105 protein-coding genes and 4 tRNA genes (1 of these 109 running past the window's edge) are annotated in these 115,343 nt (G+C 42.6%); 37 read left to right on the forward strand and 72 right to left on the reverse strand.

Annotation, left to right across the window (positions count from 1 at the left end; all coding sequences use genetic code 11):
• Nucleotides 1-75: 75 nt before the first annotated feature.
• The 9 genes from ACYUCY_RS06800 to ACYUCY_RS06840 all read right to left on the reverse strand — a co-directional run bounded on the left by ACYUCY_RS06800 (nucleotide 76) and on the right by ACYUCY_RS06840 (nucleotide 6,998).
• Entirely contained in the window at nucleotides 76-345 is a 270-nt protein-coding gene (locus tag ACYUCY_RS06800) for a hypothetical protein (RefSeq protein WP_460225717.1), read from the reverse strand.
• 82 nt (nucleotides 346-427) lie between these two features.
• Complete coding sequence (locus ACYUCY_RS06805; protein WP_460225718.1) at nucleotides 428-805, reverse strand: hypothetical protein; 378 nt, start codon at nucleotides 803-805, stop codon at nucleotides 428-430.
• Nucleotides 806-919: 114 nt separating this feature from the next.
• Complete coding sequence (locus ACYUCY_RS06810) at nucleotides 920-1,240, reverse strand: DUF6966 domain-containing protein (protein WP_460225719.1); 321 nt, start codon at nucleotides 1,238-1,240, stop codon at nucleotides 920-922.
• A gap of 70 nt (nucleotides 1,241-1,310) precedes the next feature.
• Nucleotides 1,311-1,784 carry a hypothetical protein gene (locus ACYUCY_RS06815; protein WP_460225720.1) on the reverse strand — a complete coding sequence of 158 codons (474 nt, stop codon included), beginning with the start codon at nucleotides 1,782-1,784 and terminating at the stop codon, nucleotides 1,311-1,313.
• Nucleotides 1,785-2,441: 657 nt separating this feature from the next.
• The gene (locus ACYUCY_RS06820; protein ID WP_460225721.1) at nucleotides 2,442-3,203 is read right to left on the reverse strand and encodes a glutathione S-transferase family protein; all 762 of its coding nucleotides are present in this window, start codon (nucleotides 3,201-3,203) and stop codon (nucleotides 2,442-2,444) included.
• A gap of 206 nt (nucleotides 3,204-3,409) precedes the next feature.
• Entirely contained in the window at nucleotides 3,410-4,927 is a 1,518-nt protein-coding gene (locus tag ACYUCY_RS06825) for an acyl-CoA synthetase (RefSeq protein WP_460225722.1), read from the reverse strand.
• Nucleotides 4,928-4,968: 41 nt separating this feature from the next.
• The gene (madM, locus tag ACYUCY_RS06830; RefSeq protein WP_460225723.1) at nucleotides 4,969-5,727 is read right to left on the reverse strand and encodes a malonate transporter subunit MadM; all 759 of its coding nucleotides are present in this window, start codon (nucleotides 5,725-5,727) and stop codon (nucleotides 4,969-4,971) included.
• Nucleotides 5,727-6,125 (reverse strand): malonate transporter subunit MadL, encoded by a 399-nt coding sequence (madL, locus tag ACYUCY_RS06835; protein WP_460225724.1) that lies wholly within the window; start codon nucleotides 6,123-6,125, stop codon nucleotides 5,727-5,729. The genes madM and madL overlap by 1 nt, the downstream gene beginning before the upstream one ends.
• Before the next feature lie 396 nt (nucleotides 6,126-6,521).
• The gene (locus ACYUCY_RS06840; RefSeq protein WP_460225725.1) at nucleotides 6,522-6,998 is read right to left on the reverse strand and encodes a thioredoxin domain-containing protein; all 477 of its coding nucleotides are present in this window, start codon (nucleotides 6,996-6,998) and stop codon (nucleotides 6,522-6,524) included.
• A gap of 171 nt (nucleotides 6,999-7,169) precedes the next feature.
• Between ACYUCY_RS06840 and ACYUCY_RS06845 the strand changes: the two genes are divergently transcribed.
• Complete coding sequence (locus tag ACYUCY_RS06845) at nucleotides 7,170-7,988, forward strand: enoyl-CoA hydratase/isomerase family protein (RefSeq protein WP_460225726.1); 819 nt, start codon at nucleotides 7,170-7,172, stop codon at nucleotides 7,986-7,988.
• 104 nt (nucleotides 7,989-8,092) lie between these two features.
• Here ACYUCY_RS06845 and ACYUCY_RS06850 read toward each other — a convergent pair whose 3' ends face one another.
• Together ACYUCY_RS06850 and ACYUCY_RS06855 are read right to left on the reverse strand one after the other, a co-directional pair.
• Complete coding sequence (locus tag ACYUCY_RS06850) at nucleotides 8,093-9,451, reverse strand: alpha/beta hydrolase domain-containing protein (protein WP_460225727.1); 1,359 nt, start codon at nucleotides 9,449-9,451, stop codon at nucleotides 8,093-8,095.
• A gap of 173 nt (nucleotides 9,452-9,624) precedes the next feature.
• Nucleotides 9,625-10,437 (reverse strand): class I SAM-dependent methyltransferase, encoded by an 813-nt coding sequence (locus ACYUCY_RS06855; RefSeq protein ID WP_460225728.1) that lies wholly within the window; start codon nucleotides 10,435-10,437, stop codon nucleotides 9,625-9,627.
• A 251-nt stretch (nucleotides 10,438-10,688) separates the two neighbouring features.
• Between ACYUCY_RS06855 and ACYUCY_RS06860 the strand changes: the two genes are divergently transcribed.
• The 4 genes from ACYUCY_RS06860 (at nucleotide 10,689) to ACYUCY_RS06875 (ending at nucleotide 13,176) form a co-directional block, all read left to right on the forward strand.
• Nucleotides 10,689-11,813 (forward strand): hypothetical protein, encoded by a 1,125-nt coding sequence (locus ACYUCY_RS06860; RefSeq protein WP_460225729.1) that lies wholly within the window; start codon nucleotides 10,689-10,691, stop codon nucleotides 11,811-11,813.
• The gene (locus ACYUCY_RS06865; protein ID WP_460225730.1) at nucleotides 11,810-12,229 is read left to right on the forward strand and encodes a hypothetical protein; all 420 of its coding nucleotides are present in this window, start codon (nucleotides 11,810-11,812) and stop codon (nucleotides 12,227-12,229) included. The genes ACYUCY_RS06860 and ACYUCY_RS06865 overlap by 4 nt, the downstream gene beginning before the upstream one ends.
• 36 nt (nucleotides 12,230-12,265) lie before the next feature.
• Nucleotides 12,266-12,640, forward strand: a complete 375-nt coding sequence (locus ACYUCY_RS06870) for a DUF1428 domain-containing protein (RefSeq protein WP_460225731.1) — start codon at nucleotides 12,266-12,268, stop codon at nucleotides 12,638-12,640.
• Nucleotides 12,641-12,705: 65 nt separating this feature from the next.
• Nucleotides 12,706-13,176 carry a hypothetical protein gene (locus ACYUCY_RS06875; protein ID WP_460225732.1) on the forward strand — a complete coding sequence of 157 codons (471 nt, stop codon included), beginning with the start codon at nucleotides 12,706-12,708 and terminating at the stop codon, nucleotides 13,174-13,176.
• A 118-nt stretch (nucleotides 13,177-13,294) separates the two neighbouring features.
• Here the strand turns inward: ACYUCY_RS06875 and ACYUCY_RS06880 are convergent, their stop codons facing one another.
• On the reverse strand, nucleotides 13,295-14,743 hold the full coding sequence (locus ACYUCY_RS06880) for a hypothetical protein (protein WP_460225733.1): 1,449 nt from the start codon (nucleotides 14,741-14,743) through the stop codon (nucleotides 13,295-13,297).
• Between the two features lie 818 nt (nucleotides 14,744-15,561).
• On the opposite strand from ACYUCY_RS06880, the gene ACYUCY_RS06885 reads away from it, so the two are divergent.
• A complete protein-coding gene (locus tag ACYUCY_RS06885; protein WP_460225734.1) occupies nucleotides 15,562-16,248 on the forward strand; it encodes a hypothetical protein in 687 nt (228 codons plus the stop codon).
• Nucleotides 16,249-16,508: 260 nt separating this feature from the next.
• On the opposite strand, the gene ACYUCY_RS06890 is transcribed toward ACYUCY_RS06885, so the two are convergent.
• From ACYUCY_RS06890 to ACYUCY_RS06920, 7 genes are all read right to left on the reverse strand, one after another.
• The gene (locus tag ACYUCY_RS06890; RefSeq protein ID WP_460225735.1) at nucleotides 16,509-17,579 is read right to left on the reverse strand and encodes a zinc-binding metallopeptidase family protein; all 1,071 of its coding nucleotides are present in this window, start codon (nucleotides 17,577-17,579) and stop codon (nucleotides 16,509-16,511) included.
• A gap of 50 nt (nucleotides 17,580-17,629) precedes the next feature.
• Nucleotides 17,630-19,441 carry an MORN repeat-containing protein gene (locus ACYUCY_RS06895; protein WP_460225736.1) on the reverse strand — a complete coding sequence of 604 codons (1,812 nt, stop codon included), beginning with the start codon at nucleotides 19,439-19,441 and terminating at the stop codon, nucleotides 17,630-17,632.
• Between the two features lie 26 nt (nucleotides 19,442-19,467).
• Entirely contained in the window at nucleotides 19,468-20,073 is a 606-nt protein-coding gene (locus tag ACYUCY_RS06900; protein ID WP_460225737.1) for a DUF4919 domain-containing protein, read from the reverse strand.
• Nucleotides 20,074-20,245: 172 nt separating this feature from the next.
• The gene (locus ACYUCY_RS06905; RefSeq protein ID WP_460225738.1) at nucleotides 20,246-20,617 is read right to left on the reverse strand and encodes a DUF6488 family protein; all 372 of its coding nucleotides are present in this window, start codon (nucleotides 20,615-20,617) and stop codon (nucleotides 20,246-20,248) included.
• Nucleotides 20,618-20,702: 85 nt separating this feature from the next.
• Nucleotides 20,703-21,503, reverse strand: a complete 801-nt coding sequence (locus ACYUCY_RS06910) for a HupE/UreJ family protein (RefSeq protein WP_460225739.1) — start codon at nucleotides 21,501-21,503, stop codon at nucleotides 20,703-20,705.
• A 59-nt stretch (nucleotides 21,504-21,562) separates the two neighbouring features.
• On the reverse strand, nucleotides 21,563-22,672 hold the full coding sequence (locus tag ACYUCY_RS06915) for a DUF4405 domain-containing protein (protein WP_460225740.1): 1,110 nt from the start codon (nucleotides 22,670-22,672) through the stop codon (nucleotides 21,563-21,565).
• 32 nt (nucleotides 22,673-22,704) lie between these two features.
• Entirely contained in the window at nucleotides 22,705-23,142 is a 438-nt protein-coding gene (locus ACYUCY_RS06920) for a MarR family winged helix-turn-helix transcriptional regulator (protein ID WP_460225741.1), read from the reverse strand.
• Nucleotides 23,143-23,964: 822 nt separating this feature from the next.
• Between ACYUCY_RS06920 and ACYUCY_RS06925 the strand changes: the two genes are divergently transcribed.
• Complete coding sequence (locus tag ACYUCY_RS06925; protein ID WP_460225742.1) at nucleotides 23,965-24,609, forward strand: CDP-alcohol phosphatidyltransferase family protein; 645 nt, start codon at nucleotides 23,965-23,967, stop codon at nucleotides 24,607-24,609.
• A 53-nt stretch (nucleotides 24,610-24,662) separates the two neighbouring features.
• Nucleotides 24,663-25,103 carry an adenylyltransferase/cytidyltransferase family protein gene (locus ACYUCY_RS06930; RefSeq protein ID WP_460225743.1) on the forward strand — a complete coding sequence of 147 codons (441 nt, stop codon included), beginning with the start codon at nucleotides 24,663-24,665 and terminating at the stop codon, nucleotides 25,101-25,103.
• Between the two features lie 183 nt (nucleotides 25,104-25,286).
• Here the strand turns inward: ACYUCY_RS06930 and ACYUCY_RS06935 are convergent, their stop codons facing one another.
• The 3 genes from ACYUCY_RS06935 to ACYUCY_RS06945 all read right to left on the reverse strand — a co-directional run bounded on the left by ACYUCY_RS06935 (nucleotide 25,287) and on the right by ACYUCY_RS06945 (nucleotide 28,062).
• Complete coding sequence (locus ACYUCY_RS06935; RefSeq protein WP_460225744.1) at nucleotides 25,287-26,462, reverse strand: hypothetical protein; 1,176 nt, start codon at nucleotides 26,460-26,462, stop codon at nucleotides 25,287-25,289.
• Nucleotides 26,463-26,603: 141 nt separating this feature from the next.
• Nucleotides 26,604-27,428: a hypothetical protein gene (locus ACYUCY_RS06940; protein WP_460225745.1), complete on the reverse strand. Its 825-nt coding sequence runs from the start codon at nucleotides 27,426-27,428 to the stop codon at nucleotides 26,604-26,606.
• Nucleotides 27,429-27,630: 202 nt separating this feature from the next.
• The gene (locus ACYUCY_RS06945) at nucleotides 27,631-28,062 is read right to left on the reverse strand and encodes a universal stress protein (RefSeq protein ID WP_460225746.1); all 432 of its coding nucleotides are present in this window, start codon (nucleotides 28,060-28,062) and stop codon (nucleotides 27,631-27,633) included.
• A gap of 667 nt (nucleotides 28,063-28,729) precedes the next feature.
• Here ACYUCY_RS06945 and ACYUCY_RS06950 point away from each other — a divergent pair.
• From ACYUCY_RS06950 to ACYUCY_RS06960, 3 genes are read left to right on the forward strand one after another with little or no spacing between them, the layout of a single operon-like run.
• On the forward strand, nucleotides 28,730-29,467 hold the full coding sequence (locus ACYUCY_RS06950) for a tetratricopeptide repeat protein (RefSeq protein WP_460225747.1): 738 nt from the start codon (nucleotides 28,730-28,732) through the stop codon (nucleotides 29,465-29,467).
• An 18-nt stretch (nucleotides 29,468-29,485) separates the two neighbouring features.
• The gene (locus ACYUCY_RS06955) at nucleotides 29,486-30,259 is read left to right on the forward strand and encodes a hypothetical protein (RefSeq protein WP_460225748.1); all 774 of its coding nucleotides are present in this window, start codon (nucleotides 29,486-29,488) and stop codon (nucleotides 30,257-30,259) included.
• Between the two features lie 24 nt (nucleotides 30,260-30,283).
• Nucleotides 30,284-30,694 (forward strand): hypothetical protein, encoded by a 411-nt coding sequence (locus tag ACYUCY_RS06960; protein WP_460225749.1) that lies wholly within the window; start codon nucleotides 30,284-30,286, stop codon nucleotides 30,692-30,694.
• A 98-nt stretch (nucleotides 30,695-30,792) separates the two neighbouring features.
• Here the strand turns inward: ACYUCY_RS06960 and ACYUCY_RS06965 are convergent, their stop codons facing one another.
• The 15 genes from ACYUCY_RS06965 to ACYUCY_RS07035 all read right to left on the reverse strand — a co-directional run bounded on the left by ACYUCY_RS06965 (nucleotide 30,793) and on the right by ACYUCY_RS07035 (nucleotide 44,205).
• Nucleotides 30,793-32,718: a beta-propeller domain-containing protein gene (locus tag ACYUCY_RS06965; RefSeq protein WP_460225750.1), complete on the reverse strand. Its 1,926-nt coding sequence runs from the start codon at nucleotides 32,716-32,718 to the stop codon at nucleotides 30,793-30,795.
• A gap of 78 nt (nucleotides 32,719-32,796) precedes the next feature.
• Nucleotides 32,797-33,117: a hypothetical protein gene (locus tag ACYUCY_RS06970; protein ID WP_460225751.1), complete on the reverse strand. Its 321-nt coding sequence runs from the start codon at nucleotides 33,115-33,117 to the stop codon at nucleotides 32,797-32,799.
• A 117-nt stretch (nucleotides 33,118-33,234) separates the two neighbouring features.
• Nucleotides 33,235-34,689: a tetratricopeptide repeat protein gene (locus ACYUCY_RS06975; protein ID WP_460225752.1), complete on the reverse strand. Its 1,455-nt coding sequence runs from the start codon at nucleotides 34,687-34,689 to the stop codon at nucleotides 33,235-33,237.
• A gap of 120 nt (nucleotides 34,690-34,809) precedes the next feature.
• Nucleotides 34,810-35,334, reverse strand: coding sequence for a hypothetical protein (locus ACYUCY_RS06980; RefSeq protein ID WP_460225753.1), 525 nt, complete (start codon nucleotides 35,332-35,334; stop codon nucleotides 34,810-34,812).
• A 135-nt stretch (nucleotides 35,335-35,469) separates the two neighbouring features.
• A complete protein-coding gene (locus ACYUCY_RS06985; protein ID WP_460225754.1) occupies nucleotides 35,470-36,063 on the reverse strand; it encodes a DUF1285 domain-containing protein in 594 nt (197 codons plus the stop codon).
• A gap of 248 nt (nucleotides 36,064-36,311) precedes the next feature.
• Nucleotides 36,312-36,860 carry a DUF559 domain-containing protein gene (locus ACYUCY_RS06990; protein WP_460225755.1) on the reverse strand — a complete coding sequence of 183 codons (549 nt, stop codon included), beginning with the start codon at nucleotides 36,858-36,860 and terminating at the stop codon, nucleotides 36,312-36,314.
• A 180-nt stretch (nucleotides 36,861-37,040) separates the two neighbouring features.
• Nucleotides 37,041-37,571: a hypothetical protein gene (locus ACYUCY_RS06995; RefSeq protein ID WP_460225756.1), complete on the reverse strand. Its 531-nt coding sequence runs from the start codon at nucleotides 37,569-37,571 to the stop codon at nucleotides 37,041-37,043.
• A 101-nt stretch (nucleotides 37,572-37,672) separates the two neighbouring features.
• Nucleotides 37,673-38,008, reverse strand: a complete 336-nt coding sequence (locus tag ACYUCY_RS07000) for a hypothetical protein (protein WP_460225757.1) — start codon at nucleotides 38,006-38,008, stop codon at nucleotides 37,673-37,675.
• A gap of 68 nt (nucleotides 38,009-38,076) precedes the next feature.
• A complete protein-coding gene (locus ACYUCY_RS07005) occupies nucleotides 38,077-38,547 on the reverse strand; it encodes a hypothetical protein (protein WP_460225758.1) in 471 nt (156 codons plus the stop codon).
• Between the two features lie 130 nt (nucleotides 38,548-38,677).
• Nucleotides 38,678-38,965, reverse strand: coding sequence for a hypothetical protein (locus ACYUCY_RS07010; protein WP_460225759.1), 288 nt, complete (start codon nucleotides 38,963-38,965; stop codon nucleotides 38,678-38,680).
• A 605-nt stretch (nucleotides 38,966-39,570) separates the two neighbouring features.
• Nucleotides 39,571-39,658, reverse strand: a tRNA-Leu gene (locus ACYUCY_RS07015).
• A 117-nt stretch (nucleotides 39,659-39,775) separates the two neighbouring features.
• Nucleotides 39,776-39,849 (reverse strand) — tRNA-Cys (locus ACYUCY_RS07020).
• A 647-nt stretch (nucleotides 39,850-40,496) separates the two neighbouring features.
• Complete coding sequence (pgsA, locus tag ACYUCY_RS07025; RefSeq protein ID WP_460226222.1) at nucleotides 40,497-41,051, reverse strand: CDP-diacylglycerol--glycerol-3-phosphate 3-phosphatidyltransferase; 555 nt, start codon at nucleotides 41,049-41,051, stop codon at nucleotides 40,497-40,499.
• A gap of 80 nt (nucleotides 41,052-41,131) precedes the next feature.
• The gene (gene uvrC / locus ACYUCY_RS07030; protein WP_460225760.1) at nucleotides 41,132-43,006 is read right to left on the reverse strand and encodes an excinuclease ABC subunit UvrC; all 1,875 of its coding nucleotides are present in this window, start codon (nucleotides 43,004-43,006) and stop codon (nucleotides 41,132-41,134) included.
• 116 nt (nucleotides 43,007-43,122) lie between these two features.
• Entirely contained in the window at nucleotides 43,123-44,205 is a 1,083-nt protein-coding gene (locus ACYUCY_RS07035; protein WP_460225761.1) for a helix-turn-helix domain-containing protein, read from the reverse strand.
• A gap of 204 nt (nucleotides 44,206-44,409) precedes the next feature.
• Between ACYUCY_RS07035 and ACYUCY_RS07040 the strand changes: the two genes are divergently transcribed.
• Both ACYUCY_RS07040 and ACYUCY_RS07045 read left to right on the forward strand, forming a co-directional pair.
• Nucleotides 44,410-46,545: a TonB-dependent receptor gene (locus tag ACYUCY_RS07040; RefSeq protein ID WP_460225762.1), complete on the forward strand. Its 2,136-nt coding sequence runs from the start codon at nucleotides 44,410-44,412 to the stop codon at nucleotides 46,543-46,545.
• Nucleotides 46,546-46,583: 38 nt separating this feature from the next.
• The gene (locus ACYUCY_RS07045; protein WP_460225763.1) at nucleotides 46,584-47,513 is read left to right on the forward strand and encodes an alpha/beta hydrolase; all 930 of its coding nucleotides are present in this window, start codon (nucleotides 46,584-46,586) and stop codon (nucleotides 47,511-47,513) included.
• Nucleotides 47,514-47,667: 154 nt separating this feature from the next.
• Here ACYUCY_RS07045 and ACYUCY_RS07050 read toward each other — a convergent pair whose 3' ends face one another.
• From ACYUCY_RS07050 to ACYUCY_RS07090, 9 genes are all read right to left on the reverse strand, one after another.
• Entirely contained in the window at nucleotides 47,668-48,321 is a 654-nt protein-coding gene (locus ACYUCY_RS07050) for a response regulator (RefSeq protein WP_460225764.1), read from the reverse strand.
• Between the two features lie 260 nt (nucleotides 48,322-48,581).
• Nucleotides 48,582-49,223, reverse strand: a complete 642-nt coding sequence (locus tag ACYUCY_RS07055; protein ID WP_460225765.1) for an alpha-ketoglutarate-dependent dioxygenase AlkB family protein — start codon at nucleotides 49,221-49,223, stop codon at nucleotides 48,582-48,584.
• Between the two features lie 59 nt (nucleotides 49,224-49,282).
• The gene (gene murB, locus ACYUCY_RS07060) at nucleotides 49,283-50,311 is read right to left on the reverse strand and encodes a UDP-N-acetylmuramate dehydrogenase (RefSeq protein WP_460225766.1); all 1,029 of its coding nucleotides are present in this window, start codon (nucleotides 50,309-50,311) and stop codon (nucleotides 49,283-49,285) included.
• Nucleotides 50,312-50,409: 98 nt separating this feature from the next.
• Nucleotides 50,410-50,910: a low molecular weight protein-tyrosine-phosphatase gene (locus ACYUCY_RS07065; RefSeq protein ID WP_460225767.1), complete on the reverse strand. Its 501-nt coding sequence runs from the start codon at nucleotides 50,908-50,910 to the stop codon at nucleotides 50,410-50,412.
• 22 nt (nucleotides 50,911-50,932) lie between these two features.
• Nucleotides 50,933-51,697 (reverse strand): 3-deoxy-manno-octulosonate cytidylyltransferase, encoded by a 765-nt coding sequence (gene kdsB, locus ACYUCY_RS07070; RefSeq protein WP_460226223.1) that lies wholly within the window; start codon nucleotides 51,695-51,697, stop codon nucleotides 50,933-50,935.
• A gap of 58 nt (nucleotides 51,698-51,755) precedes the next feature.
• Entirely contained in the window at nucleotides 51,756-52,799 is a 1,044-nt protein-coding gene (gene lpxK / locus ACYUCY_RS07075) for a tetraacyldisaccharide 4'-kinase (RefSeq protein ID WP_460225768.1), read from the reverse strand.
• A gap of 139 nt (nucleotides 52,800-52,938) precedes the next feature.
• Complete coding sequence (locus tag ACYUCY_RS07080) at nucleotides 52,939-53,364, reverse strand: ExbD/TolR family protein (RefSeq protein ID WP_460225769.1); 426 nt, start codon at nucleotides 53,362-53,364, stop codon at nucleotides 52,939-52,941.
• A 41-nt stretch (nucleotides 53,365-53,405) separates the two neighbouring features.
• Nucleotides 53,406-54,020, reverse strand: a complete 615-nt coding sequence (locus ACYUCY_RS07085; RefSeq protein WP_460226224.1) for a MotA/TolQ/ExbB proton channel family protein — start codon at nucleotides 54,018-54,020, stop codon at nucleotides 53,406-53,408.
• A gap of 250 nt (nucleotides 54,021-54,270) precedes the next feature.
• The gene (locus ACYUCY_RS07090) at nucleotides 54,271-56,772 is read right to left on the reverse strand and encodes a DNA internalization-related competence protein ComEC/Rec2 (RefSeq protein ID WP_460225770.1); all 2,502 of its coding nucleotides are present in this window, start codon (nucleotides 56,770-56,772) and stop codon (nucleotides 54,271-54,273) included.
• 262 nt (nucleotides 56,773-57,034) lie between these two features.
• Here ACYUCY_RS07090 and ACYUCY_RS07095 point away from each other — a divergent pair, with 262 nt between their 5' ends.
• Entirely contained in the window at nucleotides 57,035-57,574 is a 540-nt protein-coding gene (locus tag ACYUCY_RS07095) for a DUF2062 domain-containing protein (RefSeq protein WP_460225771.1), read from the forward strand.
• A 53-nt stretch (nucleotides 57,575-57,627) separates the two neighbouring features.
• Here the strand turns inward: ACYUCY_RS07095 and ACYUCY_RS07100 are convergent, their stop codons facing one another.
• Genes ACYUCY_RS07100 through ACYUCY_RS07110 form a run of 3 tightly spaced genes read right to left on the reverse strand, consistent with a single transcriptional unit; the run spans nucleotide 57,628 to nucleotide 60,886 of the window.
• Nucleotides 57,628-58,863, reverse strand: coding sequence for a lipoprotein-releasing ABC transporter permease subunit (locus ACYUCY_RS07100; RefSeq protein ID WP_460225772.1), 1,236 nt, complete (start codon nucleotides 58,861-58,863; stop codon nucleotides 57,628-57,630).
• Between the two features lie 3 nt (nucleotides 58,864-58,866).
• Entirely contained in the window at nucleotides 58,867-59,604 is a 738-nt protein-coding gene (lolD, locus tag ACYUCY_RS07105) for a lipoprotein-releasing ABC transporter ATP-binding protein LolD (RefSeq protein ID WP_460225773.1), read from the reverse strand.
• Nucleotides 59,605-59,638: 34 nt separating this feature from the next.
• On the reverse strand, nucleotides 59,639-60,886 hold the full coding sequence (locus ACYUCY_RS07110; RefSeq protein WP_460225774.1) for a lipoprotein-releasing ABC transporter permease subunit: 1,248 nt from the start codon (nucleotides 60,884-60,886) through the stop codon (nucleotides 59,639-59,641).
• 241 nt (nucleotides 60,887-61,127) lie between these two features.
• Here ACYUCY_RS07110 and ACYUCY_RS07115 point away from each other — a divergent pair, with 241 nt between their 5' ends.
• Both ACYUCY_RS07115 and ACYUCY_RS07120 read left to right on the forward strand, forming a co-directional pair.
• Nucleotides 61,128-61,736, forward strand: a complete 609-nt coding sequence (locus tag ACYUCY_RS07115; protein ID WP_460225775.1) for a PilZ domain-containing protein — start codon at nucleotides 61,128-61,130, stop codon at nucleotides 61,734-61,736.
• Between the two features lie 5 nt (nucleotides 61,737-61,741).
• Nucleotides 61,742-62,062 carry a hypothetical protein gene (locus ACYUCY_RS07120; RefSeq protein ID WP_460225776.1) on the forward strand — a complete coding sequence of 107 codons (321 nt, stop codon included), beginning with the start codon at nucleotides 61,742-61,744 and terminating at the stop codon, nucleotides 62,060-62,062.
• A 103-nt stretch (nucleotides 62,063-62,165) separates the two neighbouring features.
• On the opposite strand, the gene dnaQ is transcribed toward ACYUCY_RS07120, so the two are convergent.
• Genes dnaQ through ACYUCY_RS07135 form a run of 3 tightly spaced genes read right to left on the reverse strand, consistent with a single transcriptional unit; the run spans nucleotide 62,166 to nucleotide 64,237 of the window.
• Nucleotides 62,166-62,876: a DNA polymerase III subunit epsilon gene (gene dnaQ / locus ACYUCY_RS07125; protein ID WP_460225777.1), complete on the reverse strand. Its 711-nt coding sequence runs from the start codon at nucleotides 62,874-62,876 to the stop codon at nucleotides 62,166-62,168.
• 55 nt (nucleotides 62,877-62,931) lie between these two features.
• Nucleotides 62,932-63,390 (reverse strand): ribonuclease HI, encoded by a 459-nt coding sequence (gene rnhA / locus ACYUCY_RS07130; protein ID WP_460225778.1) that lies wholly within the window; start codon nucleotides 63,388-63,390, stop codon nucleotides 62,932-62,934.
• A gap of 52 nt (nucleotides 63,391-63,442) precedes the next feature.
• Entirely contained in the window at nucleotides 63,443-64,237 is a 795-nt protein-coding gene (locus ACYUCY_RS07135; RefSeq protein ID WP_460225779.1) for a class I SAM-dependent methyltransferase, read from the reverse strand.
• Between the two features lie 207 nt (nucleotides 64,238-64,444).
• On the opposite strand from ACYUCY_RS07135, the gene gloB reads away from it, so the two are divergent.
• From gloB to ACYUCY_RS07150, 3 genes are all read left to right on the forward strand, one after another.
• A complete protein-coding gene (gene gloB, locus ACYUCY_RS07140; RefSeq protein ID WP_460225780.1) occupies nucleotides 64,445-65,260 on the forward strand; it encodes a hydroxyacylglutathione hydrolase in 816 nt (271 codons plus the stop codon).
• A gap of 438 nt (nucleotides 65,261-65,698) precedes the next feature.
• Nucleotides 65,699-67,321, forward strand: coding sequence for a LysM peptidoglycan-binding domain-containing protein (locus ACYUCY_RS07145; RefSeq protein WP_460225781.1), 1,623 nt, complete (start codon nucleotides 65,699-65,701; stop codon nucleotides 67,319-67,321).
• Between the two features lie 387 nt (nucleotides 67,322-67,708).
• Entirely contained in the window at nucleotides 67,709-68,113 is a 405-nt protein-coding gene (locus ACYUCY_RS07150) for a hypothetical protein (protein ID WP_460225782.1), read from the forward strand.
• Between the two features lie 110 nt (nucleotides 68,114-68,223).
• Here the strand turns inward: ACYUCY_RS07150 and ACYUCY_RS07155 are convergent, their stop codons facing one another.
• From ACYUCY_RS07155 to ACYUCY_RS07195, 9 genes are all read right to left on the reverse strand, one after another.
• Complete coding sequence (locus ACYUCY_RS07155) at nucleotides 68,224-69,663, reverse strand: HDOD domain-containing protein (RefSeq protein WP_460225783.1); 1,440 nt, start codon at nucleotides 69,661-69,663, stop codon at nucleotides 68,224-68,226.
• Between the two features lie 190 nt (nucleotides 69,664-69,853).
• Nucleotides 69,854-72,583, reverse strand: a complete 2,730-nt coding sequence (gene pepN / locus ACYUCY_RS07160) for an aminopeptidase N (RefSeq protein ID WP_460225784.1) — start codon at nucleotides 72,581-72,583, stop codon at nucleotides 69,854-69,856.
• A 30-nt stretch (nucleotides 72,584-72,613) separates the two neighbouring features.
• Nucleotides 72,614-72,895 (reverse strand): YeaC family protein, encoded by a 282-nt coding sequence (locus ACYUCY_RS07165; RefSeq protein ID WP_460225785.1) that lies wholly within the window; start codon nucleotides 72,893-72,895, stop codon nucleotides 72,614-72,616.
• A 117-nt stretch (nucleotides 72,896-73,012) separates the two neighbouring features.
• Nucleotides 73,013-73,909: a rhomboid family intramembrane serine protease gene (locus ACYUCY_RS07170; protein WP_460225786.1), complete on the reverse strand. Its 897-nt coding sequence runs from the start codon at nucleotides 73,907-73,909 to the stop codon at nucleotides 73,013-73,015.
• 12 nt (nucleotides 73,910-73,921) lie between these two features.
• The gene (locus ACYUCY_RS07175) at nucleotides 73,922-74,803 is read right to left on the reverse strand and encodes an NAD(+) kinase (protein ID WP_460225787.1); all 882 of its coding nucleotides are present in this window, start codon (nucleotides 74,801-74,803) and stop codon (nucleotides 73,922-73,924) included.
• A 351-nt stretch (nucleotides 74,804-75,154) separates the two neighbouring features.
• Nucleotides 75,155-76,387, reverse strand: a complete 1,233-nt coding sequence (locus tag ACYUCY_RS07180) for a cyclic nucleotide-binding domain-containing protein (protein ID WP_460225788.1) — start codon at nucleotides 76,385-76,387, stop codon at nucleotides 75,155-75,157.
• Between the two features lie 580 nt (nucleotides 76,388-76,967).
• On the reverse strand, nucleotides 76,968-78,356 hold the full coding sequence (locus tag ACYUCY_RS07185; RefSeq protein ID WP_460225789.1) for a hypothetical protein: 1,389 nt from the start codon (nucleotides 78,354-78,356) through the stop codon (nucleotides 76,968-76,970).
• Nucleotides 78,357-78,863: 507 nt separating this feature from the next.
• Nucleotides 78,864-80,099, reverse strand: a complete 1,236-nt coding sequence (locus ACYUCY_RS07190) for a PepSY-associated TM helix domain-containing protein (protein ID WP_460225790.1) — start codon at nucleotides 80,097-80,099, stop codon at nucleotides 78,864-78,866.
• A 54-nt stretch (nucleotides 80,100-80,153) separates the two neighbouring features.
• Nucleotides 80,154-82,385 (reverse strand): TonB-dependent siderophore receptor, encoded by a 2,232-nt coding sequence (locus ACYUCY_RS07195; RefSeq protein WP_460225791.1) that lies wholly within the window; start codon nucleotides 82,383-82,385, stop codon nucleotides 80,154-80,156.
• 349 nt (nucleotides 82,386-82,734) lie between these two features.
• Between ACYUCY_RS07195 and ACYUCY_RS07200 the strand changes: the two genes are divergently transcribed.
• The 3 genes from ACYUCY_RS07200 to ACYUCY_RS07210 all read left to right on the forward strand — a co-directional run bounded on the left by ACYUCY_RS07200 (nucleotide 82,735) and on the right by ACYUCY_RS07210 (nucleotide 86,504).
• Entirely contained in the window at nucleotides 82,735-84,897 is a 2,163-nt protein-coding gene (locus tag ACYUCY_RS07200) for a PQQ-dependent dehydrogenase, methanol/ethanol family (RefSeq protein WP_460225792.1), read from the forward strand.
• A gap of 125 nt (nucleotides 84,898-85,022) precedes the next feature.
• Complete coding sequence (locus ACYUCY_RS07205; protein WP_460225793.1) at nucleotides 85,023-85,622, forward strand: hypothetical protein; 600 nt, start codon at nucleotides 85,023-85,025, stop codon at nucleotides 85,620-85,622.
• 267 nt (nucleotides 85,623-85,889) lie between these two features.
• The gene (locus tag ACYUCY_RS07210) at nucleotides 85,890-86,504 is read left to right on the forward strand and encodes a YbhB/YbcL family Raf kinase inhibitor-like protein (RefSeq protein ID WP_460225794.1); all 615 of its coding nucleotides are present in this window, start codon (nucleotides 85,890-85,892) and stop codon (nucleotides 86,502-86,504) included.
• Nucleotides 86,505-86,647: 143 nt separating this feature from the next.
• Here the strand turns inward: ACYUCY_RS07210 and ACYUCY_RS07215 are convergent, their stop codons facing one another.
• The 4 genes from ACYUCY_RS07215 to ACYUCY_RS07230 form a co-directional block, all read right to left on the reverse strand.
• Entirely contained in the window at nucleotides 86,648-87,754 is a 1,107-nt protein-coding gene (locus tag ACYUCY_RS07215; RefSeq protein ID WP_460225795.1) for a DUF2855 family protein, read from the reverse strand.
• Between the two features lie 57 nt (nucleotides 87,755-87,811).
• Nucleotides 87,812-88,288, reverse strand: a complete 477-nt coding sequence (locus ACYUCY_RS07220; RefSeq protein WP_460225796.1) for a GrpB family protein — start codon at nucleotides 88,286-88,288, stop codon at nucleotides 87,812-87,814.
• Between the two features lie 659 nt (nucleotides 88,289-88,947).
• Nucleotides 88,948-89,024: transfer RNA gene (locus ACYUCY_RS07225), tRNA-Asp, on the reverse strand.
• Nucleotides 89,025-89,058: 34 nt separating this feature from the next.
• Nucleotides 89,059-89,134, reverse strand: a tRNA-Val gene (locus ACYUCY_RS07230).
• Nucleotides 89,135-89,409: 275 nt separating this feature from the next.
• Between ACYUCY_RS07230 and ACYUCY_RS07235 the strand changes: the two genes are divergently transcribed.
• On the forward strand, nucleotides 89,410-90,897 hold the full coding sequence (locus ACYUCY_RS07235; protein ID WP_460225797.1) for a two-component system sensor histidine kinase NtrB: 1,488 nt from the start codon (nucleotides 89,410-89,412) through the stop codon (nucleotides 90,895-90,897).
• 7 nt (nucleotides 90,898-90,904) lie between these two features.
• Here ACYUCY_RS07235 and ACYUCY_RS07240 read toward each other — a convergent pair whose 3' ends face one another.
• The gene (locus ACYUCY_RS07240; protein ID WP_460225798.1) at nucleotides 90,905-91,318 is read right to left on the reverse strand and encodes a secondary thiamine-phosphate synthase enzyme YjbQ; all 414 of its coding nucleotides are present in this window, start codon (nucleotides 91,316-91,318) and stop codon (nucleotides 90,905-90,907) included.
• 73 nt (nucleotides 91,319-91,391) lie between these two features.
• On the opposite strand from ACYUCY_RS07240, the gene trmA reads away from it, so the two are divergent.
• Complete coding sequence (gene trmA, locus ACYUCY_RS07245) at nucleotides 91,392-92,528, forward strand: tRNA (uridine(54)-C5)-methyltransferase TrmA (protein ID WP_460225799.1); 1,137 nt, start codon at nucleotides 91,392-91,394, stop codon at nucleotides 92,526-92,528.
• Nucleotides 92,529-92,565: 37 nt separating this feature from the next.
• On the opposite strand, the gene ACYUCY_RS07250 is transcribed toward trmA, so the two are convergent.
• On the reverse strand, nucleotides 92,566-94,098 hold the full coding sequence (locus ACYUCY_RS07250) for a DNA recombination protein RmuC (RefSeq protein WP_460225800.1): 1,533 nt from the start codon (nucleotides 94,096-94,098) through the stop codon (nucleotides 92,566-92,568).
• A 258-nt stretch (nucleotides 94,099-94,356) separates the two neighbouring features.
• On the opposite strand from ACYUCY_RS07250, the gene ACYUCY_RS07255 reads away from it, so the two are divergent.
• From ACYUCY_RS07255 to ACYUCY_RS07290, 8 genes are all read left to right on the forward strand, one after another.
• Nucleotides 94,357-94,800: a tetratricopeptide repeat protein gene (locus ACYUCY_RS07255; protein WP_460225801.1), complete on the forward strand. Its 444-nt coding sequence runs from the start codon at nucleotides 94,357-94,359 to the stop codon at nucleotides 94,798-94,800.
• 212 nt (nucleotides 94,801-95,012) lie between these two features.
• Complete coding sequence (gene murI, locus ACYUCY_RS07260) at nucleotides 95,013-95,828, forward strand: glutamate racemase (RefSeq protein ID WP_460225802.1); 816 nt, start codon at nucleotides 95,013-95,015, stop codon at nucleotides 95,826-95,828.
• 115 nt (nucleotides 95,829-95,943) lie between these two features.
• Nucleotides 95,944-98,673, forward strand: a complete 2,730-nt coding sequence (locus tag ACYUCY_RS07265) for a PD-(D/E)XK nuclease family protein (RefSeq protein ID WP_460225803.1) — start codon at nucleotides 95,944-95,946, stop codon at nucleotides 98,671-98,673.
• The gene (locus ACYUCY_RS07270; protein ID WP_460225804.1) at nucleotides 98,670-102,146 is read left to right on the forward strand and encodes a UvrD-helicase domain-containing protein; all 3,477 of its coding nucleotides are present in this window, start codon (nucleotides 98,670-98,672) and stop codon (nucleotides 102,144-102,146) included. Before ACYUCY_RS07265 ends, ACYUCY_RS07270 begins: the two co-directional genes overlap by 4 nt.
• Nucleotides 102,147-102,503: 357 nt before the next feature.
• The gene (locus ACYUCY_RS07275; RefSeq protein ID WP_460225805.1) at nucleotides 102,504-103,577 is read left to right on the forward strand and encodes a 3-deoxy-7-phosphoheptulonate synthase; all 1,074 of its coding nucleotides are present in this window, start codon (nucleotides 102,504-102,506) and stop codon (nucleotides 103,575-103,577) included.
• Nucleotides 103,578-103,729: 152 nt separating this feature from the next.
• Nucleotides 103,730-104,434, forward strand: a complete 705-nt coding sequence (locus tag ACYUCY_RS07280; protein ID WP_460225806.1) for a response regulator — start codon at nucleotides 103,730-103,732, stop codon at nucleotides 104,432-104,434.
• A complete protein-coding gene (locus ACYUCY_RS07285) occupies nucleotides 104,427-105,806 on the forward strand; it encodes an ATP-binding protein (RefSeq protein ID WP_460225807.1) in 1,380 nt (459 codons plus the stop codon). The genes ACYUCY_RS07280 and ACYUCY_RS07285 overlap by 8 nt, the downstream gene beginning before the upstream one ends.
• A 292-nt stretch (nucleotides 105,807-106,098) precedes the next feature.
• Nucleotides 106,099-107,016, forward strand: coding sequence for a GGDEF domain-containing protein (locus tag ACYUCY_RS07290; protein WP_460225808.1), 918 nt, complete (start codon nucleotides 106,099-106,101; stop codon nucleotides 107,014-107,016).
• Nucleotides 107,017-107,111: 95 nt separating this feature from the next.
• Here ACYUCY_RS07290 and rluB read toward each other — a convergent pair whose 3' ends face one another.
• The 5 genes from rluB to ACYUCY_RS07315 all read right to left on the reverse strand — a co-directional run bounded on the left by rluB (nucleotide 107,112) and on the right by ACYUCY_RS07315 (nucleotide 111,752).
• The gene (rluB, locus tag ACYUCY_RS07295) at nucleotides 107,112-107,960 is read right to left on the reverse strand and encodes a 23S rRNA pseudouridine(2605) synthase RluB (RefSeq protein ID WP_460225809.1); all 849 of its coding nucleotides are present in this window, start codon (nucleotides 107,958-107,960) and stop codon (nucleotides 107,112-107,114) included.
• Nucleotides 107,961-108,049: 89 nt separating this feature from the next.
• A complete protein-coding gene (gene scpB / locus ACYUCY_RS07300; RefSeq protein ID WP_460225810.1) occupies nucleotides 108,050-108,880 on the reverse strand; it encodes an SMC-Scp complex subunit ScpB in 831 nt (276 codons plus the stop codon).
• A gap of 158 nt (nucleotides 108,881-109,038) precedes the next feature.
• The gene (locus ACYUCY_RS07305; RefSeq protein ID WP_460225811.1) at nucleotides 109,039-109,947 is read right to left on the reverse strand and encodes a segregation and condensation protein A; all 909 of its coding nucleotides are present in this window, start codon (nucleotides 109,945-109,947) and stop codon (nucleotides 109,039-109,041) included.
• A 253-nt stretch (nucleotides 109,948-110,200) separates the two neighbouring features.
• Complete coding sequence (locus tag ACYUCY_RS07310) at nucleotides 110,201-110,818, reverse strand: L-threonylcarbamoyladenylate synthase (RefSeq protein ID WP_460225812.1); 618 nt, start codon at nucleotides 110,816-110,818, stop codon at nucleotides 110,201-110,203.
• A gap of 103 nt (nucleotides 110,819-110,921) precedes the next feature.
• Nucleotides 110,922-111,752, reverse strand: coding sequence for a PHP domain-containing protein (locus tag ACYUCY_RS07315; RefSeq protein WP_460225813.1), 831 nt, complete (start codon nucleotides 111,750-111,752; stop codon nucleotides 110,922-110,924).
• 160 nt (nucleotides 111,753-111,912) lie between these two features.
• Here ACYUCY_RS07315 and ACYUCY_RS07320 point away from each other — a divergent pair, with 160 nt between their 5' ends.
• The 5 genes from ACYUCY_RS07320 to ACYUCY_RS07340 form a co-directional block, all read left to right on the forward strand.
• A complete protein-coding gene (locus ACYUCY_RS07320) occupies nucleotides 111,913-112,626 on the forward strand; it encodes a VC0807 family protein (protein ID WP_460225814.1) in 714 nt (237 codons plus the stop codon).
• 67 nt (nucleotides 112,627-112,693) lie between these two features.
• Nucleotides 112,694-112,993, forward strand: a complete 300-nt coding sequence (locus tag ACYUCY_RS07325) for a YciI family protein (RefSeq protein WP_460225815.1) — start codon at nucleotides 112,694-112,696, stop codon at nucleotides 112,991-112,993.
• A gap of 211 nt (nucleotides 112,994-113,204) precedes the next feature.
• Nucleotides 113,205-113,888: a TIGR04211 family SH3 domain-containing protein gene (locus tag ACYUCY_RS07330; RefSeq protein ID WP_460225816.1), complete on the forward strand. Its 684-nt coding sequence runs from the start codon at nucleotides 113,205-113,207 to the stop codon at nucleotides 113,886-113,888.
• A 24-nt stretch (nucleotides 113,889-113,912) separates the two neighbouring features.
• Complete coding sequence (locus tag ACYUCY_RS07335; protein ID WP_460225817.1) at nucleotides 113,913-114,485, forward strand: peptidylprolyl isomerase; 573 nt, start codon at nucleotides 113,913-113,915, stop codon at nucleotides 114,483-114,485.
• A 100-nt stretch (nucleotides 114,486-114,585) separates the two neighbouring features.
• Nucleotides 114,586-115,343 carry the 5' portion of a pyridoxine 5'-phosphate synthase gene (locus ACYUCY_RS07340; protein WP_460225818.1) on the forward strand. It continues 1 nt past the right edge of the window, so only the first 758 of its 759 coding nucleotides appear in the window; it begins with the start codon at nucleotides 114,586-114,588; the stop codon is cut by the window's right edge — 2 of its three bases fall inside, at nucleotides 115,342-115,343.

Genomic DNA, 115,343 nt, shown 5'->3' on the forward strand with positions numbered 1-115,343 from the left:
CGTAGCACGGGAAAATTTGGAGCGCAGCGGAAAAGTTTTCCCGGTGCCTGCGCTTGTTACATGTTTTGTATATAGCTATTTGGCCCGGCTATTTAGCGCCAACAGCCTTGCCACAACCGCTGCTCCAATATTAGCAAAGTCATCTTCGGTTAATGACATTTCATCTATTGAGCCATTAAAAAACTCGGGGGTAAATGTATAGAAAGTATCGAACTTCCAAGTAATTGGGTTTTCAGTATTTTCAGAGAGGATGTCGTCGATAAATATTCTGCTTTTCCCGTTACCCATATCTCTCAAACAAACCGCGAGTCCTTTTTCTGCTCTTACTTTATCGTCGCATTCCATTTTTATCTTCCTAAGACATGTAACGCTTTTAGAAGGGGCCGCCTAAAAGGCGGTCCCGCTTGCTAAACTTGTTATGCATTTTTTATTGCTCCCAACATATTCCACCGTTAAGCGGAGAAACTGCACCCGAAACTGATAGAACAGTGTCAACCCATTTTCCCGCTTTATTGCCATTTGGTTTAGATCGCTCGATCATTTGAGTTGCTAAAGCCATGATATTCTCTGGCTCATTCACCTTGAGCCAAATTGCGTAATCAGTAATTTTTATTACGCTATAGTTTTTTCCACCGTCGCTTCTAGTACCAATCTTTTTCTCAGTATCTATTACTATTTCAATGGGCTTGGCCTCTTCCCATGAACAAGTGAATTTGATTAGACCCTCCCCATACGACAAGGAAGGAAATACCAAAGAAGAAAAAACCACATAAAACAAGTTTCCTATCAACTTTGTCTTCTTCATGGATATTGGCTCATAGATGCATAACGCCGCTAGCAACCGCGAGCGAAACACAGTGTAGCGAGTCGAGGCAGCGCGCTTTTTGCGCTGCCGGTGTTGGCTAGCCTTGTTAAGTAGTTATTTTTCAAATACAGCATTTTTTCTCATTTCTGCCGCAAGTTTATGGGATTTATCAAAATGCTGCTTTAATTTTTTATTGTACATATCCACTTCTGTTTCCCTAATAGAATGGCCATTTACGGGGTGAAGAATTAAGTCATTTGCACTTCCCATACCACCAAATGCTTTTTCGAAATGCTCTATTCCTCTAAAATGGCCATTTTTTAATAGTGCAGAACTTTTTTCTAACCACTGCGCCCAATGATCTTCCGAACAGCCTCTCAACAATTTAGCGCATTCATCAAGCTCATTAATTAATTCGATTGTCTTCGGTCCCATAGCTACTTAACGCCGCAAGAAGGGGCAATTGTGAAGCGCAGCGTAACAATTGTCCCGCTTGCTTGCTTTGTTAGGCATTTTGTTTGACATAAATTATGTGGAACGTAATGGCGCCAAGTATGCCATGAATACCATAGGTAGCTAGACCTTCTAAAAATTTAACCCAACCCCAAAAAGTCCTATTTCCATCTGAAAATGTTGCCCTATAAGTACCATAATAATTTTCGCCAGCAGAATAGCCTTGATAATCAGTAATGCCAAAATTAAGAAAGCTTAAAATTAGAGCTGGAATAACGAACCCTGCAAAAGCGACGTTTAGAGTTGAATTATATTTAAAATGCTTAAGCGTGAAGTAAGTTGGCATTCCTAAAAATATTATCACTGCAGCGGCAATTATTAGGGCTGCCAATAAGTAGAATTCCACCCCATCTCGAATATCAATAAATCCATGACCCAAAACTAGGCTTTCAAGGGATATGAAAAAATATCCCAAAGGTAACTGAATTAATATTGCGATACTTAATGCAGCAATGGCAGTTTTCATGAGTGGCTTGTATGCCTAACAGTTTAATAGATAGCGTGGTCAGATCTAGGCACCTTTTCATCGAATATGGGTTTGGAGTCTACATCTGACCACGCTACATATTTCGGAAGTGTCTATATTTAGGCACCAAATTCAAATCTTGAGTTTGGTGCCTAGATCTGACCACGCTACGTATTTTCAATTTTGTCTACGAGTAGACGTTTAGCAGTCGATTTTACCCATTCTCGATGGATCAGCAACAATAATCTTGAACCAGCTGCGGATACTTTGGTCACGCATAGACTTTGATTTTATGAAGATTTAAGAATTTTGTTCGCTAAAGCAGCAGCGAATAATCTTCGCCCTCAATAGATTTCGCGAATTTATGTGTTTTAACATTTAGGTATGATTGCGATTAAAGTTAAGAGTGGCGCGTATTACCTTATTGTTTTATCTGGAGAATTGAATGTACGTGGTTGTTGAAAACCAATAGAAGCTGCATTCCGCATAGATTAACTATTTTGGTTTGCTCGTTTACCTTGCGCTTTTGAGACGACTCGAAAAGATAACAGTGTACAACGTAGAATGAATAAGATTACAAAAATGTTGCACCTATAAAAAAGGCCGACTCCCTAGAAATTTCTAGCAAGTCGGCCATTTTTTTAAAGTACTATTTATTTATCGTGGGCCAGCAGGCGCGTGTTTTTGTAATTTTGGTAGTGCACCAATTAACCCATCAGGACGAGCTTTGGCAAGCATACGTTGATAAGCGGGTCGGGCTTCTGCTTTCTTCTTCCACGCGGCAACAAGTGGAAATTGTTTTTCATCGACGATGTTTAATGAAGTCGCAAAATTGAGTGGGAACATCATCATAATGTCAGCGGCTGAAAATTCTTCGCCACCAAACCATGCGTGTTTCGCGAGAAAATTTTCAGCTAGTTGAACAGTTGCTTCTGAGTCGACCAAACGAGAGCGCGCGGTTGGTGGTTGAATCATCCATACGCGGTAGTCGGCTATTAAACGTGACGCTAAAGAACCTTCCGCAAAATGTAACCACATTAAATGATTCGCGTAATCTTGCGTTTCCATCGCGGGAGTGAGCTGACCCGGCGCATAGCGATTGATGATTACTTCAATAATTGCACCGGACTCTACTAAAAGCTGATCGCCAATTGTCACTGTAGGTGCGACTGTCATCTCTGGGTTAACCGCGCGTATTTTTGCAGCCGACGCGGCAAGGTCGCCCCTTACAAATTCAAGCTTATAGGGCAAACCTAATTCTTCCATCAGCCAAACAATGCGCTCGGACCGTCGTCCTTCTAAATGATAAATGGTTATCTCCGGCATTGTTTTCGCCGACGTGGAATTTGATTGAGCGTAAGTCGATACGCTGGCTAGAGCTAACAGGGACGAAAATACTAAAATTAAAAATTTATTCATTTTCAAACTCCAAGATTTTTATATTTATAAGATAACGAGACACCGTAAAAGCATTTCTCTTTACTTAAACTTACAATAGTGAGAATGACTAAGTTGATCGAACTGAATACTACGCAAGATAATCTCGAATGCCAATCAACAAACAAGACCTGATGGTCTAACTAAACAGAAAAGTATTTGGCGAACATGAGTTCGCATAGAAACTTTTACACCAAATCGCGTAGCAATTTTTTAGTTACTTTACCCATCGCATTTCGTGGTAGCGAATCGACTATCTTTATATTTTTTGGAATTTTATAGGCCGACATTCTTTCTTTGCACCATGCTTTTAAATCGTCAAGCGTAAGCGAGGCATTTGGTGTTAACACCAAAAAGGCCGTGACCGCTTCACCCCAGGTATCGTCTGGAACACCGATCACAGCGCATTCGCTAATTTTTTCGTGGTTGAGTAAAACGCCCTCTATCTCTAGCGCAGACAACTTGTAGCCGCCCGACTTAATAATATCTATTGATGAGCGGCCCATAATTCGGTAATAGCCATTTTCGATTACAGCGACATCGCCGGTACAAAACCATCCCTCATGAAAACTTTCTTTTGTCGCTGTTGGATTATCCCAATACTCGAGAAAAACCGTTGGCCCTTTTATTCTTATTTCACCTGGTGTGTCTTCTTTTGTAATTACGATATTGTCTTCATCGAACAAAGCCACCTCTACACCGGGCAGCGGCACACCGACTGCACCGGCTCTTCGTTCGCCGTGATAGGGGTTCGAAATGGCCATACCGATTTCGGTCATACCATAACGTTCCAATAAATTTTGTTCGGTTAACGCTAACCACTTTTCAAAAATCGGCACAGGACAAGCAGCAGAACCCGATATATTTAATCGCATAGCTTTAAAGCCAGAACAAATGGCATCTTTTTCTGCTTCGCTAATGCTTTCCAAGTGAGGGATTAACTTCGCGTAAATAGTCGGTACCGCCATAAAAACAGTGTAACGTCCAGCAACGACATTCTTTAAGATGGCTTCCATTTCGAAGCTTTTATAAACATCAATCGTTGCGCCGGCCCACAAGCCTGAACAAAGAATATTAATAATCCCGTGAACATGATGCATAGGAAGATACAAGGGAATGCTATCGTTTTCTTGCCAAGCCCACGCTTCGATTAGTGAAGAGATTTGTGCACAGATGTTGCCATGTGTAGACACTACGCCCTTAGGCTTATTCGTCGTTCCGCTGGTGAAAAGAATCATAGCGCGACGGGATGATTCTAAATTCGGTAATTTTTTAGTGGTTTGTTGTGGTTTAGCATTGTCATTAACGGTCTTAACATCGTGAATTGATATCGATAACGAAGCACACAGCTCAGCTAATTCTTGTTGAGGCTTTGTTAAAACCAAAAGCCGTGTCACGCTAGCACAACTTAGATAGTGCTCTAGCTCAGGAATGGCCGAACTGGTATTTAGCGGAATCGCTATACCCCCTGCCCGCCAAATTCCAAATAAACTGACGACGTAATCCAAACCTGCAGGAATCATAAACGCGATGCGTTCTTCCGCTAGATCATTTTTGTCACCTAGCAAACTCAATGCAAAATTATTAATTCTTTGATTGAGTTCAGCATAACTGTAGGAATCATCCCCAATAGTTAAAGCCGTCTTTTGATTTTCAGCGTTTAATTTAGAAAACCGGTCGTCAAAATTTATTTGCAATTTACTCATTTGTTAACATTACCCTTAACTCAATAAACTAAAAACTAGCTTTAAAAAAATGCTTCAACCATAAAATACAAAACTGATGGCGCCAACAAGCAACCAAGTCCGGTGTAGAACGTCGCTGTCATTGCTCCGTAGGGAACTAATTTGGGGTCGGTGGCAGCTAAACCGCCAGCAACACCACTTGTCGTTCCCATCAAGCCACCAAATACCATCGCTGATTGCGGATTATCTAATCCAATATAGCGCGCAACCATCGGTGTTCCGATCATTACCAAAATGGATTTCACTAATCCTGCCGCGACGCTCAGAGCGACTACGTCACCACTAGCGCCAATCGCTTCACCCGTCACTGGACCGACAATATAAGTAACCGCTCCAGCGCCGATGGTGGTGATACTCACCGCGTCTGTGTAGCCAAACATTACCGCGACAATGGCGCCGACAATAAATGAAACCGCAACACCGGCAAAAATAGAAATCACGCCGGCTAGTCCCGCTTTTTTTAATTCGCTCATATGAACGCCGAAGGCAGTCGCGACAATGGCAAAATCCCGGAGCATGCCTCCACCCATAATGCCAATACCAGCGAGCAACGGAATATCAGCGACCCCAGATTTTCCGCCACTGATAAGACCACCGAAATAGGCGGCGATCAATCCAACAACAATGGCAATTGCCGAACCATGGATTCGCCCATTCGTTAATTTTTTTGACACTAAATAAGAAAGCCATACCGTGATACCGATAACGGCGAATGCGACAATAAGAGAATTGCGAGTGAAAACGCTTAGAATAACTTCCATTACACGGTACCGCCGTTATTTTTCTTATTCGCTTTCTCGTCTCGAGATGCACCTATTTTACTCAGCACCGGAACTAAGGCGAAGCTCACTGCTACTGCGCCCACTCCAGCAACCACGGCGAGCAGACCACCATCAATCGCGGCGACGACATTTTGTTTGGCCGCCATGGCGACAACAATAGGAATATACATCGCACTCCAGAATTTAATGCCTTCACCTGATTCACCGGTGACGAGGGATTTTAAGGTGCTTGAACTACAGGCTAGAACCAGCAATACCATGGCGATGCCTACGCCTCCTACATTGGCATCCACACCGAGTAACACGCCTAAAAGCTGTCCTCCCAGCATGCCAATAAGCAAGCAGGCCCCTAACAACGCTACACCGTAAATAATCATGAACTTACCCTTATTATTTTATTTATCTGGATTGATCGACACCGGGTCGGTCTGAAATGAGAGGCCTTAATTAAAACCTAAATTCAGTGTCCCTGACAACTATCGCAATAAGTAATATATGGAAGACGAGATGCCCAAACTTTTTAAGTGGGAATACCTTGGTAGATCGCGTACCTGAAACCCGTAGAAGATCACTGTGTGAGCATGACACCTATTTTTCTTTACACTCATTCAACGCTCGCTTGTCTCACAATACAAGGACGACACTACGCTTATGATCAAACATAATGAGCATGTATATTGTGAAGCTAGTTTGTCGAATTCAAGGGATAACGCGATCAAAAAAAAGCGAAGCGAAAATTTTACAAAATAAATCAGTTTAAGAACTTCGATCAATTATTTAAACTCGCTAGCGCCAGTAAAATATTCAAACAAAGGTGGAGCCATATTTTTCGGAACATCTTCGCCCCATGCACCGCCATTAATTGTATAGCTAGTCGCCTTCCCCTCTTCGCTAAGCGCATAAAAAACTGGGACGGCTTTTAAAGCTATATTGATTTCTGGAAGCTCATCTTCCCAAATGTCAGCATCAACTCTAACGATGTAAGTTCCATTAAAGGCACGTCGCAGCATTATGTCATCCATGCTTGCTCTTAATTTCTTACAGGGCGTGCACCACTCCGCAGTGATTTGAACAAATATTTGTTGATTCTTTTTTTCGGCAATTACTCTGTGTTCCAACATGCTTTGAATTAAAGGTTTTTCAGTTTTTTCTAAATCAACAAGTGTGAACTGATAGTCGTCTCCATAAGAAGCACTTGAGAACACGCAAGACAAAACTAACATGAGTAAAATCAAGTTTCTTGACGGCATTGAAAACTCCCAGATAAGGTGTATACCACAACGACAAAAACGCACATGAAGGCGTTAAGCTTGAACGACTAATCTTCTCTGCTAGGCTTTCGATCTTTGCACGAAAACCCTATACAATCGCGACTTAATTAATTCGAAAAGCCTCGGCTCAATAGACCAAGAGATTACACAATGACTACACACTCGGCAAGCAACGCGGATATATTAACAGAGCAGTCTGAATACATTCTTACTATTACACTTAATCGGCCGGACAGATTAAATGCGATCAGTGGCGCAATGCTTGACGATCTCGCTGACACACTCAAACGTGCCAATCATGACCCCGGCGTTCGCGTCGTCATTATTACTGGCGCGGGAAAAGGTTTCTGTTCTGGCCTTGATTTAAAGGACACCCAACAGCGTATGCAAGCGGGAGAAGGAATTGGTTTAACGACGGATGCAAAACAATTATTTAGCTTAGATAAAAGCCCGATCACTGCGTTGTGGGAAATGGACAAGCCGGTCATAGCTGCAATTAATGGCGCAGCCGCAGGCTTCGGTATGGACATGGCCCTACTCGCAGACATGAGAATCATGGCCGACACTGCAAAGCTCGCAGCGACAATGGTCAAACGAAATGTTGTACCCGAAAGCGGTGGCACTTGGTTACTGCCACGATTAATTGGCTGGGGAAAAGCAGCAGAAATCTTTTTTAGAGGATCAACCTTGAGTTCGCAAGAATGTTCTGATCTTGAACTCGCAAATACCGTCGTTCCGGTTGATGAGGTTCTAAGTACTGCGCGAGACTGGGCTAAAGAAATCGCAGCCAACGGGCCCTTAGCCGTGCAAACGACAAAACGCATGATGCGCTTGGGGATGGATCAAACCTTTGAAGGAACTGTCGATCATTTGTTAATGCATTTCATGGCGTTAACAAAAACAAATGATTTTAAAGAAGCCCTGCTCGCCTTTAATGAGAAACGTGCACCAGAGTTTAAAGGTAATTAACGACTGATCTTTTCTGCTTGCCTGCTAAAAACCAGATCCAAAATAATAACAAGTTATTTGGATCTGGCTCGCGTTTTATTTCTAAATTCTCATTTGTAATTAAATTATTTTGAGAAATTTTCTTTCGCAGTACGAAGCGTTTTTTCACCATCAGCTTTCAAAATATAACCCTGTGCAACATTATGTTCTACGGCACTTTTCACTTTGGCCATATATTCTGTTTCGCTGGGATAAAGTTTTTTAACGACATCTTCGGTGAAAGGTACATGCGCACCATACAAACGACAAAAGCGCGCTTCACCACTGTTTGCACCGGTATTCATCGCTAAGGGAGCCGCATGTTCGGCGACTTGAATACCACCTGTGGCATTGCCATATTCGTCTCTCGCAAGCGTCTTATCGGCGCGATCAATTACAGGCGCAACTGGTGGCGCTTTACCTTCACGAATCCAAGCAACCATATGGGCGTACGCCGCACGGTAAACTTTGTCGGTAGGAATGCGTGAGTATGCGGGCATATCACATACCGGCAAACTTGGTCTTGCGCCGAAATCTCTTTCTGCAATATCCATCCTGGCAACAAAACCTCCGTAACCTGAATGAGATGTTCCCGCCATTTCCCACACGCGTTCTTGATCGTCATTTTGCATAGCTTCAGTACTTCGTGCGACTCGACCTAAGACGTCAGTTTCAGACAAGGTTCTAAATACCGGAATAGTTAAATCGTCACGTGTGTCACCGCCGCCGATTGCTAAAAATAATAAATCGATATTGTCGCTATGCTGTGGCAAAACATTATTATAGAAAGGTGCTAAGTACGCTGCTGATTGTGATGCGCCTTCGCCTATTATTTCTTGAATTTCAAAACCTGGTAATGGGTTAACGCCCTTAGGAGATTTAATTGCCTGAACTGACTGCCCAAAAATATCCCAGGAAATTGCGTCACGTTCGACAGTTCCATTATTGGTAACATCTAAACTACCGTAACGTTTTGGACTCCACTCCCGTAATTGATTAACCCCAACGCGCTGTGCTGAGACACCAACCCAGACATAACCGTCGGCAACTAGATCGTCGCGAAAACCAGACCATAAGGCATCTAGATCGTTTCCAGCTGTAACATTTTGCCATTCTACAAGAACGGTTCCGTTAAACGCCTTCGCATCGCCAGGACGTCTTACTAGCATACGCGTCTTGTAAGGAATACCTTCGGCAAGTTTTTCTCCTGCTCGATCATAACTTGTGGCTTTTCCTTCTAGAAAAAACTCCTCCTCAACATAATTCTTATCAGCTAACCAATCGGCCTGTGAAAAGAATGGGTAATTATGATCATCACCACCGGCGGGCAAATTAAACTCGACAGGCCCAATGACAGTCGGGTTAGCAAACGGTTCGAGGGCCCAGGCGTGAGAAAGAAAGCCTGTCGCTATAAACAAAGTGAACGAAATGATTATTTTATTCATGAAATCCCTACCTTTTTATTATTCTAAAATTGCGATACGGACGTATTGTAAAGTAAACACGAGAATTTTAGGCGTGCTTTAGGTCATTTTCGTGTTAAGAATTCACAAGGAGGATACTGCTGAAGCCTTGGGATCGCGCGATAGTATAAGCTCCGATCCCAACTAACATAATATTATTTTGGTTTTCTAAATCGTAATGTCATCCGATCACTTTCACCAATTGCTTGGTAACGCGCTTTGTCTTTTTCGCCCAAAGCGTAAGTGGGCGGAAGTGTCCAAACACCGTTATCATAATTTTTTAGGTCTTTTGGATTGGCATTAATGTCCGATTTCGCTTCTAGAATGAAGCCTGCTTTCTCGGCCAACTCAATTGTATAAGCTTCGGTAACATAACCTGTGGTTTTCATGATCTCCATCCCGCTACCAGGCGCGGCTCTATGTTCAACAACACCTAGCACACCGCCGGGTTTTAGGGCAGCATAAAAAGCGGCAAAATGTTCATTCTCTTGGTCCACCATTATCCAGTTGTGGACATTCCTAAAGGTTAAAATCATATCGGCACTAGCCGGTGGTGCAATGACCGTTTCATTCGGTGGATACAGATGACGAGTAATGACCTTGCCGTAAACTTCAGGTTTCGCAGAAGTCGCCGTTTCGAAACCTTGTAAGATTCTTGGCTGGTATGAAATAGAGGAATTTGGCGAATATTGCGCTGCGTACAAAGTGCCCTTTTCCCAAAGTAGTGGCGCGAGTATTTCTGTATACCACCCCCCGCCAGGTAATATTTCGACCACGGTCATGTCCGGTTTTAGACCGAAAAATTCCAAGGTCTCTTTTGGGTGACGAAAAGAATCACGCGCTTTATTTAACGCACTGCGATGCTCAGCGCTTAGCGCCTCATCGATTCCCGCGGAATATCCAAAAGGCGAGTAAATTAACAAAAGAAAGATTAACGTTGAGAGAGTACGACTTAGAGAGCTATTCATAGTTTTTACCCTTTTATTTTTATCCGTTTTTTGGGACCGAAGCGATGACTTTATCTATCGATTGAAATAAATCTGTGACTCCGTCATCTTGATTTTATTCGAAAAGAATTTTACCGTGCGTATCTTAACCCAATAATTGAGAATGAATAAGTTTAACAATCAAAATATACTTGCCTATACATTGGGAATTTGGCATGGCTTATTAGCCTGATGCTGCATTCGAATCTAACAAACCACGAGTTACAAACCTCATGCAAACCAAATTGGCACATTTTAGCTCAGCATTTCTTATCGTTAGCCTGGTTCTTCTCGTCAGTCCTCATTCTTGGGCAGCATGGGGGCCGGATTCTGAAAATTACAATGAAGAGGCCGCTCTCATTGGAACCTGGGTGGGCGTACTTGAGGGGAAACCTTTTGAAATGGCACTCTGGCCTAATCACGATACGGACAATCTATCAGGCGTAATGATTTCGGGAGAATGTACGGCAAAAATAGATGTAGGCCGCTTAACAAACGATATGGAAGAAACTAAAAAAATTAGCGAAAGGAATTCAAATCTAAAAGAGTATCTTTTTACGCTTTCTAGCTCTCCGATTACAACTAGTCAAATACAAAGCGAATGTCCATCCAATCGGCTCAGTGAATTTTATTTAGAAAGCGATAATAATTTTAGATCGCTCACTGCCCATGCCAAAAACAATGGGGAAAAAGTGAGTAGAGATTTAACACGTAACGAGCCTTCGCGCTACCTTAGTGTAGCTCTAGAATACTTAGCCGGCAGCGATACACAATATTCGCTAACAATTTTATCTAAGGACGCAATCTACAACCCGAACAGAAGTTATTTGGATTCCGTGAAATTGTTTCCCGCTCAGGGGCTCACAAATATCTCAAAAGCCTATTACGTATCAGAATACGGGGGCATCTATCAAATAGATGAAGTCAATCAAGGTACACAAGGACAGTATTTTTTCTACCTAAAAGTTATTGATTTAGGGCCGCATAATTCTAAACTCAATTTTTCGCGCGGAGACAACGCTGGCAGCGGGGAATTTAATGCGGACAAGCAAATGATGTCTATCAGTTTGTATGATCAATCAGACCAATGTGGGCAAATAAGAAAACCTGCCACGGAAGCAAAAATAACACTCGATACTCTGCCAACTACGGCGAATAACGACGAGATTTCGTGGACCGTTCAATCGAAAGGGCTGTGTACGTCTTATCAATTTTATGGAAGATGCAATCCAAAGCAGTGTGATCGATGGTTCAGAGACCAAGTTAGCAACCCCAACATCAAAGCAATCATTACAGAAAACCTTAATACAGCTAAAGCACAAGCATCTGTGAATGCGTCTGCGGTTGCTTTGCTATGAAAAAAAATTTCATTAATCATTTACTTATCTTCGGCTTGGCCGTAACGCCCCTACCCTCCGTTGCGGAAAATCAAATATTCTATCTATCGAACAGCGAATTAATAGAAGACCAAGCGAAGCTTGATATGGCAGCCTACGCCTTCGCGAATCGGACCTGGGAAATCGCCGAAAAAAATGAACATTCTTTTTTAGCAAAGATAGATCATCGCGGTGTCAAGGCCGACGTTAAAGTATATTTGTCCGAGGGTAATCTTTTATTTCAATGTACGGGAACAAGAACGACGAAGATTAAACGAACGGGCGGTGGCGGAACCGGATCGAGCAAACGAACACAATCTAAACCTTTTTGTCCAGAGCGCTGGATCGACAGATTACAAAGAGATGTAATTCGATTTTTAAACAATAAAAACCAGTGATTATTTTTTACTTATTCACACTTCAGGAGACTTTTCATGTCATATATCGATGGATTTGTTATTCCGGTTCCAGAAGCCAACAAACAAAAGTTTATTGACCACGCGAACATGGCCGACAATATGTTTATTGAATACGGCGCGATTCGTGTTCTCGAATGTTGGGGAGATGACGTTCCAGATGGGAAAGTCACTGATTTTCGTCGAGCCGTACAAGCGAAAGAAGACGAGGCAGTGGTATTTTCCTGGATCGAGTGGCCGGACAAAAATACCCGAGACAAAGCGATGGAACAAATGATGAATGAAGACAACCCAGATCCTCGATTGGACCCATCCAAAAATCCGGTCCCTTTCGATGGAAAACGCATGATATACGCTGGCTTCGCGCCTCTAGTCGAATTCAAAAAAAATTAACTGTATTCGACTGTAAAATCATCTTTTCCTTTTCACTACAAAAATAACAAATCGAGATATCATCTATGGACAAGCGTTGGTTAATTATTGGCGTAGGCGCTGGGGCAATTTCCTTAGGGCTGATTACATCAGGAGTGTTTGATGAGTCTCTCACACCCCCTCAAACTGAACCAGAAGCTGAGCATACCAATACAAGCGCTGAACCTACTCCTTCAAATCTTGTGATCCCAAGTAACTCAGAATCCATCACTTCTGCTAACTCATTAGCGCAGGCCAAAGAAGATGTCGTCAGTGCTCAGTTTGCTTTAGAGAAAGCTGAAGAAGAGCTCGACGGACTTGAGAGCGAAATAGATGAGGTAGAGAGATATATTGAAGGCTTAGAACAGCAAGGCCAAAACCCCGCCGAATTTGCGGAAGAAGGAATGTTACTGCTGAGGCCTGTTATCGAAAAATATGAAGAAAAACTAGCTCTGGTCGAAGTAGCAGAAAAACAATTAGAAGAAGCAAAAAGAGTATTATCTGGTTTCGAGCAATAAAATAAAAAGATAAAACCGACGATCAAATGGAAATAATTCTACGGTTTAGGACTATAAAAAAAATCATGAGAAAAATTAGTGCGCCGTTTATAACGGCGCACTAATTAAGAGGATGAAATTAAAGCGGAACTGGGCAAGCGGCGAACGGTCTTGTTGCTGTCGTACCGCGAGAGAAATTACAGCCAAACAATGGATCAGCGACTTCCTCGGGATTTAAAATATCATCGCCAGCGGGTTTAACACCGTCTTCTACCCAGCTTACCAAATCATCAAAAGTTTCAATAAGTTCTTCTGGAGAAAACTCACAGTGCCCAACCGCGCGAGTTGCGCGACTCACTAAGTTATGTGAACGGCGCTGTTTTTTTGCTTCCCGCGCGTAAATTTGCTCCATAGAAAATGGCACAAATAAATCGCCCAAGGTATGAACAGAAATTACTGGAATGTCTATTCTACCCGTAATAATTGGAATACGACTAACCCTTAAAAACTGATTCGGATTGACATTGCGATCTCTTTTTACACGTAAAATCGCTTGGTTCAATGCAATTTCCTCCGCACTCAACGTAGGGTCACCATCAAGTTGGAAAACGTCACGCCGATTTTCCAACATACTTCCAGACAAAATTCCGGTAATAGTTCCATCACCGCCAGCAAAACTAAATAATAACTGCTGAAAAAACTGGAAAGATAAATCAGCTAAGGGTCGATCACCGCCCGTAATTTGGGTGGTAAAATCACGTAATGCTAAGCCTTGAGAATTGAGAATCGCACCAGAACTGTTTGGCCCCAAAAGCTCTAATGGATTTTCGTAAAGCGCGAAAATTGTGGGGAGAAATATACGATCAAAATGATCCTCGGGTGGTGGAAATTCTGATTGAACTCCTGCCAATGCTTCGGCAGCAAAGGTGAAGTTACTAAAGTACTGGAATAACTCTTCATCACCCATGACGCCACAACGTGGTGCTGCACCGTCATATTTAACACCACCAGACAGCTTACCTAGGATTCGCGTTATACGATTGCAAAGCCGACCCCGACGTCCCTCTGGACAGGCAACATTTGGAAACTGTTCAATGGCAGCGCCAATTACATGACCACCCATAGAAAAACCGGTGATATAAGTACGTTCCGGCTTACCATGATTCTTGATGAAAAGACGCACTAGACTATTTGTACTTTCAACTCCCGCGCGCACATCATAAAAATTCGCAGAATAACTCGACGCCAACCACGCGTAACCTTGAGACACATAGTAGGCACGTAAAGCTGGATTATCGACGGTTAGTTCTGCACCTTCACCGCGAAATCCGTGAGTGTATACGACGAGATCACCGTTCCAGGCATCGGGTATCTCAATACGATATCCAGCGCCCGCATCAATACCCCAAAATCGTTGAGTAGGTATTCCTGGGATCGGATCAAAAGGAAGTTTAGTTTCGTCGACGAAAAATTCGCGGCTATCATGCGGCCGATCAGATTCACCGTGTTTAAATGCAAAAGCGGTAGAGACAAAAGCCGTAAGGACTACACACATAAATCCTTTAACAATGAGCATTGTTAACTTCATAGCGTTATTCCTATAGTTATTGTTATCTTTAGGTGGCGGACAGTATCGGAGCTTAATAGGATAAGGTCAATTATTTCGCTTCATATTCACAAATATTTTTCTAAAAATTATCGTTTTGCATAATGGCGATGTAGTCGCGATGATCAAAAGAATGTAGCGTCAGAGAAATAGGAAAAAAGAACTAAATGATATTACCTGTTTCAACGAGATTATCCTAAACAGTTACGCTATTCACGCTCTGACAAAGTTATCTAAGCGTCACGCACATTCTATGAAATTATGAATTTTGGGCTCGGATCCCTGTTAGCCGAAAAACTAGATATTTGATACATACGATGTGATTCCTCAGGCCTATTTTGATTAATTCACGACGAGAACCGTCTAACCACAGATACTCATATACAAACACAGGAATTAGGAGCACACTCCAGCACAGACATTAATTCTAAGCAGTGCTTATTCGACGCTCACCTCCCGCGCTTGCGGCCTCTCCTCCTCGATTCAGCGACTAAACCGCCTTTTTCTTGAATTGGTATATACGCCAGTGAATTACGATAGCCGCCAAAAAATTTAACAATGCTACTGCGCATCAAATACCTAAACCCAACAAAAACAGAACAACTGAGTACAACTTGATGATTATGATTGAAAGCAAAAAGACGATTTATTTAGCTAGCATAATATGCATATTTTTTTCGCAAAATCTTCTGTCGCAAAACAACAACTCTACTGAGCAACCACCCAATTCGCATCCAAGCGCTTACGGCGATCGTTGGGAATGTGATCGAGGGTTTATTAAAACCAAAGACACTTGCCAAATGATCAATATACCAAAGAACGCTTACCTCGATTCATATGGACGTGATTGGCGGTGTGAACGCGGTTATCAAGAAGAAAATGGAAGCTGCGAAAAGGTCACTGTCCCTAAAAATGCCTACCTAATACAAAGCAAATACGGAAAAGGTTGGAAATGTGATCGAGGTTATCGCGAAGATAAAAACCAGTGCAACAAAATTAACGTTCCAAAAAATGCAGTGATGGATAATTCAGACACGGGAAATGGGTGGTATTGTTTACAGGGTTATAAAAAGTCAGGGGAAAATTGTCTCGCTATCATAGTTCCGAGCAACGGCTATGCAACGAACTCTACTTTTGATAAAGGTTGGGACTGCTTTTACGGATACCGTCAAGAAAACAACAGCTGTGTAAAAGTAAACTTACCCGCAAACGCGTTCCTCGGCCGCTATGGTAAGGACTGGGTTTGTGAGCGTGGTTACTTTAAAAGTGGAAGTAGTTGCACCAAAATAAACTTAGTGGAAAACAGCTATTTAGATGATTCAGGAAATGACTGGAACTGTGAGCGTGGATACGCGAAAACGAATAATAGTTGTGTTGCTTTAATTGTTCCTAAAAATGCTCACATTGATTATTCCGATTGGACTTGGAGTTGCGACCCTGGCTTTCAACAACAAGACGAACTGTGTTTGCCGAGAAAAATTCGCTAAGCATCACGATATATCAACTTTTAATTTGGAAACGAATATTCAAGCACTGATCCAGTATTAACAGAATTGAATGCTAAAAAAACGACAAGGTCCTCATCGTCTTTTTTTACTTGATAATTATCGAGCGCTAAACTACTGACAATCAAACTCTACAGAAAATTTTAGTCCAACCGTTTTTTTGCTGAGACGAGCGCTATTGGATTCCCAGCATGCTCGAATCAACTCCTCGGCGGCTCGACCTACCGCCGAGTTTTTACAAATTACTTCGCGGCATTGCGCAGTAAATTATGTATGAAAGATAACTTTACAATAATCGCTGAGCCTAATATTTTTGGTACCAAATCCAACAAGCCCATTGATCTATTCATCTCGTTAAACAAAACCCCCAGCCGTGCATATTGATCAGTCATTGTTTCCAATTCTGCCTGGGTTACATCCATGCCAGAAATAAATCCCATGTTTTGGGCCGTATCAAGAACCGTCACCATATTCAGATAAGTAGCGAAAGTTTCGGCAAAATCTTCCCAGGGGTGCATCGCAGCGTAACTACTGATATAACGCGTATGCCAATCAGCGGGCGGCCCATCGCTGTAATATTTTTTTAATGCGTCGCCATAATTTGGTTTTTCATGATCGCCAAAAATGTTGATACAATCAATTTCACACCTACCCTTTACTAAAAGATCCCAATAGTAGTGTCCAATCTCATGTCGAAAGTGGCCGACAATCGTTCGATGCGCTTCATTAAATGAAACCCGCGCTTTCTCTCGTTCGACGTGATCGGCCTCACGTAAATTTATTGTGATTTTTCCGCCGGAATGGCCAGTATAAACTCGCTCTTCTTGACCCATGGCCCACCACCACCGGCGCTCAGGAATAACATCGCCTTTGAAATCAAAAGAAAGTGCAAACCCTTCATCTTCTCGGACTTCACCGTAAGGCAGCCGTAACAAATCAAGGGTGTATAACAAACGGCGCTTTCCGTGTTCGAGGCGAAGCCATTTTTCTCGATTGTCCGCGACGGACAAATCAGGAATCGTATCATTAAACTGACAGTAATCGCATAATCGAAGCTCTTCATTTTGTTGTGTCGCAGAATTAGGATCTGCGACGACGCAACGATTACAAACGTGTTCTACAGCATAATTGTGGCACTTGCTCAAAACCAAACCACAGCTTTCATGTCCACAGCGGTAATACCCATTTGAATCTTGCGTAATTGAACGTAAGCTTGAACACGCAGGGCACCACCCGAGTTCACTACCGCAGGCAACACACTGAGTATTCTCAAAAAATACACTGTTTCCACAATTACACTTAAACTGTCTCATATACCGCCTTACAAAAATAAAACACTAGCGCTCATTAATATAAAAAATTTTTAACGCAAATTTTCGAAATGTGTACCGAATACAAAACCTGGGGGCAACAGGGAAACCTCATTTACTTCAATCAAGTTATCTCGATAAAACCTGCATGTGAACCGTTCACCTTGATTATTGTTGTTGACATAACAAACACCCTCTCCATGCTTCTCGCCGTCTACAAACGCTCCTTCAAATGAATAGAATATACCGACTTCAAAATCTAGAGGGTAATAGTAGCTTTTAGCTTCTTCTTTATGTCTAACTATTTCTTCTTTACCCTTACCGTGAGGAAATCCATCTTTGTACTCACCCTTATAACGTTGATCTAGTATGAATGCTTGACCGCTACCTTCAAAATTTCCATATTTAAAGCCGCCAATATACACGACCTCTCCTTGCTCAATCATTTGCCCTCTACCCATCGCGACGCCATTAGAAAAAAAATTGCTTTGCACGATAAATTGTTCGCCATCAATAAGTTCTCCTGGACCATTTGGCATGCTGTGAGACACACCTCCTTTGAATCTTAAGCCGGAATCAAAAATAATTTCTCCCTCTCCGAACAACTGCCCATTTCGGATCTCAAAATCACCCTCCCAGGAGGTTATCATGGCGCCCGTTACCAACTGTATCGATTTGGCCTGTCGTTTATTTGATACCTTAAATTCTATACTGCGTTTTTTACATGTGACATCGATACCGAACTTTTCCAAAAGAAGATTAAACAGGTAACTGGGTGATTTATTCAAAGCGTGAATCGATACGTCAATTTCCTGAATACTTTCATCAATCACGACGTTACTATGTTCTTCTGCTTCAAGATCAAAAACGATAGACAAGTAGAGCTCTAGCAAGGAAGCTAAAGAAATATTTAAAAAGTTAAAGCTGAACGCTTCACCATTATCTATCGCATAGCGTTTTAATTGTGTTTCGTTATAGTTTTTTGAAATTTCAAGGCTTTTTCCAGGATTGAGAAATATTTCTCTTTGTGTGGTTTCAAAAAGCTTTGAATCATCGAAGCGATGACTGAATATATCTTTGCATGACGAGTAAAGCTCAGGAGACAAGACCTTACTCTTCGGTTTCTTGTTCACCAACTTACTATTAATATCAATTATTTGTTCAATATTACCAGCTTTAATAAAGTAATATCTTGCAGCTGCTAACAAATTATCCTGAGTCGAATCCTCGCCGAATATATAATAGTCGTAATCATCGATTTTATTTACGTAAGCTAAAGCTACGTCGTCGTACTGTTCGGAAAACATTTTTACTGACTTGTGATATTTCTTCCCGTTTATTCCCCTATCTGCATAATATTCCAACCAGTAAAGCTTAGGGATGCTAAGATCCAACTTGTATAATCTTTCAATTGCATTGAACTCCAGTAAGAAACCAGAAGCAGAGCGATCTGATTTCTGATTTGCTATTAACATCAAATCAGAAACCGCCCCAGAAAAATCTGTTTCTCCTCCTTTTCCCGCAATTCGAAACCTAGCGTGATCAAGTATTCCATCTAAATTTTTTTGATTTGCTGCGTGTGAGTACCAAAATCGCGCCTTTTCAAATTCATCGATAGTTTCAAAAAAATACCCTACCCGCCATTGACTTACTGAGTCTCCAGATATCGCCGAATCAACCATAAAACTAACATAATCACTATCTCGATCAGGAAACTCAGTGTGATAAGCTTCGGTTAATCTTGACTGATCAACCTCAGAGATTCCAAGACTAGTATTTGACGGCGGGGTTTGAGCAAAAACTACGCTAAAACCGAAGACACCAAAAAAAATAAATAAAAACGCCACGTATTTTGATTCTCTCACTAGATTCTCTTCTACCATAAATTAGTTCACGGGTTAACCATATCCAATAGTTTTGCTAATCTAGCAAAATGCGCTTCAGGATTAAAATAAATTGAAAACTCTTTCTCTTCGTCATTTTTTGCTGTTATTAAATCACATGATGCGTTTTCGGCACGAACCAATGATTGGTTTTGCTTCTGCAGCCTGAAAAAATAGAGCGCATCGTATTCTTCAGAAACAGAAATAGTTATATACGCCGTTTCGCAACTTTTACCATCACCAGAGGCAACCAAATCTTCCATTAAGCTCCGCGACCAACGGAAATGATTTTCAGATTCCACTTCACGCCCAATTTCGCCAAGCGCTATTCCAGTGTAATAGTGAGCTCGAATATCAATAGGACATTGATTCAACCAACTCTCACCTAACTTTATCGCACCTTCCCAGTTTTCTTCATTCATTGCCTTCGCCATCTCGGCCAGGGGCCGGCCAAAAAAACAGCGTGCGTCGTAGTTTTCGCTCCAGCCAATCTCTTGCCTTAACTCTGAATAATTAGTTAAATTTTCCCAATCGTAGATATCATCGGAATCGTCGGCGGCAAGTGCAAGTTCCAAATAAAATAGAGACAGGATAAGAGGAAGGAAGTGTTTCATGATACTCAATTCTCCTGGAGGCGCGTGTTTGGGATATATCGTTGGTATCTTTATATGTATAGTCCAAAATCGTGACAACAATATTTCTTATAGCTGTAATTTTTATCGCTAGAATAACTCTACTGTTCGCTACTTGCTTACATTTAATCTTTAGAACAGATCAAAACCCTTACTAAGATTTTAAATTCGGAAACTCTCCGGTAAAATTCGCGTCGTATAAATCGCCCGTTTTTGACATAAGGATATATAAGGTTTTCCCTTCAGCTGTATTAGTTACGGCAACGATATGATATCCAGCACCTGAGTGGTGTAGCTTAGTATCTTCAATCGTTAGCGAACTCCAAGAGTCGGATAATTTTCCAAATCCTAAACCAGGGTCTGCTTGTGCGAACACCTGCGTCACTTTCAAGCCCTTTCTCTGCGCCTCTACAATTGTAATTTGTTGCGCTTCTTGCTCATGTTCATGTTCTTGATCACCATGACCCAATGCCAGGAATGGTTGTAACAACAATACAGCGAGAGCAATTTTAAACAGTTTTTTCATGATGAAATTCCTTCAGTTTATTAATCAGTGAGCCTGGGTGGCTCCATCTACTGGTTTCTTTTTTTGTACCCTGAATTCTGTGAAGCTAGAGCTCAGGGATATTTATTCTTCTAGGGTAATTTTCTAAAGCATCAGGTTCCTGTTCTTCAAGCATATCTTCATGAGCATGATGATGATCATCTTGGTTCAAGGGGAAATCATCACTATAGACACTATGTTGATAGCCATGCAGCTGCGTTAAAAACAATAAGCCGCCGATAATTATTAAGCTTAGATTTGCAACCTGGCTGAAACGCGCAAAGGACTCCGTTTTACGCCAACCGAAGAGTAAAAGCAACATTAGGCTTAGTGCGAGAATTTGGCCCACTTCAACGCCGACATTAAATGCCAATATTCGCGCCACCAACCCTTCTTCACCCAAGGGTAGTTGCTGCAATCGAGTAGACAAACCAAATCCGTGTATCAAACCAAAAATAAACACCATCCACGTAAAGTTGGGAGCGTTGCAGCTTAAGTATTTTTTAAATCCATCTAAATTATCAAAGGCTTTATAACAAACGGTTAAGGCGATAACCGCATCAACCAAATAATAGTTTGCTTGAATGGTGTAAATTGTTGCGAAGATCAAAGTAAGGCAGTGGCCTATGGTGAACGCCGTAATAAATTTAAATACATCGGCAAAGCGCGTAAGAAAAAAGATCACGCCAAATAAAAACAACAAATGATCGTACCCGCTGAGCATGTGGCTAGCACCCAGTCGTGCGTATTCTAAGTAGCCTGCGTTTAACATTCTCGCTTGGTCTTCTGCCGACATACCGTGGGAAAAAACCGATGTGGTGATACCCAGCATAGCGAACAGCAACATCAGTTTTATAAAAGTTTTCACGTGAGAAGAATCCTCAAATTGTTTGTAGGTTTATTTTTATGCTTACCTTAATCGAGCCATTATTCGACATCAACAACAACACGTTTAACTAATTGCAATGCGGAATCCATGCCTTCCATATCGGTATATAACTGCCCGTCCTGTCCGGAATAATGACCATGACCAATCGCCTTTAAAAAATAAGCCGTTTGGTTGTCATCGAGATTGACCTCCGCCGCATAGATCACTGATGGCTGTCCGGAAGAACCGCTGCCACTATAGACTGGGTCATCAGGGTAGCGATCAGGCGTGTAGTAATCATTAAAATCGAAAGAGCGGTTAATCTCCATCAATACGCGAAACTGGCGTAAGGAATTATCCACCTTGGTCACGACATCGTAATTACCTAAGGGCGTCGGACCTGTCATGCTATCGAGATCCGTATTATTTTCATCAGGCACCATGAGTTCGTTGTTGTACTGAACGCCTCGTTTGTGGGCCCAATAGGGTAAAGCTTCTGGTCGAGCTACGGTACCAAAAGGATCTTCTGCGGGTTTAAACCCAGCGTTAGTTGATTTTTTCGTTACATAAAGCGTTTCAATATAATTACCATCCATATCTTCGAGCCAAAAGGCTACTTGCGGCACCGTGGTAAAGGTTAAACCAAGAAACAATGGCTGCGGCGGAGACTGATAATGCTCACCCGCTCGTAAATCAATCGTGATTGTACGGCCTTGTTCGCCAATACGAGTCGTTAAGGTTTGGTAAGTGCCCTCTTCCAACGTCGCGGACTTTCGCAAGTTTTGGCCAAACTCTAGCATGGTTGTAAATGGAGGCAAGCCAATATAAACCCCAAGAGTTAATAGCAATACGAGTGTTGAACCATAAGCAATATAGCGTTTCCCGCGCTGCATACGGGTGTAATTTATCAAGCTACGTCCGTTATTGGTTAAATGAAGAAACATCAAAACAATGAACGACAAACCAAACCAGGTATGAATTCCGGCAGTATCTGCATCGTAGGCGAACAAATAAGACATTATGCCGGTGATAGTCATGCCGAGTAGTACTACAAATAAAGTAATACTCACCCAAGAGCGCCGATTAGGTTTAGTTTTTGGCCGATTCTGAGCTATTTTTTCTGGCTTTGTTGAATCAAGCTGCGGAGTACTCTTATCGATAGATTCCATAGTTGCTTTCCTAAATCCTAAATTTTTATGACTTATAAATTCTCAAATTGAATGCGGTACTCGTGTAGAGAGCTATGCAGCGATTCCAAAAAATCCAGCGTGAACGCGTTGACCAAAGGCTTCATATCAACCGCAACGAGCTTTCTAGCCTTGTCGTGTGCTTTGCGACCCTGATTGGTAATTTCGATAGTTTTTTGTCGTGCATCCTGTGATCGAACATGGAGCTTTACAAAACCTTTAGCAATTAATTGCTTAATAATCTGGCTCATGGCGGACAAACTAACGCGGGAGTTATTCGCCAACTCGCTGACGGTTTCATTCTTATTGGTTGTATAAATAAGGTGATTCAACACTTTAAATTGAACTGGTGGTAAATTTTCCGGGAGATTTTTCTTAAGCATGAAATCCACCCGTTCTTGGATAATGCCTATCTCTCGAAAGATTGCGCTGCTTAGCTCTGGTCGGTTCATGGTCTATTACCTAATGGAGGGTAGCTCAGCTAGTGTTGTAAGGGATGCCTATTTGTTAAGCATCTTAACTATTAAGCATCTTAACTAATAAGAATGGAGAAGGCAAGAATCAAAATTCAATATGAACCGGACACGCTAGAGTATGCTATGAAAGTAGTTAGACCTTACGATTCGCGAAGATCAAATTAAGCCGGAGACCTTCAAGCGAATTCAAAATCCTCTGTGTAGCGTTGAGCTAAAAAATAATGTAATGCTAAGTTCAAGTATCTGAAATTCTTCTTAAATCACAAGACACAATGGCAGGGATCAAATAAATACATATCTTTTGTCCTTTAGACCAAAATGTTAAAAGCCTAACAGTCAATCTAAACAAATTAGTCAGCCAGCGGACTGCTTTGAATAATAGTTTCTAGATTTGAAGGTAAGAGAAAATAAATTAATTGACATTCAACATTTGGGCCTAGTTTCCATAAAAAATATCCAAGCAACTTACCTTTCAACCCATACTCTACCGGTAACCGACGAGCACATTCATTACACTTATGTTTTTAAATCGCTGTCTTACTAAGCAAATAGAGCGTATAGTGCCCCGCTTAGTCGTTCTCTGTATCGAGCCTACTGGCTTACCACGCCTCTATCCTCCTTATGCCAAATTGTTTGCTAGCAAGCCAACAATGTGAATTCACGCTATCGAATATCTGCACTTCTCTCTGACGATGAGATTAGTCCTACGTCTACGTAGCCCTTCTCCTTTGGGTAGCGTACAGCTGCGTTCGGGTTTTTGACGAACATTATATTAGCCATTGAATCTGTAGGATCGCTATGTCCCTAGCACATGAAGAAGCAGAGCCCACAATTATTTCCCATGTGAAAGATTTACCCAATATCTGCTCGCTCTCTGGCTTGGCCTGCACAACGCTAGCAATTTATTTTAGTCTCACTGGTGTTTTTTACGCGGCTATGATCGGGATGATTTGGGCGGTAGCTTTTGACTGGGCAGATGGTCTTGTCGCGAGAAGAATGAAAGACCGTACGGGTAACGACAGTGTTTTTGGCGGCCAACTTGATCTAGTTATTGATATTGTGAGCTATGGAGTTACTCCGGCAATTCTATTATTAAGCTATGGCAATTTTGAGCCGATATTATTGCCAATCGCTTTTATAGTTATAGCGGCCGCTGCAATCCGCTTAAGTTATTTCAGTACATTCGGTTTATCCGATGAATCGAAATACACCGGTTTGGCACTAGACAACAACAGTATTATTCTTGTTTTTATATTTCTGTTTGAAAGTACTTTTAGCGATCAAACATTTTCTGTAGCTCTTTACATCAGTGTTATTGCGCTGGCAATTCTTAACGTTTCTCAAATTAAAACGCCAAAGCTTTCCGGCAATTCACGCAATGTTTTTCTTCTTGCGTTGTACACCTTTGGGATAAGCGGAATCTATCTCTGGAAGATCGTATAGCGGATTTTTTTTACGCGTCATGCTAATAATCATTCTTAAGGAATTAACCAAATATGATTGTATATACTGTAGGCACATTTGATTTGTTACATGTCGGGCATCTCGCTTTGTTAAAATACTGCAAGTCTTTAGGCAGTGTCTTGGCAGTGGGGGTTGCTTCTGATCATGTGGTAAATTCTTACAAGCCCAACGTGCCCGTCATCCCTCTAGAGCAGCGGATGGAAATGCTAAGTGCATTGCGTTGTGTTGATATCGTGCGCCCCTACAACGAGCTCGAATACGTTTCCGGTTGTAAAGCATTGAACGCTGATATCTTCGTAATTGGTGAAGACTGGGGAAATAAACCGCATAATCTAGTAGTTGAATCGTATTTAAAATTAGCGGGAAAACAAATTAGTCAAGTAAGTTATAATTCTCGGACGTCTTCAACAACGATAAAACAGAACGTGATGGCACAATCTTTTAATGGAAAAATTTTAAAACAAGTGGTTTAGCGAGCCAAAAATCAGTCCTGACATTCAGGGCCACGGATTAATACCATCCGGACGTAAAAATTTACCCTAATCCAATTTTTATTCGTCATACATAAACGAATACAAATGGCCTGGAATAGCCGCATTAGCAACACTAACAATTACTTACTGAATAACTTTGTTTTAGCGATCGATCTAAACACCTCAAATCGAATAAGGTGAAGGATATTTTTCCATAAGGTGGTTTAAAGAAATAGCGCCTTTTACGTAAGTACCTTCTGGCATTTCTTCCAAATTCTCGATTTCAGTTTGTGCGTATTTTACAAGCTTCGCGTTATTACTATTGCTTGCCACCTCTGCCAAAATCGCTTGGTAGCGTGGCCCTCCTCGTTGTGCCAACCATTTACACAACCATGAATAAGCATCTATAAACTCAGAATCGTCGCCATCTTGGTAATGATTAATGAGCTTCTCGGCTGCGAGATCAAGCATTTCAGTTTTTACCTCTTCGCCATAAGCATAAATTTCTGCGGCCCGCCTAATTGCGAATGGGCGATCACTTAACAGCATAGCCATGTGAAGTCCGTAATCGCTGGCCACATTGTTGCCATCGGCATTTTCTCGATAAGGCATAACTTCTTCAAATGCTAGAGGCTCACTAGACACACTATACAACAGCCACCCTTGTCGTCTTCTATAATCAAACACTACTCGCCCCTGCCCTTTATAGTAATAACTGAGGCGCTTAATTTTTACCGAAGCGATGCCATTGGTAAAACGACGATTTCCACTGATCATATGTTGTGGCACACCGAACATATCAAACATATCTTGAATCGAATGTTCAGGTTTTAATGCTTCGAGCGAAGACTCGGGGCCAGAAAATTTAATATCGCTTTCAAGAGCAGATCGAATGTATTGGTTTTTTAACTCTTCAAAATCAACACCACCGGCTACAAATTGTTCCCCCGAATCTCTTCTAGCCGCTTTTAAGTATTTGTCGCGGCTTCTATAAAACTTGGAGTCCCTCACAGAGACATCTAAATCCTTCAGTAAGGTGTAATAGCGTTTGTTTTTACTCGCGAATAATACCCTCATCACTACAGCATTCGCTTGCTTCGCGTATTTATCGTCATCATCGATCGATACTACGAGTTTATTCGCCAACAGATCCAGGAATTCAACATCCTGACTTTCTATGTCCGCCAGAATATCCTCATAAATCGGAATTAGTTGATGTGGTGCAGATGACATCACGATCGCGTAACGTTGCGACCATCGTTCTGCGTTGACCGACTCGGCTGAGTTAGCCGGTAATGCATACGAAATGAATACAAACAAAATGACGAATCGACCGATTGGAATCTTCGGAAATCTCATACAACTATGCCCCTAAAAATATTTATAATGTTATGGTTTTAAATATGCTGACTTTTGATTATTGTCTTTCAGTATAAGTGCAGCAATTGTTAATCCTTTCATCCGCCAATATAACCAAATAAAGTCACTAGATTAACCACGCTAGTCTTGTTCAAGCAGTATCGTCGGCAAAATTTCAGGGTGAGGTTCTAGCGTTCCAAAAAATTCTAAATCCCAACGAACTGTATTTGCAGCTATATTCGTTTTATCTGCCTTCAAATAATTAATACTGTTTTCTAACAAGTCTATCGAAAGCACTAAATCCCTACTTAAATACTCGGCCCTGTGCGTACCGGGATCAAGTATCAGCTCTAAAAATGTTCCCGCGGAAACTTGTCCTACCTCTCGACCATCGATTTTAAGCCGAGGCGTATAAGATTCTAGAACGAAGTTTGTATCGACTAAGGGACGGTAGATATAGAGAATAGCTTTTCCGTCCGGTACGGACTGTGCTTTCTTGTAATATTTGAAGGAAGCATATTCTCCAGTGCCGATTCGACGCAAACTATTCACTTGTTCAGCGCCAACCAATTGATCAACCTTTGAAAAATTTGGGTTTTGCGTGAAATCGTATGATCCTGGCAATTCACTGCGAAAATAAATCGTTTCCCCTGGAGACATTACAAAATCCTGAGTTACTTCTTGGTACTTGTTAAACGACAATAAACTATGACTTCCAGAGTCTATAGGAATCTTTATGTAAGTCTTGACCCCAATCTCACCCACAAATTTTTGATCAAGTATGACAGGTACCTTAAGGGCGTTTGCGAAACCTCTTTCGTGCTTGTATAGAACCAAATAGCCTTGATTCGGACCTAATTCGTCGTTGATGACACCATTTTTAACAAGGTCTAAGTTGCCCGTAAAAGTACAAGATGCCAAAACAAATATAAATGGAACGATTAAAACTCTGTAAAAACCAACCATTACTCGCAACCTTAGTAAGTTAATGTAACTATTTAAAAAAAAATTAGTTAGCTCAACTTAATAGCTTAATTACCCCGCCCCATAGATTCCTATAGCTCCAGTTATTTTTGGCTATGTTAAACAACTAAGGAATGCTCTCATTATTCGCCGAGGCTTTTTTATTTTAGAACGTAGACCAGTCCGCGAAAAAGAATCTAGCTAATCAAGACTTTTTGATTTTGACGGCTAATACATCGCAACTTGCACCATGTAATACACCGTTAGCTGTTGACCCCAGTATTAAACCCAGACCATGTTGGCCATGAGTGCCGATGACAATTAAATCAGCTTTTAGCTCTTCCGCCAGTCTCTTTATTTCGGTAGAAGGTTTTCCGATTAAGGTGTGTAGATGGTCGGCGGGAATATTTTCGGCGCCACCAATTTTCTCGAGCATAAGTTCAGCTTCTTTTTGTAATTCTTGTTGGAGTGAAGAAAAATTTACTCCAATCTCACTACCATAATAGGTAGTTAATGGGCGTAAAACATAAACCAGATGTAGGCTTCCACCGCCAGCAAGTTCCACTGCGTGCTGCAAAACCTGTTTTGACTCCTCACTAACATCCAAAGCTACTACTATATTTTTATACTGACTCATAGAGCTAACCTCATTTTTTAACTGATAATTAAAAATATGCCTAAGAAATATCGTTTTTAATATAAGGCACAAGAAACAGAACTTAGAAGATCATTACTTTACTGCGAGAAATAAATATATCCCTTTTATTTTGATAAGATTAGTTAACCACTTCTTTATCAAAATAATTATCATGCTGAAGCAAAACGCATGAAACACCAAATCGATTAACTTGGCTTCATCATTATCCATTAGGAATGGCAGCAGTTAGATAAAAAGTAAAAATCACTATTTTCATACAACATCGACTCGGTAATATTTACCTTGAACAAGAAAGGAGTTTTTCATTATCGTACGCCGATGTTATTTTTATATTGAGCAGAACCCGAGTAGACAGATTTTGCGTGCTTTAGCCGCTAAGTTCAACACCTAACCCGGCTTAATACCGCTCAAATTTTAATCCATTCCTCTGAAAATCTATCTCAAGTAGATAATTCTAAAAATCTGACCGCTTTAATGTGACTAGATTCATACCATGCGGTTCTAAACTATGATAATTTGCTCTACCGTCCCTTCGTAAAACGATTATGTTCTACAATCGTGAACGGTATTTTAAACAGACAACTATTTAAGCCGACAACAATATAAAGTGGCCTACTGAGGCTAACGACCGTAGAAATGGATGCAAATGATCAAGCTCAGGCACGGAATATGCCAATTACCATTACTGTTAGTTCTAGCGATTCTGTCGATACGAAGTTTTTCCGACTCAACTGAAATAACCCAACTCCCATCTTTACTCAGCGAGCGAGCACGAGAAGCTTTCTATAATAACGATCTTGAAAAAGTCAAAGCGCTAGCCTCCTCCCCCGATACTTTTAACGAACCTGAAGCCGCTTATTATTCCGCGATGTTGTTAGTTCGCCACGGCGAATTGCTTGATATTGCATTCCAACTTTTCACTACGGCTGTCGAGAAAAACCACTCTGGTGCCATGTTTCAACTGGCACAAATGTATGAGAACGGTACCTTTGTTGAAAAAGATTTAGTCTCAGCACTTGCCTGGTACCACCAAAGCGAATTGCTAACCGCCCTACCGCCTAGTTTAGACGCACTAAACATCGAAGATACTGAAGTAGAGTCACCACTTCCGGAAGTAAAACTTATTGAAGCACTTCAAAAGCGCGCGAACCTAAATGACCCGCTCGCTCAATTACAACTCGGCCTCCAATATGAAAAAGGCCAATGGCTCAATCAAGATGTAGAGCAAGCAATTCGATGGTATGAACAAGCAGCGAAAAACGGCAGCGATCAAGCAAACTTAAATTTGGGCTTGTTTTATTGTCGGGGAATTTATTTAGAAAAAAATAGCGAATTAGCTAATCATTATTTTAAACAAAGTGATCGTAATATTTTTTGTCAATAACAAAGGGAGTGTTGAAAAATGAACCTAGAAGATAAATTAGTTCAGGAGTTATCGGATAACGAGCAAGTCATGCAAGTTATTCCGGCAAAAGATCTGTTCAACGAATGGGAAGCCGTAAAAAATCTCGCGCAGATTGGCGCTGGATCGGTAACACCGATTATGGACAGCGCCAAGGCAACTAAAATAATCAAAGAGCTTGGATTCGATGCGAACAAGGTCCTGGTAAAAACTTACGCAGGCAAACAATACATCATCCTAAAAGGCTACGCGGGCAAGCGAGAAATACTGCAAGGAACCCGCTATTTAAGCTCAAACCCGAAAGTTGTTCGCATGGCAATTGGTCCGAAAGGGATTGCCAAATCAGTAAAAGTCGGCTTTGTTGTAACCTTCGTGCTTTCCGCATCTATTGAAATATTAGATTACGTACTAAAAGACGAAGCCAGCCTCGCCGAACTACTCGGTAACTTAAGCGCTGACTTTATCAAAATTGGTTTAAGCTCCGTAGCAGGTTTAGCCGCTGGCATGGCAGTTGGAAGTGCTGCGGTATTAGGCTCGGTTGCTGCTGCACCACTAATAGCAGCCATAGCCGTAGGCGTTGTTACTGGGATTGTGTTAGACAAGATTGACAAACGATTTGGCGCAACGGCGGCCTTGATCGAGGGCTACAAGCAAATCGGCATGGATCTCGCGCAAATAAAATATGAAGTTAATCGTCATTTAAATTATTATGAGCGCAATCCACAAATGCTCCAGTGCTTATTCGCACCATGCTGGGGAAGCCCAAGTTACTGATTGTAATCAACTAATAGCGACTACATGTCTCCAAAAACTGCTCAAAAAATATTTATTTTTTTAGTCATTATCGCAATTCCCTTAACGCTTTGGCCGTTTTGGGAATTGTGGACAATATTTAAAGCCATCAAAAATAGTAGAGAAATCGTGGTTATCGACAGCGGTATTTTTTATCTTTGGCTTATGTCGGTATTTTTTACCTTCTATCTAATCCAACGAAAAGGCTTACAAGAACACAGCTCTTTAAACACTCGCCACGCCTCACTCGCTATCGTTATCCAATTCCTTGTCATTACTATCGTCGCATACTCGCTGCCGATCGCTTTAAAACACTGGCTAATTGAAAACCAATATCAGCTCTGCATCAAGGTAAAAAAACCTGGAACAATCACCGACACGACGATTGAACGTTATTCATTGTCGGGTTGTGAATGAGTGAGAAGATTGGGATTGATGGTTGATTTAAAAATCGACTAGCTGAGACGAACTGATTATTTAAACTAATTTTCGCTGAGCTGGTTCGTCTGTTTTCTTTATCGCGTTAATCGATAGTCTACTCTAGAATTTTCTCGGATCTCACCCTGAAAATATTCTCCTTTGATCAACTCGTACCCAGTTAGTCCGTAGATTTTTCCTTCTAAAAAAAATGGCCTTGTATTTCCGTACCAATCAATACAAGACACGGTGCAATCACCATCGACCTCTTCAGCATTTTGTTTAGATTCAAAAATACCTGCTGGTCGAATGCTGTCATCATTGAGAACTTCAACAAAATATATATCGGAGGGCTGATCGTCGTAGTAAAAACTGGAACTAGATGTCGAGTCCAGTTTCAATGTTGTAAATCCAAAGAGATCAGAGCCGTTGGGCAAACTCGTAGAATTAAATGCATGACTGCGATTTTCACCCTCAACAACACCTTCGAAATAATGTGTCGCGAGCAACTGAGGTGAATTACCCAATGTTACAACCGACCCGTGGAATTGTTCATCGCCACTGTAACCCATTACCAGTAGAGAATCATTTAAAGGTTCCATTCGTTCCGCGGAGTGCTCCAATCCGATTTGATAAGATTGGAGTGATTCAATTTCATATAGCGTCAGAGTCGGTGAGTTAGGATTTTTTGATTCCCAAAAACTGGCCGAATCACCTACTGCCAACCAATCGCCAACAAATCGCGTTTCAAGCCAACGTTCACCATTGTAATTCCCAAGTAATTGTGGATTCGGTATATAACTGGGAATTTGAAAGTCGCTTTGCTCAACGGTGTTCAAAAAAATATCAAAACTTTCATCGTCATCATAGTTTTTTGAAGTTACAAGATAAAAGGTATTTCCTTTTTCATAGAAAGAAAACCGATTAAAAGGTGAGCCGTTTATAGGGATTGCGGATTGACTCATTGTTTCCAGGTCGATTTTGTGCAAATTGTATTGATAGTTATTGTCGTCTGCTTCCAGCGACCAGTCGAATTCTGCGTCGATAATGTAAGGCTTTTTCAGAGATGCGGTAGTAAAGTAAATTGCTTGTGTAGTGACGTAACTTGAAATGCTGTACTGTGTCGAGATCACACCACTGGATGTGCATTGATTTAGCTTCGAACTATCCAAATCGCATTTTACGTATACATGCAAGTTTGGATAAATAACGATTTCCACTGGTTTAAAAATATCCTTACTATCCAGCAAACGTTGCCAAGTAATTGCTTTCTCAGGCGTGTCCGGCAAATGACCAATACGTGCGAACTGTAGTTGTCGTGAGTCATCTAAAGTACCAAATTCAAAGTCTTCAAATGAAATTGGAAAATTAAAAATCAACTTGCCATCAACAATGCGAGAGGCATAGTCATTCCCAGAAAAATAATCGCCTGCTTGGATAATATAGGCGTTTTCGTGAGTAAATACGCCGTCCTCATTAATACTCAGAATGTTTAACTCAACGTTATCCGAATCACTCACTCCCTCATAGGCGTACCCAATAACCACAATTGTATTGTTGTAAACAAGTAACTCATCAATCCAGGCGTCATGCTCCCAACCTTCTTTAATAACGGGTATCGAGTCGACTGGTGTTAACGCCCCCTCCCCGTATCGCACAGAAAATAGTTTTCCTTGCCTAAGAATAACCAAGTAATCGCCGATAACCTTTACGATATCTCCTTCATCAACACCCGCTTCTTGATTGTTAGTGATTACAGGGTTGCTGATCATACTTCCGGTTACAACAATTTCTTCGATGCAATTGCTACCACGACAATTAGAATTAGCACCACGCTTGTAATCGATATATTTATTAATCGATTGCGTATATTTAAGGTAATCAATAAACGCTTGTTGAGATTCGAACTTTCCCGATCCCAAAGCTTCAATTTGATCAAGTGAGTGATTTGCCCTATGAGCGGAAATTAAGCTGCAACCGGAGGTACTGACAACGAACATCGACAAGAGTATTTTTTTATACATTTTTATCACTCATTTTCGAAAATTTAGATTTATTCAGGAGATAGAAAGAGCCAGAGTCACGACTCTGGCCTTTGAATGTTAAAGTGAGTCCACCGTTCTCCATCCCTCTAACACAAGCCCCGATGTGGATACTACTTGGAATTCAGTTTCCCCAGAATTTTTGGAGCGTAAGCATATTTCTACAGGCGTTTTCTCGAGCTGGCTCACTGCCCTCGCCGCTCCAACAATGAAAGCAGCTTCTTGATCAGTGGTAGGAAGCCCAGACTGCGACACCATCTCTTTAACCTTTTCTAAATTTTCAAACAAATTCTCACCCGTTGCGACACATGAATTGGTTTTAGAACAAGAAAAAAGCAATATCGCCATACAAACTAATGCTCCGCTAGACACCGTCTTCATACAAACTCCGCATACACTTTGCACAACTGATCAAAATAAAAATCCTCTGCCACCTTTAATTTAAACAAGTAAAAGGTTTAAGTCTTATCTGACCCCAGTTGTTTCGACCCTATCTATTCACTGTTTCGCCAAAGAATACTTTTCGAATAGCTCATCTGAAAGTTCAGTTGCACGCAATAGCTGACTCTGTGTCATAACCGCTTGGATCTTATCTCTGAGAGCCACACCAGCGATGTTCCCAGATTTGATCGAGCAGTTTATCCATGCGTACGCAGTTATTGCGTCTTCCGCGCTAACCTTTTTCTTTCTGATATAAGTACTACCTAAGCTATATTGACCTTGGGAGTCACCGTTTTTCGCAGATTTTGAAAACCAGAAAACAGCTTTTTCTTCGTCTTTCGGTATTCCGTCTCCCAACATATACATAACACCGAGGCTATTTTGCGCAGGACCAAATTCCTGATTAGCCGCGTCAGTAAAAAGTTGGAATGCTCTTGAGGAATTTTTCTCTACCCGTGCACCCCGAATTAAAATATTCCCCAATGTGTGTTGGGAATTTGGCTCGCCTAAATCGGCAGCTTTACTAAAATAGTCGACAGCGGCCTTTATATCAGTGGGAACACCCAAGCCTTTTGAATAAATACTTCCCAAATAGAATAAGGCCATAGGATAATCCTGGTCCGCAGCCTTCCTGAACCAATAGAGGGATTGTTCAATATTTTTTTCTTCAGCAATGTAGATAGTGCCTAGATTATATTGTGCGACTACAAAACCTTGCTCGGCAGCCTTAGTGAACCAAGAAATAGCTGTATTAAGATCCTTAGGTGCTCCTACTCCGTTATAGAATCTAAGTGCGAGATTATATTGTGCTTGATCATTCCCTTGGTTTGCTGCCTGTTGATACCAATAAACAGCTTTGACAGGATCTTGATCAACTCCGAGCCCATTACTATACATCCCGCCTAGGTTATTCTGTGATTCGGCAAATCCTTGCGCCGCTGCTTTTGAATACCAATAAACCGATTTTTCGTAATCCTGTTTAACATGCCTCCCTTCATCATAAAAAACTCCCAAATTATGTTGAGCTTCACTTACACCTTGCTCAGCAGCGAGGGAATAATAATTCAGAGCTTTTTGAAGATCCTTTTCCACACCTAAACCATCGGAATATAAATTTGCTAATTTATATTGTGAAAGTCCATCTTGTTTATTGGCTGCCTTTCGATACCAATATGCGGACTTCTCATAATCTTGTGGAACTCCTTTACCAGTTCTATAAATTTCTCCTAAGCGATATTGCGCCAACATATAATCTTGCTCTGCCGATTGGACAATTAAATCGGCCGCTTCCTCAAGATCATAATGACTACTTTTTTCATTAGAATACACAACACCCAGATAATATTGTGATCTAGCATCACCTTGTTTTACAGCATCCAAACAATATTGGTATGCCTTCTCGAACTGTTCATTATCTACGTATTGTTTACACAATATCGGATTGCAATTAGCATAGCTGGCTAATGCTAACAAACACCCGATCGCAATAAACTTTTTAGTAAGATCTAACATTTATATCTCCGAAAACAGAAAAATTGCATGAATAGCACGAGATAATCACCGGGTCTTATGCACATAAAAACGACGGTGAGTACAGCTATTTTTTGCCTTGCTTGCTTTACTAGTTATACATCATTTACTAATTTTTAATGCTCCACACCTTTCGAGCATGGTCGTAACTGCTTCCCTAGCGCCATCCAATGAATAAAGATAGATAAAGGTTTCACCTTCGTCTTTGCCGGTCAGCATAGAGATTCCTCTTTCTAATGGCGCACGGACTAACATATTCAAACCCAGTTCAGTTGGTTTAACTAAGCGCGCAGACAAATCACCGCCAGATATCTCCAATTCATAGCCGTCGGCCAGCAAGAAAAACTTATACTCAGCTTTTTCTGACAGTGGTTTGTCAAATGAAAGGGCTATATCAACTAGGGGTTTAGGCGTGCCGGGAGGCCGAATACATCTAACCATAAGAACGCTTTCTGGAGCGTTTTCTTTAACGACTGCGTAGGTCCAAGCTAAGTTGTTATTCTTTGATATCCACCATTGCTCAAACAACTCTCCTTTTTTGGATTCAAGCCAATCTGGTAAGGCTTGTAAGTAATTCGAAAAAACTAAACTTAATGAAACTACGATAAAAATAATATGTTTTCTCATGGTTTTTCCAAGTTATGTAGAAAATCAAAATGGAAGCCTGCTTTACAACATCAATAATGATAAAGAAGGAATGTAAAGAAGGGGCCGGAGGGATTTAAAGTTGATCATCTTGCTTTAAAACAAATCTCTCTAGTCTTACCCCAATTGTTTAGAGTTTAACGAAAACTTTTCTCCGGCGCTGTAAACAAATACTTCGTCCGCGCTTTCATTTTGATTCGCACCTGATAAGGCCAAATCCACCAACTGATAATAAACATTGCGACTGATGATGGCGGGCATATTGTCGCGTACCATGACATAGGGGCTTGGTTCTCCCTTGCTATCTCCTTCGACCCAGAGAGGGTGTTCTTTGTCGACGACAATAAAATCGTCAGTCAGAGTTGTGAGACACAGTAGTTGTTGATCGTCGTTAGGGCCTGATGATTGAGTCTCGTCGCTGTGTTTAACTTCACATTTAACTACAACAAAGGGGGCGTCTTCGACAGTGATTTTCCATTTTTCGACGGGAGTTAATAAAAAATAATCATCACCTTCACGTTTTAAAATGGTCGAAAACAATTTCACTAGCGACAGCCGTAGGATTTCTTCACCGTTGTGAAACCATTTTCCCTGTCGATCAATCACCATGTCCATGGTGCCAGACAATTCAGGATTCCACTGTTGCACCGGTGGTAATTTGCCGGTGTATTGCTCACGCAATTCTTCGGCGACTTTAATGATATCTCTCATAGTTAGGTTGTTATCGTTTGATTATTTTGGGGCTTAATTCTTATCTGACCCCAATTAATTTTTTAATCTCTTATTTTTTATACGCTTTAAAACCCTTTGAATTACTGGACCACCGGAATTTTAATAGGACACCCATGATAAGGATTGATTCGGGGAGCGCGACGTTTAGATTTGAAAATCAATTACTCTGACCCCATGATTTTTGCTTGCTGTTTCAGGTTGCTGCGCTTGTTATGCATTTGTTGTACCTAGTAAAATTTTAAACCCTTTGCGTCTACGTATTGCCATACTTTACCTATTAGATGCACATGTATTTCTGCAATAGATTCCTCCATCTGATTAAACAATTCAGATCCTGTGAACCTAAAAACTGTCAATCCTGAGGCTGTCATTGATCGATCTCTAGATCGGTCTCTTTTTGCTTGCTCTTTCGTTCTTTCGTGATAATCATGTCCGTCTACTTCTACGACCATCTCTTCAATAGTATCTGTCTGGCCAGTTTCGTGGTTCCAGCGTGTTAGCACAAGCAAAAAATCAGCTCGATAATTTTTAAAATTTTTATCGTTTTTTATGCCACGAGCATAAACTTTCAGTTCACGCTGGGGGTATGTTCTTAGATCAAATCCAAGGCAATGCGGTTCGCACCAATTTCTTGATAGAATATGTGCGCCATTCCAATCACATGGATAACCAGGAAAATACTCAAACAATCCCGCAAAAAATTTTTGTTCCATTGGAGACTCACAAGATCGTAAAAATTTAGTGAGTGACAAATGATCTTCCACTACTTGAGACATTTTTAGATCCTGGCTCGTAGATATCCATTCTGATATTTCAGGTATTAAATTCACATTCGGTCCTGTGATTTATCATGCATAACGCCACCATATGGGCCGAAGTAAATTATGGCCTGCTTTTCAAGGCCATAATTTACGGAGGTCCCAGCCGCGTTTTTTAGCGGCGACATGATGGTTTTGTTAGGTTGCAATTTTAGCCTCTATATCTTTTAGTAAATCTAAAAGTTCTGCCATACCGATAAAGGCACCAAAGCATTCTTGCCCATTCAGCGGATTATCGGCCCCCTTCGTGGAATGCTCAATAATCGCACCTCGCCAACTCGATTCACGCATGGGTTCTCGTGTAGAAAATGAAAACTTGTTTTGATGTGAACTCGCATTCCTTAGGTGGCGGAAAAATTCAAATTCTGGTGATTTATCATTCAATTCTTTAACGGATTCGTAGGCGGTATTCGTTAACATCATGCAACACGACTTAACGAATCTCCCTTGCGAAATGTTTCCTTGCTGAGCTTGTGTAAAAACTTCATATGGAAATATATGCTTCCCTTCTGACAGGATGCCAGGCAAAACAATATACTCACCCTCAGAAAACCCCATTCGGTTGCTTGTATCGAAGATGGCGGGACAAGAACTTACTGCAACCATAAATGCAGAAACCATTTCGTAAAATGGTAGCCCTTGACGAAATTCCACGAAGCCATTTGACATTTTGACTCTTCTCCAAACCTAACGCCGCGATGTGCGGATTTTATAAGTGGAGGCAAAGCCGGAGCTTATAAAAGTCCGAACGATTGCCTTGTTATAACTGCTCACATGAGCATTGTTACCGACGAGAAGGTAGCCCTCCAACCTTTTTCATCCATGCAATCTATAAGTGCAACGGTGGCTATGTAACTGTTTTTTACATGCTTTGATAACTCTCTATTTTCTAGCTCAAACTTACATTTTTCTAGGTCTGCTCTAGCAATTTCCTGATCTGAGCTACTTTTTGGATCGATCAAATATTTTTTTTGCTCAACCCAATAAGTATAGAAATACCCTGCTTCGTTATCTTCTTTCTTAATCAATCCTTTATACGCATTTTCATAGACAGAACTACAGCCCGTTAAGCTAGCCATTAAAATTGCCAATATCTTTTTATTCATGAGTTATAACGCCCGTAGCACGGGAAAATTTGTAGCGCAGCGGAAATATTTTCCCGTGCCTGCGTTTGTTATAGCGCTTCTTCTTTAAGTATTGCGAAGAACACTAATAAATATGCGACTTGCTGTATTGAAGGCTCAAGTGATATTAAAATTGGGTATTTTTTTAAAACCCCCGACGTTTTGACGCTACCGATTATTGTATCTTTAGCAACCAAGGTGTACTCAGTAACCCCATTGTTCTTTAGCCTTACATTGTGATCAGGAGTATTTACTGCCATATTTTTTGAAAAAAATAATTCTTTAGCGCTGCCAATATAATCACCATCTTTTGTACGAATAGCGTACCCGCTTCCAGCAAAGGTTGGAGAGATTATATATTCCTCTCCTGCCCATTTTGTCCTGTAAACAAACCCTGTGTCAGCGACAAACCAATTAAATAGGTTCCGTGTGGTTTTCAATTTAGAATCATTAATTACTTTGTATTCGTTTCCAGTTTCGTTGTCATTTGCAACAAAATCGTAACCATTTTTTTCAAACACGTACAATATTCGGACTCCCTTCTCTATAACAGCTTAATAGATAACGTGGTCAGATATAGGCACCGTGCCTATATCTAGCCATGCGACGTATTTTTTATTTTGTCTATTAGTAGACATTTTTAGCCACTAATTATTTATCAACACACTCAAAAGTAATTTCATTTCTCTGCGGCGTCCAACCCTGCACACCCTCATTTTCTCTATCGAGTATCTTGGCTTCTTTGCCTTGTTGAGCGCAAAACTCTTGAGCACTTTCAATTGTTTTAGTTAATAACTCACCATCACTTTTAAGCCCACCTCTCGCGTTGAGGGTAATTAAATATTTTCCCTCGCCAAGAGATACCGGTTCGGTAATCGATACGCACGCAGATAATAAAACAACGATAAAGAAAACAAGTTGGTAATTTTTAATTTTCATATTTTACTTCCTGAGTGAATATTTAGCTTGTTACTAAATTCAAACTTCATTTTATTATTTTGGTTTTTATGAGATGAATTATTTAATCGAAGTTACAGCTTGGGAAGGAATTCTTTTTCGATAGTGAAATCCATTTCTCAACGCGGAATTTAGCCCATTATGTATGAGCAATCATTAAACGCAAATAAGCTATTTTACTTAGTGGCGCGTGAATCTTCTTTTCTGATGAGACTCAATTTTTAAGTGTCTACTATACGTCTACTATTGGATTTTGATAGAGCTTTAGAACGTGGCTGATGGATCGAAACGTAAGCGGAGTCCGTTCAATACCGGCCCCGGATTTGAACTGACGATAACTGGACATTCACATAATCGGAAACGTTAAGAAGCGATCTACGATTGGGTTTTGATTTTGTTTTAGGACGAGATGATAAAACCGTTGATGGTCCGAAGCTCGCACGGGGCTGGGCTCGAGTGACAGCTCGAGCGCCGACGGCATAACAGCGCGTAGCGCCTATAAAATGCGTCGACTGGAATAGTCCGGCTCTCCCTACGAAGTCTTATCGCTGAGTTTCAAAGTTGGTTACTACGATAGAAAAGAAATATGGTGCCCGGGGCCGGACTTGAACCGGCACGACTGTTAAGGTCGGGGGATTTTAAGTCCCCTGTGTCTACCAATTCCACCACCCGGGCTAACAGGAAAGTATTTTTATAGTAAGGATTGGTGCCCTACTGGAAGTTTCTGCCAGCGCTTCCGCACTGGTCCCTTTTGTTTTACCTAACTTCCTTCCTGGAAGTCAGTCTTGAATATGGAGGCGCGGGTCGGAATCGAACCGGCGTAGGACGAGTTGCAGTCGTCAGCATGACCACTCTGCCACCGCGCCATATTCATATTAAATTGTGGTATTCAGCGCTCTCAAATAACTTACGTAGTCTGGGAGAAGTGGTCGGACCACATCGCTTCCGGCGTCCTGCCTCACGCGACACTTGTACATCCTGTACTTCGTCTTCCACCGCGCCATATTCATATTAAATTGTGGTATTCAGCGCTCTCAAATAACTTACGTAGTCTGGGAGAAGTGGTCGGACCACATCGCTGCCGGCGTCCTGCCTCACGCGACACTCGTACATCCTGTGTACTTCGTCTTCCACCGCGCCATATTCTTTAATTTGTCTAGACCGAGGTACCCGTCAGTTCAAACCATTTCTGGAGAAGTGGTCGACCACGTCGTTCCCGGACTCCTGTCCTCCACGACACTAGTGCTTCCTGCACGTCGTCTGCCAAATCGGCAATTCTTATGTATTTGTTTTCTTCGCTTTCCCAAATTAGCTAGGCAATCAGGGGCAAGCTGTCTCAAACCTGAGGCGCGGCATTTTAGCGAAACATGAACGATAATCCTAGGTTTTTCTTGGACTTGGGCTTGTTGAAGTGGATACTTCGGCTCAAGGGTGTTTTATTTGCCGGGTTAGTTGTCGCTATCGCTCAGAATCCCGGCGATTTCGGCTTTGCTGTTTGCTGTTCTTCTTTTTTTTACTCCTCTTCCACCAAATAGGGCCAGGCGGCTTTTAGGTAGATGAGCATTGACCAGAGCGTGAGGATGGCGGCGGCGTAGAGGCAGATGTAGCCGAGTACGGTGAAGAATGAGCCGCTGACGGGTTTGAATAAGAGCAAGACGATGATGGCGGTCATTTGAAAGGTGGTTTTGATTTTTCCTAAATTTGAAACGGCGATGTGGGCGCGTTTGCCGAGTTCGGCCATCCATTCTCTGAGGGCGGAGATGACGATCTCGCGGCCGACGATGACCACCGCGGGAACCGCGAACCAGGGGGATGCGTGTTCTTCTACGAGTAGCACTAAGGCGATGACTACCATGAGTTTGTCGGCGACCGGATCTAGGAAAGCGCCGAAGCGTGTACTCTGATCGTATTTGCGGGCAATGTAGCCATCGGCCCAATCGGTGATGGCGGCAACGCTAAAAACTGCCGCTGATAGCATGTAATGCCACCAGTAAGGTAGATAAAAAACGAACACTAAGAGTGGGATTAAGGCTATGCGTAACAGGGTGAGCTGGGTGGCAACCGTCATTGGCGGCATATGTTTCATGCAATCTCGTACCTCTAAATGCCAATGAATCTGACAATAATGCTAATCAGCCGTGCAACTTACTAATTGTGCAGGGCGCTGTAAATATCTTCCGCAATTTTTTTACTGATTCCCTTGGCTTTTGCCAACTCGGCGATGCTGGCTTTTTGTACTTCTTGCAAACCCCCGAAGTGGCGGAGTAGTTCACGACGACGTTTGGCTCCGACACCGGGGATTTCTTCCAGGGTTGAGGTTCTGCGTTTTTGATCGCGGCGATGTTTATGGCCGGTAATTGCGAAGCGGTGTGCCTCATCGCGAATCGATTGAATTAAATGCAAAGCGGGTGAATCACTGTCGATCACTTTTGCGTTGCCAGCGTCATCTAAAAACAGTGTTTCGAATCCAGCTTTACGCGTTGTCCCTTTGGCGACACCGAGTAATCGCACTTCGTTAATACCGAGTTCTTCCATTACTGCCTTTGCAATATTCAGTTGCCCTTTTCCGCCATCGATTAACAAAATATCCGGTAACACGCCCTCACCTTTTTGCACTCGCACATAACGCCGAGTTATGGCTTGCTCCATTGCCGCGTAGTCATCGCCAGGGGTTATGCCATCGATATTAAAACGTCGATAGTCCGAACTGACAGGGCCGTTTTGATCAAAGACAACACACGAAGCGACAGTAAGTTCGCCACTACTATGACTAATATCGAAACACTCCATGCGCTTGGGCATCTCTTCTAGGTCGAGTGCTTCTTGCAACGTTTCGTAACGTTTTAAAATACTTTGTTGACTTTGCGAATGGCTTTGCAAATTTTCTTGTGCAGCGCGCATCGCCAAATCTAACCACTGTTGTCGCTGACCCCTTACCTGGTGAATCAAGGCAACGTTTTTATCGCGCTGAGTTTTTAATGCTTGCGTCAGTAATTCGTTATCTTCGATGGCGTTACTTAATAAAATCACCGGCGGAATTTCTCGGGTGCGCGAGCTTAAATAAAATTGCGGCAAAAATGCGGCAAGAAATTCGCCGTCGGTATGAGGTAATTTTTCTTGATAATAATAACTACGGCTGCCGAGTATACGACCTTGCCGCACATAAAGGACGTGTACGCAAAGACTATCGCCGGAACGCGCAACGGCCATTACATCCAACTCACCACTGCCCGCCTCGGCTACTTGTTGCGATTGCACTGAACGCAAAGCGCCGATCTGATCTCTTAACAATGCCGCGCGTTCGTATTCCAATGCTGCCGCTGCCGTTTCCATTTCGTTGGCGAGCTCTTGCATTAGTTCATCGCTGCGGCCGTTTAAAAACATTTCTGTATGACGGACATCCGTTTGGTAATCTTCTGCAGAAATTAAACCAACGCAAGGACCGGTGCAGCGATTAATTTGGTATTGCAAACAGGGTCGGCTGCGATTACGAAACACGCTGTCTTCACACTGGCGAACACGAAAGGTTTTTTGTAAAAAATTTAAACTTTCGCGCACCGCACCCACGCCGGGATAAGGGCCGAAGTATTGACCTTTTCGCTTTTTAGAGCCGCGATGCAGACTAATACGTGGATAATGATTCCCTTTTACTTCAGCGATTTCGAGTTTACTCGGCGAGATGCCTTCGCTTAAAAAGATGTAAGGGTAAGACTTATCATCGCGCAATAAAATATTGTATGGCGGTCGTTGGGCTTTAATTAAATTCTGCTCAAGTATCAGTGCTTCCATTTCGCTTTGGGTAACAGTGACTTGAACATTTTGAATTTTACTTACCAGCGATGCGGTTTTGGGTGCGAGACCACTTTGACGAAAATAACTCGATACACGATTTTTTAAATTCTTAGCTTTGCCAACGTACAGAGTCTTGCCCTGCCCATCGTACATTTGATAGATGCCCGGCTCTTTAGTCAAAGACTTGAGTAGAGGCTTGTAGTCAAATTCTGTGAATTCTTGCTTCGACATACGAGTTTTACTTAATATTGATTTAGGTAAAATTACACGGGTTGAATTTTATATTTCTTTTAATTCTTAAATTTTAATTTTTTCCAACCGGATACTTGCATTGCTTTAATTTCGCTTCAATAGCTTTTTTTTCTAAAACTGCTTGGCGTCATTCCCAACCACTCATGACATGCACGGGTTAAGCTTCTTCGATCAGAAAACCCCATCTCTTCTGCTACGTCATCTAAGTTTTTCGATGTCGATAACAACATACATAGTTGCTGCTTTCTAATCTCTTGGGAAAGCTGACGAAAATTTGTACCCGCGCCAGCCAACTTTCGCTGTAAGGTCGGCACACTAAGGCCCAATTGTTTTGCAATCACGCTTTGGCTTTTAGGCCCGCGCGCCAAACTGTTTTTTACTGTTTCGATAAAGGTGTTTTTTTCGTTATGAATTTCATGCAAATTGGCAATAATTTGCTTAAACACCGTTGTTTCAGGCATACCCCAACGATCATATCGACGTTTGCCAAACGCTACATTTAAATCGTTTCTGTCGTAGGTCATGGTGACGCCATTACCGTGACGAATATAATTACAGTCGGCAATACCTGCTAGCATATAACCATCTTCCCATTCCAGCGTCGCGGGCAAACGAATTTCAACGGGAAAGCAATCGCGTTCAGCAGTCCAAATAAAAAAACATTGCAAGACTACACTGATTAAATCGATGTAGCGTTCGACTTGTGTTGAAATACCGAAGGCCTCATCGGCCTTAATGGTTAACTTAGCGCCCTGCTTTTCAAATTTAACACTGGCATTAAGCCCCGACTGCAAAAGCGGAACTAACTCGACAAATCGTTTTAGCCCGGAAGACAAGTCTCCCATTTGTCCAACGCTCGCAAAAATTGTGTTCCAACTGAATTTGGGAAGCTTTCTTGCTAGAAACCCGTGGCCCTCATCACCCAAACGATTGATGTTGTCGATACAGATCTCCCACAACACCGTTTTTGAAATGACATCTGGTAAGGGTGCTTGCGCTTCGATAAGGTTTGCAGCAACGAGCAATTCGTGCGCTCGGTCGTGGCCCAAAAAATCAACAAGGTAATGAGCCGAAACGTTATCGACACCGATCTGATCGCGGAAGGCTTGATCACCAATAGTTGTCCTTCGCCCGAGAGGAAACGAGTCAGGCCTGGAATCATCTTTGTTCGTGCTCATTATGAGTTTTAACCTGATTCTTACTCGCAAAAACCGCCATTGTAGCCCAATAAGATATCAAAGTGATGGAAAATGTTCCCTTTCGCTTGATTGATCCCGTCATCGACAAACCCCACCATGAATTGCATATTGCGACTCACGATAACAATAAACTTTCGATATCAATAAACTTTCGATACCAATAAATAATAGGAAGGCCGTACCATGGGGAAGATCACACTACTCGCAAGCCTCACCGTTTTATCCGTCAGCGCTGCTCCCAGTATTTTTGCTCAGCAATCTGATGACACAGCGCGTGTCAATCTAGAAGAAATTCTCATCACCGCTTCTCGCCGATCCGCTTCAGTTCAAGATACCGCCATTGCGGTGAGCGCGGTGTCCGGGGAGCAAATGCAAACGCAGCAAATTAATACTGTTGGTGATCTCGCATCAACCTTACCTAATGTTCAGGTTACCGGCGCGTTCACTACTGCCAATATTTTTATCCGCGGAATTGGTAACTCACAAGGAATCGGTGGTGCCGAACCGGGTGTCGCCTTCCACACCGACGGTGCTTATCTTTCTCAATCATTGCTGACAATGAGTAACTTTCTCGATATCGAACGTATAGAAGTATTACGTGGGCCTCAGGGCACATTGTTTGGTCGAAATGCTACTGGTGGCGCGGTGAATCTGATCGCCAACAAACCCACTGAAGAGTTTGAATATGGGTTTAATCTGTCAGCAGGTTTTCAGCCAAACGAAATACGTAGCAACGCATACGTCAGTGGTTCACTTAACGAGTCGCAAAGTGTGCTTGGACGTTTTGCGTTCCAACACAGCGATAACGAAGGCTACACGGAAAATAAAGCAAGTTTTGGTCCTAAGGAACTGGATGATCAGAAAAATTATTCCGTTCGCGGTCAGTTAGAATTCCGTCCGACTTCAAATTTCAGCAGCCGGATCAGTGTCGATTATCAAGACGCTAACAACAACGGCCCCGCTGCTTATTTTATCGGTTTGCCAGATCCAACCCAGCCTTTGCCACTGCCACTGATTGCCGAACCAAAAGGTGATCCCGAAGATCGCGAGATTTTTGTTAACACCGGCGACGTGGAACTAGAAGCACTTGGTATTAGCTGGGAAAGTTTATGGACGTTTAATGCAGGCGACTTAAAATTTCTCGCCCATTTTAATAAAGCGGAAATCGATTTAGTGCAAGACGGCGATGGAACGGCTTTTGATTTTACTAGCACTATTTATTCGGATGAAGAGGATGAAACGTTTGCCGAATTGTTATTTACGTCCGACGCGACTCAGGCATTTCGTTACGTTATTGGTGTGAATTATTTCACTGATGAATTAACGCAAGCACTTTCGGTTCCGGTTCTCGGCTTACCTGTATCAATCGATTTAAGTGGTATTGTCGATTCAACGTCTTACGCGGTATTTACTTCAGCCAACCTTGATATCAGTGATAGCTGGGAAATATTTGGCGGTGTTCGTTACACCAACGATAAAAAGTCTCTGATTGAATCAAACAATTTTATTGGCATGCTTGAGCAAGATGATAGCTGGAGCGAAGTAACTTACGAACTCGGTACCTCGGTTAATTTATCAAGCAACATTATTGGTTATGCAAAATACAGTACTGGTTTCAAAAGCGGCGGGTATTCACTCGGCTCGCTCTCGCCCAGCTTCGAACCAGAGACAAATGAAAATTTAGAGTTTGGATTAAAAGGTGATTATTTAGATTCGAGACTTCGAGCAAACTTGGCTTTATTTAAGATGAATTACGACGACTTACAAGTTACGCAAGTTGTTGGCGTGATTGGCGCGGTAACTAATGCTGCAGAAGCAGAAGTAAATGGCTTTGAAGCAGAGCTGACTTACCTAGCGACCGAAAATCTTCGTATTGATTTGACCGCAGCATGGTTAGATGCAAAATTCGAGAAGTTTCTCACCGCTGACTCGGCACGACCTTTACTTGGCACTCTAGATCTGTCTGGTAATACTTTGCCCGGTGCACCAAAAAGCAATGCGAGCTTAGGATTTTACTACGATCAGTATATCGATGCCGGTACGCTCACTTACGGCGCAAGATACGATTGGAAGTCAAAACAATATTTCAGTGAATTTAATATCCCTATTTCTTCTCAAAAATCCGTTGGAACCACAGACCTCTCATTAAACTTTGTTTCTGAGTCTGGCCGTTGGAATGCTAGCGTATTCGCACTCAACGTTACCGATGAAACCATTAAGAGCAATGTGCTTGTTGTTTCCGCCCTTCTCGGTTCGCTTACTCTCGCTCAATACCAACCCGGCCGACAGTTCGGTATTTCCTTTGGTTTTGATTACTAACTGTTTTAGGCGTTTTTACTTAAAGGGCGAGGAAACTAATGACGGCAAAAAATGAAGCAGCTAAAAGCCTAAAACAACGACTGCATTCACTGATGGAACTCTCACAATCTCAACCAAGCTTAATCGAGTCTATTCGGTATGTTATGGATCATTATTGTGGTGAGGATATTAAGCGCTTGACGGCCTTGACGGAAAATATTTCCGTTCAATTTGAAACCTTTGATGGCGAATGGTTTGTGCCAAGTAAGTGCAACACTAAAAGACGCGTTTTGTTTTTACATGGTGGCGGTTGGGTGTCGGGCTCGGTTGATACGCATCGTCACCTTATCGCCGATATCGCAGAGCAATCAGCTTGCGCTGTTCTGGCAATAAATTATCGTTTAGCACCTGAACATAAATATCCAAAGGGCTTAAATGATTGTATCGAAGCGTACCAGCTGATTTGCAGTAACGGCCCGAAGCAAAAAAGCGAAGCGGAAGAAATTACAATCATTGGCGACTCCTGTGGTGGCAACCTATCCGTTGTCACTACTTTGCATAGCATTAAGAATCAGCTCCGTGTGCCAGACAAATTAGTGCTCCTCAGCCCTGTCTTAGACGTCTCGAATCAAAGCAATGAGCCCTGCGGTGTAGACGACCTGATCGTTTCAAGGGAGGGTATGAAGCAAATTACCCAAGAGTATCTCGAGCAAGATTCATTGGCGTTAAGTGAAACGCAAGAGGTTTCTCCGATTAAAACCGATAAATCTTTTTTAAAACTATTCCCCAGTACGCTTTTGCAAGTTGGGACGGAGGAATATTTACGAGACGAAACCATCTGCTTCGCGAAACGTCTGTGGGAATTAAATAAGACCGTTCAGCTCAGTGTTTGGCCGCACATGCCACATGACTTTCAGCTCTTTGCTAAGGAGCTTACGGAAGCCAGAGAAGCCATTCGCGAGATATGTCAATTCATCTCACCCGAATAGTTGTGAACTTTAAATCTAGATAATTTATTAAGGTTAGGGACACGTGAAGCAAGGATGCTACTTTAATCTAGAAAACACACCGATGTCATTTTCTCTACGTCAAAAAAAAGCAACACTAGGTTGCTTTTTTATTTCCAGATCACGATTTTAATCGCTAGGAAACGCTATCAAGCTGCAAGACATTATGGCGAACGGCCAGTAGCGCTAATTCAACATCGCTATTTACTTTGAGCTTTTCGAAAATTCGATATCGATAGCTGTTTACAGTTTTAGGGCTAACACAAAAAGTATCGGCGATAGCTTGTACTTTATGCCCGTTGGCAATCATTACGGCGGTTTGTAGTTCTCGTTCGGATAGGGTTTCGAAAGGTTTATCAGAGTTATCTTTATGGCCAAATTTTTTTAGCGCTAATTGCTGAGCAACGTCGTTACTCATATAGGGTTTGGCATCGATGACGGTATTGATCGCGGTGATCATTTCATCTAGGCGAGCGCCCTTGGTGATGTAGCCCATGGCCCCTGCTTTCATCAAACGTTCTGGGTATAAGTCATCGTTACACGCGGTAACGATAATGATTTTTATTTCGGGATTGAGTGCGAGCAATTTCTTAGTCGCTTCTAGCCCCCCAATACCGGGCATTTTCACATCCATCAAGACCACTTGTGGCTTTAGATTACGAGCGAGCTGTACCGCTTCTTCCCCATTCTTTGCCTCCCCAACGACTTCGTAACTGTCAACATCGCTGAGCATCCGGGAAATACCCATCCGCACCAGGTCGTGGTCATCAACTATTAAAATCTTTATCAATGTCTCTATTCCCCAGGTTTCATCACAGGATAATCAACTTGCGGATCATCCTGAAATGAAGAATTTACTACGAGTTATTCCTTACAGATTGTGGCGCCCAATCCCTAATCTGGCTGGTCAAAAATGTACCATTCCTGGTAAATTTTTCCTAGCGCTCCTCAGCCTAAGTTACGAGATATAGTGCAAGCTTTTTGTTTCTGTCACACAAATTAGCCCGCCACTAAATTTCAATCTCTACAACAGCACGTGCTTATTTATAACTAACTATAAATACGACGGAAAGTAATATTGAGGCGCGCCCCGATAGAATGTTTTGTTTTGGGTACGCAGTGTACCCAATGGGCTTGGAGATTACCTAGCATAAGTAACAATGAACCGTGATTAAGAATCAATTCGGTAGTTTTTAATTGTTTTTTTGTCGCGTGTTTCAACATAAAACGGCGGCTTTCACCCAGACTCAGCGAAGCAATCTGAGGTTTACTACCCAGCTCTCTTTCATCATCGGCATGCCATGCAACACTATCGTTACCATTGCGATACAGATTAGCCAAGGCACTATTGAATTGCGCTTGCTTGTTGTCGGAAGATTGCCAGTGATTCAATTCGATTTGGGCTTTGTCTCTCAAAGCCAACAAAGCGGGCAACCAAGGCAAAGGGTCGAATTGCCGACCGGAGTATGCATATCGCGCATCGCTATCACCGTACCAAGCATTTAAACGCGGGATTTTTATTTCGCGGCCAGCAATCTTTATTAGGGATTGCTCCCAAGAAATAGTTTTTTGTAGCGATTCGAAATAATTATCTGCTTCTGAATCGGGTAGCCAATTTTCGATAAGCACGAGTTCGCCATCGGGTAAGGAGATACGCTGTGCACTGTCTTTCGCCAACAAATCAAACTGCATGATGTTGTTCTATTAGTTTCAATAAGTGTTTTAAATTTTTAAAAAGACAAAACGAGTAATCAGCAATAGCTAATTGGTTCTCGTTCTAATTCAATATCGAACTTTAACTTGACGTCTTCTTGCACTCGCTTTGCCAGGGCTAAGACTTCTTTTGAGCTATGCCTACCGGGGTTAATAAGCACTAAGGCTTGTTCTGAATAGAAACCTAATCCATCGTCAAGAAAACCTTTCCACCCCGCCTTATCTAACAACCAAGCGGCGGCGACTTTTACTGTGTCAGCATCTACCGGAAAGGTGGCTAAATCTGCGTAGGATTTTTGTAAGTCCTCCGCTTTTTGTTTCGCAATGATTGGATTCTTAAAAAAGCTACCGACATTAGGTATGTCACTTGGGTCGGGCAATTTTGATCGGCGCACTTCACAGACACAACGGCTAACAATGTCTGGAGTGATTTCTGCTTCAGGATAGCGTGCGAGTGCTTGCTGCAAAGCGGGATAATGCAAAACCAAGTGTGGTGTTTTAAATAACTTAAACGTCACGCTCGAAATTACAAACTGATCTTTTAGTCGACCTTTAAATGCGCTGTTTCGATAGGAGAATTCGCAGCCGTCATTATCAAAAGTGACATCGATTCGGGATTGTATTTGCACGGCGTTTAACTCATAGAACACGCTCTGCAATTCAACCCCATAAGCACCAATGTTCTGAATAGGTGCTGCACCGACAGTCCCCGGTATCAATGATAAATTTTCTAAACCCCAATAGTGAAAATTTAAGCAATGCTCAACTAGGTCTTGCCAAACGACACCCGCACCGACGCGTAAAAAGACATGAGTATCATCCTCACCAACTACTTCGATACCTTTAATATCGATGTGAATAACTAAACCCACGAACACATCCGGCAATAGTAAATTGCTGCCGCCACCTAAAATAAGCACTTTGAGTTTTAATTCTTGAGCGACTTTAAGTGCTTCTTTTAATTCGTCACAACTCGATACTTTGACATAATTACCCGCACGCGCTGGCACACCTAAAGTGTTAGCTCCATCCAGGGGATAATGAGTAAAAAGATCCAGTTTAACCATGTTTGTTTTGTTAATAATCGTATCTTTCTCGCTAGCGGCGTTTTGTTGCTAGCGGGAAAATCTATCGCTTATTTGGGTCCTAGTTATTTTTGAGAATGTCAATTCTGCGAATTGGAGAGGCTGGTGAATTTTGGCGAACTTGAGATCGACTTTAATAATTGATCACTACATTCTTCAACCATACTCAATACATCGAGAAAGCCTTCGTCGCCACCATAGTAAGGATCGGGAACGTCTTGAGACACATTATGCTGAGAAAAATCGAGAAATAAACTCAAATGCCCAGCGAAATTATTTGGCCGCATTGCTTCTAAATCACGAAGGTTTTGCGCATCCATCGCTAAAACATAATCGAATTCAGAAAAATCTTTGGCGCTCACTTGCCGAGCTCGAAGATCTTTCATGACATAGCCCCGCTCTTCTGCGGTTTTCGTCGCTCGCTTATCGGGTGCCTTACCTATATGCCAATCTCCAGTCCCAGCAGAATCGATTTTAATCAAATGAGACAAGCCGGCTTCATCAACACGTTGTCGAAATACACTATGAGCAGTTGGCGAACGGCAAATATTACCTAAACAAACAAATAGAACTTTTATCATTATGTTTCTTAAATTTGTGAAATTAATTTATTAGCTTTTTGATTCTATCTAAATCTTCTTGGGTATCGACACCCGCTGGTACAGCTTCACTCGCTTCAGCAACGTGTATCGCTTGTCCGTTCCACATGACACGAAGCTGTTCAAGTTTTTCAACAGTTTCTAATGGCGCCATTGGCCACTGTACGAATTTATTTAGCAAGGTTACACGGTAGGCATAGATACCGATATGCCGGTAGGCGTTGACGACATCTAATTGTGTATTCGCAACAGATTCCAAGGCGGTGAAATTATCTCGCGGCCAAGGGATTGGAGCGCGGCTAAAATACAAAGCATGATTGTTTTGATCGAAAACAACTTTCACCATATTGGGATCTATAAAATGCTCTAGCGTCGTCATTTTTTCACACAGGGTAGCGACATTAACATTTTCATCATCGGCAAGGTTCTGTGCGACCTGATCAATTACCGCAGGTGGGATAAGCGGTTCGTCACCCTGGACGTTTACAACTACGTCATCCCATGCCAAACCCAATTTATCTGTCACTTCTTGCAAACGATCGGTACCTGACTGATGGCTGGCTGATGTCATTACGGCTTTTCCGCCAAAATCTTGCACTGCGAAAAAAATTCTATCGTCATCTGTCGCGACAACAATATCTTTTGCCTGACTCAACTGGCAGCGCTCATACACATGCTGAATCATCGGCTTGCCATTAATGTCCGCTAAAATTTTTCCCGGTAAGCGTGTAGATGAATAACGAGCGGGAATAATTATGCTGTAGGGAATCATATTCTAAAGACCATGGGTTTACGATTTAACAGAAATCTTACTAAGCGAAAACAGTTTAACGTTTTGACTTCCTATCAATATCTTTCATTAAATTGCCAATAAATTCATCGCTAACATCCGCGACGACCACCAAATACCAAAACTGATCGATCAAGCTAATATCGACATTGGCTTTTTGTTTTAATAAGGCGCGACATTTACCTGCGTCTTTTTCAGTCATTACCACAGGGAGGTCGTCATTAAAGTCTAGATCATCTGAGCGATATTGGTGATGATCAGCAAAACGGTGTTCTATAAAACTTACTTCTAATTCCGACAGCGTTTTAAAAAAACGACCAGGATTTCCAATACCCGCAATCGCGTGGGCCTCACCATACCAGGGTTGCTCTCCCAACTGAACGGGATTACCGTCATAAACACGCCGCCATTCAACGGGGTTTAGTCGCATTTCATATTTTTTGCGATCAGGTATGCCGCGGTGTTTTGCTGGACCGTTAATCACCAAGTAATCGACTTCTAATAGGCGAGCAGCCGTTTCTCGTAAGGGGCCAGCCGGTAGTAATCGGCCATTCCCCAAACCCCGCGAGCCATCGACGACGGCAATTTCTATATCACGCGGCAAGCGGTAATGTTGTAAACCATCGTCACTAATAATTAAATCGCAATAATGTTTTTCAACAAGTGCTCGCACTGCAGCCGGTCTATCGGCATCGATAAACACTGGGCATTGAGTACGGTGCGCGACCATCCAAGGTTCATCACCAGCATGGCTAATTGGTGATTCACTGGTAACTTCATAGGGATAGTGCGGCGCTTCGCTACCATAGCCACGGCTCACAATGCCCGGCGAGTAACCTTGTTGTTTTAATTTTTCGACAATCGAAATAAGCAAAGGCGTTTTACCGGTTCCACCCACCGTAATATTACCGACCACAATTATTGGAATATCTATATCAAGTTGCTTGGCTTGAATGCGCTGTTGACGTCGGCGAATAAGGGTAACAATGTAAAATAACAAAGACAGTGGCAGCAAAAACACTGACCACCAACTGCCCCGATACCACATGCTTGTTATGATATTCCGCTTAGAAGTAGCCAAGCTATTCGTTCCTGAATCTGCATTTTACAGATAAATATTTAGTCAAAAAGAGTATCGGGAATATACCGGTAAATATGTGAACACCGATATCGTCACGGTGTTTGAGAGTGTAATAACTAGAGACCTTGCGAACAAGGTATTATTGTTCGCTTTCGACGGGATTTTTCGCGGTAATACTTAATTTGTTAAAACCGAGTTGTGCAGCGGCACTCATCGCGGTAACGAAAGATTGATGGGGAGTTTGAGCATCAGCGGTAATTATCATTGGCAATGTATTATCGCCATCGGATTTTTTAAGGATCGCCGCTCTGAGCGTCATTAAATTAGTATTTTCTACGCTCTCACCATTTACCGCAAAACCACCTTCGGCATTAATAAGTACTTCTATTTGCTGTTTTTCTTCGACACTCACTTCGCCGGAAGCTTCTGGCAAGTCTATGCTTAAGTGAGTTTCTTTTGTGAAAGTTGTCGACACCATAAAAAAGATCAACAGTAAAAAAACCACATCGATCAATGGGGTTAAATTCACGCTATCTTCGGTGCGAACCTGACGACGAAATTTCAAGTAGTATTCCTACAACAATTTAATTATTTTTAACCAGTCAATTACGCGTTCGATTTAATATCGACACGACGATCGCTGTGTAAGGCATCAACTAATTTAATCGCTTGCTCTTCCATCGTGACAACCAAGCTATCAACGCGACGCTGAAAATATCGATGGCTAACCATGGCAGGAATAGCAACGACGAGTCCCGCCGCCGTGGTAATTAATGCCTGACTGATTCCACCCGCTAGCACTCCTGCGTTACCCGTGCCTTCTAACATGATTTCGCTAAACACTTTGATCATGCCAAACACCGTTCCCAACAAACCCATCAACGGGGTGATCGCAGCAATTGTCCCCATCGCGCCGAGGTAGCGCTCCATATCATGGATGACTTGATTTGCGGCTTCTTGAATACTGTCTTTCATCACCTCGCGACCGCTGCGAGAATTACTCAGCCCTGCTGCCAAGACCTTACCTAATTCTGAAGATTGTTTGAGTTCGCGAATTTTATCGCCATCAAGCTGATTATTTTTTATCCATCCCCAGACTTGTGCGAGCAAATGTCTTGGCACAATTTTATCGGGGTTCAGTGTCCAGAAGCGCTCTGCGCTAATAGCAACAACCGCTATCGAACACATGATGATGGGGATCATTAACCACCCACCTGACATCAATATTTTTAACACTCACCTTCTCCTAACACCGACATTGTTCGTTGTTGAATTGACTCACAAAGACTTATTTTATCGACCAGCTTTTGACGATAAGCCGCTCAAGCTCGGCTAAGTGTAGTCACAAATAGCGCTGTTCTTAAATCTAAAATTGAATCCTGGCTTTAAAAACTAAAATTTTGAGACCTTCGTCTTTATTTGGACTCGTCTAGGGAGCCGTCGTTTAGCGCGACACTTTACCATAATTCTTTCAGTCTTCGAGCCTCCCCCCTGTCTTGGTGTTCACAGTTTCACCATCAAACCAATATCGCCGCTTTTTCGTTCGAATTGTCGAAACAAGTAGTTTGCCCTCTTGCCGCCAAAGGAACTCCAATTGCCCACTTGAAGCGGTACTCAAAGGACGAGAATTTACGCGCTCATACCGCTCTTGAACCTTCGGGTGTGGATGGCCGTACTGATTGTTGTAACCGCTACTATAAACCACCCACTCCGGTGACAATGTTGCAACAAACCCTTGCGTTGAAGATGTACGACTACCGTGATGAGGCGCAAGCAGCATAGTGATTTCGCTCGGTAATAAACCTTGGGCTGATGTTGTCCGTAGCGAGGATTGACGCGCTAACAGTTGCCGCTCAATTTTTGCTTCTATATCGCCGGGGATTAAAATCACATCCTCTCTATATCGGATCAATAAAACACAGGACTGATTGTTTTTATTGTATGACGACGAATTCGGATTTTGCGCGCTATTTATACTTGGTTCAATCAACTGAAATTCGACTTCGTCCCAGCGCCAATTCTTATCACGATCACACAAACTTATTTCTGGTTTGTCTTTTCGAAGCAAAGAATTCTTTTCTCCCGAATCAAAAATAAACGCCTCGCCGCTAATGATTTTTTCGACTGTCATAAGTGCCAATAAATTATCGACCCCACCGGCATGATCGTTATCACTGTGGCTAACGATCAGAGTATCGATAGATTCAATTCCCCGCTTTCTTAAAAACGGAATGAGAATGTCGCTGCCCGCATTAAAATTTTCGCTGAATCCAGGGCCCGCGTCATAGACGAGTGTATGGTTTCGAGTTTCCACAACGACAGCTAAGCCCTGACCGACATCAAGTATATTAATTCGCAAGGGCTGCTTGGCAAAAGAAATTGGAAAAAGCAAAGGGACAAGAAACACCACGCCTAGCCATTTACCGGGCAAACCCTTTGGGCTGAGAATGAGCAGAACCCCAAACAGTGCGGCGACCATGGCGAATAAATGTAGCCGGCCTTCCGGAAACCATGCAAACGACAATGACGAATCTTGCAAACGCTGCAAGTACAACCAACACAACTCCAAGCTTTTTACCGCGACTTGCAACAGATAAGACGCCAACACCGGAGAAAAGAAACTGAGTAAAACTGCACAAAGCAATGGAATGATGACAATTGTCGATACCAGCGGTATTGCCACAATATTCGCAATGGGTGCTAAAAAACTAAGACCTTGGTTCAACACTAATAAAGGAAGCAATAGCCCGACAAAAATTACCCATTGAGATTTCAACAAACTCCACAACCAAACTCGAATTTTTAATTGAGTGGAGTATTCCATATTCGAACTTGTTGCCGCCCTATTGCTAAAACAATACAACAACACCGCGACGGCCCCAAACGATAACCAAAACCCCAAAGAGTAGGCAGCTAAAGGATCAATGATTAACACTGCAAGCATTGCAAAGGAAAGAGTATGAAATGAAATGGCTTTTCGAGTGATCATCGTGCCGATATTTACGACAATGATCATCACTAAAGCTCTTTGAGTTGAAAGAGCAAAACCAGAAAGCGATGCGTAGGCAAGTGCGAATATTATCGAAAATATTGACGGTAAAAAATAGGCTAGCAAGGAAAATGATTTTGTTACTTTTTCATATCGTGATGAAAGCCGTCGAGAAATAAATTCAATCAAGAGTAATGTGAATGCGCGGCTCCAGCGACCAAGATAAAATCCAAACACCGCTACCAAACCAACGTGTAATCCAGAAATTGCCATGAGATGGCCAGTACCCGTTGCACGAAAAATTTGCCACTGTGAACTGTCAATTTGAGAATTGTCACCAATTGCCAACGCAATTATCGGCCCCTTGACAGTAGAGTCGCTCGAATCAAGCAGCCATTTTTTTATATCGGCGCGAATAAGTTGCAAGCTGGAGCCTTGGCCTTCTGACAAGCGTTTATTTTTGCTTGATTTTCTGACGTAACCCGTTGCGCCAATTCCTTCACTTAGCAACCAACGTTGATAATCAAAACCGCCTTCATTAACGAAACCACGAGGCCGTCGCAACTTAACTCGCAGGGTCCATTCTTGTCCAAGCTCTAAACCAGAATGCTGATACCACGACAGTTGAATTAATTGAGGGAATGATTCGCTTATGCTTTCGCTCTTCCCTATTCGTTTAGCATCTAACACAGAAAAGCGAAAACGCTGTGAATCTCCGCGATCTTCGGGAAAGTCGCTGATGATGCCGCGAACTTGAATTTCAAGGCCTGCCAAGTCCGGCGATAGCTGTTCATCTAAAAGCTGGTGGCCACACCAAGTTCCCCAGCAGAAGCCAAACAATAAAAATGCGAAGATTCTGGTTCGCTGAAAAAGTAGGAGGCCTAGCGAAACCGCCGTTAGGCAGATGATTAGAGAAAGAGGTAGTAAAGTCGGCAGAAAACCGACCACAGCTATACCAAAACAGCAGAACAAAATCCTTTTCATTGCCATCCAATCCTTTGTAAGACAACTTTCGGTAACCAGTTAGTCCAGTAATATCAGGTTTATAGCTCATCCATTGACTATAATTAAACCAATTGTAAACACTGGAGCGATTTGGATTCTACACAGCTCTCCTTCGTTCCGTCAAAAGTACGGAAAAGACGAGCGAGGCTATTTATCGACCGGGTCGAGGCAATATCCTAGTTTTCGATTCTTGATCAGGGCATAATTCGCCCGCTTTCAAATCCAGGGCATCTAACATTTTATGGCAAGGAAACTGCTAAAAAGCTGGCTACCAGAGTCATCGACGTTCAAAAAAACGCCGGCGCTGCAGTTTATGGGGAAGTTACTTCACGACCCTAACCTGTTCCATTTGAATCGTCATTCGGTTTCAGTTGCAGTATTCGTGGGTGTTTTTGTCGCATTCTTACCCATTGTTGGCCAAATGCCTTTAGCCGCACTATTAGCGATAGTCTTCCGCTGTAATATGCCTATCGCCGTTGCACTGTGTTGGATCAGCAACCCTATCACCTTTCCACCGATATTTTTTTGCACCTATGAAATTGGTCGATGGATACTTGATTCACCTCCCGCAAAATTTAGTTTGGATTTATCCTGGCGCTGGCTGATGGAAGATTTTCAATTAATTTGGAAACCTTTACTCACTGGATCAATGTTGTCTGGGATTGTGCTTGGACTTTTAGGCTATCTCAGCATGCAAGCTTTTTGGTATTGGAGTGTGATGCGCAATTGGGGAATTCGCAAAGAAAAAAGATTAAAAAAAGCTCGCAAAAAAAAGCATTAAAGATCAAATTTTTCTCCACCACCGACACCCTGCCGTTATTTTTCTCGAATCTATTAAAACTCAAACCGCAAGGCATCTGCAGGTTTTACTTTGCTCGCTCGCCACGCAGGATATAAGGTTGCAACAAAACTTAAAGCCAGGGAAACGCAAGCAATCAAAATAAAATCAGCGGCTAAAGGTTGAGATGGAATAAAACTGATGTGGTAAACATCTGATTTCAAAAACTGATAATGAATAAGCGATTCCAACCAAGGCACGAAGTCATCAACATAACTAGCTAACACCCAACCCAGTAACAAACCGATACTCGTACCGGTAATTCCAATAACCGTTCCTTGCACCATAAAAATTGCCATAATTTTATGCGTACTCGAACCCAAGGTGCGAAGGATGGCGATATCGCTTTGTTTATCGATGGTCACCATTATTAGCGTCGACACGACATTAAACGCAGCAATACCAATAATTAAAAACAACAACATGCCAACTAATTTTTTCGACAGTTGAGTTGCTTGGTACAAATTACCTTGGTAACTGGTCCAATCTCGACCATAGTAACCGCGAGGTAAACTGCGAATTATTTGATAACTGAGTGACGGTGCTCTGAGTAAGTCTTCAACTTTAAGCTTTATACCATCGACACGACCGGGGTGAGTGGATAATTGCATCGCTTTATTTAAAGAAATAAGTGCAATGTTTTGATCGATCAAGGTGCCGGTTGAAATAATGCCGGCGACCTCAAAGCCATGAACAGCGGGCAGTGAATTATTGTAGTCATTGTGTTGAATAATAACCCGCAAGCGCTTACCGACTTCAATACCAAGTTCGTCTGCAACGCCTTGACCTACAAAAATGACGCTATCGCTATCGGCGCCAGCTAATTTTTCTAATTGACCTGCAGGCATAAAATTTTCTATTGACGAAACCTTGCCCTCTTCCTTAGGATCAACGCCATAAATATTTACCGGCACAACCAATCTTTTATATGACGCGCCGCCGCCCAACTGAATAAACGGCACGCCTGCGACGACGCCTTCCTGCTGCAGTACTTGATCACGTAAAGCTTGCCAATCTTCGACACCAGTGTTATTAAGCACCATAACCTGAGGAGCGATAGATAGAATTCTTTCTCGCAGTTGCTGATCGAAACCATTCATGACCGACAACACCAAAGACAACAAAGCGACACTCACGATAAGCCCCACTATCGATATGCCCGAGATAAACGAAACCAATTGACTGCGGCGCCTCGCTCGGGTGTATCGTAGTCCGATAAATAAACTCAACATCGTTTATGCCACCGCAACACTTGCGTCGCTTAATACGCCGTCATTCAAAGTCAATACGCGTTGCAGTTTTGAAGCCAGATGTTCGTCATGCGTGACAATAATAAAACTGATTTTTAGCTCCTCGTTTAGCGACATCATTAATTCATGAATCGCATTCGCGGCATGCCGATCTAAATTACCAGTGGGCTCGTCCATCAAAACAACTTTAGGATGTGTCACTAATGCGCGTGCAATCGCGACTCTCTGTCGTTCGCCCCCAGACAACTCTGAAGGTTTATGCTCCAGGCGCTCACCCAAACCCACTTTTTCTAGCATTGACTGCGCTTTCTGATAAGCAAGTCTTTTCTTTTCACCGCCAATTAATAGGGGCATGGCGACATTTTCTAAAGCAGTAAATTCCGCTAACAAATGATGAAATTGATAAACGAAACCCATGTTCTTATTGCGCAACAAACCACGTTTATCATCACTCAATAAGAATATGTCTTGCTGATCAAGCTGTACATTGCCTGCGGAAGGTAAATCAAGACCGCCCAACAAATTCAATAGAGTAGACTTTCCTGAACCCGATGCCCCAATTATTGCGACCGTTTCTCCTGCGCGAATTGAAAAATCAATCCCTTTTAAGACATCGACTTTTAAGTGACCCTGAGCGTAAGTTTTAGATAAGTTCTGACAAGACAAAACGCTTTCGCTATCTATTTTCATTTTGGATTGTTTTTCATGTTCTAAATTATTCATTTTCAAATCAGTCCGCATGGGATTACTCAGTAGATTATTCGTAACGTAAAGCTTCTGCCGGTGAAATTCGCGAAGCTCGATAAGATGGTGACAATGTTGCCAACACACTTAAGGAGATGGAGACAAAAATAACAGTGACGACGTCCGACAGGCGTAATTCAGATGGCATATGACTAATAAAATACACGCTGGGATCAAATATTCTTTGTCCGGCTAAATTTTCGAACCACTCGATAATTTGACCAATATACAATGCGCCGAAAACACCAAACACAACCCCAACAAGCGTACCAAATATGCCCACAGCACTGCCTTGAATGATGAAAATTCTCATCACCTGTCGCGGCGTCATGCCCATCGTTCTCAACACGGCGATATCTGCGCGTTTATCCGCGACCATAAGGACCAGACTAGTAATAATATTAAACGCAGCAATTGCAATAATAGTCATTAATAGGATGGTGGTTACAATTTTCTCCATGTTGAGTGCCTGAAACAAACTGCCCTGGGTTTCGGTCCAATCTTTAACGATGTATTCTTCGCCCAAATCTTGCGATAACTCTTCAAGAATTTTGTTCGCTTTTAATATGTCGTTCGTTTTGACATGCAGCCCTTGAACTTTGTTTTGATAACGAAATAATTTTTGGGCGTCGGCTAAATGAATCAAAGCTAAACTTGCGTCAACACCACCGCCCGCTTCGAATACGCCAACGACAGTAAATGTTTTAGTATCTAATACTGGGCCAGCAGCAGTATAGGTAACACGAGAAGTAGAAACGCTGATTTTGTCGCCAGTGGTAGCGCCGACAAAGTTCGCTAAAATTTTTCCTAGAATAATGCCGCTATCACCCTCACGTAAGTAGTCTAGATTTCCAACTAGCATTCTTTCCGACACAATCGACACTTGGCTTTCAGCCTCAGGAGAAATACCTTGAATCAATGCGCCTTGGTTGCCGATCGCAGAAATAAATCCGTAACCACCAACATAGGGAGCTGAAGCAACAACTTCTGAGTGTTGCGCAATTTCACTGGCCAGTGATTGCCAATCAACAATCGGCGATTCAGATTCCACGAAACCGTGGGGAATAACACTCAACACACTGTCGCGAATTTCACGATTAAAACCATTTAGCACAGACATGACGATGATCAACGCCATCACGCCAAGGGCCATTCCAACCAAAGAAAATCCAGAGACGAAAGAAATAAACTGATTACGGCGTTTTGCGCGGGTGTAACGCAAACCAATTAGAAATGGGACCGACGAAAAGAAGGCTGTCATAAATACTGTAAAGCGCCTTGTTGATTACTGACGACTAGAATTAAATTTTTTTAAAGTGAGTCACAGCGTTAGCTTTACTTTGCTCTAAATACAAAGCGCTGCTAACACTGAAATGCTTCAATCGCTATTATTCGGAAAATTGAGCAGACTTCCCTGGGTAGGCGAAATCTGACGGCAGCTACTATACTAAAATCCATCTACAAACGACATGACTATACAAATGGAAGGATGACAACCCAAGATGGCTACCACCGAGCGACGTGGATTCTTTCGAATCAACAAAGAGCTACTTCTCGAATATAAAACAGTGGATGCCTATACGGCAGATAATACCGACCCCACTGAACAATTCGCGGACTCAATGCCACTGCATCTTTATTCAGAATTTCACAATCTTGATAAACAAGCCGAGCAGTTACGGCGCTCTATAGGCACTGAGCAACCCAAAATTGCCGAATATTTGAGCATTCTGAATAAGAAAATCAATTTACTCTCTCGCGAACTCATCGCACAAAACACCGATACCGCCGCCCAAGATCCGCGTAAAGTGAATCTCAGCGAAGTGGGCATCGCGTTTATGGCCGACAAAGCTATCTACAAAGACAGCTACCTTGCGATTCGATTAGTGTTTTTACCTAGCTACACGGGCGTGGTAGTCTTCGCCAAGGCGATACGGAGTGAGCCCAAACAAGGTGATCTGTTTCACATTGCCGCTAAATTCCAAGGTCTCAGCGAGGCAGATCAACATATACTCGCAAAATATATTATGGAAGCGCAGTTAGCCGCCAAACGAACTGCTCCGGCAAAAACATCTACGGTAAAAACACCTTCGGTAAAAACAGGGGAATAATGATCATGAAAACTCTGATTAAAACAGTCAGCGCCAGTGCGACTGCGCTTTGTTTCGGAATCGGCTTAACTGTTGTCTCGACCGCCGCGACAGCACAAACCATTGAAGTACCCATTGGCCAGCAAGCGCAACAGAATCAAAATTTAAAACGACCCCGAGCGGGCACGACTAAAACCAATGTCGAACAAAACTTTGGAGCACCGATAGAAGTTAGACCGGCCGTTGGCGAACCGCCAATATCAAGCTGGGTTTATGCGGACTTTATTGTTTATTTTGAATATGACCATGTTATTCACACCGTTCTAAAAGCAACCCCGCGGAATTAATATTTAAACTGGGATAAATAATTTTTTATTTGTCCCAGTGATTCCCTCTCCACTCCTCTACTCACTTTTTCGAGCGACTAAAACCTTCAATTCAAACTAAAATTTATTGTCTCCAAATTAGTGTTTGATCGTCCAGTTTGGATTCTATTTGAGAAAGCTTTTCCTCGTGGGCTGCCAGTTCTTGCTCATTCGCCTTTACTACTTTCAAACGCGGCCGATTGGCTTCTAAACGGCGAATCTCAGAACCACCTTGCTTGCCATCACCACCAGAATTAGTGCTGAGACTCAATGCAGTTTGCCCGCCTGTCATCAGCAGATAAACATCAGCAAGAATTTCGGCATCTAATAACGCGCCGTGAAGATCTCGTTGCGAATTATCAACCAAGTAGCGTTTACAAAGCGCATCCAAATTATTTTTTTGTCCGGGATGCTTTTCCCTCGCCATGACCAAAGTATCTAGCACCTGACAAAAATTGGCTACTTGTCCCGCTGCACTTTGCATACGTTTTAATTCGGCATCAATAAAACCCACATCAAAAGGAGCATTGTGAATAACTAACTCCGCACCACGAATAAATTCTACGAAATCTTCTGCGATAGCTTCAAAGGCAGGCTTATCTTCAAGAAACTCATTAGTGATACCGTGAACTTCTATCGCACCTTGATCAATCTCGCGGTCGGGTCGAATATATTGATGATAGTGATTACCTGTTAGTCGGCGATCAATAATTTCAACACAACCTATCTCAATGATGCGATGCCCTGAGGCTGGATCTAATCCTGTCGTTTCTGTATCAAGTACAATTTGTCTCATCGTAACTTCCGTTAATTATTTATCTTTCCGCTTTCCCGTGCTCATATACAAGCGCTTATTGATTTTTTAATTCATCGATTCCGCGATTGGCTAGCTGGTCTGCTAATTCATTTTCACGATGGCCGGTATGCCCACGCACCCAATGCCACTCCACGTGATGCCGATTGGTTTGCTGCTCTAACGCTTGCCACAAATCACTATTTTTTACTGGCTTTTTGTTCGCGGTACGCCAACCATTCTTCTTCCAGTTTTTCAGCCATTCATTAATACCGTTTTTCACATATTGTGAATCTGTTGTTAATTGCACATTGCACGATTCTTTTATCGCTTCTAGTCCCTTAATCGCCGCCATCAACTCCATGCGATTATTTGTGGTATTTTCCTCACCACCGTGCAAACCTTTTTCTTTGCCTTCATAACGCAACAATGCTCCCCATCCTCCCGGACCGGGATTACCGCGGCAGGCGCCATCGGTAAATAATTCAATCGTTTTAGATGGCTGTGAAGCTGACATAGCGTTCCCTAAGCTTGTATTTATAATGTTTCAGATTTTTAGATAGTAATAACTAATGAATTGTTCGGCGACTTGGTACTGGATCAGATACCCGTGAACTTGGCCGCGCGCCAACTAAACCTTCCATACTTTGAATCTTTTTCCATGAGGGTTTAATCGGCGTCATTGCCACCACATCTTTTCTGGCGAGAACAAGGTAAAAACCACCGACCGGAAATTTTATCTTTTTAAAAAAGTCTTCAAACCAACTGGTTTTTGACACAAAGCCTTGATGGTCAATTGGCCAGCGATAATATCCGTGAGTGACGGAAACTGGTTCGAAATCTAACAAACGCAGCCAGTCAACAAGTCTTCCTAAACGTAACGAATGTCTTCGCCATTGGATTTTTCTTGTCGCCAATAATGCGACGTGTTTGAAAAGACCAAACCACCCGTAGGGATTGAAACCGACGATTACAACGTAACCCCGAGGAATAATAACTCGCGCGGTTTCTCTTAATAATTGATGGGGATTTTCTGTGAATTCAAGAACATGATGAAGTAAAGCGACGTCAATCGATTCGGACTCTAACGGTATTTTTTCGATATCGGCAAAAGCCCGTACTAAGGAATTGCCATTTCCACTTTGCTCATTCCCAACGGAGCCAACATGTGGAGATAACGCAAAACGATGGTTGATGGTACTGGCGCTTGTTAAATCGCTTTTCGCGCCGATTGATAACTGCATTAAATGGAAGCCATAAAGATCGCGGAGGGCATTATCGATTTGGGGATGCTCTTCCGCCAACAATGCCGTTCCTAATGCCCCACTCAACCATTGCTCGAGCGCAGTTTCAGATTCCGACAAGGGTTTAACACCAAAATGCCGTTGGTAAAATGCCCGGAGTTTTCGAAATCGCTTCGCAACCACTTAAAGAAACCTTAATTAATTTGTTTTACAGCCTTAGTATTGAACCGGCATCCAAGCCAAGGGAACTAGCCGAAAAATAAAGGCTCCATTATCATGCTTCGCACAGCCTTTGCCAAACGCATTATTTTCCTTTGAGGAGTAGTTTTGAACAATTTAAAACCAATTCAAGTTTTTCCAGTACCCGCCTTTAATGACAACTACCTTTGGTTGTTCCATTCTGACAATGAGAATGGCGGCGGAAGCAAGCAGGCCTGGGTTGTCGACCCCGGCGATGCTGAGGTCATTCTCAAGGCCTTAGATGAACGAGAATTGAAACTCGCCGGAATACTCATTACCCATCACCATCCCGATCACACTGGCGGTATCGATAGCTTGTTAAAAAACTTTCCGAACATACCGGTTTATGGGCCTGCTGGCGGTAGCGTGCCGCAAGTCACTGAGCCCTTAAACGACGGCGATTCGATCACTATCGATGAGGGCATAGCGTTTGAGGTTTTATCCTTACCAGGGCACACCCTAGACCACATTGCTTATTTTCGGTCCGGCGAAGGAGCCGAGCCAATTCTTTTTTGTGGTGATACGCTTTTCGCCGGTGGATGTGGCCGACTGTTTGAAGGGACACCAGAGCAGATGTATCACTCACTAAGAAAACTCGGCAACTTACCCGATGAAACTCAAGTTTATTGCGCCCATGAATATACCTTGGCCAATCTTGCTTTTGCCGCCGCAGTTGAACCAGTCAATGAAACGCTAATAAAAAGAATCGCCAGCGCCAAACTCACTCGCGAACAAGGGCAACCAACTGTGCCCACCACCATTGGCCTAGAAAAAATCACCAATCCTTTTATGCGATCCCATGTCAGCAGTGTCAGATTAGCCGCTGAAAAGCGCGCTGGCACAGCGATAGACGAAGAAAGCCAAGTACTGGCAGTGATTCGGAGCTGGAAGGACAATTTTTAAATAACAATAAGCATCGTTCATCAGTAAATAAACGCGTTAATCGAGAGGCCGTAATTAATCCAACGACTGGCCCGAAGTTTGCCTTAAATCAAGGGCTTAGGACGGGGTTCTACTGCATTACGTCAACAATTTGCCAGGATGAGATTTCTTCGGTCGATTTAATAGAACCCACTGCGCTAAATTGGCAGAGCTTTACATCATTAGGCGATAGATCGTGGTATCTAGCGCTAAATTAATAGCTTTGTCCCTGGCACAGATGCGATAGCAAATGAAATTTAGCAAGACCGAGCTGCCCTACTACGTCACAAGTTGACCCGGTGGATCGCGGCACCTAGAATCCGTCGGTTTTTGTGTAAATAAACGCCAAATGGCGGCTAAATCAACTATTGTTCAATGAAGAACGGTCGTTTAATACACTTTTTCGAGACTAAAGTAAGCATGATCAAATCGACAACTCTCTTTCTCTTGACTGCTGTGTCTTTAATAGGATGCTCAAGTATTCATACTTCACTGACTGAAGATGTTTCAGAAAATACTGAACAAAACTCAGATAATGCGAATGTCGTAATAGCGGATGTTGAATGGCCTGCGCCGAATTATGACCTTCCCCTTGAAATCGAAGAACCCGCTGCTGAAAAACCAGAAGTCGGTGATATCTGGAAGCGAATTCGAGAGGGTTTTCAGATTTCACAAATCGACCACCCTCGAATCGAAAATTACCGTAATTGGTACTCCAGCAATCCCAGCTACATGAATCGAGTCTCCGAGCGCGCGAGCCGATATATGTATGGCATTGTCGAAAAACTAGATTCCCGTGGCATGCCATTAGAACTAGCATTATTGCCCATCGTGGAAAGTGCATTTGATCCCTTTGCCTACTCGCACGCGACCGCTTCCGGTATGTGGCAATTTATGCCGGCCACTGGCAAGCAATACGGTCTTAAACAGAATTATTGGTATGACGGTCGCCGCGATATTGAAGCCGCAACCAATGCGGCCATTGAGTATCTTGATGATTTGCAAAAAAGTTTTGATGGCGATTGGCTACTCGCATTAGCGGCATATAATTCCGGCGCCGGAAATGTTCGCCGTGCAATTAGACGCAATAAACGCGCAGGAAAACCAACAGATTTTTGGTCGCTACGTTTACCAAGAGAAACTCAAGCTTACGTTCCGCAGTTGCTCGCACTTACCCATTTAGTTGCCAATCCAGAAAAATATAAAACGACACTTACGCCGATTCCAAACCAAGCTACTTATGTTGTCGTGGATGTTGATTCACAAATTGATTTGGCCAAAGCCGCTGAGCTTGCCGATATTTCAATTGACGATTTTTATCTTTTCAATCCAGGTTTTAGTCGCTGGGCGACCGACCCCGACGGACCGCATTCGTTATTGATCCCAGTAGAGAAGGCTGATGTCTTTACTAGCAATCTCGCCCAGTATCCACAGGATCAACGTGTGGCCTGGGACAATTATAAAGTTGTATCTGGAGATTCTTTAAATCGCATATCAAAACGTTTCAATACGTCTGTCGATACGATTAAAAGCGTGAACGGTTTACGTAATAATTTAATTCGTGTCGGACAACAATTACTAATTCCTAAAGCCACGCAATCCGCAGATCATTATGTATTCAGTGCTGAACAACGGGTAGCGAGAAAACAAAATCAATCCTCAGGAAAACAAGGATCGAAAAAAATCGTTCACGTCGTCACTAATGGCGATAGCTTCTGGAAAATATCTCGAAAATATAATGTCAGCGTCAATCAGCTAACTCGATGGAATGGTTTAGCTCCTCGCGACATTTTAAAACTGGGCCAAGAGTTAGTTGTTTGGACAAGTAAGCCTGTTGAGCTCAGCGCACAACAACGACAAGGCAACAAATTTATTCGTACCATCGCCTACCAAGTACGTCGTGGCGACTCACTTGCTCGTATCGCAGATAAATTCAATCTTAGTGTCGCAGATATCGTGCAATGGAACTCAATCAACGTGAAAAAATATTTACAACCCGGCCAGCGCTTAAAATTAAAAGTTGATGTCACTCGAACAAATTAGTTTTGGTTAATATATTTATAAGCACATGGTTAACGAGCTACTTCATAGAGAATTTCAAAAGCGCGTAAACATGTTAGATTTTGGTGCAAACTGAGCGCCCCGTTTTAAAGCATTATTTAAAATGATATTTTAAAGTTATAAGCTCAAATAATTTTATACCCTCTATTTTTCTTCCCACTTCCATAAAGCAAAAACATTTCGCACACTCCTAGTGCAAAATTGTATCTCCGCGCCCTGTCGTCCTTAAAAAAACTATTTCAGTCAGTTGACAACATAACTTAATACATTTTGTGATCACAATTATAAAGACTCAGTCTATACTCAAGCCCGGGTGACATAACGAAGCCCACTGGTTAGATTATCATTAGACGATGAAGGATCACTGCAATGAAAGTAAACCAACTCAAATTGAGCGAAGACGCACTTAACAAGTTAAGGCAAATAGCTTTGACTGTTGAGCTAGAGGAAAACAAACGATTTTCAGTTCGACATGATGTCGACCAAGTTGTGCAGTTACTAGAATTCGCTACCAAGTTAGACAGTCCCAGCGTTGCGAAACGGATCGCCGATTTTAAAATGAAACTGTCAGATGATTCACTAGGCTTTTTCCGAACATTGGGGGTTAGTTTAGAGCCTCAAATTTCTACTACTTCTTCCGCAGGCTCGCAAAAGACCTATCGCGGCCAAAAAATCTTACAAGAAGAAACATCTACATCCAGCACAGCGGCGAGCGAAATAGAACCAAAAAAGAAAAAGAAAATCATGTACCGCGGGAAAGTAACTTATGTATAAGACTTTTTTGGAATCGTAGAATTTCAGTTTTTTCAACTAATCAGACATTCACGATTTTACAGCTACTTTAGGCTGTAGGTTTTATTTTTGTTCAGCTCGGATGACGAAGACTAATGCTTGGCTAATAACGCCAGACTCGTTTGTGTCTGGGTAACAAAATGTTCGAAACTCTGAAACTGTACTTTATCGAGCTTACCTCCAAAATCAGATCGATCTGCGTAGAAATACGCAATCGGTCTGTCATTCAAAGTAATTACCGAGATAAAAAAATCTCGTTTTCCCAGTAGCGCTATATGCTCTACGGAGAACAAATGCTTTAATTTATCCCTAACATTTTGATCAACCCACAAGGCTTCACCAATTTTTACTGCGTGGGTAAATATATTTTCTTCGTTCTGACTAGCCGTAAACGAAAATTTATCTCGCCACTCTTCGGTTCCATCACCTAGCACATACCGCGCAAAGATATTTTCCCCGCGAATAAAAGCAACTACTACTCTTTCTAGCCCCACTCCGCGATGCAAACCCTCCAACGCCATTTGAAAAACGGTGTTGACGTCCAAATTATCAGTGGCGGCATTCGACATCTCTCGAAGGATATTAAGCTGCACCAAAGGATCCGCAGTGAGAATAGGTTTTTTCGGACTCGTTTCTTTTTCTGGGGAATTGCTCGTGGGAATTAAATGACAGGCGCGAGACGCGCCAAATGTTAACGCAACGACCGCTGCATTATCTGCATTTTCAATAACAAAGTTTTTTGCTTGATTCTGATCCATTCCGGTAAATCGAGATACTTTGAAAATCGTTTGTCCTATCGAATCAGAATCCCATCCATTCATTGCGTTACGACTAAGCTCTTCGCCAATTAGGACGGCAATCGCTTCAGGACCTAGTTTTTTATTTGGTGGTGGATCAAGAACATCGACTAAGGTTTCTCCGAGATTCCATGTGTTGGCTAGCTCGCGAGTAATCGCTTTTAGCGAGGTGCCTATAATGGCTTTCGCGCCATCGGAAACGGTAATATTTCCTTTCTTTAAATGCTCATCCAACTCTTCCGCCGCCTCACCACCACACGCCCAAAAACACATATCACCAATGTGGTACAACAAAGCAGCTATAAAGACTTCTTCTTTGCGATCATCATCAATTCTCGCTATTAAGTTTTTCGCTTGTACAGCAGCGTGGAATGCCTTCGCCATGCTTTCCAACAAACGCTGCCTAGGTTCGTTATCTAAAAGCGAATCAACAACCATTAGGGAAATACAAATCGCTCGAACACCGGTAAATCCGATCAAGACGATCGCTCGACTCACGGTATTAATTGGAAAACTTGAATGGTTATAGTGAACGCTGTTCGCGATCCGCAGCACTTGGGAGGTTAAACTGGCATCTTTCAGAATTACCTCCGCTAGCTGATTGACATCGGCGTCTTCATTTCCCGTGAGTTCATTTAGTTCTTTAACGACGCCAGCCAGAATGGGTAACTCTTCTTTGCCGAGCTTTTCCGCCCAGGCTGATAGCCCATGAATCTTGCCTGTGGTCTTGGTCATTAAAATCATATCAGCGATGCACTCGAAAACTTCCTACTAATTAAGTGTAGGACATTTCTGGGAAATACAAGCGTTGAAATAAATGATTAGGGCGGGGATAGATCGGAAATGTCTAACACTCTCAGCGTCGGCTTCCCTTGAGCATATCGCTTTCAATACTCAAGGGGGAAATCGTGAGCTCATTTTTTCTTTAATCGTTTAAGCTCTTAGTAACTATTTCGAAAACATCTTTGGATAAATCTTTTAGACCAGCCAATTTTTTAAGCTCTGCTGTCATTAACGCTTGGCGCTGACTGTCGTACTTACGCCATCGAGTCAATGGCGTTACTAAGCGAGAAGCAACCTGCGGATTGAAAGCATTCAGCTTTTCTATCATCAACGATAAGAAACGATAACCTTCACCATTTGCATTGTGAAAGTTCACTAAGTTTTGATTACAGAAAACACCCACGAGCGAACGTACTTTATTGGGGTTCGTAATAGAAAATCCAGGATGTTCGAGGAGCTTTTTGACGTTTTCTAAAGTATTACTTTTGATACTTGCGGCCTGAACCGAAAACCATAAATCTACCGCCAAAGCTTCGTTTTGATACTTTTGATAAAAATGATCGAGACATTGTGCCGATAAATCGTCGCTGCCTTCGACGGTAGAATTGACAATACAGGTTAGAGCCGCCAGGCGATCTGTCATGTTATCAGCCGCATTATATTGCTGATAACAACGATCCAAGCCCAACTCACCATCAACCAAGCTAAGATAAGCCATCGAAACATTTTTTAAACTGCGCTGTGCAATTTGTAGTGCGCTGGCTTCATAGGTATCTGCACACTGCATATTCTGATAAGTTGCCAATAACTGTTCCCGCAAATTACTGGCGATGGATAAGCGCAGAGCTTCTCGCGCCTGATGAATTCCATCAACATCTACTAAGGTGGAGATCTCACTAAGATAGGCTTCACTTGGCAATTGGAGCATTAGTGCCAGCATCGCCGGATCGAGGTCTTTCTCCTCGACAACAATTGAATATGCATCTGCTAGCGAACTATCTATCTCGCTACCGATTACCTTACGACTCGCAATAGCGTCACTTTCGAGACCGGAAAAACTCGACATCAAATCCTTCATGATCTGAATAGCCAACTGTTGAGCCGCATCCCAACGACAAAAACCATCGCTATCAAAACTGATTAAACGTTTTAAATCTTCGCGAGAGTAATCAAACTCTAAGCGTACGGGTGCTGAAAAATTTCTTAGTAACGACGGTACCGGGCGCTCAGATACATTATTCAGAATAAACGTTTGCTGTTCTTCTTTAATATCAAGAACGCAGTGCTTCGTTACTTCCGTACTTTTTTCTTCGCCGCTTTCATCTGAAACAAAACTAAACGTTAACTCACCCCGCTCGCCAATCAAACCCATCGCTAGCGGCATATGAAAAGGGAGTTTTGTTTTAGATTCTGGTGTCGGCGGACAAGATTGCTTTATCGTTAATCGGTATTCTTGCTTATCTTTATTGTATTCGTCACTAATTGTTAACTTAGGCGTTCCCGCTTGTGTATACCAACGCTTAAACTGCGTTAAATCCTTCCCTGATGCCGCTTCCATAGCGGAGGTAAATTCATCAATCGTTACGGCTTGGCCATCATAACGAGAAAAATAAATATCACTGCCTTTACGAAAATCTTCCGCGCCCAATAAATTGTGGATCATACGAACAACTTCCGCACCTTTTTCATAAATTGTCAGGGTGTAGAAATTGGATATTTCAATATAACTAGGTGGTTGTACTGGATGGGCCATTGGCCCTGCATCTTCGGCAAATTGTAAAGTTCTTAATTGCGTGACGTCTTGAACACGAGTAACTGTGCGCGAGCCCATATCTGCGGAAAACTCTTCATCACGAAAAACTGTAAAGCCTTCTTTAAGGCTTAATTGAAACCAATCTCTACAGGTAACTCGATTGCCAGACCAATTATGAAAATACTCATGAGCGACAACACTCTCAACACGTTGAAAGCCGGCATCCGTGGTTATTTCTGGGCTAGCTAACACACAGGATGTGTTGAAAATGTTTAAGCCTTTATTTTCCATCGCGCCCATATTGAAATCGTCTACGGCGACAATCATGAAAATATCGAGATCGTACTCTCTTCCGTAAGTCTCCTCATCCCAACGCATCGCATTCTTCAAAGACGCTATTGCGTGATCACATTTGTCGAGATCTTTTTCTTCAACAAATACTTGAATACTCACTTTGCGGTTTGACTGGGTGACAAAACTATCTTCAATTACTTGCAGGTTACCGGCGACCATAGCAAATAAATAACAAGGTTTCTTGTGGGGGTCATGCCAGGTTTGCCAATGCTTTCCATTTGCCTCATCACCCTTATCGATAGGGTTTCCGTTCGAGAGTAGTATTGGGTAGAGACTTTTGTTCGCGACTATTGTTGTGGTGAACTCACTCATTACATCGGGGCGATCTAAATAATAAGTGATTTTTCGAAAACCTTCTGCTTCACACTGAGTGCAAAACATCGTTTTGGATTTATATAAACCCTCTAAAGATTTATTGCTCTCGGGATGAATAGAAACTTTTGCCTTTAAAACGAATTCACTGGGTGGGTTATGGATTTTTAAGCCATCTTCAACAATTTCATAACTCAGCGAATCATCAGCGGGCTGGCTAGATTCACTCAATTCTATTTCATTTAAAGAAAGGGATAGCAAATTTAATCCATGGCCGTCCAACACCAATGTTTTTTGCGTCATAGAGGCGTCAGGATTTCTAATAAAACTTAGCTCAGAAGAAACCAGTGTTTCGTCTTCTTCAAGTTCAATTCTAAGCTTGGTTTGCTGAATTAAATACGTCGGCGGGGTATAGTCTTTTAATTGAATAGTGACGGGAGCTGCATCTTTCACACAATATTCCTCAATGGTACACAATTAATACTAAGAATCTTGCCACTTGATCGCTTGTTCTTGATCAGGGTTTTGAGCATCGGCACTTGTATCTGCACTATCGCATGCCTGGTGTTTTTTGGGCGTAATATATCCGGTCCGCTGTTCTGGCGGCAGATGTTTACTTTCGTAAGAAATAATAGCCTCTAAACACAATGCCTGCTGATCTTTACTTAAGCGTCGCCCATCGGGCCACTTTCCTAGCTCTATTGCGGTTTTTAAGTTCTCGTAAACTTCAGGGTTAATTGAGTCGATAAGTTGAGAAAAATTCATGGCTTTCACTATATATTCTTTAATTGTTAACTTGGTTAATCATTAATTTCTTGAATCATTTTATAAACGCTTGTTGATTTGCTGAGCGGGCTTACGTTGCTGCTATATTAAGTGGCGCTAATTAGCTTTGCGCGACTGCATATGACCTGATAAAAAACCCCAACTGACACCTAAAATCAAACCCGTTACGTGCGCGGTGTTGGCTATACCGCCATCAATAAAGCGATCGACGAATCCGCTGATGCCCAGCAGTAACATTATGAGCGAAAAATAAATAATTGATTTAGGTATTTCGAGTAAGGGATGCGGTGCGATCATTTGTCTTATCCAAACAAACCCAACAAGCCCATAATTCACACCAGACATACCACCAAAAAATGCGTTATCTGAAAATTGAAACTGAGCGATATTTGATAGACCTCCAATTAAAAATACGAAACCCAAGAATTGGGGAAAGCCTAGCAAACGTTCAATTCGCGTCCCGAAAATCCAAACAAAAAGACAGTTAAAAATTAAATGGGTAACACCAAAGTGCAAAAACATCGGCGTAAAAATTCGCCAAGGTTGCGACAAATCTATGATATCAATAGGTACTTGGCCGCCATATTGCCAGTTCGTCTCTATGTAGGTTAGCCAACCCGCAAGCTGCAACTGCGATTCGAATTCAACTATGCAATACCCGACGATACTCAGCAGTATCAACATACAAGAAATCGGCACCAGGTTTAATGCCAACTGACTAAAGTTAAGCGCGTCTACAAACGCTTTACCAGAATGTTCTTTTTCTATTTCGATTTGAACACTTCCCCGAAGCCAGGCCTCGATAAACTCAGCCAATGCCGGAATGGATTTTTCATCTACCACCCATATTCTTTGTTCGCCCTGCTCTTCAGTAATACGGTATTGGAGTTTTTTTTGACGAAGAAAGGTGGCGAGTTCGGAAAGATCTACCGAGAGTGGGAAGCTTTTTACCAAAAACCAATGCTGACCAAAATCATCTTTAAAGCTAATCAAAAGTTTTCACCTTTACTTCACGATTTGAGTTTGCCAGCCCAACTTGGATCGGCAAGTTTCATAAAAATCATGATTAACAGGATGAATTAAATTTAAATGCCAAGGATGTTTGTGGATATGAATCTCATCACCGACTTCAGTGACCACATGATTGTGCCCGTCGCAGGTTACATGAGGTAATGCGGTATTATGCTCGCCAATAATTATTTTAATTTCACTACTGCCGTCGATAACAATAGTGCGGCTGCTTAATGTATGAGGATTCATCGGTACGACGACAATTGCATTCATGCGCGGGTGAACGAGCGGCCCACCGGCACTGAGGCCATAAGCTGTCGAGCCCGTCGGGGTTGACACAATAATGCCGTCGGACCGTTGTGTATAAACATATTGTTCATCGATATAGAGTTCGGTTTCTATCATGCGAATAAATTGGCCGGGATGTACAACGACATCATTTAGTGCTTCACCGCTACCAATTTCTTTTCCATCGCGAATCAATTTCATGCCGAGCATGAATCGAGTTTCTTCAACATATTTACCTGAAATCACTTCACCAACGAGAGATTCAATTTCATCGGGAGTAATATCTGTTAAAAACCCTAAGCGGCCTTGGTTCACGCCAAGGAGAGGAACGTTATAACGAGCAAGCACACCGGCTGCCCACAAAACACTGCCATCACCACCAACTACAACAACGAGATCGCAACGCTTACCCAGCTCTTCTTTGGTCGCAGTTTTAAGTTTAGTTTCGGGCAGTACACTGGCGGTGCCCTCTTCCAAAATCGCGTCAACACTTTGGGCATCTAAGTAGGCAATTAAACGCTTTAAACTATAAACCGCTTTTTCACTATCTAAACGACCAATAATTCCGATGGTGGAAAACTGTGACATGGACAAAAGCGCTCTTGAGGGTTCGAAAGGCTGGCTATTATAACGAGATTCTTCTGCAAAGGTTAATGCAATCACCTCCACCCGTTTAATGCTTTAACAAGGTTTGATGGAATCACTAAAGATTAAGCATGAATCAAAAAACAACAGGCAAAAAAAAGCGCCTTGGAATAGGCGCTAAAGTTTCTTTTGGGGGTATAACCGTTAAGCTAACTAAAATATCCGACTAATAATCGTAAAACTCGCTCATAATCTTCAAGCGTACTCACTGCCTGATCGCCTGATGAGCACTTTCAATATTTAGTAACCCTTTAGAGCAGGCATTTATGAAAATGTTCAATGGCTACATCAAATTTATTTTCCACGAATGACTCCACCGTCTCTTAATACAAAACCTTGCTGGCCGGTCTCCAGTTTGAAGCCGTCTCCTTTGCGCAAGCCACGTAAGCCTGCCTTGACTGATGTAACCTTGAAACCTGCTTTATTCAGTAAGTGGGAAGCAGCCTGACTACGGCGTCCAGTATCGCAGTACAGTATGTACGGCGTATTAGCGTCCAGTAAGCGAGTCTTAATTCGTAGCAGGTTTAAGGGTATGTTTATCGCTTGCTCAAGATGGCCAGATTCGTATTCAGCCTCGGTCCTTACGTCAATACAAATAACATCCTTTGCAAGCATCTCTTTAATTTCAGCGTCGTCGGCAACTTCTGCTTTGGGCTCTTTAAGCAGCTTCTGGAAATCACGTTTTGAGATGTACATTAATACACCATCGGTTTTCATCGTCACCGTCGCGTTTCGAGACGTCTCATTTACTAGTGCATCTTCGCCGAAGCAGCGTCCAGGGCCAATTTCAGCAATTTTAACGGGTAATGATTTACCGTCTGCGGACTGCGAGACTTCAGCCTCGCCCTGCTTAATAAAGTAACAGTTATCGCCTATTTCACCTTGACGTAATACAGCCATGCCCGCTTCAACCGTCATTGATTTCATACGGTCAAATATATAGCTCGCATTAGTCGGTGGTACCTTGTAGAACAGGTTCGACTTCAACACCGTCATTATCCACTCTGCATCTTCGTCTAAATCACGCTGATAGGAGATGTCCAATAACATGTATTCTGAAACCTGACTCCAGGTAAGCATTTTGTCCAAATATTCCGCATCAACACGCAAAATACTGCAATCAGATTTCGCCATCGCTCGGCAAGGGCGTGGCTGTGAATGGGCGATAGGAGTCACGCTGCTGGCGCCACGGACCAAGGTGACCTTACTTTCATTGTCGAGAAGTTCGATATCACCGTGAAGCAGATAGATATAGTCGCGATCGTAGCTGCCCGCTTCAAAGAGGGTTTGCCCCCTAAATACCACTTCAATAGAGCTGTTTTTGACTAGCTCTTGCAAATGACTTTCAGTAAGCGACTTCAAGGGAACTAAAGATTTCGCTAAGCGAAGCTCAGGGGATAAATGTTCCTGTGCTGAATCGCCCTCCAGTGTCTTCGCAGGCTCTGCTTCCTCTCGAGCCATATCGAAGCTTTTCTTGAGTGCCGTGGATTTCATGGCTACAACCTCTGTTTGTTTATCTTGAGTCACCCTAGCGTCCTGTTCTATTCAAAGTCTTAAGTGTTGATGTGTTGAGTGACCAAAAATGTCAGCTATTCGACCAAAATGGTTAGCCTTCATTGGCTAGATCCTTCCTTTTATCGGATTATTCGCTGAAACGATCCAATCCCAAGGAAACTACTAGGGTACTTGCAGAAATGATGCCAAAACGAAGGGGAAAGAGAGAACTAAAACATACTAATACTAAAGCAGTATGAAGCAGTCTCAATAAAAACGAAGTGAAAATTTTAATTGAAAATTTAATGATGAATAATCTACGGCTTTGGCCTTAGATCCATTTATAATTTTTTTATCGGAAAATTTTTTACGGTAATAGAGAGGGCTTTTTTAAGAAATTTATTTTGAGAATTTACATTAAGTTTAAGGCTTAAGTTGATGGCACCGCGTTAACCAACAACAAGGGAAAATAATTTTAATTGCAATCGAATTAATGACCTTGCCGAGAGTAATTGAAGTCGGAAATAAAAATAGACTTTAAGAGTTAGAACAAGGATGGGATTAACGAGTTCACGTTAAAGAAACGTAAATTGCGAATGCGCTTAACCAGAAACTACATTCTCACCGCAGCAAAAGTTTGCGTCGCTGTGGTTTTGTGATCATTACAACGATCTGATTCACCATTATGGAATTGCCCCGGCGCTGAAGTTCGCTCAACCACTTCTCCACAAGGCTCACCGTGCTCGGTTAATGCTTTGCAGATAGGCGTGTGATAATGCTGCAACCATTCTTTATAGTGCTGTAACGTTACACCACACTGCGCCGCCGCATAAGCCAAGGGATTATCCAGATACTCACTCATATCCATAAGGGGTATGGTTAAATGACCTGCGCCTGGATGATAAGCGATAAAATTCATCCCAGCATTTTCGAGTCTTTCCAACAACTGTTCACTACTATTTCCTAACAAATTTTGATTCTCTGCGCGCAAACGAGTTATTTCTTGTTCAAGACTCGACTCTTGTTCACGTCGATACATCAATTCTACTTCGCGCATTTGCAGTTGTTCTTTAACTTCCATTACCGCTGATTGAACTTTCGCAGACAGTTCGGCTTCAAACTCATTTTTCATCAACTGCAATTCTTGCAACTGAGAACCTTCATCTGCCTGCAAGGCTTTTACCTTATGTTCAAAATACTCACGCAAGCCTTCAATTTTTACTGCTTGCTGATCAATCGTATCCTTGAGTTCTTTATTACGTAAAACTTGTTGAGAAATTTCTTTACCTTTAGCTTCAAGTTCGATGCGATGATCTTGAACACGTTGCTGGTGTTCTAACTGCAACTGTTGAAGTTGTTGTTTTCTTTTTGAATTAAGCGTAAGAATTCGCAACCGCTGCTCTTTTAACAAGCGCGCCATATGATCACGAAATTCTTGTTTATATTTTTCTTTCAGCCTTCGGGAAACTTTCGATTCAATATCTCTTGCTTGATCGGCGTCTTTTAATACCCGCGTATAATTTACAGCTTCAGGTCCTTGGACAGGTGCCTCTATTTCTTGATAGGTCAAACCTAAACGATTTGCTTTGATGGTTTTCTTTATGATGACAAAATTATTGGCCCCGGGAGTCATATCCGGATCCCACAAGTTCTGGTGATGCCAAGCGATAGAACACTGGCTACGACAAGCCAATCGAATAGCACCGGCACCGAGATCTGGGCCTTTTGCCGCATTATCTGCTAATTGCTGGAGAGGAACGTTCCAGCGCTTATCGGCATAGCCATCATCATCAAAATTGATCCGAAAAAAAACGGCAGCGGTAACACACAACTGCGCATTCACTCGCACGTAAACGCCTTGTACGTGCTCATTCGACATGTCAGAGAGAGGAACAAAACCATCTAAAATGGCTTCGAATTCAGAATAGAGCATTTCCCGACTAACGCGATTACGATCCACGAAGAGGATGGCTTCAGAACTTTCAGCTTCAGAGCGTTGCATAATCAGGTTAGTCTCCAGCGTTGATTCACGACTCCATCAGCCGCGTAAGAATAGAATCATCGCCTTACTTGTTTATATGTCTGTACATATTATCGACTAACATTGCATATTCCACTGTGATCAGATCACCAGTTTGTGACATTTATCGCAATCAACTTTCTTAGAGGGCGAATAAACGGTCTGCACGGTCAATTTTTATAACAACAACAGCAGTTTTCTGCGGTAATAATAAAGATAGCGCCTATAGAGAATTCAGCAATCTGAAAAAGCTGAAAATTTGATTGGTTATTTTACCCGTTTCGATAAGCTAGAAAATTAATTATCGCGACCAGAAAACCTTTAATTTACATTAATAAATAATGTTATCCTTTTGATTTTTAAGAGTTAAATTAAATTAATTCGAATGGAGTATTATGGCAGCAAAAACTCCGCTAGACATCGGTATTCGGAGGGCTTTATCGGTGAAATAGAGGATCATTAAACGATTTAAAAAAGCATCCCACAGTATTAAATCGATATTGATATAGCGTAAGCACCAAGGCACAAACCCAGTGCCAACAACCCAATTGAAAAAGGTTTCCACCACCCCATCGGGGTCGCCACATGAACATGGTTCTCCGGCAGTTGGCTGCGACGCAACCACATCCAAGACCCTGTGAGTGTCATCCCGGCGATGAAAATACCAAGAACGAACCAGAGCAACTTCACCCACAAACCAGCAAAGTTTCCAAAATGAAGAGGATCTGCGGTATCACTCCAGCGGGTTAAGATATTCGCATCTTCTGTGCGGCTGACGCTCATTGCTCCGCCATCAAATGGGTTTACCACGATTTGATTAGAGCGCGCTCGTACCAAGATGGCATCACGCTGTCCGGAAATAATGTAAGGCTGCACGGTATTCCCCGAACTATCCGCCATGGAGATAATATCTATTTTTAGATCAGGGAAAATATTCCTAACGGTTACCAATGCGTCTGCAAGTGAAATAACATTATTTTTTGCATCCGGATTTTCTACAGTAGGGATACGAGAATAAACACTGACGCCAACATCGCTCATCGCCCGCTCGACAAAATACCAAACCCCAGTAATACCAATAGCTAGTAAAAACCATACTGACCACACACCGAGAAGACGATGCAGATCTCCATAAAACACTCGACGCCCCCGACCGATGCGAAGTTTAAAAAATCCCTTCCACCACTTTTTATAGATTAATAGGCCACTAATGGCAGAGATTGTTAACACAAAACCAAAAAAAGTAACGAAATAAAGTGCCTTATTATTTGGAAACAACAAAAACCGATGTAAATCACGCGTAACTCGTTGAACGCTAGCTTGCCAGCTTATATCGCCTATCACTTCGCCGGTATATGGGTCAAAAAAAACTCGACGCAATTTGTTGTCGCTCGTATACATTAAACCAATTGACGCGAAATTCGCATATAAAGGCGCTTGCACAAAAGACAATTTCGCTTGGGGATAAGTTTTTGCAAAATTCCTTTGCATCGCATTCCACTGAACGGGCTTGTTGGTCGCCTCTACTCGCAACATTGGATTTATCAACCAATCAATTTCATGGCTAATTGTCGCGATCGAACCGCTAACGCAAATAACAAACATGACTATGCTAAGTTTAAAACCCAACCATGCGTGAAAAACAAAAAAACGCCGACTTAGGGTCGACGTCTTAGATGATTTTTCACTGTCAATTTTTTTGTCGTTTACCGGAACGCTATTCATCGTTTCGCTTACAAATTCTTACAACTACAATACAAGCAATTAAAATTCGTGCTGTCAAAACTCATAGGCCACCGATGCGGTAATACCCAATGGACTAGACGTTCCCACACGTACAGCGGCAAATGAATCTGTTGTAGTGATTGCCTGTGCCAAACGATAATCTTTGTCAAATATGTTGCGAATGTTTATCTGAGCCTTCCATGCATCCTGTTTATAGTACGCAGCAAGATCTACTTGCGTCCACGCATCGTATTCGCTTCGATTTTCAGTACTGATGTAGACATCTCCTTGATAGAAAACACCACCACCTAGACCAAACTCACCATCGCCTAAAGGGAGTTCATAAAACGTAAAAAGATTAAAATTATTTTCCGCTATACCTGGCAGACGATTCCCTTTAGTAAAAATATTATTAAATTCGGCTATACCACCCTTAGAAATTTCATTATCGATATAGGCGTAACCCGCTTGGATACGCCAGTTTTCGTTAATATACCCCACCGCCTCGACTTCAAATCCTTGACTTCGAATTCCGCCAATATTGTCAAACCGGGGGTCGGTACTGCCAGGATTTACAACGAACGGGACATCGATCAAATCAACTGAATACAAAGTTGCGGTCACTAGGAGGTTGTCATTTGCTAAAGACCACTTAAGCCCTAACTCCCAAGATTCTGAAATTTCGGGATCAACAGATCCACCATTAACATCTAATAAATTTGCCGCGGAGGTATAACCTTCTGAGTAACTAAGATAGGTGGATAGGTCCTGATTAAACTCATAAACCACACCAGCACGAATACTCAAATTATCTTCTTCATAGCCGTTGCCTTGATTGTCACTACCAGCCTGCCGCGCTCCTAGCAAAACACTGAAGTGCTCATTAAAGCGAATATGATCAACCAAATTAATTCCTTGTTCTTTGATACCACCACTTCTAGAAACGCCTCTGTTATTCAAATTAAAAGTGACATTTGGTGTCGCCTGAATAACGCCCGGCGCGAGCATAGGATCGGTAAAATATTCCCGGGTTACGACGTTATAAAATACATTTCTGTCACCGCGAAAATTTTCTGCCTCAGTAGATAATTCTTCAGAGCTTAAGGAAAGCAATAGCTTATGCTCAGTGTTCCATGGCCCGGTAAAATCAAAAATACTCTTCAACGAGATTTGCTCTGAATCGCCACCACCGATTGTTTGTCTTGCTTGTATCGACACTAGATTTTCTACGGCTGACCCAATTGGCCCGACCACAGTTAAATCCCCTGCAATGTAACGCGGAGAGGAATCCACATTGGTTTTATCGTTTTCAGTCTTGCCATAATTTAATTCTAATTGCCAAAAATCTGTTACGGACCATTCACTTAATAAATAAACCCGTTTTGACTCTGCTGTCGTTTTTCGGTTGTAGTTTGGAATACCAAAAAATTGATCTTCTGACAAACGCCCGCTGTAGCGATACCCATCGACATTATTGCCGTCGAGAACCTGGCCTCGATCTTGTGTATATTTATCATCAAGATACTCATAACCTAGAGTCACTTTAATATTATTACTAGGAATCCACGCGAGGCTTGGATTTAACATCAAACGGTCTCGTAAAATTTCATCACGATAACCTTCGCTATCCTCATACGCTCCAACCAGTCTATAAGCAATAGTATCAGCACTGTTTAGCGCACCGGTCGAATCAAATTCTACTTTATAAAAATCTTCACTGCCGGCAATGACCTCTACACCTGAATAGCTTTCTACTTGCGGCTTTTTGGTTATGTAATTAATTATGCCGCCGGGTTCGCCCTGCCCGTACAATAATGCAGACGGGCCTTTTAAAACGTCTATACGTTGTAAGTTCGCAGTTTCGGTTGAAGGAATGTTCGATGCGTTCAAGGCATTATTTATTCTCGCGCCATCTTTATAAATGGATTGCGATGCATCAAACCCGCGGATAGAAAACTTTTCTTCACCGCCGTTACCTGTTTTAAATTTAGTAACACCGGAAACATTTCGAAGCGCGTCATCAACATTATTAACCTGCTGATCTTGGAGTAAGTCTTGAGTAATTACGCTAATTGCCGCCGGAGTCTCCTTTAAACGCAGACCAAGACCTATCGCCGTTTCCGCGGCATCGGTGCGGTAGTCTCTGACATAACCTTTAACGATAATCTCGTCGATCACCGGGTTTTCTTGCGCAACAACGGGAGCGCCCTTTAGCAACATGCCTAGGCAAAAACCTGAAAACAGCATTCGCCTAAGTGTTCTATTGATCAATATCTTTTCGCCCATCTAGTTCATTCCTCTTGCGTTAAACGTCATTTTCAACAGCACACTCAAAGTGACTTAGGGCTTCAGTTGCTAGAACGACTACCAGTTAGAACTACCGCACTTCGAAAAAAGCCACTTAAAAAATACTCCAAGTTTATGTACTTGCTACTCGCACACGTGAAAGCCAGGGAAAATATCATGAGAAACACAAAACTTCAACGCTAATACTTATGATAACTATTTGCATTTAGATTATTAATTGTATGGCCACACCACAAACCTATGGCGCTAACAAATACAAGCGTGGAATAAACATTGAAAGTCAGTAAACTATCCCGCGACATTTCAGCCTCGGAAGATGACAGCAACTATGAAAATAGACATAACGCTTGCCCTTTTAACAACCACCCTCACCCTTCTCGTTAGCGCCTGCTCGCAAGACAAGCTGGATAGCAGTGCTGACGCAAGAAATAGCGAACGCAAACCTTTTAGCGCTAGTGTTGACGAGACTCGCCTATTGAACGCAGACCAAGAACCAGGATCTTGGATGAGTTACGGGCGCACTTACGATGAACAACGCTTCAGTCCGCTCGATCAAATTGACACTGAAAATGTGAGCACACTCGGGCTAGCCTGGTATGCCGATATCGACACTAGCCGCGGGCAAGAAGCGACGCCGGTCGTGGTTGATGGCGCAATGTACATAACCACTGCGTGGAGCATGGTAAAAGCCTTCGATGTCTCCACAGGTGAGAAGCTCTGGGAATTTGATCCCCAAGTTGATAAGGCCAAGGGTGTTGATGCCTGTTGTGACGTGGTCAACCGCGGGGTGGCTGTTTGGCAAGGCAAGGTATTCTTCGGCACGATTGATGGCCGACTTATCGCTCTGGACTCCGCAACTGGAGAAGTTGCCTGGGAAACACTTACAGTTGATACCGAAAAACCCTACACCATCACCGGCGCGCCGCGAGTAATTAAAGGCAAAGTGATGATCGGCAATGGCGGCGCCGAACTCGGCGTTCGCGGCTATGTCTCTGCCTATAACGCTGACAATGGCGAGCTGGATTGGCGCTTTTACACCATCCCTGGCAACCCAGCCGATGGTTTCGAACAGCCAGAACTTGAGGAAGCCGCGAAAACCTGGAACGGAGAATGGTGGAAAGAAGGTGGCGGCGGAACTGTCTGGGATGCCATGGCCTACGATCCTGATTTGGATCTACTTTATATTGGTGTTGGTAACGGCTCACCTTGGAACCAGCTGTATAGAAGCCCTGGCGGCGGAGACAATCTCTACCTCTCTTCCATTGTTGCCCTCAATCCCAACGACGGTAGCTATCAATGGCACTATCAAACAACGCCCGGTGAAACCTGGGATTACACCGCGACTCAACACATCATCCTCGCCAACTTAGAGATTGACGGCAAAGATCGAAGGGTGGTGATGCAAGCACCAAAGAATGGCTTCTTTTATGTTCTCGATGCGAAAACCGGTGAGCTGCTTTCCGCTGAGGCCTTCGCTCCGCTCAACTGGGCGACACATGTCGATTTACAAACCGGTCGACCCGTTGAAAACCCCAAGGCTCGATACGACAAAACCGGCGAGCCCTTCCTCGTCCAGCCCGGACCATTGGGCGCCCACAACTGGCATCCGATGGCCTTTAATCCCAATACCGGTTTGGTTTACATTCCTGTTTGGGAACAAAGCAGCGGCTATGCATCGGTTGAAGAATTCACTCCTTCCAGCCGAGGCTGGAATACCGGTACCGATTTCGCTGCAGGTGCGCGCTTTCTACGCCAAGCCGACACGGCGGTTCCAGAAAGTAAAGCCTACCTACTCGCTTGGGATCCTATTAAACAAGAAGAAGTCTGGCGAGTGCCACGACCTACCCCCCGCAGCGTCGCTGGAGTACTCACTACGGCTGGAAACCTGGTATTCCAGGGAGACGCCGGCGGCTTCTTTAACGCTCATAATGCAGAAACCGGCGAAACACTGTGGTCAGCGAAGACTCAGGCAGCGGTTGTTGCGGCCCCTTCTACCTTCCTCGTTGACGGTCAACAACAATTTGCCATTGTGGTTGGTGCGAGAGGCTTACCTCGCGAAGGCCCTGGCGCCAGCGACGCGACAACTGAATCCTCTACCAACAACTCACGCTTATTGGTTTTCAAAGCCGGTGGAAATGCCAGTTTGCCAAACAGCATAGAGGAAGCCGAAATCAGCGTCGAAACCGATGGCCGCCCTGCTCCGCCACCTCTATTTGGCGGCAATGAATTTATCGCCCAAGGTGAACAAGTTTACGGACGCCTGTGCAGTGTTTGCCACGGCCCTGCCACAGTGAATCCTAACCCCGACGGCATTTTCCCCGACCTTCGCTACAGTGCTCGCCTAGGTTCTGAAGACCTTTGGAAAGCCGTTGTCATCAACGGCGAGTTAACAGAAAAAGGGATGGTGAGTTTTAAAGAACAAATCAGTGAAGAAGATGCTGAAGCAGTTCGTGCTTATGTCGTTCGAGAGGCGAATAGAGAAACAAATTAATTTATATTTTTGAAAAATATTTTTATTAATAACCTCAAAAAAACCACCTTCATCGGTGGTTTTTTATTTAGCCTAAAGCTCTCTTGGTTTAATTTTTTATAAATATAAAAACAGGGATCATAATCATGAACAAGCGCGCTCTCTATGTATTCGTATTTATTCTATTAACCACCTATCTTGCCGCCTGTAGCGAAACAGATAAAATAGCTTCAACCGAGGAGAAAATACGTAAAGAGCTTGCGTCAAAATTCACTGACCTACTTATCGGGGATATCGTGTTGACCACTGGCATATTAGAAGATGGAAGCGAATTCTCACGCTGTGACATTACGATTCTACGAGACCCAACTAAAAAAATGTTTATGGACCTCAGCCTCAGTGTCAGCATTATTTCCCTCGGTACAGAAATATTATTAAAAGCTTATCCGGATGCGACAACGAGAAATGTCAATATCAATATCCGCCCTGACATCGCCAATTTCAAAAGCGACGAATCAATGGACTTGGACGGCACTACTATCAAACTAGGGATGACACGAGAAGAAATTATTCAAGCCTTAGAGACAAGCAATTGGAGAGTAGTATCGAAGCTCCTAGATCATTGGGGCCTAAGTAGCCGATGGCCTCACACAGCCACGGTGTATTTTGAAAATAAAGATCCCGAATCGGTAGCGGTATTTTTAATTACACCTGATATGGAAGCAGCGAACCGAAAAGCTCAATAATGTGTCGTCTTTCGTTGGTCGTTTTCGCGAAAACGAAAAATGTTATAACTTACTGAACCAACAGATATTGAATGGAACTACAGAAAGGAACTACAGAATCAAACAACAATCAAAAGCCCGTTAGAAAAATAAAACCGCTTCAATATTTTTCTTTACATTATTTATTCCAGCTTGGACTCACCCTGCTTTCAACGACTGTAAAAACGCGTAAACTAACAGCCCAGTTCCGGCATCACTATTTACAGTTTCTTACACAAGGATAAAAATATGAAAAAACTCTTATTAATAGTTGCTAGCCTTACCGTGGCGATGGCCGCTCCAATATTTGCTCAATCTCCTCCGCCGGTCGATCCAGATAAAGGCGCGGAGCTAATCGTCACTGCGACCCATCCCGCCAGCGAAAAGCTGACTGTAACAACACCCGGCTGGGAAGATGGCGCAGACATTGACTTTAAATACACACAGTACGAAACCAACACCTTCCCCGGTTTGGAATGGAGCGCAGGCCCGGCCACCACCAAATCTTATGCGATCATTATGCAAGACAGTGCTTTCGTCGTTCGAGGTTCGCCTATCTTACATTGGTCCATCGTTAACATCCCCGCATCAATCACCAAACTTGCGGCAGGCATGAAGGCAGAAGAAAAACCAGAAGGCTCCATCTATGGTCCGAATTATCGCGGTGCTGCACAACCCTACCTAGGGCCACGCACACCACCCGGACCAAAGCATCGCTACCACATGCAAGTCTTAGCCCTCGATATCGTGTTACCCGCAGACTTTGCACCTAAGAACTACGACGAATTAGTCGCCCCACTCAAAGGGCACGTAGTTGCTTCCGGCAATGTCATTGGTCTTGGTCAAGTTAAGCCGAAAGAGTAATTTTATAATTAGCTTTAGAAGCGTCTAAACGAAAACGCCGCGATATAAATCGCGGCGTTTTTTTATGGCTCAAATTCAGAATTAACGCAACGAACTTAATTTCAATTTTTGCGAGAAAAATTTCTCCAAATTATTTAAGAAAGCTAATCCCTAGCAAATAAAGAGACTTGCTGTCCGGTTTTCGGGCTCGCTTCGCCTCTAAGAATTTTTTCAAATACTTCTTGAGTTGCTTTCGGACCAGCGCTTGCTTCCACTTCTAGCCATTGACTCGCGGATTTAGCAAAGCTATTCCATTGTTGCACTAAAAGCGCTTGAAACTTTTTTCCTCCCCATTCTTTCACACGTTTCTGTGATTGAGACGGTGCAAAAAACATCGCGGGTTTTGGACCAGGAAGATCTTCGGGTAACTTTCTGTTTTCTTCCCAATGAGAAAGCCCCACCATACATGAATATTTTAATGTCTCGCCAAACCGACGATGCAGATCTTCAATTAATTGGGAATTCCCTGCAAAATCAACAATTACGCAAGCACTTTCATTCAGTGAACCAAGTGCATCATAGTCGAGCGTTTGATCGTAATAGCCAAGACCGTTCACAAAATTAACATTGCCCTTAGAAGTTAAACCAATAATTTCTATAGGCTGCTCTCGCGAGGTTTTAGCCTGCTGCAGTAAATACGCTAGAGAAACTGCCGTTTTGCTGGAGGCACTGGTAAGAATAATTTGTGAGGCAGAAAAGAAATTATTATCTGCGAGAAAATCATCAATTAAAAATGAAGTCGTGAATAAGGGGCGAAAAATCATTTGCAGCGCTTCATTATCCTCACGATACAAAGGATCTTCTGAACAGCGAAGATATTGGTTATAAACCAGCGCAAGCTCTTTGCGATGACTTGTGCCGTCAACGAAACCAGATTGCCGGATCTGAGTAGGCTCGACAATGAGGTGAGTCGCCATAGGGGAATAGCCGTAAAAACGGGCACCCACCTCGACCTCACTACATCGGCTAGAAATAACCTCCGCAAAACCCCACACCGGTATACAGCCTTTATTTTCAGACGCAGGGAAAAAATCCCAATACCGAAGCTTGTCACCCACCGCTGCATAAGTAATATTATTTGCAGTAAAAGCAAAATGATCAATCTTCAGCAGCACTTGTCCATCGCTAAGGGTTTCATCATCAAGAGAACTTTCTACAATCTCGTAATTCGAGATATTATTTTTGTCTACTAAAAATTCTATTTTTTTCATTTTTTTCACTTTTCTCTTTTTGCAACCGGATGGGAGCATACCTTCTTAAGGAGTGTGTTAAGAATTATTCTTTATTACGCTTTCTATGAATTTGTTTTTCGCTTTTCGATACTCGTCAACATCAAGACCTCTGGCCTCTATTTTGATCTTATTGTAGTCTTCCACCAATTTCGGCGAAGCAGTCATAGCCTTTTTGAAAATCAAAAAACCAAAGGGATTATCATTTACACAGAGCTGAATACCTATGTCTACACCCTCACGCTTACCCTTGAAGCTCTCAAAATACTCAATAAAATCCATATCGTTTATTTCATAAAACTCGACTAACCTGTCCCTCGCAACATTAAAATTCGATTTCGAGACGATTACAAGAAAATCCACGTCCCCTTTAGTAAGACAACCTTGAATAGAGGATGACCCCACCTCTTCCACAACAGCCTCAGGGATTAATTTCGTCAACTCAGAAGCCAAAACCCCAACTAAAGGTCTTAACTTCCCTCTTAAGTTTTCTTGATTCACCAGCTTAATAGACATTTTGTTTATAACCTCTAAAGCAGCGGCGAATTGAACGAAGTAATCTTACACCACTTTTGTTGGCCCCGGTTTTAGTATGGCGCCTGCTTGTTTTCAAATTTATTTTGGATTGGGGCTAATCTGGAAGAGTCGGAGGCGAATTATGAATCGCTTCCTCTTTTTTAATCTTTATTGATACGTGCAACTCTGAGACTTTTGCAGCCAGCAGGTATTTTCCAGACACGCTACGAGCACATCCCTGTAACCTCTATGCCAGCTTCGAGCAACAGGATGTTGTGAATGCAGATATTGCAGGAGCTATTATCTGCCATGTCGGCGAAGGTCTGGAAAATATCTACTGGTTGCAAAAGTCTGGGCCGAAGTGATACTTTGGCGTGTTTGTTTAGATTGGAGTTAATCTGGAAAAAACAGACGGGATTTATGAAATGCTTCCTGCATTTCACCCCTAAAGGGGTCTCGTCGTTTCACTCCTCGATCAAAACTGTTCCATACAGTTTAGTGATAAAAACAAGCTCAGGCTTGTTTTAACCTCTTCGAGGCTTCGTCGCTTCACTCCTCGTTCAAAATGCTCTCGCATTTTGTCGAACCCTTAGGGTTCTCGTCCCTGGAGCAACGGAGATAAAAATAACTTTAGTGGGGAATTCTGATACTTCGTGAAATGGCGGACCGGACGGGACTCGAACCCGCGACCTCCGGCGTGACAGGCCGGCATTCTAACCAGCTGAACTACCGGTCCGCGATGCTGTACTGGATTGAACCAGTCAGTTTTTTGGTGGGTGGTACAGGGATCGAACCTGTGACCCTCGCCTTGTAAGGGCGATGCTCTCCCAGCTGAGCTAACCACCCGATTTTGGAGAGCTGCGCATTCTACCTTAATATTTTTTCAAGTCAAACGATTTTCAGCTTGTGTCTTGTCAGACGGCTATCTCTTTGATTACGTAGAGAATTAAGCTTAACTAAGGATAATTTACACGAGTCATGACGCTGTTTAAAATACCGTCACTAAAGTAGTCACTGACCTTGGTTTATGGATGAAAAACTTAGCAGAGAATTAATTTTTGCGGCGTGTCAGAATAACCAACACAATATTTTGTATCAGCGGCCAGAACAAGAAAATAAAAATGCCAGCGAAATCACCCACACTCTTATACTCCGTCCCTTTGCTGTTATTCAGCTCCATTGCCCCGGCGCAATCCCTGCCCTCGACTTTATTTGGCGGGAGCTTCCAAACATCTTTAGTGTTGGCCCTAGTCATCGTTCAAATCATATTAATCATCGTACTGTTGCGCAGCCGGGCCAAACATAAAAACACCGAGCTCGATATTAAGTCTGCACAAAAAGAGTTGGAGCAACGGGTAACGGAGCGAACCAATAAACTGAGGGCGATAAACAATCAACTTTATGAGGAGATCGCCAAGCACGAAATCACTGAAGAACTACTCCAAGAAACCCAAGATTATTTACATAGCATGATCAACTCAATGCCGTCGATTCTTATCGGACTTACCCGAGAAGGAATTGTCACGCAGTGGAACACAGCAGCCGAACGCAACACCGGCATAAACCCTCGAGATGCACTAGGCAAAAATGTGGTTGATATTGCACCGGAACTAGGCATTGACCTTACCAAAGTAAAAAAAGCTATCGACACAAACAGAACTCAACTTCAAGAGGCCGTTCAGCACGAAAACGACGGAGAAATTATTCATACCGATTCAGTGATTTACCCGCTTATTTCAAGCGAAGTTGTTGGTGCAGTAATTCGAATTGACGATGTCACCATGCGTGTGCGTTTTGAAAATATGATGATTCAAAACGAAAAAATGATGTCTCTAGGAGAATTGGCGGCGGGAATGGCTCACGAGATTAACAACCCCCTCAGTGCGATTTTGCACGGCGTGCAGAATATTTACCGACGCACTTCTCCAGACATCGCCGCAAACCTTGAAACCGCGAAGCGGTTAGGCGTTGATCTAGACTCTATTCAGAGCTATTTAAAAGAACGGGGAATTTATAAGTTTATCGACGGCATTAAAGAATCTGGGGAACGGTCTGCACACATTGTTACTAACATGCTCGAATTTAGTCGTAGCAGCAACCAGAAGCATGAGTACGTCAATATCGTTAATTTGGTCGAGCACAGCTTAGAGTTAGTGGCTAACAGCCTCCAAATCAACACTGTAGAAGGCAAAAAAAATCTTTTGATCGAAAAAGAATATCAAAGCGATCTTCCTTCGGTACCCTGCTCGGCCGCTGAGATACAGCAAGTACTTTTGAATATTTTTCGTAATGCTGCGCAAGCATTCCCTAGTTCGCATTTGCAAGAAACCCAAACACCGCAATTAAAAATTAAATTACACAACGACGCAGAATGGCTTGTCATTGAGATTACTGACAATGGCGCAGGAATGAATGACTCCACTAGACGTCATATTTTTGAACCTTTTTTTACCACCAAAGAAGTCGGTAAAGGGACTGGGCTAGGCTTATCCGTTTCATACTTCATCATCACTGAGCATCATGACGGAAAGATTACTGTTGAATCGGCAGAGGGAATAGGAACTACTTTTAGGATTAGTTTGCCTTTAGAAAAAGCCAATTATTCTTAGTTGTGATTTATTTATCCTCATTGAGATGAACGACCATTTTTCTGGAATGCGGCCCGTGGCGGTGCTCCCACAGAAACACGCCCTGCCAAGTTCCCAAACAAAGCTGAGCACTAATAAAAGGAATCGCAATAGAGTTCGCGGTTAATGCTGCTTTAATATGGGCGGGCATATCGTCCTCGCCTTCGGCGGTGTGGGTATAGAGCGGATCGTTTTCAGGCACCATACGATTCATCCAGTTTTCCAGGTCATACTTAGCGCTAGAATCATAGTTTTCTTGTATCAACAAACTTGCGGAAGTATGCTGCAAAAACACCGTACACAAACCCTGCTCAACCCCACTTTTTGCAATCAAGCCCGCCAGCTCGGCCGTGACATCGTGCAAACCCTGCGCCCTTGTTTTAATTGTTAATTCTTTAATCATCAGGTAACCTCCGCAATCATTACATCTCGCACCCAGCTGCACTTAAGACTTAAAATTTTATTCTGATATTGATATGAACTCATTCTCACCTAATCCTGCTGATTACCAAAAACAGTTTCACGATAAAGTGAATAAAATAAAGCAACTTCTTTCACCATACTATTCAAATGAAATCGCTTGTTTTCAGTCACCACAGTTGAACTACAGGGATCGCTGCGAATTCAAAATATGGCATCAAGGAGATGAAACCCACTACGCTATGTTTGATCGCGAAGATAACAATAAAATACATTTCATCGAAACGTTCCCAATCGCTTCAAAAGCTATCAACGAACTAATGCCAAAATTAAAAGCTGTACTGAAAACCGAATCTATATTACGCAAGAAATTATTTCAAATTGAATTTCTTTCTACACGGGCTGGCGACATGTTGGTCACACTGATTTACCACAAAGCGCTTAACGAAGAATGGCGGCAGACGATACAACACAAGTGTGGAAATCTTGGCATTAAAATTGTGGGACGAAGCAAGAAACAAAAACTGCCTCTTAGCGACGATACCGTAAGGGAGACTTTCGAAGTTGGCGATAAAATTTATCACTACAAACAACAAGAAGGTAATTTTTCTCAGCCTAACTCCAGCGTTTGCAAAGAAATGCTGAACTGGGCCGACAGTGTACTCAAGATCGAATTTGCTCAAGAAAAAACATCCTCCGACAACAAATCAAATACTCGCGGGGACTTGCTTGAGCTTTACTGCGGCAATGGCAATTTCACCCTGCCACTGTCTCAACACTTCGATAAAGTCTTAGCGACAGAGATATCTAAATCACTCATTAAACTCGCTTTGGAAAATTGCGCTATCAACGATATCGACAATATTGCTTTTGTAAAGATGTCCGCTGAAGATATCAGCCAAGCAATAGAGGGAGTTAGAGAATTTCGGCGCTTAAAGGATATAGATTTGGAGGGCTATGATTTTTCTACCGTTTTCGTCGACCCACCTCGAGCCGGCTTAGACGATGCGACTTGTAACATGGTAAAAAAATTCGACAACATCTTATATATTTCTTGTAATCCAGAAACGCTTCTGGAAAATTTACACACACTTTGCAAAACTCACACGATTAAACATGCCGCATTTTTTGATCAGTTTCCTTACACACATCATATGGAGTGTGGGGTCTATCTTTCTCGCCATTCTAATTAGATCTGTGACAACTCAAGGGTAGAAACGCCTAAGCGGGCTAATCTGTTTCGGTACTTGTGCTTGCAGTTTCGGCTTCCATTTCAGTTTCAGGGCTTTGTTCTTCGATTTCGTCTAGCTCATCTTCAATTTGCGGTGCCGATAAGGAATTCAACTGAATGAGCTTCGTCACGTCTTCACCATCGCTTATCAAATCATTCTTAGGCAAGCGTCGTTTTGACTTCGCGCCCAACTTATCCAGATCTTGAATTCGCTTATATAAATTCCCATTACCGGTTTGCAGTCGCTTCTGGGTATTGTCGAATGATTGCTGGGTTTTAACAATATTCTGCCCCAACTCCTGCAAAGACTGAACGACAAGTACAAACTGATCATGTAGCTTCCCGGCCATTGCTGCGATACGCTCCGCGTTTTTATTTTGCTTCTCATAACGCCAAATATTTTCCACTGTCCTCAAGGTTGCCAGCAAGGTCGTGGGACTCACTAAAACGATATGCTTATCGTAGGCATAACTAAACAATTGGGGATCGTGCTCTAAGGCCAACATAAAAGCCGACTCAACTGGCACAAATATAAAAACGAAATCCAACGAACGAATGTTATCTAGGCGCTCGTAGTTCTTTTTACTGAGCAAATCGATATGCCCGCGAATTGAAGTCAAATGCCCCTTCAAGGCTTGCTGCTTCTCGTTGTCGATATCGGCATTACAGTATTGTTCATAATGAAGTAACGACACCTTGGCATCGATAACGATATCTTTTTGCTCGGGTAAGCGGACGATAACATCCGGATTTCGACGTTGCCCCTGGTCATCTTTTAAACTCACTTGCGTTTCGTACTCATGTCCTTTACGCAGGCCAGACTCTTCTAGCAAACGCTCTAGTACCACCTCGCCCCAATTCCCCTGGGTTTTATTATTACCTTTTAATGCACTGGCTAAATTTATCGCATCTTGACCAATTTGCTGAGTTTGTTTTTGCAGCTCCGTTATCTGGCCGGCCAATTTATTGCGATCTGCATTTTCTTTGTTGTAAACATCCTCTACCTGCTTACGGAAGTCTTTTAATTGTTCGCGTAAAGGATTCACCGTACCTTCGAGGGCGGTTCGACTTGATTGGGTAAACTGGCTCTGCTTCGCTTCAAAAATCTTGTTTGCGATATTCTCAAATTCTTTACCCAGACTGTCTTTGGCATTCTTCAACAGCTCAAGCTGTTCTTCATAACGGAGCCGCTCAGAATCAATCCGTGTTTTTAACATGACATTGTCACGATTCACGGAAAGCAGCTCTTGATGTTGCTGTTCAAGCTTTTCGTTGAGCGGTGCTAACTGTTGAAGCTGCGATTGCGCAACAGCCAATTCTTTATCAAGAGTCTGATGTTGATGCTGTAGACTTTCGTTTTCCTGTTTGACGCCCCTTATGCTTTGCTCGAGGTCAAGATTAACGAGTTCATTTGTGTTGCGGATGGCGCGAAGTTTTCGGTGCCAAAAAAAAGAAGTCAGCACAATGCTTAGAACTACTGCACATGCCCCAAAAAATAGGTAAACTACTTCCGCTGAAAATTGCTCTAACAAGTGCACCACCTCACGGCTCTATTAAATTATCTTAAAACGTTTTGACAATTCTTGATTCATTGTTGGTTTTATAGGTTTGTTGGTTTTATACGTTTGTTGTTTTTATAGGTGTATTGTTTTGATACTTGTATTTTGATGATCGCTAATTTGATGGCGACTCCAATAGAACGCCTTGTTAATAAATAAACCTTTTATAACAATTGCTATTATTTATTTCGATACTGATACCGACAAATAAAACAAACCAATAAAATTGCCATGTTCGAAACACCCATCTTAAACCCCAGTGTCCAACAGCAAATAAAATCGCTTTGTTATCGTGGTTATGGCTTTTATGATCAGCAAAAATACAATCGCGCATTGCGCGCATTCTACCAAGCTTGGTTGCTCTTGCCTAAGCCACAACGCAAATGGCGAGAAGCTGGCTGGGTACTCACGGCAATAGGCGACGCTTATTTTAAGAAACGCCAGTACATTCAGGCTAGAGAAGCCCTACTCTCTGCCCTTAAATGCCCCTTTGCCAAAGAAAGCCCGGTGGTGTTATTGCGGCTTGGCCAGTGTTACTTCGAGTTAAATGATCGGCCAACAGCGTCTTACTTTCTTCAGCATGCACACAAGCTCGGCGGCGATCACCTATTTGCCAAAGAGGATCAGAAATACTTCAACATTCTAGAGCCCGAACCCGAGCCCGAATACTTTTGAGCAGGAAGGTTTCCAATGACCAGGAATGTTCCCAAAACCAAGCTTGCGTCAACTCGGGCGATCAATAATCGATCAAACCAGCAGATTGCATTGATCTTTTCCCGGTAACCAAGCTACGCGTAAATTACCTCGCTCGATAAAGCCTCAAATGCTGAACCCATTCTGGCGGTAAGTCGAGTACAATTCCGATTTCTCTTGATTAATGAAACAACATGTCTCGTTCCACACAGGTTTTGGTTTTTGATTCTGGTGTTGGTGGTTTAAGTATCATCAGCGAAATCCGAGCGCTCCTACCACACATCTCGATCACTTATGCGTCAGATAATGCCTATTTTCCCTATGGCGAGAAGCACGAAGCTGATTTGATAGAACGTGTTGAAGGTGTATTACAGCGATTGGTGGCGAGATTTAAACCTGAGGTCATCGTTATTGCTTGCAATACAGCCAGCACTGTAGCGCTACCCAGGATTAGGAATCACTTCAAGCAAGCTATTATTGGCGTCGTCCCCGCGATCAAGCCGGCAGCGCAACTAAGCCAATCTAAAACGATCGCCGTCCTAGCGACACCGGGGACTATTCAACGCCCGTATACGCAACAGCTTATTAGTGATTTTGCCGCTGATTGCAAAGTACTCACGTTGGGCTCTAGCACGCTTGTTCAGATTGCAGAGAGCAAATTACGCGGTGAAACCGTAGATCCAAAAGATCTCAGCGCGGTAGTAGTCCCTCTTTTGGCTCATCCTGACTACCCGTTAGTAGACACTATCGTTTTAGCCTGCACACACTTTCCTTTTTTAAAACAAGAGCTTACGAACTTACTCGGCGAAGGACTTCGCTGGGTTGATTCTGGGAATGCAATCGCTCGCCGGCTGCAAAATGTCTTAGTTGAACACGATTTACACCCAGGTACCGAGAGCAATGAACGAGAATACCAAAGCGTTTTCACGGCCAACAACCCGCTGATTCATAAGTTAGTGCCTGCTTTGGAGTCTCATTTCCCTAGCGAAATACATTTCGACGTAATGTGATCACAGAATATGAAGCCTCTTCGTCGGATTTGGACAGGTAATAGACTCCGGCGAGCTATGAAAAGCAGCAGTAAATAATAAAAGACAACCTTAGCTCTTAGACATTGGACGCACCGTGGCAAAAGCACTTTTTGACATTACAGCATTACTTGAACCGCTTAATAAGGGTGCCTTGGTGCTCACTCCAAATAGACGTCTATGCAATCAAATACGACTTGCTCTAATTGAACATCAAGGCTCTTCTGCCATTGCGACCCCCAGAGTTTTCAACTTTTCCGAATGGACTGAATTACTTTGGCAGCGCTTAGCGGGGACCAGCACCAAAACCAATCAGCTTATTCTCAATGATCTACAACGCCAGCATATCTGGAGCGCAATTATTAATGGCGACACCGATGCCGTTGCCGGAGCGTCAGCAACCGCCCTGGCAAGACAAGCCAACGAAGCGCATCAGCGACTGCAATTATGGCAATTGCCACTTGCAAGCTTGGAATCACAATTCCTGGATGAAAAAAGCAATAGTGCAAAGTTACTCAATTGGGCGTCGGACTTTGAAAGTCAGTTAACCAAAGCAGAGCTAATTACTCGCGAAAGCGCCAATAAAATCATTCTCGATTCATTTTCTGAAAACTTATTAGATAAAGAATCAGAAATATTTTTACAAAGCTTCGACGTCATCCCTCCCTTACACGAAGCATTAATCCAAGCTGCGGCGAAAAAAGTTTCCGTTAGCCTCCCGCTCAAAAACTCTAAAGCCACGCAGCTCAGAACTTCAGCCCTCGATAAGAAACATGAAATACGTGCAGCGGCGGCGTGGAGTAAAAAAGTACTCACAGAAAACCCGCAGGCCAAGATCGGCATCGTCACACCAAACTTAGGCAGTCTCCGAGATTTGATTGAGCGAATTTTTTGCGAAACCTTTGAACCGCAATTTTATTCTCTCAATACACCGCGCTATACCTTGCCGTTTAATATTTCTACGGGAACACCCTTAGGCAGAACGCCTTTAATTCATGACACCCTACTTTTGCTGCGTTTAAATCAAAATAAATTAACTAATGAAGAAAGTTATCAGCTATTAAGCTCACCTTTTATCTCATCGATTGCGGATGAGAATATTATTCGTAGCGAAACACTACGACGATTAAAAGCAAAAAAACAGTTCTCTTTTACTACCGCACAAATTCGCAACGCCCTTGAAAAGTCCGACACCTCGAAACTCGACAATTCTGACGAAGCAAGGAGTGGAAACGCGCTGAGCCGCTGCCTTTTTGAATTTGAAGCTTTTCGTCGTAGAAACAACAGTTCTTGTACTATCGAAATCTGGGTGCAACGATTTCTTAAACAATTGGAGTGTTTAAATTGGCCCGGACCCAGAAATCTAGACAGCGTCGAATACCAAGAACTAACCCAGTGGTACCAACTTCTAGAGAAATTTCTAAGCCTAGATTTAACTCGTAAAACTTGGTCTTTTTCCGAAGCATTCTCAGCCCTAGAACAGCTGGCAAACTCAACGCACTTTCAGGCGGAAGTCAAAGACTCTCCGATACAAATACTCGGCTTACTTGAAGGCGTCGGCTTAAGCTTTACTCATTGTTGGGTCTTAGGCCTCGACAATCAGACTTGGCCACAAAAATTAAACCCGAATCCTCTTTTACCTCTATCGCTACAACGCGAATATCAAATGCCTCAATCGTCTATCGAGAAAGAGTTGCTCTATGCTCAGTCGCTTACCAGTAACTATTTAAATTGCGCCCATCAAGTTGTCCTTAGCTATTCAAATGATGACGAAGAAGCAACGCTATTACCCAGTCCTCTTATCGAATCACTATCCGAGACGCCGCTCGATTACTTTTGTAATCCGAATGATTATGGGCTTGCGAAATACCTTGCGGAACTCGAGCCCGCTAAATTTGAATTAATTAATTGTGAGTTTGGGCCGAAATATCAAAACCTAAGTGATGAAGCAATCGAGGGTGGCTTCAGCATTTTAAAACAACAAGCTCACTGCCCTTTCAATGCTTTTGCGACATATAGATTAGGCACGGAACAAGTAGAAGCACCAGCACTCGGTTTAAGTGCGGCGGACAAAGGTAATATTCTCCACGGTATCTTGGCAAACCTCTGGCAAACGCTAAAAGATAGCTCTGCGCTCAATTCAATTGCAGAAGATAGCTTGTTAAATTTGATCAACGAAGCTATTGAAACGGTTTTTACCGAAAAATATACAAATAATTCAGAGTTTCTCGATCGACATTATTACGAATTAGAACGAAAACGTTTCGAACGCCTAAGCATAGAATGGCTAAATCTAGAAAAAAATCGTAAAGATTTCCATGTTGTTGGGATTGAAAAAGAACTCAATGTAAATTTTGGTGGACTTCCTTTAAAACTGCGTATCGACAGGATCGATCAATTTCCGAATGGCGATCAGTTACTCATCGATTACAAAACGGGAAACGTTACCAAAGCCAGCTGGTCTGGAGATCGCCCAGATGAACCACAACTTCCCTTGTATGCCGTCGCATTGGACGATCAAGTAAAAGGGATTGCATTCGCTATTATAAAAACTAAAGCAGTTGATTTTTTCGGCCTAATGGAAACCAGTGAAGATCAAGCGGATAAAAAATTAGTCGCCCCTCTTAAAGCGGGCTTTGGTGAAAACTGGCAACAAACCTTAGACGAATTCAACAGAACGCTCTTGAATCTGAGCAAGGAATTCACATCGGGAACCTGCACTGTCGACTTTAAGAAAAATCAATTTAATTCCTTTGATATCAAGCTCAATGCTTTAAACCGTATCGCGGAAATCGACTTTATTAATCAATGGGAGCGAGAATCATGACGATGAATTCTCAACCCCAGCTACCCGGTGATGGCCATGCGAGAGCGAGGGCATTGGAACCTAACAAGTCTTTCATTGTTTCTGCCCCCGCGGGATCGGGAAAAACAGGACTACTTACACAGCGGGTTTTAAAACTACTTTTATCTTGTAACAACCCAGAAGAAGTACTCAGCATTACGTTCACTCGCAAAGCGGCCAAAGAAATGCATCAGCGCATAATTGGCTCAATAAGAAAGGCCGCAGATTCTCCTAGTGAAAAATCATTCACTAGTGAACACGAAAAACTCACTCACTCTCTCGCGACGAAAGTCTTAGAGAGAGACAAAGAACTGTCCTGGAACTTACTATTAATTCCTAACCGACTTCGGGTACAAACGATTGATGGTTTTTGCCAGTCGCTGCTAAAACAATTACCTATTGATCAGCACCTAAGTAATGAATTACAACCCAGCGATAATCCAGGCTCACTGTATGCTGAGACGGTAAGAGAGTTTTTCAAATCAATGACAGGAAACTCTCCCTTCCGGGAAGATTTCGACAACTTAATTCAACATTTAGATAACAACATTCCCAATCTCGAATCGCTGCTCACGCGTTTGTTAAGTCAGCGAAATCAATGGATCAGCACTCTGCTGCAAACCGGAAAGAATTCAGAAAGTCGATTTCATTTAGAAGAGAGTCTAGCTTATATCGTCGAAGCAACTTTACGACGTGCGGACGAACTCATCGCAATTTATACACCGGAATTACTTGAAATAAGTTGTTATGCCGCTGAACAGCTAACAAAGGCTGGCAGCGACTCACCGATAATACATTTACATGGAATCGATGATCTTAACACCACGACGGACTCGCTCGCTCATTGGAAAGCATTGTGTTCGCTGTTACTAACCAACGATGGCAATTGGCGTAAAACCATCGACAAAAGGCAAGGCTTTCCCGTCGACAAGAAAGATCCTAATACAAAATTTTATAAAGAACGTATTCTAGCGCTACTTGCAGACCTACACGGTAACAACGGAGGGTCAGACGACGCACTAACTGAAATTCTAAGAGATATTCAGGCGCTTCCTGAACCCTCTTTTCAAAGTGCGCAATGGAAGATGCTCGATAGCTTGACACGTTTGCTGCCTTTACTCGTCGCAGAGTTCATGCTCACTTGCCAACGAACAGGAGAATGTGACTTCGATACGATTACCAGCGCCGCCCTCGATGCTCTCGGTGATCCACAAGACCCAACAGATCTGGCGCTTTATTTAGATTATAAAATTAATCATATTTTGGTTGATGAATTTCAAGATACATCCATTGCACAATTAAAGTTACTCGAAAAGCTTACCCAAAATTGGCAAGCAGACGATGGTAAAACATTGTTTGTTGTCGGTGATGCAATGCAATCTTGCTACGGTTTTCGAAATGCAAACGTGAGTATTTTTTTAGGCGCAGCGAAATATGGGATCGGTGATATCGCGCTCGAACCATTAAACTTATCAGTTAACTTCCGCTCCGACGGGACCTTGGTCAACTGGGTAAATACGACTTTCGAAAACACTTTCCCAAAAGAAATAAACATTAATCGCGGTGCCGTTTCTTATAATCGAGCCGACGCATTTTTTGACGCAAACCCTAAAGCAACCGTCGAAACTCATGGCTTTATTGATGAAGCCAAAAATGGCGAAGCGCAGTTTGTCGTCGATCTAATCAAAGAAAAACTTGCGCAAGATGATAATTCGTCCATCGCGATTTTAGTTCGCAGCCGGTCTCATCTTCGCGATATTCTTCAACAACTTCGCTCAGAAAATATTAATTGGCTTGCAAAAGATGTTGACCCGCTAATGACGCGGATGGCTATTATTGATTTGCTGTCATTAACCAAAGCTTTGTTAGACAGCTCCGACCGAATCTCCTGGTTGTCAGTTCTTCGCGCGCCCTGGTGCGGTCTTGATATGAATGACTTACACCAGCTCGCCACGCAACGAATCACAAGTCATAAGCCAGCGATCACAAGGCCTGGAAGCTACCCCAACATATGGGAACAAATAAAAAATGTTCAGCATTTATCCCTTAGTCCATCCGGCTTAAAACGTGTTGAGAGATTAAAAAATATTTTTCTCATCGCCTTTCAAAACAGATCAAGAAAGCCGCTAAGAATATGGATCGAAAGCGTTTGGCTAGCCTTGGGGGGACCAGGCGTTATCACCAATTCTTTAGAGAAAAACAGTCCAGAATATTTTTTTGATTTATTAGAACGCCATGATCATGGTGGAAGGATAAGTGACTGGAATCTTTTCGATGAAAGCTTGGCGAAACTCTATGATCGATCAATTGAAAACTCCCGCATTCAAGTGATGACTATTCACAAAGCGAAAGGTCTTGAGTTCAACACCGTCATCTTACCAGGGCTCGATAGGTCTACCCCTGGCAATGATAAAGAACTATTAGTATGGCAAGACTTTATCGATGAACACGGAAGCGCTCACACTCTACTTAGCCCCTTAAGTGAAGTGGGTGAAACCGACGACCTCTATACCTACTTAGTGAGAGAAAAAAAAATACGTGAGCAATTGGAATCAGCACGCCTGCTGTACATTGCTTGCACTCGCGCGATCAATAATTTATTTCTATGCATGAACCTAAAACGCGACGAAAAAAATGGTGAGATAAAGCCACCCGTCGCGGGATCCCTAGCCAAAAATATTTGGGAATCAGTTGCCGGCGATATACAAATTACAGAAGTCATTAACGATGCGAGCGCCGAGGCCACTTCAGCAACAAAACCTTATGCGGAAAACAAAACCTTAAGCAGCATTTTAAGAGTCCCGGATTCTTGGCAGGTTCCGATCATTCCAACCGACGACACGCTAAAACAATTTAGGGGACGAGCCAGTTTTAACGACGAAGAAATACCGCAGGCAACCGGAATAGAAAACCGAGCAGCACGTCATACTGGAACTGTTTTGCATCGCGTTCTACATCAGCTCACATTAGAAGGCGCAGAAAAATGGCGTAAAGAGACAAACGAAACGCGACGTTCAAACTGGGCCAGTCAATTACGACAACTTGGCTTGAATAATCAAGATGCCTTACACGGAGCAGAAAAAATTCATTCTGCAGTTACTCGTATTCTGGGTGACGAAACCGGCTTATGGTTATTGGACAACTCTCATCAAGAAAGTGAGTGTGAGTTCTCAATTCTAAGCACACAAACCGGCTTCAAAGAATCCATTATTGATCGCACCTTTGTTTGCAATAACGAACGTTGGATTGTCGATTACAAAAGTAGTGAGCCCGCTGAAAGGGAAGACTTGTCGAGCTTCATTCAGCGAGAGGTACAAAGCTATCGGCAACAGCTCGTGCATTATTGTACGTTAATGCAGAGTTTCGATAGCAGTAAAGCTATTCGTACCGCCTTGTATTTCCCCAACATAGCTCACTTTGAAGAGCTGAAAATTGACGAAGTTTCCTCAGCCTAATCTAGCAAAACGAGGTTAAAAGCCTTCTGAGGGAGAAAGATTCCCACATTGGTGGTGTATAGAGGGAAAAAGTGGCTAACAATAAGCCCATATTTTAAGTAGAATATCGGGCGCTTTTGTGCACATTCATCGCGTTGGTAGCTAGATTTATTCCCTGCTCGATTTGCGAAGCCAAGCATAGCTTCAAAACAACAGCCTACCCACACAGCGGCTAGGTCTTGAGCAAGCCACAGCCGAAGCGAAAGCAACAATGAATTCGTTTGGAACAACAACTAAATCCATGGTGATGAAAGCCAACTTAAAAGCCAATCGAATAAGTATCTTGATAAAAATTTTATAGGATTAGACAGTAGTCACATGAGTCAGCTAATTGAAAACCTCAACGTTAATTCTCAAGACGTATTAATTACACCAGAAGAATTAAAAAAGGCTTTGCCGCTAAGTGCTGAAGCAACCGAATCGGTAATTAAAGGTCGGCAAACCGTACGCGATATTTTAGATGGCAAAGACCATCGCATCATTCTGGTGATCGGCCCCTGCTCCATTCACAATATTGAAGAAGCAAAAGAATATGCAAAGCGATTAAAAAAATTAGCTGACGAAGTGAGTGATACTTTGTACATCATCATGCGCGTCTATTTCGAAAAGCCGCGAACCACAGTGGGCTGGAAAGGGCTTATTAATGACCCGTACCTCAATGATTCCTTCAAAATTGAAGATGGTTTGCGCATTGGACGTCAACTCTTGATCGATATTGCAGAAATGGGCTTACCAACCGCTACCGAGGCGCTAGATCCAATTTCTCCTCAGTATTTGCAGGAACTTGTTTCTTGGTCTGCAATTGGTGCGCGAACAACAGAATCGCAAACACATAGAGAATTGGCCAGCGGCTTATCGTCTGCGGTTGGATTTAAAAACGGAACTGATGGTGGCTTAACCGTAGCAATCAATGCCCTACAATCCGTATCCAGTCCCCACCGATTTTTAGGGATGAATTTTCAAGGTCGAGTTTCTGTCATCCATACCAAGGGGAACCCTTATGGTCACGTCGTTCTTCGCGGGGGTAGTGACAAGCCAAATTACGACTCGGTTAGTGTTGCAATGGCTGAACAAGCGCTCGACAAAGCGGGTGTATCCACCAATATTATGGTCGATTGCAGCCACGCAAATTCGAATAAGAATCACGAGCTGCAACCTTTAGTGATGGACAATGTCAGTAATCAGATCCTTGAAGGCAATAAGTCCATTATTGGCCTGATGATAGAAAGTAATATCGAGCCAGGAAACCAAAGCATCCCCACTAATCTCAGCGACCTCAAATACGGTGTATCAGTGACCGATGCCTGCATAGGCTGGGACACCACAGAAAATGCATTACGCACCATGCGCGATAAAATTAAAGACGCGTTAAAAGCGAGGGCGAAGAATTAGGTCTCTGCTCCGGATTACACGTTATTTGGCTATAAAGGAGAGTTAGTTTCGACCTGACTCTTTTATAAATAACATTTGCGACGTAGAATCGACCACTAAGTATTACTTACCGTTAAATATGAATAATTATTAACCAAAGACGGCCCTAAACTATGCCCAATATCCTGCTCGTTGATGATGACCTTGAACTTTGTGAATTGCTTCGTGATTACCTTCAAGGTGAAGGTTTTGATGTTGATATGGTCCATGATGGCGGCAACGTCGTGGATAAAATCAAAGAAAATAATTTTGACGTTATTGTATTGGACGTAATGATTCCCACTTTAAACGGTTTTGAAGTACTGAGAAAATTACGCGATTTTTGTAAAACACCCGTGTTAATGCTTACCGCCAAGGGTGATACCGTCGACCGGATTGTAGGTCTTGAATTAGGTGCAGACGATTACTTAGCGAAGCCGTGTAATCCTCGAGAATTAGTTGCGCGATTACGCGCAATCTTACGCCGCATCAGCACGCAACAAAATCAATCTAAAACTGATGACACTATCGCTGTTGATGATTTAAAAGTGCATTTGGGCAGCCATACAGTAACGTATTTCGGCGATTCAGTAACGTTAACCGGTGCAGAGTTTGCGGTTCTTGAATGGCTAATGCGCTCTCCGGGCCAAGTCATCAGTAAAGATATTTTGACCGAAGAAGCGCTTGGTCGGAAACTCACTCCTTATGATCGAAGCATTGATGTTCATATCAGTAATATCCGCAAAAAATTATCTGCAACTCATCCAACCGAAAAAGATTTGATTATTAATATTCGCGGCGCGGGCTACATGCTGACTACTAATAATTCTGATGACTAAAATTTATTTACGAATTTTTATTGGTTTTTGGATAATAAATATCGCGTCAGTGCTCGGCCATACGGTTTATGTTCAGTGGCTAGAAGGCGGTTTTGATGGCATCTTAGCAGAAGATACTCCCTACGATAGATCCTCTCTTCGCGCATTAAATCGCACATCAGAAGTACTGATGCGCTGGAACGTTACAACGCTGCGCGAGAATTTACCCAATATGCCGGAGTATTATTTTCGCGAAGTGTATATTCTCGATGAAGAAGGTATCGAATTAACTGGTAAGACTGTTACCTTAAAAATCTCCGACATCCTCAGTAAAATTACTCGCGGATCACCTTTCTACCGCATCAGCGAAAATGGACAAACCTACGCTGCACGATATGTATTTCTTCCCGATGGACATTTCATAAGAATCATTTCGTCGCGCACACCGAATGAAGATCGCTACGTTCGTTGGCGGTTTGGATTCAGTCAAAACTGGACACTTTATCTCGCTTACTTGCTCGTATCCGGAATCGCTTGTTTAATCTATGCGAGACATTTATCTCAAGGGATAAATGCATTTCAAGGTGCAACCCACGCAATCGCGAAAGGCGATTTGAGCGTTCGCATCGCCCCGCATTTTAAAAATCGTCGCGATGAAATTGGTAACCTTAGTCGCGATTTCGACAACATGACAGAACGACTTGAGAAGTCCATGAAAGAGCAGAAGCGCTTGATCAAAGATGTCTCTCATGAATTGCGCTCACCCTTAGCACGCTTACAGTTCGCCCTCGGCATAGCGCAGCAACGTGGCAACGAAGAAGTCCACGAAGAACTGGAAAAAGCTCGAAAGGCGGCGGATTACCTAAACGATATCATTTCCACTATTTTGTCTTTTCCAACCAGTGAAACCGATATTTGGGAGCTAAGTGACGTTATAGATTTAAAGATTTTATTAGAGTCACTTAAGGATGATTTAACAGACGAAGCTCAGCGACAACAAGTCACCTTAGAACTCACCAGTGATCTCGACGAAGCTCTTGTCGCGACCTACGGTACGACCTTGAGTGGTGTATTTGAAAATATTTTAGGAAATGCTCTGCACTACACCCTGCCCCACACCGTCATTACAATTCGGATTACGCAACGCGGCGATAACATCTGCATCGCCGTTTATGACCAAGGTCCAGGGGTTAAAGAAGAAGAGCTGAATGATATCTTTGAGCCCTTTTATCGAACCGACGAGGCCCGAGATCGAGCCAGCGGTGGTTACGGGCTTGGGCTCAGCATCACCCAACGCACTGTTCACCTCCATAAAGGAACTATTACTGCATCAAACCGCTCCTCAGGTGGTTTAAAAGTCGAAGTTTGCTTACCCAGAAAAATTGTCGACTAATTATTCATTCCTGGCCACTTACTCTACAAATCTACCCGCTGACAGCTATTTGAAGTCAATTTATTGGCTTTTTGTGATTTAATTTCTAGAATATCTAAGTAACCCACTGATTACCTTTACATTTTTTAAACTTTAAAAATTGGCATGAATATCGCTATAACTCTAGTGTTCATGAATCTAGCCGGAATTATGTCAAAAAAGTGTAGAACTTGATCGAATTCAGGCGGGTTAAAAACACATTAAGGCTTAGTCCATTGCTTTTGATAGCCAATTTTTAACAGGAATTATAGAAATGCCTTCAGCGCCCACAAGCACACCGAAAAGCACCACTATCGTTAGTCCAACGAATCTAGTGCGTTTTCCTTCTGACTGGATTCCAGGGGACTCAATCGGCTATCGTTTTGAGCTGACGAACACCCTTCAATCAACGCTGGACCTTCAGGAGCAACTCGAATTGTTTCAATCTTTTGCCAGCGACCTCGTTAATTTTGACGGCTTGATCTATCGCCACACAGGTCAAGAGGTAGAGATTAAGCTCGGTGAAAAAGCTAAACATTCTTGTAATTACAAATTATCAACACAAAGTGAAAAACTAGGTAGCTTGTCTTTTAGGAGAAACACGCCTTTTAATGAAGTAGAGCTTTCAGAGCTGGAAACCATGATGAGCGCCCTGGTTTACCCAATTCGAAATGCTTTGCAATATCGAATGGCGCTACAAACGGCCTTACGTGATCCGCTCACTAAAACGGGCAATCGAATCGCATTGGATAATGCCCTTCATCGCGAACTACAAATCTGTAAACGCTATGAACAGAATTTAAGCTTGATGGTTATCGATATCGATTTTTTCAAAAAAATTAATGATACCTATGGTCACCACACAGGCGATTTAGTTTTGCAGCAAGTTGCAGGCTCCATTCAAGAAGTCACTCGACAAACAGATATGACTTTCCGTTACGGCGGTGAAGAATTCGTGGTCGTGATGAGTAAGACAGATTCAGAGGGCGCGAACATAATCGCTGAACGCGTTCGAGACGCAATCGAAAAACTCACTTATGAAGTGGATCAACAGAAAATTAATGTATCGGTTAGCATCGGCATCAGCCAACTAAAGGCGAAAGAGCACATTGATGAATTATTTATCCGCGCTGATCATGCTTTGTATCAAGCAAAAAATGGCGGCCGAAACAGAGTTGCAACTGAACTTTAATGCGAAAGGCTGCCTGACGACACCCCATCGCTTTAGGGGATTTTTTAAATGCATCAGATTCTGGATAGGTTTTTACATTCGTAATTTTTTATAATTTATTTTTTCTTATTCGATTGTCTATTCGACCTGTTTTTCATTCGGCGCTGGCGGCGCTCATAGTCCTCTTTTTCCTTTACCGTAAATGGTCTCACTTGCTCCGGTAGTGTGTAATCCGCTGTTGCAGCAAGATCATTGATTTCTCTATCCGTTAACTCTACCCACTGACCAACTCGAACATAGCTTGGAATAAATATATTCCCGAATCTTACGCGCTTTAAACGGCTCACTTTAAAATTTTGCGACTCCCAAAGGCGACGAACTTCTCTGTTTCGACCCTCCATCACCGTACAATAAAACCATCGATTTTTCGTTTCATCGCCATGTTCTTTTATGTCAGTAAACTTGGCTACACCGTCTTCGAGTAAAACACCCTCGAGCAAACGTTTTTTTACATCCTCGTTATAGTCACCAAACACTCTCACTAGATATTCGCGATCGATAGACGATGAAGGATGCATTAGTTTATTTGCCAAATCACCGTTGTTTGAAAACAGCAACAAACCGCTCGTATTAAAATCGAGACGACCAACAGAAATCCAGCGACCTTCATTTAATACGGGCAGTTTGGAAAAAACTGTAGGACGGCCTTCAGGGTCAGACTTAGTACAGATTTCACCTTCAGGTTTGTTATATAAAATGACTCGCAAGCGCTGAGTCTTTGCATCCGCTGATTTTACAGGCTTTCCATTGAAAGTAATTTTATCGGCATCGCTGACACGATCACCCAAGGTTGCAACCTTGCCGTTAACCTTAGCTTTACCTTCGCTAATTGCCACTTCCATTTGACGTCGCGAACCTAAGCCTGCGCGCGCCAGAACTTTTTGTAATTTTTCATCGGTATTCATGTGATTCCAGAAATGGAAATTGTGGTAGGAAAATTATTTGGATATTTTGAAGACCCACGACACCATGGGTCTTAATTAGCAAGGACGAATCAAATATGTGAAATAGAAGAATCTTTTTCGTCTTCGGTAGCTTCATCACTCATATCTCCAGCGTCAGAGCTTACCTCTTCCGAAACGACGGCTTCAGATACCTCATCGCCAAGTAAATCGAGTTCTTCACCATCAACACCCTCATCCAACTCGCTTTCGGTATCCGCATTATCATCAGCAGGCAGTTCTTCGGTCTCAGAATCAACCCGATCATTGTTTTGCTGATCATTATCAATTGCCAACTCTAATTCAGCACCGAATTTTTCGAAGTCTTGAATTTCGCTTAAGCTCGGCAAACCATCAAGACTTTTTAAATCGAAATAATCTAGAAACATTTTAGTTGTTGCATACAATGCTGGGCGTCCTGGCACATCGCGATGGCCAACAACTTTGACCCACTCACGCTCGGTCAAGGTCTTAATAATATTCGAGCTCACCGCAACACCACGAATCGACTCGATGTCACCGCGAGTGATTGGTTGCCGGTAAGCAATCAGCGCCAAAGTCTCCAATAATGCGCGGGAATAGCGTGGTGGTTTTTCTTCCCACAATCGACTCACCCACGGTGCCGTTTCTTGAATAACCTGAAAACGCCAGCCAGTTCCCACTTCCTTTAATTCATATCCATGTCCGCGACAATCGGCCTGAATATCTTCTAAGACAGCTATCAATTCTTCTTTACTGGGTTTTTCGTCAGTTTCTCCGGCAAAATCAATTTCACCTTCAGCGGGATCAAATAAGCTCAACAATTTTTGCACGCTTAATGGCTCACCTGCTGCCAACAAGGCGCCTTCAATAATTCTTCGTAATAATTTTGTATCGATACTCATTGTCGCCCTGATTCCCATATAATATTTTTTAGCTAGCCAAGCTACTAACTACTAGCATTTTTTTAATTACGATGTTTTTTAACTAAGGTTTTTTACTACAGTATTTTTTAATCACAATATTACTTAATTGAATTTCATAATTTTATTTAATGAAATTGTTATTCGTCTTCTGACTCCAGTGATTGTGAACGTGCTTTTACATGTATAGGCCCGAAAGCTTCGCTTTGCACCATTTCAACCAAAGACTCTTTGATCAATTCCATAATGGCCAAGAAGCTAACCACCACCCCTAAGCGCCCTTCTTCAGCCTTAAACAAACTCACAAAAGGTACGAAGTTTACCCCAGACAATTGATCCAGAATTTGTCCCATGCGCTCGCGGGTTGATAGTTTTTCTCTTTCAACATGGTGACTCTCAAACATATCCGCACGTCGTAACACTTCGCCAAGAATCACCAACAACTCTTTCATATCAACATCAGGCAAAGGCCGGACTTTTTCGCAATCGGGAATTTCCGCGGATGCTTCAAATATTTCCCGCCCTACTCTTGGCATTGCTTCGATGTCTTCTGCAGCGGTTTTAAAGCGCTCATATTCTTGCAGGCGTCGAATTAATTGTGCTCGAGGATCTTCTTCGTCATCCTCTTCTTCCTGGCTACGCGGTAACAACATCCGCGATTTAATTTCCGCCAGCATTGCAGCCATCACTAAATACTCGGCAGCAAGTTCAAATTGTGCGGCCGACATCAATTCCACATAGGCCATGTATTGCTTAGTGATCTCGGCAACGTGGATATCGAGAATATCCAAGTTCTGGCGTCTAATCAGGTAAAGCAATAAATCTAAGGGGCCTTCAAACGCATCAAGAAAAACTTCCAATGCGTCGGGTGGGATATAGAGATCTTTGGGTAACTGGGTGTAAGCTTCGCCACGGACGATAGCGAAAGGCATCTCACCTTGTTGAGGAGTTCGATCAGAGTGCTCTGATTCTTTAGGTGTCCAATCGGCTTCATTTGACGCCTCTGGCTTACCCTCTACTTCGGTGATTTCTTCCTGATCTGTTGCCACAGAATTACCTTAATTTGCTCGATTTGTTAGAGAATTTTTATTGTGGGAATTTATAGGTAAACAAAGACCGGACGAAGTCGTAGCCCTTCCCAGGGTGCTTGATTGCGCGGAATTATACGCCCATAGCAGTGATTGGAACAGGGGTAATTGTTTCAGTCTTCAAAAGCGAAATAATGATTTATTATTATTTTACAAGTAGTTACAACTCAAAGTTAAAGTGGTACAACGAGTGAGCAGGTGATTTTAATTCGCCCTACTGATCTTCGAAAATGCCCAAGCCTTGACGAGTGATTTGCGGAGACTCTCCGCTCAAGTCGACAACTGTTGTAGGCTCCATCCCACAGAATCCACCATCAATAACTAATTCCAGTTCATGCTCCAACGTTTCTCGAATATCGTAAGGATCGGTGAGCGGAAACTCATCCCCAGGAAGCAGCAAAGTACTCGTCATTAATGGCTCACCAAGCTCCTCTAGGAGGGCCAGCGCAATGGGATTATTAGGAACACGAAGACCGATTGTTTTCCGTTTCGGATGTTTTAAGCGCCTAGGAACCTCCGAGGTCGCCTCCAGAATAAAGGTGAAAGGCCCCGGCGTGTATTGTTTGATCAAACGGAACATTCGATTGTCGACCTTCGCGTAAGTCGCGAGCTCGGACAAATCTCTACACACCAGCGTAAAATTGTGATCCTTATCGAGCCGACGAATTGCTCTAATCCGATCCAAAGCAATACGATCGCCTATCTGGCAACCCAGCGCATAGGCTGAATCTGTTGGATAGGCAACCAAACCGCCTTTACGAATAATTTCCACTGCCTGCCGAACCAATCGGATTTGTGGATTTTCGGGATGAATCTGAAAAAACTGCGCCAAAATACACCCTCTTTAAATTTAACGAAAACACTGTGTAGATAGCTCTGAGATAAGCGAACTAAAGTGTTTACTAACGGCGAGTTTTACAGGACCAACGAAGTCTTTAATAACTCACCACCCTACAATGGGCGGGTAGTTTGCCAAAACCGCCCAAACTTTGCCAGGGAGAATTTGGATCATGAAAATCGCTTCCTGCGCTTGCTTGTAACTCGTAAAAATTTGCCAAATCTGCCAAATAGCTCGTTACTTTTTGCTCTTGCTGACCGGATATCACCTCCATTGCATCACCACCGGAGGCCTTAAAGGCGGTGATCAGTCTTCGTAGCTTCGCATTTGTCATCTTGTAGCGATTAGGATGGGCCAACACCGCAAGCCCTCTGGCCTCGTGTATCCACTTGACTATGGTAGTCAGCTCCGGCCATAAATGCTTTACATCACCGGCTTTACCATCGCCCAAATACTTTTTAAACGCACTTTCAATGGATGTGACGTGGCCTTGTTGGAGCATGAATTCCGCGAAATGAGGGCGCGCTACAATCCCGCCCCCAGCAATCGAAGTGGCTCCCGCCAGAGCACCTTTAATACCAAGCTTCTCTAAGCGTTGATCGATTAGCTGCGCCCTTTCTTGTCGAGCCTTGCCTTGTATCTCAATGTTGTTCTTTAAGGCGGGATGTTCGATATCGATGTGTAAACCGATGACGTGTATGTTGACCCCCTCCCAAACGCTGGAAAACTCGATACCCGTAACAAACCCGATACCTTCCTTATGGGCCTGCTCGCGAGCAACTGCGACGCCCGCTACAGTATCGTGGTCCGTAAGCGCCAAAACCTCGACTCCACACGCTTTAGCTCTCGACACCAAGGCAATAGGGTTTAAAATACCGTCCGATTCAGAGCTATGGGTGTGAAAATCGATGACTTTGTGTTCGTTCAAAATATTTACCTAAGAGATCAGGAAGACCCGCGGATTAGTGAAACATGCAATCGTGACCTACTAATGAATCTAACTGTCATCGATGCGAAGCCGAATTTGGCGGCCATTAAACCATCGAAAACATATTTTTGAAAATTAAATCAACGTGAACCCATAAATTATGAATGAGAAGGCTACAGAAGAAACAAAAAAAAACGATAACGTTTTTTTAGAGCTATTGATTAATGTCGTAATACCCACTCTGGTCTTGAGTTTTCTTAGTAAAGAAGAATATTTAGGAAACAAACTCGCACTGATTGTCGCCCTCTCCTTTCCTATTATTTACGGTTGCAAGGATTTTTTTGGCGCCCACAAGATTAATGCCTTTTCAATCCTCGGTGTAGTTACTGTTGCTTTGACAGGCGGCATGGGTTTGTTGGAAATTGATCCGAAATATATAGCAATAAAAGAAGCTGCTATTCCTGCACTTCTTGGTATCGCCGTACTAATTTCTTTAAAAACACGCTATCCGCTCGTAAAAACCATGATTTACAATAAAAAGGTTTTACAAGTCGACAAAATTAGCCAAGCACTTAAAGAAAACAATGCGACGGAAGCGTTTGAAAAAAGTTTGGTAAATTCTTCGATTTTATTATCGATGTCATTTTTCTTGGCATCTATTACTAATTATTTATTAGCAAAAATAGTTTTAGTGAGCCAACCAGGAACAGAAGAATTTAACAAAGAGCTCGCGCGCATGATTGCTCTTAGCTACCCCGTTAACGTCGTACCTGCAATGATAGTAATGGGCATCGCTTTTTTTTATACCTATCGCAGTATACGCAAGCACACCAAATTAAGTTTTGAGGAAATTCTTAACGATATGGAATCTTAACACCCTTGGTTAAGCGGGCATCAGACATAACTTTTTCAAACATTCAACCACCAAAGAGAATCTCAACATGCTCTATTCAATAGTCTGTCAAGACAGTGTCGACAGTTTAAGCAAACGAAAAGCGAGCAGAGACGATCATCTGAAACGAATTCGCTTACTCGTTGATACCGGCAGAATTATCGTCGCGGGGCCCAATCCAAATATTGATTCCAATGACCCTGGCAGCGCGGGGTTCAGCGGCAGTTTAATTATTGCGGAATTCAACGATCTTGAAGCGGCACAGAAATGGGCGAAAGACGATCCCTATGTACATGCAGGTGTTTGGAAATCCGTTGAGGTAAAACCCTTCATTCGAGTACTGCCTTAGCCGCAACGAGGTTTTTTGACTTGAAGTTGTGAATCGGTTTACATTAATCCAATCACGTTTTAGGGCTTTTAATTCACTTCGGTTATGATATACAGATTATGGGTCTATAATAACGCTTAATAATACGATTCGTTTTAGGGCTGTTAACAACATTAGTCAGCACCCATCTTTTCCAAGCTCAAATAATCGACAAGCAAAAAAGGTTACGCCGATGCGTACATTTAGAATTTTTATTAGTTTTCTGGCAATAATCGCCGGGCAAGCATTAGTAAGCCAACAAGTATTCGCACAAACCCATTATGTTTCCGATCAGCTACTGGTGAACTTAAGATCTGGGCAAGGCAGCCAATATCGAATCTTAAAAATCCTCAAAAGTGGAACCAGCATGACAGAGCTGGAAAAAGGCGAGACGGATGAATGGATAAAAGTAAGAACACAAGCTGGCGATGAGGGTTGGATTCTGACGCAATACATCCAACAACAACCTATCGCGGCGCAGAAGCTTGCCCAAGCGGAAGCAAGAATCGCACAACTCACCAGTGGTCAAGACACCCTCAGCAGCGAATTTGATTTAATAAAAGAGCAAAACCGAGAATTTAGCAGTGAACTTCAAGCCGCGAGAATTGAAAACCAGCGCATCACGAAGGAATTGGATGACCTTAAAAAAATATCCGGTAATGCAATACGTTTAGACGTCAGTAATAAAAAACTAACTGAAGAATATGAATTATTAAAAACTCAAATTGATGTACTTGAAGCCGACAACGAGCGACTCGCAGATAATTCAAATCAAACTTGGTTTTTATATGGCGCTATTTCAGTGGTCATCGGTGTATTACTCACCCTGCTCGTTCAAGTATTGAAAGCACGTCGCCGCTACACCGAATGGGCCTAGTGACAGTAAAACCGGGAGAGATCAATGAAGAAAAAATTATTTTTTATAGCAATAATATTTTCAAACTTGATAGCTACATTGGTCTTTCCAGCGTTTGCTGCCAACCCAAAGGTTCATTTAGAAACCGATAATGGCGGGATCACGATTGAACTCTTTGCTGACAAATCTCCCATCACCGTAAAAAATTTTCTCTCCTATCTTCGACGCGGTTATTATGACGGTGTTCTATTCCATCGTGTATCGCCGGACTATATCGTTCAAAGTGGCGGTTACACATTTGATTTTACCGAAAAGAAAAAAAACGAGCCTATCCAAAGTGAGGTGAGCAACGGTTTAAAAAACACCAATGGTACCGTAGCAATGGCGAGAAAAAGTGACCCCGATAGCGCCACTTCAGAATTCTTTATTAATCTTCGCGATAACCCCAATCTTGATCCTAGTGATGACAAAGCCGGATATACGGTGTTCGGACGCGTTATCGAAGGCTTAGATGTCGCTATTGCTATTTCCAAGCAGCCAACCGGTTTATATAAAAAATATCCAGACGCGCCCAATGATTTAATTCGTATTTTAAAGGCGCGGGAAATGCAGGATTAATAATTTACTGCGCTCTCATAAAGCTCTACACTCCCCCACTCGTTTTCAATAGTCCATCTTCCTTTTTGCCAAACACAACTTTTAAGTGAACAGTTTATCTATGGCTATCGCTCTCAGTGTCAACCTCAACAAAATCGCTTTGATTCGAAATTCCCGCGAAGGGAATTATCCAGATCTTAGCGTATTTGGAGAACGCGCTTTAACTTTAGGCGTCGCAGGCTTAACGGTACACCCTCGACCAGATTGCCGGCATATACGACCCAGCGATATCAGCGTACTGAAATCCCTTGTCAACAAACACCCGAATAGCGAATTCAACATAGAAGGCAATCCTTTTGCAGAGCCTATTCGCGATTACCCTGGCTTTATCAACATCGTAGAAGCTGCTAGCCCTCATCAATGTACGCTCGTACCGGACACCAATACGCAGCTTACTTCGGATCACGGCTTCGATCTACAACAAGACGGTGAACGATTAAGCCCTATCATTGCGAACTTAAAAGCAAAAAATATCCGTGTCGCTTTATTTATGGACCCTGATCTAGAACAAATTGATTTAGCCAAGCAAATCGGCGCAGACAGGATAGAGTTGTATACCGGGCCCTACGCCAAAGCGTTTCTTGAGCAAAGTAGTAATCTCGATGCTCTTGTTAATAGTTTTTATAAAGCGAGTGAATTTGCCACATCAATTGGCTTAGGTGTTAACGCAGGTCACGATTTGAACCTTGCGAATTTACCGAGGTTTTGCGGTATTCCTGGGTTGCTAGAAGTTTCAATTGGACACGCTTTGACTGTTGACGCGTTGACATTGGGCTTTGATTCGGCCATTGCCGCTTATAAAAAAATTTGCGACAAATA

The organism is Aurantivibrio infirmus (genome assembly GCF_054767315.1).

What these genes read in the sequence shown, in the direction of transcription:
- ACYUCY_RS06800 (WP_460225717.1), bottom strand. Translation starts at nt 345, where the DNA reads ATGGAATGCGACGATAAAGTAAGAGCAGAAAAAGGACTCGCGGTTTGT.
- ACYUCY_RS06805 (WP_460225718.1), bottom strand. Translation starts at nt 805, where the DNA reads ATGAAGAAGACAAAGTTGATAGGAAACTTGTTTTATGTGGTTTTTTCT.
- ACYUCY_RS06810 (WP_460225719.1), bottom strand. Translation starts at nt 1,240, where the DNA reads ATGGGACCGAAGACAATCGAATTAATTAATGAGCTTGATGAATGCGCT.
- ACYUCY_RS06815 (WP_460225720.1), bottom strand. Translation starts at nt 1,784, where the DNA reads ATGAAAACTGCCATTGCTGCATTAAGTATCGCAATATTAATTCAGTTA.
- ACYUCY_RS06820 (WP_460225721.1), bottom strand. Translation starts at nt 3,203, where the DNA reads ATGAATAAATTTTTAATTTTAGTATTTTCGTCCCTGTTAGCTCTAGCC.
- ACYUCY_RS06825 (WP_460225722.1), bottom strand. Translation starts at nt 4,927, where the DNA reads ATGAGTAAATTGCAAATAAATTTTGACGACCGGTTTTCTAAATTAAAC.
- madM (WP_460225723.1), bottom strand. Translation starts at nt 5,727, where the DNA reads ATGGAAGTTATTCTAAGCGTTTTCACTCGCAATTCTCTTATTGTCGCA.
- madL (WP_460225724.1), bottom strand. Translation starts at nt 6,125, where the DNA reads ATGATTATTTACGGTGTAGCGTTGTTAGGGGCCTGCTTGCTTATTGGC.
- ACYUCY_RS06840 (WP_460225725.1), bottom strand. Translation starts at nt 6,998, where the DNA reads ATGCCGTCAAGAAACTTGATTTTACTCATGTTAGTTTTGTCTTGCGTG.
- ACYUCY_RS06845 (WP_460225726.1), top strand. Translation starts at nt 7,170, where the DNA reads ATGACTACACACTCGGCAAGCAACGCGGATATATTAACAGAGCAGTCT.
- ACYUCY_RS06850 (WP_460225727.1), bottom strand. Translation starts at nt 9,451, where the DNA reads ATGAATAAAATAATCATTTCGTTCACTTTGTTTATAGCGACAGGCTTT.
- ACYUCY_RS06855 (WP_460225728.1), bottom strand. Translation starts at nt 10,437, where the DNA reads ATGAATAGCTCTCTAAGTCGTACTCTCTCAACGTTAATCTTTCTTTTG.
- ACYUCY_RS06860 (WP_460225729.1), top strand. Translation starts at nt 10,689, where the DNA reads ATGCAAACCAAATTGGCACATTTTAGCTCAGCATTTCTTATCGTTAGC.
- ACYUCY_RS06865 (WP_460225730.1), top strand. Translation starts at nt 11,810, where the DNA reads ATGAAAAAAAATTTCATTAATCATTTACTTATCTTCGGCTTGGCCGTA.
- ACYUCY_RS06870 (WP_460225731.1), top strand. Translation starts at nt 12,266, where the DNA reads ATGTCATATATCGATGGATTTGTTATTCCGGTTCCAGAAGCCAACAAA.
- ACYUCY_RS06875 (WP_460225732.1), top strand. Translation starts at nt 12,706, where the DNA reads ATGGACAAGCGTTGGTTAATTATTGGCGTAGGCGCTGGGGCAATTTCC.
- ACYUCY_RS06880 (WP_460225733.1), bottom strand. Translation starts at nt 14,743, where the DNA reads ATGAAGTTAACAATGCTCATTGTTAAAGGATTTATGTGTGTAGTCCTT.
- ACYUCY_RS06885 (WP_460225734.1), top strand. Translation starts at nt 15,562, where the DNA reads ATGATCAATATACCAAAGAACGCTTACCTCGATTCATATGGACGTGAT.
- ACYUCY_RS06890 (WP_460225735.1), bottom strand. Translation starts at nt 17,579, where the DNA reads ATGAGACAGTTTAAGTGTAATTGTGGAAACAGTGTATTTTTTGAGAAT.
- ACYUCY_RS06900 (WP_460225737.1), bottom strand. Translation starts at nt 20,073, where the DNA reads ATGAAACACTTCCTTCCTCTTATCCTGTCTCTATTTTATTTGGAACTT.
- ACYUCY_RS06905 (WP_460225738.1), bottom strand. Translation starts at nt 20,617, where the DNA reads ATGAAAAAACTGTTTAAAATTGCTCTCGCTGTATTGTTGTTACAACCA.
- ACYUCY_RS06915 (WP_460225740.1), bottom strand. Translation starts at nt 22,672, where the DNA reads ATGGAATCTATCGATAAGAGTACTCCGCAGCTTGATTCAACAAAGCCA.
- ACYUCY_RS06920 (WP_460225741.1), bottom strand. Translation starts at nt 23,142, where the DNA reads ATGAACCGACCAGAGCTAAGCAGCGCAATCTTTCGAGAGATAGGCATT.
- ACYUCY_RS06925 (WP_460225742.1), top strand. Translation starts at nt 23,965, where the DNA reads ATGTCCCTAGCACATGAAGAAGCAGAGCCCACAATTATTTCCCATGTG.
- ACYUCY_RS06930 (WP_460225743.1), top strand. Translation starts at nt 24,663, where the DNA reads ATGATTGTATATACTGTAGGCACATTTGATTTGTTACATGTCGGGCAT.
- ACYUCY_RS06935 (WP_460225744.1), bottom strand. Translation starts at nt 26,462, where the DNA reads ATGAGATTTCCGAAGATTCCAATCGGTCGATTCGTCATTTTGTTTGTA.
- ACYUCY_RS06940 (WP_460225745.1), bottom strand. Translation starts at nt 27,428, where the DNA reads ATGGTTGGTTTTTACAGAGTTTTAATCGTTCCATTTATATTTGTTTTG.
- ACYUCY_RS06945 (WP_460225746.1), bottom strand. Translation starts at nt 28,062, where the DNA reads ATGAGTCAGTATAAAAATATAGTAGTAGCTTTGGATGTTAGTGAGGAG.
- ACYUCY_RS06950 (WP_460225747.1), top strand. Translation starts at nt 28,730, where the DNA reads ATGATCAAGCTCAGGCACGGAATATGCCAATTACCATTACTGTTAGTT.
- ACYUCY_RS06955 (WP_460225748.1), top strand. Translation starts at nt 29,486, where the DNA reads ATGAACCTAGAAGATAAATTAGTTCAGGAGTTATCGGATAACGAGCAA.
- ACYUCY_RS06960 (WP_460225749.1), top strand. Translation starts at nt 30,284, where the DNA reads ATGTCTCCAAAAACTGCTCAAAAAATATTTATTTTTTTAGTCATTATC.
- ACYUCY_RS06965 (WP_460225750.1), bottom strand. Translation starts at nt 32,718, where the DNA reads ATGTATAAAAAAATACTCTTGTCGATGTTCGTTGTCAGTACCTCCGGT.
- ACYUCY_RS06970 (WP_460225751.1), bottom strand. Translation starts at nt 33,117, where the DNA reads ATGAAGACGGTGTCTAGCGGAGCATTAGTTTGTATGGCGATATTGCTT.
- ACYUCY_RS06975 (WP_460225752.1), bottom strand. Translation starts at nt 34,689, where the DNA reads ATGTTAGATCTTACTAAAAAGTTTATTGCGATCGGGTGTTTGTTAGCA.
- ACYUCY_RS06980 (WP_460225753.1), bottom strand. Translation starts at nt 35,334, where the DNA reads ATGAGAAAACATATTATTTTTATCGTAGTTTCATTAAGTTTAGTTTTT.
- ACYUCY_RS06985 (WP_460225754.1), bottom strand. Translation starts at nt 36,063, where the DNA reads ATGAGAGATATCATTAAAGTCGCCGAAGAATTGCGTGAGCAATACACC.
- ACYUCY_RS06990 (WP_460225755.1), bottom strand. Translation starts at nt 36,860, where the DNA reads ATGTCTCAAGTAGTGGAAGATCATTTGTCACTCACTAAATTTTTACGA.
- ACYUCY_RS06995 (WP_460225756.1), bottom strand. Translation starts at nt 37,571, where the DNA reads ATGTCAAATGGCTTCGTGGAATTTCGTCAAGGGCTACCATTTTACGAA.
- ACYUCY_RS07000 (WP_460225757.1), bottom strand. Translation starts at nt 38,008, where the DNA reads ATGAATAAAAAGATATTGGCAATTTTAATGGCTAGCTTAACGGGCTGT.
- ACYUCY_RS07010 (WP_460225759.1), bottom strand. Translation starts at nt 38,965, where the DNA reads ATGAAAATTAAAAATTACCAACTTGTTTTCTTTATCGTTGTTTTATTA.
- pgsA (WP_460226222.1), bottom strand. Translation starts at nt 41,051, where the DNA reads ATGACGGTTGCCACCCAGCTCACCCTGTTACGCATAGCCTTAATCCCA.
- uvrC (WP_460225760.1), bottom strand. Translation starts at nt 43,006, where the DNA reads ATGTCGAAGCAAGAATTCACAGAATTTGACTACAAGCCTCTACTCAAG.
- ACYUCY_RS07035 (WP_460225761.1), bottom strand. Translation starts at nt 44,205, where the DNA reads ATGAGCACGAACAAAGATGATTCCAGGCCTGACTCGTTTCCTCTCGGG.
- ACYUCY_RS07040 (WP_460225762.1), top strand. Translation starts at nt 44,410, where the DNA reads ATGGGGAAGATCACACTACTCGCAAGCCTCACCGTTTTATCCGTCAGC.
- ACYUCY_RS07045 (WP_460225763.1), top strand. Translation starts at nt 46,584, where the DNA reads ATGACGGCAAAAAATGAAGCAGCTAAAAGCCTAAAACAACGACTGCAT.
- ACYUCY_RS07055 (WP_460225765.1), bottom strand. Translation starts at nt 49,223, where the DNA reads ATGCAGTTTGATTTGTTGGCGAAAGACAGTGCACAGCGTATCTCCTTA.
- murB (WP_460225766.1), bottom strand. Translation starts at nt 50,311, where the DNA reads ATGGTTAAACTGGATCTTTTTACTCATTATCCCCTGGATGGAGCTAAC.
- ACYUCY_RS07065 (WP_460225767.1), bottom strand. Translation starts at nt 50,910, where the DNA reads ATGATAAAAGTTCTATTTGTTTGTTTAGGTAATATTTGCCGTTCGCCA.
- ACYUCY_RS07085 (WP_460226224.1), bottom strand. Translation starts at nt 54,020, where the DNA reads ATGTCAGGTGGGTGGTTAATGATCCCCATCATCATGTGTTCGATAGCG.
- ACYUCY_RS07090 (WP_460225770.1), bottom strand. Translation starts at nt 56,772, where the DNA reads ATGAAAAGGATTTTGTTCTGCTGTTTTGGTATAGCTGTGGTCGGTTTT.
- ACYUCY_RS07095 (WP_460225771.1), top strand. Translation starts at nt 57,035, where the DNA reads ATGGCAAGGAAACTGCTAAAAAGCTGGCTACCAGAGTCATCGACGTTC.
- ACYUCY_RS07100 (WP_460225772.1), bottom strand. Translation starts at nt 58,863, where the DNA reads ATGTTGAGTTTATTTATCGGACTACGATACACCCGAGCGAGGCGCCGC.
- lolD (WP_460225773.1), bottom strand. Translation starts at nt 59,604, where the DNA reads ATGAATAATTTAGAACATGAAAAACAATCCAAAATGAAAATAGATAGC.
- ACYUCY_RS07110 (WP_460225774.1), bottom strand. Translation starts at nt 60,886, where the DNA reads ATGACAGCCTTCTTTTCGTCGGTCCCATTTCTAATTGGTTTGCGTTAC.
- ACYUCY_RS07115 (WP_460225775.1), top strand. Translation starts at nt 61,128, where the DNA reads ATGGCTACCACCGAGCGACGTGGATTCTTTCGAATCAACAAAGAGCTA.
- ACYUCY_RS07120 (WP_460225776.1), top strand. Translation starts at nt 61,742, where the DNA reads ATGAAAACTCTGATTAAAACAGTCAGCGCCAGTGCGACTGCGCTTTGT.
- dnaQ (WP_460225777.1), bottom strand. Translation starts at nt 62,876, where the DNA reads ATGAGACAAATTGTACTTGATACAGAAACGACAGGATTAGATCCAGCC.
- rnhA (WP_460225778.1), bottom strand. Translation starts at nt 63,390, where the DNA reads ATGTCAGCTTCACAGCCATCTAAAACGATTGAATTATTTACCGATGGC.
- ACYUCY_RS07145 (WP_460225781.1), top strand. Translation starts at nt 65,699, where the DNA reads ATGATCAAATCGACAACTCTCTTTCTCTTGACTGCTGTGTCTTTAATA.
- ACYUCY_RS07150 (WP_460225782.1), top strand. Translation starts at nt 67,709, where the DNA reads ATGAAAGTAAACCAACTCAAATTGAGCGAAGACGCACTTAACAAGTTA.
- ACYUCY_RS07155 (WP_460225783.1), bottom strand. Translation starts at nt 69,663, where the DNA reads ATGACCAAGACCACAGGCAAGATTCATGGGCTATCAGCCTGGGCGGAA.
- ACYUCY_RS07165 (WP_460225785.1), bottom strand. Translation starts at nt 72,895, where the DNA reads ATGAATTTTTCTCAACTTATCGACTCAATTAACCCTGAAGTTTACGAG.
- ACYUCY_RS07175 (WP_460225787.1), bottom strand. Translation starts at nt 74,803, where the DNA reads ATGTCACAGTTTTCCACCATCGGAATTATTGGTCGTTTAGATAGTGAA.
- ACYUCY_RS07185 (WP_460225789.1), bottom strand. Translation starts at nt 78,356, where the DNA reads ATGCAACGCTCTGAAGCTGAAAGTTCTGAAGCCATCCTCTTCGTGGAT.
- ACYUCY_RS07190 (WP_460225790.1), bottom strand. Translation starts at nt 80,099, where the DNA reads ATGAATAGCGTTCCGGTAAACGACAAAAAAATTGACAGTGAAAAATCA.
- ACYUCY_RS07195 (WP_460225791.1), bottom strand. Translation starts at nt 82,385, where the DNA reads ATGGGCGAAAAGATATTGATCAATAGAACACTTAGGCGAATGCTGTTT.
- ACYUCY_RS07200 (WP_460225792.1), top strand. Translation starts at nt 82,735, where the DNA reads ATGAAAATAGACATAACGCTTGCCCTTTTAACAACCACCCTCACCCTT.
- ACYUCY_RS07205 (WP_460225793.1), top strand. Translation starts at nt 85,023, where the DNA reads ATGAACAAGCGCGCTCTCTATGTATTCGTATTTATTCTATTAACCACC.
- ACYUCY_RS07210 (WP_460225794.1), top strand. Translation starts at nt 85,890, where the DNA reads ATGAAAAAACTCTTATTAATAGTTGCTAGCCTTACCGTGGCGATGGCC.
- ACYUCY_RS07215 (WP_460225795.1), bottom strand. Translation starts at nt 87,754, where the DNA reads ATGAAAAAAATAGAATTTTTAGTAGACAAAAATAATATCTCGAATTAC.
- ACYUCY_RS07220 (WP_460225796.1), bottom strand. Translation starts at nt 88,288, where the DNA reads ATGTCTATTAAGCTGGTGAATCAAGAAAACTTAAGAGGGAAGTTAAGA.
- ACYUCY_RS07235 (WP_460225797.1), top strand. Translation starts at nt 89,410, where the DNA reads ATGCCAGCGAAATCACCCACACTCTTATACTCCGTCCCTTTGCTGTTA.
- ACYUCY_RS07240 (WP_460225798.1), bottom strand. Translation starts at nt 91,318, where the DNA reads ATGATTAAAGAATTAACAATTAAAACAAGGGCGCAGGGTTTGCACGAT.
- trmA (WP_460225799.1), top strand. Translation starts at nt 91,392, where the DNA reads ATGAACTCATTCTCACCTAATCCTGCTGATTACCAAAAACAGTTTCAC.
- ACYUCY_RS07255 (WP_460225801.1), top strand. Translation starts at nt 94,357, where the DNA reads ATGTTCGAAACACCCATCTTAAACCCCAGTGTCCAACAGCAAATAAAA.
- murI (WP_460225802.1), top strand. Translation starts at nt 95,013, where the DNA reads ATGTCTCGTTCCACACAGGTTTTGGTTTTTGATTCTGGTGTTGGTGGT.
- ACYUCY_RS07270 (WP_460225804.1), top strand. Translation starts at nt 98,670, where the DNA reads ATGACGATGAATTCTCAACCCCAGCTACCCGGTGATGGCCATGCGAGA.
- ACYUCY_RS07275 (WP_460225805.1), top strand. Translation starts at nt 102,504, where the DNA reads ATGAGTCAGCTAATTGAAAACCTCAACGTTAATTCTCAAGACGTATTA.
- ACYUCY_RS07280 (WP_460225806.1), top strand. Translation starts at nt 103,730, where the DNA reads ATGCCCAATATCCTGCTCGTTGATGATGACCTTGAACTTTGTGAATTG.
- ACYUCY_RS07285 (WP_460225807.1), top strand. Translation starts at nt 104,427, where the DNA reads ATGACTAAAATTTATTTACGAATTTTTATTGGTTTTTGGATAATAAAT.
- ACYUCY_RS07290 (WP_460225808.1), top strand. Translation starts at nt 106,099, where the DNA reads ATGCCTTCAGCGCCCACAAGCACACCGAAAAGCACCACTATCGTTAGT.
- rluB (WP_460225809.1), bottom strand. Translation starts at nt 107,960, where the DNA reads ATGAATACCGATGAAAAATTACAAAAAGTTCTGGCGCGCGCAGGCTTA.
- scpB (WP_460225810.1), bottom strand. Translation starts at nt 108,880, where the DNA reads ATGAGTATCGATACAAAATTATTACGAAGAATTATTGAAGGCGCCTTG.
- ACYUCY_RS07320 (WP_460225814.1), top strand. Translation starts at nt 111,913, where the DNA reads ATGAATGAGAAGGCTACAGAAGAAACAAAAAAAAACGATAACGTTTTT.
- ACYUCY_RS07325 (WP_460225815.1), top strand. Translation starts at nt 112,694, where the DNA reads ATGCTCTATTCAATAGTCTGTCAAGACAGTGTCGACAGTTTAAGCAAA.
- ACYUCY_RS07330 (WP_460225816.1), top strand. Translation starts at nt 113,205, where the DNA reads ATGCGTACATTTAGAATTTTTATTAGTTTTCTGGCAATAATCGCCGGG.
- ACYUCY_RS07335 (WP_460225817.1), top strand. Translation starts at nt 113,913, where the DNA reads ATGAAGAAAAAATTATTTTTTATAGCAATAATATTTTCAAACTTGATA.